The 112,111-nt window shown below is 73.1% G+C and carries 97 protein-coding genes and 1 pseudogene (1 of these 98 cut by a window edge); 60 read left to right on the forward strand and 38 right to left on the reverse strand.

Annotated features, from left to right (window positions below):
• Positions 1–308, reverse strand: partial view of a 2-phospho-L-lactate transferase gene (cofD, locus tag AB0H71_RS26560; RefSeq protein ID WP_357026161.1) — the 5' portion only. 751 nt of this gene lie to the left of the window's left edge; the window shows 308 of its 1,059 coding nt (coding positions 1–308); it begins with the start codon at positions 306–308; its stop codon lies beyond the left edge, outside the window.
• A gap of 448 nt (positions 309–756) precedes the next feature.
• Here cofD and AB0H71_RS26565 point away from each other — a divergent pair, with 448 nt between their 5' ends.
• The 7 genes from AB0H71_RS26565 to AB0H71_RS26595 all read left to right on the forward strand — a co-directional run bounded on the left by AB0H71_RS26565 (position 757) and on the right by AB0H71_RS26595 (position 7,061).
• Positions 757–990 (forward strand): WhiB family transcriptional regulator, encoded by a 234-nt coding sequence (locus AB0H71_RS26565; protein ID WP_157103768.1) that lies wholly within the window; start codon positions 757–759, stop codon positions 988–990.
• Between the two features lie 95 nt (positions 991–1,085).
• Positions 1,086–1,574 (forward strand): metallopeptidase family protein, encoded by a 489-nt coding sequence (locus AB0H71_RS26570; RefSeq protein WP_357026163.1) that lies wholly within the window; start codon positions 1,086–1,088, stop codon positions 1,572–1,574.
• Positions 1,575–1,672: 98 nt separating this feature from the next.
• Positions 1,673–2,047 carry a DUF3499 domain-containing protein gene (locus AB0H71_RS26575; RefSeq protein ID WP_357026353.1) on the forward strand — a complete coding sequence of 125 codons (375 nt, stop codon included), beginning with the start codon at positions 1,673–1,675 and terminating at the stop codon, positions 2,045–2,047.
• Between the two features lie 67 nt (positions 2,048–2,114).
• Positions 2,115–3,485 (forward strand): phosphomannomutase/phosphoglucomutase, encoded by a 1,371-nt coding sequence (locus tag AB0H71_RS26580; protein ID WP_357026355.1) that lies wholly within the window; start codon positions 2,115–2,117, stop codon positions 3,483–3,485.
• Positions 3,486–3,597: 112 nt separating this feature from the next.
• On the forward strand, positions 3,598–4,800 hold the full coding sequence (locus AB0H71_RS26585) for a tobH protein (protein WP_357026165.1): 1,203 nt from the start codon (positions 3,598–3,600) through the stop codon (positions 4,798–4,800).
• Complete coding sequence (gene manA, locus AB0H71_RS26590) at positions 4,800–6,071, forward strand: mannose-6-phosphate isomerase, class I (protein ID WP_357026167.1); 1,272 nt, start codon at positions 4,800–4,802, stop codon at positions 6,069–6,071. The genes AB0H71_RS26585 and manA overlap by 1 nt, the downstream gene beginning before the upstream one ends.
• 66 nt (positions 6,072–6,137) lie before the next feature.
• Positions 6,138–7,061, forward strand: coding sequence for a cation diffusion facilitator family transporter (locus AB0H71_RS26595; protein WP_357026169.1), 924 nt, complete (start codon positions 6,138–6,140; stop codon positions 7,059–7,061).
• On the opposite strand, the gene AB0H71_RS26600 is transcribed toward AB0H71_RS26595, so the two are convergent.
• Both AB0H71_RS26600 and AB0H71_RS26605 read right to left on the reverse strand, forming a co-directional pair.
• Positions 7,037–8,509, reverse strand: a complete 1,473-nt coding sequence (locus tag AB0H71_RS26600) for an NAD(P)/FAD-dependent oxidoreductase (RefSeq protein ID WP_357026171.1) — start codon at positions 8,507–8,509, stop codon at positions 7,037–7,039. The two genes, AB0H71_RS26595 and AB0H71_RS26600, sit on opposite strands and share 25 nt — an antisense overlap.
• 83 nt (positions 8,510–8,592) lie before the next feature.
• Positions 8,593–9,987 carry a cation:dicarboxylase symporter family transporter gene (locus tag AB0H71_RS26605; RefSeq protein ID WP_357026173.1) on the reverse strand — a complete coding sequence of 465 codons (1,395 nt, stop codon included), beginning with the start codon at positions 9,985–9,987 and terminating at the stop codon, positions 8,593–8,595.
• Positions 9,988–10,100: 113 nt separating this feature from the next.
• On the opposite strand from AB0H71_RS26605, the gene AB0H71_RS26610 reads away from it, so the two are divergent.
• Positions 10,101–11,687 (forward strand): sensor histidine kinase, encoded by a 1,587-nt coding sequence (locus AB0H71_RS26610; RefSeq protein WP_357026357.1) that lies wholly within the window; start codon positions 10,101–10,103, stop codon positions 11,685–11,687.
• Positions 11,684–12,376 (forward strand): response regulator, encoded by a 693-nt coding sequence (locus AB0H71_RS26615; protein WP_357026175.1) that lies wholly within the window; start codon positions 11,684–11,686, stop codon positions 12,374–12,376. The genes AB0H71_RS26610 and AB0H71_RS26615 overlap by 4 nt, the downstream gene beginning before the upstream one ends.
• A gap of 3 nt (positions 12,377–12,379) precedes the next feature.
• On the opposite strand, the gene AB0H71_RS26620 is transcribed toward AB0H71_RS26615, so the two are convergent.
• From AB0H71_RS26620 to rfbD, 3 genes are read right to left on the reverse strand one after another with little or no spacing between them, the layout of a single operon-like run.
• On the reverse strand, positions 12,380–13,459 hold the full coding sequence (locus AB0H71_RS26620) for an NDP-sugar synthase (RefSeq protein ID WP_357026177.1): 1,080 nt from the start codon (positions 13,457–13,459) through the stop codon (positions 12,380–12,382).
• Between the two features lie 21 nt (positions 13,460–13,480).
• A complete protein-coding gene (locus AB0H71_RS26625; protein ID WP_357026179.1) occupies positions 13,481–14,374 on the reverse strand; it encodes a glycosyltransferase family 2 protein in 894 nt (297 codons plus the stop codon).
• A gap of 11 nt (positions 14,375–14,385) precedes the next feature.
• Positions 14,386–15,294 (reverse strand): dTDP-4-dehydrorhamnose reductase, encoded by a 909-nt coding sequence (rfbD, locus tag AB0H71_RS26630; protein WP_357026181.1) that lies wholly within the window; start codon positions 15,292–15,294, stop codon positions 14,386–14,388.
• 405 nt (positions 15,295–15,699) lie between these two features.
• Here rfbD and AB0H71_RS26635 point away from each other — a divergent pair, with 405 nt between their 5' ends.
• The 3 genes from AB0H71_RS26635 (at position 15,700) to AB0H71_RS26645 (ending at position 19,265) form a co-directional block, all read left to right on the forward strand.
• Positions 15,700–17,130 (forward strand): LCP family protein, encoded by a 1,431-nt coding sequence (locus AB0H71_RS26635; protein WP_357026359.1) that lies wholly within the window; start codon positions 15,700–15,702, stop codon positions 17,128–17,130.
• Positions 17,130–17,840: a TIGR03089 family protein gene (locus tag AB0H71_RS26640; RefSeq protein ID WP_357026182.1), complete on the forward strand. Its 711-nt coding sequence runs from the start codon at positions 17,130–17,132 to the stop codon at positions 17,838–17,840. The genes AB0H71_RS26635 and AB0H71_RS26640 overlap by 1 nt, the downstream gene beginning before the upstream one ends.
• Positions 17,841–17,954: 114 nt before the next feature.
• Positions 17,955–19,265 carry a cytochrome P450 gene (locus AB0H71_RS26645; RefSeq protein ID WP_357026184.1) on the forward strand — a complete coding sequence of 437 codons (1,311 nt, stop codon included), beginning with the start codon at positions 17,955–17,957 and terminating at the stop codon, positions 19,263–19,265.
• Here AB0H71_RS26645 and AB0H71_RS26650 read toward each other — a convergent pair.
• Positions 19,258–20,850, reverse strand: coding sequence for a carboxylesterase/lipase family protein (locus tag AB0H71_RS26650; RefSeq protein WP_357026361.1), 1,593 nt, complete (start codon positions 20,848–20,850; stop codon positions 19,258–19,260). The genes AB0H71_RS26645 and AB0H71_RS26650 overlap by 8 nt on opposite strands.
• Positions 20,851–20,969: 119 nt before the next feature.
• Here AB0H71_RS26650 and AB0H71_RS26655 point away from each other — a divergent pair, with 119 nt between their 5' ends.
• Positions 20,970–21,188: a zinc ribbon domain-containing protein gene (locus tag AB0H71_RS26655; RefSeq protein WP_357026186.1), complete on the forward strand. Its 219-nt coding sequence runs from the start codon at positions 20,970–20,972 to the stop codon at positions 21,186–21,188.
• 4 nt (positions 21,189–21,192) lie between these two features.
• On the opposite strand, the gene AB0H71_RS26660 is transcribed toward AB0H71_RS26655, so the two are convergent.
• The 4 genes from AB0H71_RS26660 to AB0H71_RS26675 form a co-directional block, all read right to left on the reverse strand.
• A complete protein-coding gene (locus tag AB0H71_RS26660; RefSeq protein WP_357026188.1) occupies positions 21,193–21,474 on the reverse strand; it encodes a SelT/SelW/SelH family protein in 282 nt (93 codons plus the stop codon).
• An 11-nt stretch (positions 21,475–21,485) separates the two neighbouring features.
• Complete coding sequence (locus tag AB0H71_RS26665) at positions 21,486–21,866, reverse strand: YchJ family metal-binding protein (protein WP_357026189.1); 381 nt, start codon at positions 21,864–21,866, stop codon at positions 21,486–21,488.
• A gap of 149 nt (positions 21,867–22,015) precedes the next feature.
• Positions 22,016–22,441: a hypothetical protein gene (locus AB0H71_RS26670; RefSeq protein WP_357026191.1), complete on the reverse strand. Its 426-nt coding sequence runs from the start codon at positions 22,439–22,441 to the stop codon at positions 22,016–22,018.
• Complete coding sequence (locus AB0H71_RS26675; protein WP_357026192.1) at positions 22,438–25,128, reverse strand: AAA family ATPase; 2,691 nt, start codon at positions 25,126–25,128, stop codon at positions 22,438–22,440. The genes AB0H71_RS26670 and AB0H71_RS26675 overlap by 4 nt, the downstream gene beginning before the upstream one ends.
• 346 nt (positions 25,129–25,474) lie before the next feature.
• Here AB0H71_RS26675 and proS point away from each other — a divergent pair, with 346 nt between their 5' ends.
• The 6 genes from proS to AB0H71_RS26705 all read left to right on the forward strand — a co-directional run bounded on the left by proS (position 25,475) and on the right by AB0H71_RS26705 (position 34,665).
• Complete coding sequence (gene proS, locus AB0H71_RS26680) at positions 25,475–26,914, forward strand: proline--tRNA ligase (RefSeq protein ID WP_357026194.1); 1,440 nt, start codon at positions 25,475–25,477, stop codon at positions 26,912–26,914.
• A gap of 114 nt (positions 26,915–27,028) precedes the next feature.
• Positions 27,029–29,866: a DUF5691 domain-containing protein gene (locus AB0H71_RS26685; protein ID WP_357026196.1), complete on the forward strand. Its 2,838-nt coding sequence runs from the start codon at positions 27,029–27,031 to the stop codon at positions 29,864–29,866.
• Entirely contained in the window at positions 29,863–30,963 is a 1,101-nt protein-coding gene (locus AB0H71_RS26690) for an AAA family ATPase (RefSeq protein ID WP_357026199.1), read from the forward strand. The genes AB0H71_RS26685 and AB0H71_RS26690 overlap by 4 nt, the downstream gene beginning before the upstream one ends.
• Positions 30,960–33,389 carry a DUF5682 family protein gene (locus AB0H71_RS26695; protein WP_357026201.1) on the forward strand — a complete coding sequence of 810 codons (2,430 nt, stop codon included), beginning with the start codon at positions 30,960–30,962 and terminating at the stop codon, positions 33,387–33,389. Before AB0H71_RS26690 ends, AB0H71_RS26695 begins: the two co-directional genes overlap by 4 nt.
• Positions 33,386–33,523 carry a hypothetical protein gene (locus AB0H71_RS26700; RefSeq protein ID WP_357026203.1) on the forward strand — a complete coding sequence of 46 codons (138 nt, stop codon included), beginning with the start codon at positions 33,386–33,388 and terminating at the stop codon, positions 33,521–33,523. The genes AB0H71_RS26695 and AB0H71_RS26700 overlap by 4 nt, the downstream gene beginning before the upstream one ends.
• A gap of 32 nt (positions 33,524–33,555) precedes the next feature.
• The gene (locus AB0H71_RS26705; RefSeq protein ID WP_357026363.1) at positions 33,556–34,665 is read left to right on the forward strand and encodes a VWA domain-containing protein; all 1,110 of its coding nucleotides are present in this window, start codon (positions 33,556–33,558) and stop codon (positions 34,663–34,665) included.
• A gap of 69 nt (positions 34,666–34,734) precedes the next feature.
• Here AB0H71_RS26705 and AB0H71_RS26710 read toward each other — a convergent pair whose 3' ends face one another.
• Complete coding sequence (locus tag AB0H71_RS26710; RefSeq protein WP_357026205.1) at positions 34,735–37,266, reverse strand: FtsX-like permease family protein; 2,532 nt, start codon at positions 37,264–37,266, stop codon at positions 34,735–34,737.
• Positions 37,266–38,039 (reverse strand): ABC transporter ATP-binding protein, encoded by a 774-nt coding sequence (locus tag AB0H71_RS26715; protein ID WP_357026207.1) that lies wholly within the window; start codon positions 38,037–38,039, stop codon positions 37,266–37,268. Before AB0H71_RS26715 ends, AB0H71_RS26710 begins: the two co-directional genes overlap by 1 nt.
• A 103-nt stretch (positions 38,040–38,142) precedes the next feature.
• Between AB0H71_RS26715 and AB0H71_RS26720 the strand changes: the two genes are divergently transcribed.
• Positions 38,143–38,571 (forward strand): DUF1877 family protein, encoded by a 429-nt coding sequence (locus tag AB0H71_RS26720; RefSeq protein WP_357026208.1) that lies wholly within the window; start codon positions 38,143–38,145, stop codon positions 38,569–38,571.
• 89 nt (positions 38,572–38,660) lie between these two features.
• On the opposite strand, the gene AB0H71_RS26725 is transcribed toward AB0H71_RS26720, so the two are convergent.
• From AB0H71_RS26725 to AB0H71_RS26735, 3 genes are read right to left on the reverse strand one after another with little or no spacing between them, the layout of a single operon-like run.
• On the reverse strand, positions 38,661–39,578 hold the full coding sequence (locus AB0H71_RS26725; protein WP_357026210.1) for a hydroxymethylglutaryl-CoA lyase: 918 nt from the start codon (positions 39,576–39,578) through the stop codon (positions 38,661–38,663).
• Positions 39,575–40,789, reverse strand: a complete 1,215-nt coding sequence (locus AB0H71_RS26730) for a CoA transferase (protein ID WP_357026212.1) — start codon at positions 40,787–40,789, stop codon at positions 39,575–39,577. Before AB0H71_RS26730 ends, AB0H71_RS26725 begins: the two co-directional genes overlap by 4 nt.
• Positions 40,786–41,556, reverse strand: coding sequence for a deoxyribonuclease IV (locus AB0H71_RS26735; protein ID WP_357026214.1), 771 nt, complete (start codon positions 41,554–41,556; stop codon positions 40,786–40,788). Before AB0H71_RS26735 ends, AB0H71_RS26730 begins: the two co-directional genes overlap by 4 nt.
• Positions 41,557–41,674: 118 nt before the next feature.
• Here AB0H71_RS26735 and AB0H71_RS26740 point away from each other — a divergent pair, with 118 nt between their 5' ends.
• From AB0H71_RS26740 to AB0H71_RS26750, 3 genes are all read left to right on the forward strand, one after another.
• On the forward strand, positions 41,675–43,417 hold the full coding sequence (locus tag AB0H71_RS26740) for a protein kinase (protein ID WP_357026216.1): 1,743 nt from the start codon (positions 41,675–41,677) through the stop codon (positions 43,415–43,417).
• A gap of 170 nt (positions 43,418–43,587) precedes the next feature.
• Entirely contained in the window at positions 43,588–45,333 is a 1,746-nt protein-coding gene (locus AB0H71_RS26745) for a serine/threonine-protein kinase (RefSeq protein WP_357026217.1), read from the forward strand.
• A gap of 4 nt (positions 45,334–45,337) precedes the next feature.
• Positions 45,338–47,326 (forward strand): serine/threonine-protein kinase, encoded by a 1,989-nt coding sequence (locus AB0H71_RS26750; protein WP_357026219.1) that lies wholly within the window; start codon positions 45,338–45,340, stop codon positions 47,324–47,326.
• A 4-nt stretch (positions 47,327–47,330) separates the two neighbouring features.
• Here AB0H71_RS26750 and AB0H71_RS26755 read toward each other — a convergent pair whose 3' ends face one another.
• Positions 47,331–47,717 (reverse strand): hypothetical protein, encoded by a 387-nt coding sequence (locus AB0H71_RS26755; RefSeq protein WP_357026221.1) that lies wholly within the window; start codon positions 47,715–47,717, stop codon positions 47,331–47,333.
• 300 nt (positions 47,718–48,017) lie between these two features.
• Here AB0H71_RS26755 and AB0H71_RS26760 point away from each other — a divergent pair, with 300 nt between their 5' ends.
• Positions 48,018–48,497 carry a hypothetical protein gene (locus tag AB0H71_RS26760; RefSeq protein ID WP_357026222.1) on the forward strand — a complete coding sequence of 160 codons (480 nt, stop codon included), beginning with the start codon at positions 48,018–48,020 and terminating at the stop codon, positions 48,495–48,497.
• A gap of 65 nt (positions 48,498–48,562) precedes the next feature.
• On the opposite strand, the gene AB0H71_RS26765 is transcribed toward AB0H71_RS26760, so the two are convergent.
• Both AB0H71_RS26765 and AB0H71_RS26770 read right to left on the reverse strand, forming a co-directional pair.
• Entirely contained in the window at positions 48,563–49,690 is a 1,128-nt protein-coding gene (locus tag AB0H71_RS26765; protein ID WP_357026224.1) for an acyl-CoA dehydrogenase, read from the reverse strand.
• 10 nt (positions 49,691–49,700) lie between these two features.
• A complete protein-coding gene (locus AB0H71_RS26770; protein ID WP_357026226.1) occupies positions 49,701–50,873 on the reverse strand; it encodes an acyl-CoA dehydrogenase family protein in 1,173 nt (390 codons plus the stop codon).
• A gap of 184 nt (positions 50,874–51,057) precedes the next feature.
• Between AB0H71_RS26770 and AB0H71_RS26775 the strand changes: the two genes are divergently transcribed.
• On the forward strand, positions 51,058–51,804 hold the full coding sequence (locus AB0H71_RS26775) for a hypothetical protein (protein WP_357026228.1): 747 nt from the start codon (positions 51,058–51,060) through the stop codon (positions 51,802–51,804).
• Positions 51,805–51,810: 6 nt separating this feature from the next.
• Here the strand turns inward: AB0H71_RS26775 and AB0H71_RS26780 are convergent, their stop codons facing one another.
• Positions 51,811–52,692: a hypothetical protein gene (locus AB0H71_RS26780; RefSeq protein WP_357026230.1), complete on the reverse strand. Its 882-nt coding sequence runs from the start codon at positions 52,690–52,692 to the stop codon at positions 51,811–51,813.
• 65 nt (positions 52,693–52,757) lie between these two features.
• On the opposite strand from AB0H71_RS26780, the gene AB0H71_RS26785 reads away from it, so the two are divergent.
• From AB0H71_RS26785 to AB0H71_RS26800, 4 genes are read left to right on the forward strand one after another with little or no spacing between them, the layout of a single operon-like run.
• Positions 52,758–53,387: an alpha/beta fold hydrolase gene (locus AB0H71_RS26785; protein ID WP_357026232.1), complete on the forward strand. Its 630-nt coding sequence runs from the start codon at positions 52,758–52,760 to the stop codon at positions 53,385–53,387.
• A 47-nt stretch (positions 53,388–53,434) separates the two neighbouring features.
• Positions 53,435–53,797 carry a hypothetical protein gene (locus AB0H71_RS26790; protein WP_357026234.1) on the forward strand — a complete coding sequence of 121 codons (363 nt, stop codon included), beginning with the start codon at positions 53,435–53,437 and terminating at the stop codon, positions 53,795–53,797.
• Positions 53,790–55,082 (forward strand): hypothetical protein, encoded by a 1,293-nt coding sequence (locus tag AB0H71_RS26795; RefSeq protein WP_357026236.1) that lies wholly within the window; start codon positions 53,790–53,792, stop codon positions 55,080–55,082. Before AB0H71_RS26790 ends, AB0H71_RS26795 begins: the two co-directional genes overlap by 8 nt.
• Complete coding sequence (locus AB0H71_RS26800; RefSeq protein ID WP_357026238.1) at positions 55,079–55,891, forward strand: ESX secretion-associated protein EspG; 813 nt, start codon at positions 55,079–55,081, stop codon at positions 55,889–55,891. The genes AB0H71_RS26795 and AB0H71_RS26800 overlap by 4 nt, the downstream gene beginning before the upstream one ends.
• Here the strand turns inward: AB0H71_RS26800 and AB0H71_RS26805 are convergent, their stop codons facing one another.
• Both AB0H71_RS26805 and AB0H71_RS26810 read right to left on the reverse strand, forming a co-directional pair.
• Complete coding sequence (locus tag AB0H71_RS26805) at positions 55,892–56,539, reverse strand: phosphoribosyltransferase family protein (protein WP_357026240.1); 648 nt, start codon at positions 56,537–56,539, stop codon at positions 55,892–55,894.
• A gap of 11 nt (positions 56,540–56,550) precedes the next feature.
• Positions 56,551–57,366 (reverse strand): carbon-nitrogen hydrolase family protein, encoded by an 816-nt coding sequence (locus AB0H71_RS26810; protein WP_357026242.1) that lies wholly within the window; start codon positions 57,364–57,366, stop codon positions 56,551–56,553.
• Between the two features lie 60 nt (positions 57,367–57,426).
• Between AB0H71_RS26810 and AB0H71_RS26815 the strand changes: the two genes are divergently transcribed.
• The gene (locus AB0H71_RS26815; RefSeq protein WP_357026244.1) at positions 57,427–59,343 is read left to right on the forward strand and encodes a DEAD/DEAH box helicase; all 1,917 of its coding nucleotides are present in this window, start codon (positions 57,427–57,429) and stop codon (positions 59,341–59,343) included.
• Positions 59,344–59,428: 85 nt separating this feature from the next.
• Complete coding sequence (locus AB0H71_RS26820; RefSeq protein WP_357026246.1) at positions 59,429–62,605, forward strand: AAA domain-containing protein; 3,177 nt, start codon at positions 59,429–59,431, stop codon at positions 62,603–62,605.
• Positions 62,606–62,710: 105 nt separating this feature from the next.
• On the opposite strand, the gene AB0H71_RS26825 is transcribed toward AB0H71_RS26820, so the two are convergent.
• Positions 62,711–63,913: an amino acid deaminase/aldolase gene (locus AB0H71_RS26825; RefSeq protein WP_357026248.1), complete on the reverse strand. Its 1,203-nt coding sequence runs from the start codon at positions 63,911–63,913 to the stop codon at positions 62,711–62,713.
• A gap of 47 nt (positions 63,914–63,960) precedes the next feature.
• The gene (locus AB0H71_RS26830) at positions 63,961–64,440 is read right to left on the reverse strand and encodes a TetR family transcriptional regulator (protein ID WP_357026249.1); all 480 of its coding nucleotides are present in this window, start codon (positions 64,438–64,440) and stop codon (positions 63,961–63,963) included.
• 395 nt (positions 64,441–64,835) lie between these two features.
• Here AB0H71_RS26830 and AB0H71_RS26835 point away from each other — a divergent pair, with 395 nt between their 5' ends.
• The gene (locus tag AB0H71_RS26835) at positions 64,836–65,600 is read left to right on the forward strand and encodes a tyrosine-protein phosphatase (protein ID WP_357026251.1); all 765 of its coding nucleotides are present in this window, start codon (positions 64,836–64,838) and stop codon (positions 65,598–65,600) included.
• 4 nt (positions 65,601–65,604) lie between these two features.
• Here the strand turns inward: AB0H71_RS26835 and AB0H71_RS26840 are convergent, their stop codons facing one another.
• On the reverse strand, positions 65,605–66,849 hold the full coding sequence (locus tag AB0H71_RS26840; RefSeq protein ID WP_357026253.1) for an AMP-binding protein: 1,245 nt from the start codon (positions 66,847–66,849) through the stop codon (positions 65,605–65,607).
• Between the two features lie 90 nt (positions 66,850–66,939).
• Positions 66,940–67,734: an enoyl-CoA hydratase/isomerase family protein gene (locus AB0H71_RS26845; RefSeq protein ID WP_357026255.1), complete on the reverse strand. Its 795-nt coding sequence runs from the start codon at positions 67,732–67,734 to the stop codon at positions 66,940–66,942.
• 53 nt (positions 67,735–67,787) lie between these two features.
• Here AB0H71_RS26845 and AB0H71_RS26850 point away from each other — a divergent pair, with 53 nt between their 5' ends.
• The 11 genes from AB0H71_RS26850 to AB0H71_RS26900 all read left to right on the forward strand — a co-directional run bounded on the left by AB0H71_RS26850 (position 67,788) and on the right by AB0H71_RS26900 (position 82,724).
• Positions 67,788–68,816: a glutathione S-transferase C-terminal domain-containing protein gene (locus AB0H71_RS26850; RefSeq protein ID WP_357026257.1), complete on the forward strand. Its 1,029-nt coding sequence runs from the start codon at positions 67,788–67,790 to the stop codon at positions 68,814–68,816.
• Positions 68,817–68,920: 104 nt separating this feature from the next.
• Positions 68,921–69,706: a hypothetical protein gene (locus AB0H71_RS26855; RefSeq protein WP_357026365.1), complete on the forward strand. Its 786-nt coding sequence runs from the start codon at positions 68,921–68,923 to the stop codon at positions 69,704–69,706.
• Positions 69,703–70,770, forward strand: a complete 1,068-nt coding sequence (locus AB0H71_RS26860; protein ID WP_357026259.1) for an ABC transporter ATP-binding protein — start codon at positions 69,703–69,705, stop codon at positions 70,768–70,770. The genes AB0H71_RS26855 and AB0H71_RS26860 overlap by 4 nt, the downstream gene beginning before the upstream one ends.
• Positions 70,767–71,549 carry an ABC transporter permease gene (locus tag AB0H71_RS26865; protein WP_357026261.1) on the forward strand — a complete coding sequence of 261 codons (783 nt, stop codon included), beginning with the start codon at positions 70,767–70,769 and terminating at the stop codon, positions 71,547–71,549. Before AB0H71_RS26860 ends, AB0H71_RS26865 begins: the two co-directional genes overlap by 4 nt.
• A 34-nt stretch (positions 71,550–71,583) precedes the next feature.
• On the forward strand, positions 71,584–75,276 hold the full coding sequence (locus AB0H71_RS26870) for an ABC transporter ATP-binding protein (protein ID WP_357026367.1): 3,693 nt from the start codon (positions 71,584–71,586) through the stop codon (positions 75,274–75,276).
• 111 nt (positions 75,277–75,387) lie between these two features.
• Entirely contained in the window at positions 75,388–79,302 is a 3,915-nt protein-coding gene (locus tag AB0H71_RS26875; RefSeq protein WP_357026263.1) for a multifunctional oxoglutarate decarboxylase/oxoglutarate dehydrogenase thiamine pyrophosphate-binding subunit/dihydrolipoyllysine-residue succinyltransferase subunit, read from the forward strand.
• A gap of 65 nt (positions 79,303–79,367) precedes the next feature.
• Positions 79,368–80,138, forward strand: coding sequence for a hypothetical protein (locus tag AB0H71_RS26880; RefSeq protein ID WP_357026265.1), 771 nt, complete (start codon positions 79,368–79,370; stop codon positions 80,136–80,138).
• 168 nt (positions 80,139–80,306) lie between these two features.
• Entirely contained in the window at positions 80,307–80,615 is a 309-nt protein-coding gene (locus AB0H71_RS26885) for a WXG100 family type VII secretion target (protein WP_357026267.1), read from the forward strand.
• Positions 80,616–80,915: a WXG100 family type VII secretion target gene (locus AB0H71_RS26890; RefSeq protein ID WP_357026269.1), complete on the forward strand. Its 300-nt coding sequence runs from the start codon at positions 80,616–80,618 to the stop codon at positions 80,913–80,915. It begins immediately after the preceding gene.
• Positions 80,912–82,207: a hypothetical protein gene (locus AB0H71_RS26895; RefSeq protein WP_357026271.1), complete on the forward strand. Its 1,296-nt coding sequence runs from the start codon at positions 80,912–80,914 to the stop codon at positions 82,205–82,207. The genes AB0H71_RS26890 and AB0H71_RS26895 overlap by 4 nt, the downstream gene beginning before the upstream one ends.
• 1 nt (position 82,208) lies before the next feature.
• Positions 82,209–82,724 carry a hypothetical protein gene (locus AB0H71_RS26900; RefSeq protein ID WP_357026273.1) on the forward strand — a complete coding sequence of 172 codons (516 nt, stop codon included), beginning with the start codon at positions 82,209–82,211 and terminating at the stop codon, positions 82,722–82,724.
• 29 nt (positions 82,725–82,753) lie between these two features.
• On the opposite strand, the gene AB0H71_RS26905 is transcribed toward AB0H71_RS26900, so the two are convergent.
• Positions 82,754–83,413, reverse strand: a complete 660-nt coding sequence (locus tag AB0H71_RS26905; protein ID WP_357026275.1) for a TetR/AcrR family transcriptional regulator — start codon at positions 83,411–83,413, stop codon at positions 82,754–82,756.
• Between the two features lie 60 nt (positions 83,414–83,473).
• On the opposite strand from AB0H71_RS26905, the gene AB0H71_RS26910 reads away from it, so the two are divergent.
• The 5 genes from AB0H71_RS26910 (at position 83,474) to AB0H71_RS26930 (ending at position 90,338) form a co-directional block, all read left to right on the forward strand.
• Positions 83,474–84,997, forward strand: coding sequence for an NAD(P)/FAD-dependent oxidoreductase (locus tag AB0H71_RS26910; RefSeq protein ID WP_357026277.1), 1,524 nt, complete (start codon positions 83,474–83,476; stop codon positions 84,995–84,997).
• A complete protein-coding gene (locus AB0H71_RS26915; RefSeq protein WP_357026279.1) occupies positions 84,994–85,827 on the forward strand; it encodes an SDR family NAD(P)-dependent oxidoreductase in 834 nt (277 codons plus the stop codon). Before AB0H71_RS26910 ends, AB0H71_RS26915 begins: the two co-directional genes overlap by 4 nt.
• A 5-nt stretch (positions 85,828–85,832) precedes the next feature.
• Positions 85,833–86,759 carry an alpha/beta hydrolase gene (locus AB0H71_RS26920; protein WP_357026369.1) on the forward strand — a complete coding sequence of 309 codons (927 nt, stop codon included), beginning with the start codon at positions 85,833–85,835 and terminating at the stop codon, positions 86,757–86,759.
• A 125-nt stretch (positions 86,760–86,884) separates the two neighbouring features.
• A complete protein-coding gene (locus AB0H71_RS26925; protein WP_357026281.1) occupies positions 86,885–88,678 on the forward strand; it encodes a long-chain fatty acid--CoA ligase in 1,794 nt (597 codons plus the stop codon).
• 73 nt (positions 88,679–88,751) lie between these two features.
• On the forward strand, positions 88,752–90,338 hold the full coding sequence (locus tag AB0H71_RS26930) for a molybdopterin-dependent oxidoreductase (protein WP_357026283.1): 1,587 nt from the start codon (positions 88,752–88,754) through the stop codon (positions 90,336–90,338).
• A gap of 181 nt (positions 90,339–90,519) precedes the next feature.
• On the opposite strand, the gene AB0H71_RS26935 is transcribed toward AB0H71_RS26930, so the two are convergent.
• The 3 genes from AB0H71_RS26935 to AB0H71_RS26945 all read right to left on the reverse strand — a co-directional run bounded on the left by AB0H71_RS26935 (position 90,520) and on the right by AB0H71_RS26945 (position 93,726).
• Positions 90,520–91,995: a DHA2 family efflux MFS transporter permease subunit gene (locus AB0H71_RS26935; protein ID WP_357026285.1), complete on the reverse strand. Its 1,476-nt coding sequence runs from the start codon at positions 91,993–91,995 to the stop codon at positions 90,520–90,522.
• Positions 91,995–92,684 (reverse strand): helix-turn-helix transcriptional regulator, encoded by a 690-nt coding sequence (locus AB0H71_RS26940; RefSeq protein WP_357026287.1) that lies wholly within the window; start codon positions 92,682–92,684, stop codon positions 91,995–91,997. The genes AB0H71_RS26935 and AB0H71_RS26940 overlap by 1 nt, the downstream gene beginning before the upstream one ends.
• A 79-nt stretch (positions 92,685–92,763) precedes the next feature.
• The gene (locus AB0H71_RS26945) at positions 92,764–93,726 is read right to left on the reverse strand and encodes a glycine betaine ABC transporter substrate-binding protein (RefSeq protein ID WP_357026288.1); all 963 of its coding nucleotides are present in this window, start codon (positions 93,724–93,726) and stop codon (positions 92,764–92,766) included.
• A 123-nt stretch (positions 93,727–93,849) separates the two neighbouring features.
• Here AB0H71_RS26945 and AB0H71_RS26950 point away from each other — a divergent pair, with 123 nt between their 5' ends.
• From AB0H71_RS26950 to AB0H71_RS26975, 6 genes are all read left to right on the forward strand, one after another.
• Complete coding sequence (locus AB0H71_RS26950; protein WP_357026371.1) at positions 93,850–94,773, forward strand: ABC transporter substrate-binding protein; 924 nt, start codon at positions 93,850–93,852, stop codon at positions 94,771–94,773.
• Positions 94,774–94,780: 7 nt separating this feature from the next.
• Positions 94,781–95,908 (forward strand): ATP-binding cassette domain-containing protein, encoded by a 1,128-nt coding sequence (locus tag AB0H71_RS26955; RefSeq protein WP_357026290.1) that lies wholly within the window; start codon positions 94,781–94,783, stop codon positions 95,906–95,908.
• Between the two features lie 4 nt (positions 95,909–95,912).
• On the forward strand, positions 95,913–96,554 hold the full coding sequence (locus tag AB0H71_RS26960; protein WP_357026292.1) for an ABC transporter permease: 642 nt from the start codon (positions 95,913–95,915) through the stop codon (positions 96,552–96,554).
• Complete coding sequence (locus tag AB0H71_RS26965; protein WP_357026294.1) at positions 96,551–97,276, forward strand: ABC transporter permease; 726 nt, start codon at positions 96,551–96,553, stop codon at positions 97,274–97,276. The genes AB0H71_RS26960 and AB0H71_RS26965 overlap by 4 nt, the downstream gene beginning before the upstream one ends.
• 33 nt (positions 97,277–97,309) lie before the next feature.
• Positions 97,310–98,638, forward strand: a complete 1,329-nt coding sequence (locus tag AB0H71_RS26970; protein WP_357026296.1) for an ATP-binding protein — start codon at positions 97,310–97,312, stop codon at positions 98,636–98,638.
• A gap of 65 nt (positions 98,639–98,703) precedes the next feature.
• Entirely contained in the window at positions 98,704–99,234 is a 531-nt protein-coding gene (locus AB0H71_RS26975; RefSeq protein ID WP_357026298.1) for an RloB family protein, read from the forward strand.
• Positions 99,235–99,244: 10 nt separating this feature from the next.
• On the opposite strand, the gene AB0H71_RS26980 is transcribed toward AB0H71_RS26975, so the two are convergent.
• Positions 99,245–99,385 carry a hypothetical protein gene (locus AB0H71_RS26980; RefSeq protein WP_357026300.1) on the reverse strand — a complete coding sequence of 47 codons (141 nt, stop codon included), beginning with the start codon at positions 99,383–99,385 and terminating at the stop codon, positions 99,245–99,247.
• A 243-nt stretch (positions 99,386–99,628) separates the two neighbouring features.
• Between AB0H71_RS26980 and AB0H71_RS26985 the strand changes: the two genes are divergently transcribed.
• Complete coding sequence (locus AB0H71_RS26985) at positions 99,629–100,807, forward strand: helix-turn-helix transcriptional regulator (protein ID WP_357026302.1); 1,179 nt, start codon at positions 99,629–99,631, stop codon at positions 100,805–100,807.
• A gap of 57 nt (positions 100,808–100,864) precedes the next feature.
• Here the strand turns inward: AB0H71_RS26985 and AB0H71_RS26990 are convergent, their stop codons facing one another.
• Positions 100,865–102,013, reverse strand: coding sequence for an NADP-dependent malic enzyme (locus AB0H71_RS26990; RefSeq protein ID WP_357026373.1), 1,149 nt, complete (start codon positions 102,011–102,013; stop codon positions 100,865–100,867).
• 551 nt (positions 102,014–102,564) lie between these two features.
• Between AB0H71_RS26990 and AB0H71_RS26995 the strand changes: the two genes are divergently transcribed.
• Complete coding sequence (locus AB0H71_RS26995; RefSeq protein ID WP_357026375.1) at positions 102,565–103,212, forward strand: GAD-like domain-containing protein; 648 nt, start codon at positions 102,565–102,567, stop codon at positions 103,210–103,212.
• Between the two features lie 130 nt (positions 103,213–103,342).
• Here AB0H71_RS26995 and AB0H71_RS27000 read toward each other — a convergent pair whose 3' ends face one another.
• The 3 genes from AB0H71_RS27000 to AB0H71_RS27010 form a co-directional block, all read right to left on the reverse strand.
• Entirely contained in the window at positions 103,343–104,980 is a 1,638-nt protein-coding gene (locus tag AB0H71_RS27000; RefSeq protein ID WP_357026304.1) for an FAD-binding protein, read from the reverse strand.
• A gap of 96 nt (positions 104,981–105,076) precedes the next feature.
• Entirely contained in the window at positions 105,077–105,343 is a 267-nt protein-coding gene (locus tag AB0H71_RS27005; protein ID WP_357026306.1) for a hypothetical protein, read from the reverse strand.
• The gene (locus AB0H71_RS27010; protein ID WP_357026308.1) at positions 105,340–106,194 is read right to left on the reverse strand and encodes a PHP domain-containing protein; all 855 of its coding nucleotides are present in this window, start codon (positions 106,192–106,194) and stop codon (positions 105,340–105,342) included. Before AB0H71_RS27010 ends, AB0H71_RS27005 begins: the two co-directional genes overlap by 4 nt.
• Before the next feature lie 47 nt (positions 106,195–106,241).
• Here AB0H71_RS27010 and AB0H71_RS27015 point away from each other — a divergent pair, with 47 nt between their 5' ends.
• Entirely contained in the window at positions 106,242–107,309 is a 1,068-nt protein-coding gene (locus AB0H71_RS27015) for a magnesium and cobalt transport protein CorA (RefSeq protein ID WP_357026377.1), read from the forward strand.
• On the opposite strand, the gene AB0H71_RS27020 is transcribed toward AB0H71_RS27015, so the two are convergent.
• From AB0H71_RS27020 to AB0H71_RS27030, 3 genes are read right to left on the reverse strand one after another with little or no spacing between them, the layout of a single operon-like run.
• On the reverse strand, positions 107,306–107,887 hold the full coding sequence (locus AB0H71_RS27020) for a suppressor of fused domain protein (RefSeq protein ID WP_357026310.1): 582 nt from the start codon (positions 107,885–107,887) through the stop codon (positions 107,306–107,308). The genes AB0H71_RS27015 and AB0H71_RS27020 overlap by 4 nt on opposite strands.
• 2 nt (positions 107,888–107,889) lie before the next feature.
• The gene (locus AB0H71_RS27025; protein WP_233020275.1) at positions 107,890–108,381 is read right to left on the reverse strand and encodes a general stress protein; all 492 of its coding nucleotides are present in this window, start codon (positions 108,379–108,381) and stop codon (positions 107,890–107,892) included.
• A gap of 12 nt (positions 108,382–108,393) precedes the next feature.
• Positions 108,394–109,350, reverse strand: coding sequence for a CoA ester lyase (locus tag AB0H71_RS27030; RefSeq protein ID WP_357026312.1), 957 nt, complete (start codon positions 109,348–109,350; stop codon positions 108,394–108,396).
• A gap of 76 nt (positions 109,351–109,426) precedes the next feature.
• Here AB0H71_RS27030 and AB0H71_RS27035 point away from each other — a divergent pair, with 76 nt between their 5' ends.
• From AB0H71_RS27035 to AB0H71_RS27045, 3 genes and pseudogenes are all read left to right on the forward strand, one after another.
• Complete coding sequence (locus AB0H71_RS27035) at positions 109,427–110,716, forward strand: CBS domain-containing protein (protein ID WP_357026314.1); 1,290 nt, start codon at positions 109,427–109,429, stop codon at positions 110,714–110,716.
• Positions 110,717–110,780: 64 nt separating this feature from the next.
• On the forward strand, positions 110,781–111,395 hold the full coding sequence (locus AB0H71_RS27040; RefSeq protein ID WP_357026379.1) for a DUF1003 domain-containing protein: 615 nt from the start codon (positions 110,781–110,783) through the stop codon (positions 111,393–111,395).
• Positions 111,396–111,479: 84 nt separating this feature from the next.
• A pseudogene (locus AB0H71_RS27045) lies at positions 111,480–112,111 on the forward strand (lytic transglycosylase); the annotation flags it as partial.

Below are 112,111 nucleotides of genomic sequence, written 5' to 3' on the forward strand. Positions count from 1 at the left end.
CCGACCCGGCCCCAGCCGCGCTCCGTATCGATCCCGCCGCCCAGCGTGTACATGCAGGTATCCAGGTCGGGGCAGATGCGGAGGCCGTGCATCCAGACATCGTCGCCGACATTCACGATCGCCGAGATCTCGGCATCCGGCAGCAATTCCCGGACGCCCTGCAGGAAGCGCGCGCCACCGACTCCGCCGACCAGCACCGCGATCCGCCGCTCCGCGCCGGGCGCGACATCCGCTCGTTGTCCACTCACATCCGCAGAGCCTAGGCCCTGGCGCGATCGAGTACTCTCCACGGTATATTTGCTGCTCATTTGCTATTCCCCCGCGGGACCCCGCCGCTTAATGCGGTGCCGGATAGTAACGGAATAGCTTCATCGGCTTGACCACCGCTGGCACCGGCGTGTCTAATCACAAGCATGTCATTCCGGGTTCGCGCGAGAGATCAAGGCGCGAACAAGTTTTCGAACACCTGTTCGCATCGGGACGGCACGTTCGGGGATGTCCGCGGGACTACGTCGCGGGGTAGGGCCGTCGGTGGGCGCATCGGTCCGACGGAAAGAATCTTTCTGCGCTAACACACAGTGAGGAGGCGGAGCGATGGCCATTGAGCTGGACCCTTCGGGCATACCGGACGGCGTATCGCAAACCGATTCCACAGCAGGCGCAGCTCGTGGCGTCTGCGAAGACACCGGTAGTGGGCAGGACGAGGGCGGTGCCGAACCACCCCGGTTGAGCCTGATCATCACCGGCTTCGACGAGATGTTCGACTCGATCGAGGAGCAGTGGCAGGAGCGGGCGCTCTGCGCCCAGACCGATCCGGAGGCGTTCTTCCCCGAGAAGGGCGGCTCGACCCGCGAGGCGAAACGGATCTGCCTGGGCTGCGAGGTGCGCGACGAGTGCCTGGAGTACGCCCTGGCGCACGACGAGCGCTTCGGCATCTGGGGCGGGCTCTCCGAGCGGGAGCGGCGCCGGCTCAAGCGCGGCATCGTCTGACCGCCCACGCCGGCCCCGGCGCGGGAGCGTCCGGGTCCGGCGCGGGCGGCCGTGCCAGGCGACAGCCACGACGGCGGAGCGGCTAGGTTCGAGCCATGGCCCGTTCCCGTCACCGCCGCCCGCCGACCGCGAGGTCGGTGATCCGCCGCGGCCGCGGTCTGCGCGGTCCGGTGCTCCCCCCGACCGTGCCCGCGTGGCGCACCAGGGGGCAGAAGTTCGATCGGCTCGTGCTCGAGGCCTTCGCGCCGCTCGACTCGAAGTGGCACGACCGATTGACCAAACTCGACATCGCCGTCGACGATGTCCCGAAAATCCGCCCGCTGCACCCGGACTCGGTCACCTGGCCGGACGAGGTGGTGGCGGACGGCCCGGTTCCGCTCTCCCGGCTGGTGCCCGCGGGCATCGATCGGCACGGCACCGCGACCAGGGCACGGGTGGTGCTCTTCCGGAAGCCGCTGGAGTTGCGCGCGGGCGATCCGGACGATCTCGTGGATCTGCTGCGCGAGGTGCTCGTCCAGCAGATCGCCACCTATCTCGGGGTCGACCCCGATGTCATCGATCCGGCGGACGACGAGGAGGAGTAGCCCGTGGTACGCCTTTCCGCTGCCGGTGCGACGAATTACCCAGGCGTGTCTGTCCACATGACGGGGCCCGCGGGGTTACTCTCACATTCGTGATCCCCATGCGTCGCTGCGTCCGGCCCGGCTGCAAGAATCCAGCCGTCGCGACGCTGACGTTCGTCTACTCGGACTCGACCGCCGTGGTCGGGCCGCTGGCCGTGGTGGCGGAGCCGCACTCCTGGGATCTCTGTGAAACGCACGCCTCCCGGATCACCGCCCCCAAGGGCTGGGACATGGTCCGGCACGAGGGCGGCTTCAGCACCCCGGACGACGACGATCTGACCGCGCTCGCCGAGGCGGTCAGGGAGGCCGGGCTGCGGCGCAGGCCGCCGGAGCACGATCAGCGCGGGTACCGGGAGCACACGCCGCAGCCGCCGCGCCCCGGCCGCACCGGCCGCCGCGGGCACCTGCGGGTACTGCCCGACCCCCCGAACTGACCGCCGCGGCCACCGGGGGAGCCGTCGAGTCCGCGCGCCCCCGCCTACTAGGGTGTTCCCCATGACAGTGCCCCGCTCCGCCGACGCCGTGAACGCGGTGATCAAGGCCTACGACGTCCGCGGTGTCGTCGGCGAACAGATCGATGCCGCGTTCGTGCGCGAGGTCGGCGCCTCGTTCGCGCGGCTGATGCGCGGCGAGCGGGCGAACCGGGTCGTCATCGGGCACGACATGCGGGCCTCGTCACCGGAGCTCGCGGATGCCTTCGCCGACGGGGTGCGGGCGCAGGGCCTCGACGTGGTGCACATCGGGCTGGCCTCCACCGACCAGCTCTACTTCGCCAGCGGCGACCTGGACTGCCCCGGCGCCATGTTCACCGCCAGCCACAACCCGGCCCGCTACAACGGCATCAAGCTGTGCCGGGCGGGCGCCAAGCCGGTCGGGCAGGACACCGGGCTCGCCGGCATCGCGGCCGAGGTGGTCGCGGGGGTGCCGGAGTTCGAGGGGGCGCGGGGCGACGCGGTCCGCACCGACCTGCTCTCCGACTACGCCAAGTTCCTGCGCGGGCTGGTCGACCTGGACGGTTCCCGCCCGCTCACCGTCGCGGTGGACGCGGGCAACGGCATGGGCGGGCACACCGTGCCCGAGGTGCTCGGCGGGCTGCGGCAGCTGAGCATCGTGCCGCTCTACTTCGAGCTGGACGGCACCTTCCCGAACCACGAGGCCAACCCGCTCGACCCGGCCAACCTGGTGGACCTGCAGGAGCTGGTGCGGCGCAGCGGCGCCGACATCGGCCTCGCCTTCGACGGCGACGCCGACCGCTGCTTCGTGGTGGACGAGCGCGGCGAGCCGGTCTCGCCGTCGGCGATCACCGCGCTGGTCGCCGAGCGGGAGCTGGCCAAGGAGCCGGGCGCCACCATCATCCACAACCTGATCACCTCGCGGACCGTGCCGGAGCTCGTCGCCGAGCTCGGCGGCAACCCGGTGCGCACCAGGGTCGGGCACTCCTTCATCAAGCAGCAGATGGCCGAGACCGGCGCGGTCTTCGGCGGCGAGCACTCCGCGCACTACTACTTCCGCGACTTCTGGGGCGCCGACTCCGGCATGCTGGCCGCGCTGCACGTGCTGGCCGCGCTGGGCGAGCAGCAGCGCCCGGTCTCCGAGCTGATGGCCGCGTACACGAACTACGCCGCCTCCGGCGAGATCAACTCCACGGTGGCGGACGCCGCCGAGCGCACCGCGGCCGTGCTGGACGCCTTCGCCGCTCGCGCCCGGTCGGTGGACCGGCTGGACGGCGTGACCGTCGACCTGCCGGACAACGCCTGGTTCAATCTGCGCGCGTCGAATACCGAACCGCTGCTGCGGCTGAACGTCGAGGCCCGATCGGCGGCCGAAGTAGACGCACTCGTGACCGAGATCCTGAGCATCGTCCGCTCCTGACTGGAATAGTGGAATCACAGAGACCGCATTCGCCCGAGCCCTCGGTGTGGACGCCGGGGCGGCGGGTACGGACCGACCGATCACACCGCGATGAGGGGAGGTGGGACGCCCGATGATCGCTGGAACACCGGTGCTCGACCTCGACGATGCCGCGTCGATCGCAGCCGCCGACGGAGCCGGTCTGCTGCGCTCCGCCGCATCCGGCGGCGCCCAGGTGCGTGCCACCGCGGCGGCCGTCACCGAGCACGCGCTCGCCACACTGCCCAGCTCCGGCGCCCGCAGCCTGGTGATCGTGACCGGTTCCGGCCGGGCCGCGCGGGCCGCCGCGCTGCTGATCGCCGCGCTCGGGCCGCAGGCCGGGCTGCCGGTCGTCCCGGTCGCCACGCTGCCCCCCTGGGTCGGCGCGCTGGACGTGGTGCTGGTCGCCGGGGACGACGCGGGCGACCCGCGGTTGCTCGAGGCGGTGGACCGGGCCCAGCGGCGCGGCGCCGAGGTGGTGGTCGCCGCGCCGGTCGAGGGGCCGCTGGCCGCCGCGACGGGGGGCAGGGCCGCGCTGCTGGAGCCGCGGGTTCCGGTGCTCGACCACAATCGGCTGCTGCGGTACTTCGCCGCCGGGCTGGCCGTGCTGGCCGCCATCGATCCCGGCCGCGCCGGGGTCGCGGTGCCGGATCTGGACAAGCTCGCCGACATCCTGGACGCCGAGGCGCTGCGCGACGGCCCGGAGCACGAGGTCTTCCACAACCCGGCCAAGACGCTGGCCGCCCGGATGCGCCAGCATCGGGTGGTGTTCAGCGGCGACTCGCCGGCCACGGCGGCGCTCGCCGGGCACGCGGCCGAGGTGCTGCTGCAGGCGGCCGGGCAGATCGCGACGGCGGTGAACCTGGCCGAGGCGGTGGCCGCGCAGCCGCGGCTGGTCGCGGTGGCCGCCACCGCCGCGCCCGACTTCGACCCGCTCTTCCACGACGAGGAGCTGGACGGCCCGGCCCCGGTGGAGCGGGTGCGGATCTTCGTGCTCAGCGCCGACGCCGACCAGGCGGCGGCGGGCAGGCGGATCGCGCGCTTCGGCGGCGACGGCGCGGGCCCGGTCGACGCCGAGCTGGTGAACGCCGAGGTGGATCTGCTGCACAGCGGGCTCACCGACCCGGCCGCGCCGGCCACCCCGCCCGCCGACGCCGCGCCGTCGCCCGGCCGCGGCGGCGAGGTGGAGCAGCTGGCGGTGCTGGCGCTGCGGCTGGAGATGGCCGCGGCCTACCTCGGGCTGCTCGCCGCTCCCGGCGGCGGCGCGCCGGACCGGTACGACGGGGGACGCTTCTAGTGCACGAACTGGTGGGTGCGCTGCGCTCGTACGCCTGGGGGTCGCGCACCGCGCTCGCGGAGCTGTGCGGCAGGCCGGTGCCCTCGGCGCACCCGGAGGCCGAGCTGTGGTTCGGCGCGCACCCGGCCGACCCCGCGCACGTCGTGCTCGACGGCGCGGGCACGCGCTCCCTGCTCGACCTGGTAGCCGCCGATCCGGCGCGCGAACTCGGCTGGGCCGCGGCGCCGTTCGACGGCACGCTGCCCTTCCTGCTCAAGCTGCTCGCGGCCGAGGAGCCGCTCTCGCTGCAGGCGCACCCGAGCCGGGAGCAGGCGCGGGCGGGCTTCCGCCGGGAGAACGCCGCCGAGGTGGCGCTGGACTCGCCGCTGCGCAACTACCGGGACGACAACCACAAGCCGGAGCTGGTGGTCGCGCTGGAGCGGTTCGAGGCGCTGGCCGGGTTCCGCGAGCCGGCCCGCACCGTCGAGCTGCTGCGCGCGCTCGACGTCGGCGAGCTGGCGCACTACGCGGAGCTGCTCGCCGCGCAGCCGGACGCCTCCGGGCTGCGCATGCTCTTCACCACCTGGATCACGCTGCCGCACGGCGCGCTCGCCGGGCTGCTCCCCGCGGTGCTCGACGGCTGCGTGCGCTACCTCTCCGGCACCGGGCCGCGGCCGTTCGCCGCCGAGGCCAAGACCGCGCTGGAGCTGGCCGAGGCGTACCCGGGCGACGGCGGGGTGCTGGCCGCGCTGCTGCTGAACCGGATCACGCTGGAGCCGGGCCAGGGGCTCTTCCTCGCCGCCGGGAATCTGCACGCCTACCTGCGCGGGCTGGCCGTGGAGATCATGGCGAACTCGGACAATGTGCTGCGCGGCGGCCTCACCCCCAAGCACGTGGACGTTCCGGAGCTGCTGCGGGTGCTCGACTTCGAGCCGATCGAGCTGCCGGTGGTGCTGCCGGAGCCGGCGGGCGACGGCTCGGTGCGCTACCGCACCCCGGCGCCGGAGTTCGCGCTGCGCCGCTTCGACCTCACCGAGGGCGCCGCGCACGTGCCGCTCACGCACGCCGGGCCCGGCATCGTGCTCTGCACCGCGGGGCGGGTGCGGCTGCACGACCACACCGGCGCGCCGATCACCCTGGAGCGCGGCGGCGCGGCCTGGGTCTCCGCCGCCGACATCGACATTCGGGCGCAGGCGCTGGACGGCCCCGCCCAGGTGTTCTGCGCCTGCGTCGGCAGCACCGCGGGGCTCCGGGTCCCGGTCCGCCCGGAGGAGCGGGCGGGGCTGGCCTAGTCTGATCTCCGCGCGCAGCGCACCCGTGCCGGAGCGGCGCGGGTATCGCGGAGGGAAGGGGCCACGATGTCGGCTGGTGGTGGCAGGAAGGCGATCATCGCCGCGTTGGCGGCGAACGCGGGCATCGCCGTGGCGAAGTTCATCGGCGCGGCGATCACGGGATCGGCCTCCATGCTGGCGGAGGGCGTGCACTCGGTCGCCGACACGGCGAACCAGGGGCTGCTGCTGCTCGGGCAGAAGCGCGCCGCGCAGGAGGCCGACCGGCTGCACCCGTTCGGCTACGGCCGCAACCGGTACTTCTATTCGTTCGTCGTCGCGCTGGTGCTCTTCACGCTCGGCTCGGTGTACGCGATCTACGAGGGCATCCACAAGGTGCAGCACCCGGAGGAGCTGAACTCGCCGATCGTGGCGATCGTGATCCTGGTGATCGCGATCGCGCTGGAGTCCTTCAGCTTCCGCACCGCGATCAAGGAGTCCAGGCCGCTCAAGGGCTCGGCCAGCTGGTGGCGGTTCATCCGGAACTCGCGCAGCCCGGAGCTGCCGGTGGTGCTGCTGGAGGACACCGGCGCGCTGATCGGCCTTCTCTTCGCCTTCGCCGGCGTCGGGCTCACGGTGCTCACCGACGACCCGATCTGGGACGGCATCGGCACCCTCTTCATCGGCGCGCTGCTCGGCGTGATCGCCATCGTGCTCATCATCGAGATGCAGAGCCTGCTGATCGGCGAGGGCGCGACCCCGGAGGAGGACAGGGCGATCCGCGCCGGGCTGGTCGACGGCGAGCGCATCGACCGGGTGATCCACCTCAAGACCCAGTACCTGGGCCCGGAGGAGCTGCTGGTGGCGGCGAAGATCGCGATCACCCCCGGGCTGGACATCGAGGCCATCGCGGCCGCCATCGACGCGGCCGAGCAGCGGGTGCGGGCCGCGGTGCCCGCGGCCAGGGTGATCTACCTGGAGCCGGATCTCTACCGGACGCCCGCCCCCGCCTGATCGCCGAGCAGCGTGAGCGGGTCGGTATCGATGCCGAACCGCTCGCGCAGCGCGTGGCCCGCGGCGTGCATGCCGGACATCCCGTGCACGCCCGGGCCGGGCGGGGTCGAGGACGAGCAGAGGTACACCCCGGGCAGCGGGGTGCGGTACGGGTTCCAGCGCGGCGCCGGCCGGAAGGCGGTCTGCCACAGGTTCATCGCGCCCGCCGAGATGTCGCCGCCGATGTAGTTGGCATTGTGCGCGGGCAGCTGCGCGGCGGTGTAGACGTGCTTGTCCAGGATCAGGTCGCGGAAGCCGGGGGCGAAGCGGGAGACCTGGGCGATGATGTCCTCGCTGACGTCCCTGGTCGAGCCGTGCGGCACGTGCGCGTAGGTGTAGAAGGTGTGCTTGCCGGCGGGGGCGCGGGTGTCGTCCACCACGCCCGGCTGGATGGCGAGCACGTACGGGCGGGGGGCGTGGCGGCCCGCCGCGACCGCCTGCTCGGCCGCCATGGCCTCGGCCCTGGTCCCGACGACGTGCAGGGTGCCGGCGCGGTCGCAGCCCTCGGCCTGCCACGGCACCGGCCCGGAGAGCGCGAAATCCACCTTGCAGGCGGCGCCGCCGTAGCGGAAGCGGCGCAGCGTGGCGGCGTAGCGCTCGGGCAGCTCGGTGGTGGCGATCCGGAGCAGCTCGGCGGGGGCGGTGTCGAGCAGCACCGCCTTGGCGTCCGGGAAGTCGTGCAGCGAGTCGACCCGGTGGCCGGTGATCACCCGGCCGCCGAGCCGCTCCAGCTCGGCGATCATGGCGTTCGGGATGGCCTGGCTGCCGCCGCGCGGGATCACCCAGCCGCCCGCGTGCGCCAGCGTGCCGAGCAGCAGCGCCGCGCCGACCGCGGGCAGCTTGCGCGGCGGGGTGATGGCGTGCGTGGCGATACCGGTGAGCAGCGCGGGCGCCGCCGCCTCCCGGAACCGCACATTCCAGGCCGGGCTGCCCTGCTCCAGCATGCGCAGCCCGAAGCGGATCGTGGTGGCCCTGGCGATGGGCAGGTGCCGCATATCCGACATGGCCAGCTCGACCACCTCGGGCCAGCGCTCGACCAGCGGGGCGAAGAGGCGGCGCCAGGCCGGGCCGTCGGCCCCGAGCCCGGCCACCGTGCGGTCCAGGTCGCGCCAGGCCACCCCGGCGATGCCGCCGTCCAGCGGGTGCGCGTAGGAGACCTCGGGGGCGAGCAGCTCGACGCCGTGCGCGGCCAGGTCGAAGGCCTGGAAGAAGGGCGCGGCGAGCGCCATGGGGTGGGCGCCCGCGCAGACGTCGTGGTGGAAGCCGGGGAGCGTCAGCTCGGCGGTGCGGGAGCCGCCGCCCGCCGCCTCGTACGCCTCGTAGACATCGACCGAGAGTCCGGCCCTGGCCAGCACAACGGCGGCAGCGAGCCCGTTGGGCCCGGAGCCGACGACAACAACATCCGCCATAACTGAACGCTACCCACCACGCGGCCACACAACCCCGGACGTGCGGAAGGGAACCCCGCGGACGGGTTCCCTTCCGCGGGCCCTCAGGCCGTGACCAGCTTCTTCTCGGTGGAGGACGCCGGTGCCTGCTCGGCGGCGTCACCGTGCTCGTCGTCCAGCATGGTCCGCTCGTCGAAGGGGATCCTGCGGTCGAGCACCTCGCCCACCCTGACCTTGTCGATGGTGCCGGTCCAGGTGCCGATCAGCACGGTGGCGACGGCATTGCCGGAGAAGTTGGTGAGCGCCCGCGCCTCGGACATGAAGCGGTCGATGCCGACGATCAGCCCGACGCCGTCGAGCAGGTCGGGGCGGTGGCTCTGCAACCCGCCGGCCAGCGTCGCCAGCCCGGCGCCGGTGACCCCGGCCGCGCCCTTGGAGGCGACGATCATGAAGACCAGCAGCCCGAGCTGCTCGGCCAGGGTGAGCGGCTGGCCCATGGCGTCGGCGATGAAGATCGAGGCCATGGTCAGGTAGATGGCGGTGCCGTCCAGGTTGAAGGAGTAGCCGGTGGGCACGACCACGCCGACGGTGGTGCGCTCGACGCCGAGGTGGTCCAGCTTGGCGATCAGCCGCGGCAGCGCCGACTCCGAGGACGAGGTGGCCACGATGAGCAGGTACTCGCGGGCCAGGTAGCGGCAGAGCTTGAAGATGCTCACCCGGGAGACGCTCCACATCAGCACCCCGAGGATGCCGAAGACGAAGACCAGGCAGGTGAGGTAGAAGGCGATCATCAGGGTGCCGAGCTGCAGCACCGCGTCCAGCCCGGTGCGGCCGACCACGTTGGCGATGGCGCCGAAGGCGCCGATGGGGGCCAGCCACAGGATCATCGAGAGAATCCGGAAGACCAGCTTCTGGATGACGCCGATGCCGCGCAGCACCGGCTCGCCCGCGCTGCCCATGGCCTGCACCGCGAACCCGACCAGCAGCGCCACGAAGAGCGCCTGCAGCACGCTGCCGCCGGTGAGCGCGGAGAGCAGGCTGGTCGGGATGATGCCCTGGACGAACTCGACGGTGCCGCCGCCGGCGTGCGCCTGGTCGGCGTACTGCGCGCCCGCCCCGGCGTCCTGGCCGAGGTTCATGCCGCTGCCCGGGTCGAGCAGGTTGCCGACCACGAGGCCGATGCCGAGCGCCACCGTGGACATGGCGAGGAAGTAGCCGATGGCGAGCCCGCCGACCTTGCCGACGGTGGCCGCCTTCCGCACCGAGCCGATGCCGAGCACGATGGTGCAGAAGATGACCGGCGCGATCATCATCTTGATCAGGTTCACGAACATGGTGCCGAGCGGGCCGAGCGCCTTGCCCAGGTCCGGCGCGAGCCAGCCGACCAGGATGCCGCCGACGACCGCGATGATGACCGCGATGTAGAGCCAGTGCGTGCGGTCCCGGCGGGCCGGTGGGCCGTCCGTCGCCGGGACCGCGGGATGCGTGGTGTCGCTCATTGCCGATGTTCCTTCTGGTCGATGCCCCCGCGATGACGACCGATGCCGCCCGTGTGCTCAGGATGTTCCCCGCCAGTGACATGGGTCACTGTTTGGTGCATTACGTTCAGGTGGTGCGGTTCTACGGCGGACAACAACGAACCAAAGGAAACAGAAGCGGCTTCACCCTGGCCGGGCAGGCCTTCGTGCTGCAGCTCGCGGTGGTCGCGCTGATCGTGGCGGCGGGCGCGGTGCTCGCCGTGGTGGACGCCAGGCACGACAGCGACTCCGCCACCGCGCAGGAGGTGGTGGACGTCGCGGTGAGCCTGGCCCGCTCCCCCGGGCTGGTCGAGGCGGTGCGCTCGGAGAACCCGACGCTGCTGCTGCAGCCGGTCACCGAGCGCATCCGGCGCGAGACCGGAATGGACTTCATCGTGGTCATGGCGCCGAACCGGACCCGCTACACGCACACCGACCCGGAGCGGATCGGCCAGCCCTTCACCGGCACCATCGACCGCGCGCTGGCCGGGCAGACCTTCACCGAGACCTTCACCGGGACGCTCGGCCCCTCCATCCGCGCGGTCACGCCGGTGTACGACGGCGGCACCGTGGTCGCGCTGGTCTCGGCCGGGGTCACCAGGGCGCGGATCGGCGACGAGGTGGGCGCGCAGCTGAGCTCGATCCTGGCGGTCGCCATCGCCGGGCTGGCCACCGCGGCGGGCGGCTCCTTCCTGATCGGGCGCAGGCTGCGCAGGCAGACGCACGGCCTCGCCCCCGCCGAGCTGCGCGCCATGTACGAGCACCACGACGCGGTGCTGCACTCGGTGCACGAGGGGCTGGTGGTCTTCGACGCCGACGGCCGCGCCGACGTGGTGAACGACGAGGCGCGGCGGCTGCTCGACCTCCCCGCGGGGCCGGTCCGCCGCGACGACCTCCCGATCTCGCTGCGCCGCACCGGAAGCGGCGAGGTGCGCGACGAGACGCACGTCACCGAGGACCGGGTGCTGCTGGTCAACCAGGACGTGGTCACCTGGGAGGGCCGCCCGATCGGCACCGTCATGACCATCCGCGACCACACCGAACTGCGCACCGTGCTCGGCGAACTCGACTCGGTGCGCAACTTCGCGGAGTCGCTGCGCGCGCAGGCGCACGAGTCGGCGAATCGGCTGCACACCGTGGTCACCATGGTCGAACTCGGCCGCTACCGGGAGGCGGTGGAGTTCGCCACCGCCGAGCTGGAGCTCTCGCAGGCGCTGGTGGACCGGATGCTCACGGCCGTCGGCGATCCCGCGCTGGCCGCGCTGCTGCTCGGCAAGGTGAACCAGGCGGCGGAGCGCTCGGTGGAGCTGACGGTGAGCGACGAGACCGCGCTGGAGACGGTGCGGCCGCTCTCCGCGCACGAGGGGGTCACGCTCGTCGGCAACCTGGTGGACAATGCCATCGACGCGGCCGCCGCCTCCGCCGACCGCTGGGTGGAGGTGACGGTCGGGCGGCACGACGAGGCACTGGAGGTCCGGGTGGCGGACAGCGGCCCCGGCATGTCGGCGGAGCTCTTCGCGCGGGCCGCCGAGCGCGGGTACACCACCAAGAGCGACCACCACGGCATCGGTCTGGCCCTGGTGCATCGGGTGGTCTCGCGGCACGGTGGCACAATCCGGACCGACCGGGTACCCGAGAGCGCCGTGGTGGTGACGATTCCGCGAAAGGACGAGCCGGAGTGATCAGAGTTCTGATCGTCGAGGACGAACCGCTCATCGCCGAGGCGCACCGCGCCTACGTCGAGCGGCTCGCCGGGTTCACCGCCGTCCGGGTCGCGCACACCGCGCGCGAGGGGATGCGGGCCGTCGCCGAGGCGTCGGCGAACGACGCCCCCATCGACCTGGTGCTGATGGACATCGGGCTCCCCGACGCCAGCGGCCTCGACCTCGCCACCGCCATGGCCGGGCTGACCCCGCGCCCCGACGTCATCGCCATCACCTCGGCCCGCGACCTCACCATGGTGCGCACCGCCGTGGCCTCCGGCGTGGTCCTCTACCTGTTGAAACCTTTCACTTTCGCCGCCTTCCGGGACAAGCTGGAGCGCTACCGCGAATTCCGGCACGCCCTCCCCGAGGGGCAATCCGCCGCCACCCAGCAGGAGATCGACCGCGCCTTCGGCATCCTCCGCACCAGCGACCAGCGCGCCACCACCCCCAAGGGCTTCGCCCCCCAGACGCTGCGGGAGATCTCCGAGGCGGTCCGGACCACCCCCCAGGGCGTGACCGCCACCGAGACAGCCGCCACGGTTGGCGTCTCCCGGATCACGGCGTGGCGCTACCTCGAGAAGCTGGCCGACGACGGCCTGGTCGACCGCAAGTCCGACTACGGCCGCGCGGGCCGCCCCAAGAGCCGCTACATCTGGAAGGCGTGACCGTCAGACGTCGGTGCTGAACCGGATGCCGCCGTCGGGGATGACGACGCCCGGCCACACCCGAGCCCCGCGCAGCAGCTCACACCGGGCGCCCACGTGCGCGCCGTCGCCGATGACGCCGTCGCGGACGAGGGCACGCGGGCCGATGCGGGCGCCGAAGCCGATGATGGTGCGCTCGACGGTGGCCCCGGCCTCGATGACGGCGCCGTCGAAGACGATGGCGCCGTCCAGCCGGGCCCCGGCCCCGATCTCGGCGCCGCGGCCGACCACCGTGCCGCCGATGAGCAGCGCCCCCGGCGCGACCCCGGCCCCGGGATGCACCAGAGACTCTCCGCGCTGCCCCGGGAGGGCGGGCGAGGGCGCGATGCCGCGCACGAGGTCGGCGGAGCCGCGCACGAAGTCCTCCGGCGTGCCCATGTCCCGCCAGTACGACGAGTCGACGTGCCCCTGCACCCGCGCCCCCTCGGCGAGCAGCGCGGGGAAGACCTCGCGCTCGACCGAGACCGGCCGCCCCTCCGGGATCTTCTCGATGTACTCGCGCCGGAACACGTAGCACCCGGCATTGATCTGATCGGTCGGCGGATCCTGGGTCTTCTCCAGGAACGCCTGCACCCGGCCGTCGGCATCGGTGGGCACGCAGCCGAAGGCGCGCGGGTCGCTCACCCGGACCAGGTGCAGCGTGACGTCGGCGCCGGTGGTGTGGTGCGTGTCGAGCACCTCGCCCAGGTCGGTGCCGCCGAGCACGTCGCCGTTGAACACCATGACGGTGTCGGCGCGCAGCTTGGGCAGCACGTTCCTGATGCCGCCACCGGTGCCGAGCGGCTCGTTCTCGAAGACGTACTCGATCTCCAGCCCGAGCTCGGAGCCGTCGCCGAAGTGCTCCTCGAAGACCTCGGCCTTGAACGAGGTGCCGAGCACCACGTGCGTGATGCCGGCCGCCTTGATCCGGGCGAGCAGGTGCGTCAGGAACGGCAGCCCGGCCGTCGGCAGCATCGGCTTGGGCGCGGAGAGCGTCAGCGGCCGCAGCCGGGTGCCCTTTCCGCCGACCAGGATGACCGCGTCGGTACCTTCGTTGCCTGCCATCAGCTCCCCTGTCGAGAGTTCCTAGCGCTCGCGGCCTTGCGCGCGCAGCGCAGATCGAACCGCAATCCGGGAGCGGACCGCAAGTCCGGCGCGCAGGGCGAGCCGCAACGGCAGCTGCCACCAGTGCGGATGCCGGTCCGCCTGGAAGCGGTAGGCGCTGGCGTGGTGCGCGGGCAGCATGAGCTCGGGGTGCTTGCCCGCGGCGTGGCCCTTGGCATGCGTGACCTCGGCGGACGGCACGAAGACGTTGTGCCACCCGGCCTGGCCCATGCGGTCGCCGAAGTCGACGTCCTCCATGTACATGAAGTAGCGGGAGTCGAAGCCGGAGATGCTGTCGAAGGCGGCGCGCCGGACCAGCAGGCAGGAGCCGGAGAGCCAGCCGACGGTGCGCTCGGAGATCTCCTCGTTCTCCTGGCGGTACCGGCGGGTCCAGGGATTGCCCGGCCAGACGGCGCCGAGGATGGCGTGGCCCGCGCCGTCGGCGAGCCCGGGGACCCGGCGCGCGGAGGGGTAGACGCTGCCGTCCGGCTCGCGCACCATCGGCCCGAGCGCGCCCGCCCGCGGCCAGCGCTGCGCGGCGGCGAGCAGCTCGTCGATGGCGCCGGTGCCCCAGCGGATGTCCGGGTTGGCGATCACCACGAACTCGACCGAGGGGTCGATCTGGGCGACGGCCATGTTGATGGCGCCGCCGTAGCCGATATTGCCGCCGGTGCGGAGCAGCCGGACATGCGAGTTCGCCTCGGCGGCGAGTTCGGGGGCGCCGTCGGTGGAGCCGTTGTCGGCCAGGATGACCTGGGGCTTCTCCTCGGTCGCGGTGGCGAGGGTGGTGACGAAGTGCTCGAGGTGCTCGCCCGGTGAATAGGTCACCGTGACGACCACGAGCCCACCGGGGGCAGCGGATTCGGTTGCGCTCACGGCGGCCCAGCCTAGTCGCCGGTGCCCGCGGCCGCGCCCGCCCCGGCCCGCGCGAGCGCCGCGTGCAGCGCGACCTGCCATTCCCGCAGCGGAGTGAGCCGCGCCTCGGCCCAGGACCGGTTGCCGAGCACCGAATAGGCCGGGCGCCGAGCGGGTCTGGGGAAGGCGGCGGTATCCACCGGCCGCACCCGCTCCGGGTCGGCGCCCGCGGCGGCGAAGACCGCGCGGGCCAGCTCGTACCAGCTGGCCTGCCCGGCATTGGTGGCGTGCAGCAGCCGCGGCGCCTCCGGGCGCGCCGCCAGCTCCAGCAGCCCGGCGGCCAGGTCGGCGGCGAAAGTCGGGCTGCCGACCTGGTCGGCCACGACGTCGACGGTGTCGCGCTCGCGCTCCAGCCGGAGCATGGTGCTCACGAAGTCGGCGCCGCCGGCCGAGTACACCCAGGCGGTGCGGACCACGTGCGCCCGCGCGGCGCTCGCCAGCACGGCCCGCTCGCCCGCCAGCTTGGAGCGGCCGTAGACGGTGACCGGGTCGGGGGCGTCGGTGGTGTCGTACGGCACGGTGTCGCCGGAGGCCGAGCGGGTACCAGAGAACACGTAGTCGGTCGAGAGATGAACCAGCCTCGCCCCCGCACGGGCGCAGGCCGCGGCGAGCACCTCCGGTCCGGTGCCATTGGCCGCGAAGGCGGCCTCGGCGTCGGTCTCGGCGGCGTCCACCGCGGTGTAGGCGGCGCAGTTCAGCACGACGGCACCCGGCTCCAGCGCGGCCCGCACCGCGTCCGGATCCCGGATGTCCAGCTCGTGCCTGCTGTACCCGCGCGCGTGCGGGGCGAGCCGGAGCAGCTCGCGCCCGACCTGCCCGCTCGCCCCGGTCACGATCAGGGGGGTGCGGGCGGTGGCGGCTGCTTCCGTCGCGTCGGTCACGGCCGCCAGTCTGGCACGCCGGGCGGGCGTGGTTCGGCGGCGTCCCGGTCGCGGTTGGTTAGCCTGAGGTCTCTGACCGGGGCGCGAACGGCCGAGGCGCGGGGCGGGTCCGCCGTACGGGAGACTGCAGGTGGACGAGCACTGTGCTCGATTCGCAGAGAGGACGCACAGGTGCCGCAGCGCGGGTACGACGACCAGGAACCGGGCCGCGACCGGCGCGCACCCCGGCAGCGCACCCCGCGGCCCGGCTCCGAGCGGCGGCCGTGGCCGGAGCGGCAGCCACGCAACGAGCGCCGGACGCGCTCGGAGCGGCCCGAGCGAAAGCCGCGGGCGGAGCGGTCCGAGCGGCGGCGCAAGCCGGTCCAGCCGCCGGCGCCCGTCGTCGAGGAGAAGCCGCGGCCCGCCATCTTCGGCCCGGTGCGGGTGCTGGTGGCGCTGGTCGCGGTGGCCACCTTCGCGGTCACCGGCTACGGCTGGCACGGCGTCGACGCCCTGGTCTCCGATATCGAGCGGATCGACGACCTCTCGCTGGGCGGCGGCCGGGACGGCGCGGTCGACATTCTGCTGGTCGGGGTGGACAGCCGCACCGACGCGCACGGCGACCCGCTCTCCGACGACGAGCGCGCCATGCTGCACGCCGGCGACGAGGTGGGCACCAATACCGACACCATCGTGCTGATCCGGGTGCCGAACGACGGCAGCTCGGCGACCGCGATCTCGATCCCGCGCGATTCCTACGTCGACATCCCCGGCTTCGGCAAGGGCAAGATCAACTCGGCGTACGGCGCGACCAAGGAGACCGAGCGGCTGAAGCTGCTGAACCAGGGCGTCTCCGAGGCGGCCGCCGAGGAGCGCTCCACCCAGGCCGGGCGCAAGGCGCTGATCTCCTCGGTCGCCAACCTCACCGGCATCAGCGTCGACCACTACGCCGAGGTGAGCCTGCTCGGCTTCGTGCTGCTCACCGACGCGGTCGGCGGCGTCGACGTCTGCCTGACCAGTGCCGTCGACGAGTGGATGTCCGGCGCCGACTTCCCGGCGGGGCAGCAGAAGCTGAACGGCCCGCAGGCGCTCAGCTTCGTCCGGCAGCGGCACGACCTGCCGCGCGGCGACCTGGATCGGATCGTGCGCCAGCAGGTCTTCATGGCGCAGCTGGTGAGCCAGGTGCTGAGCGCGGGCACGCTCGGCAATCCGGGGCGGTTGCAGCAGCTCAGCGATGCCGTCGGCCGCACCGTGGTGCTGGACGAGGACTGGGACGTGCTCGCCTTCCTGCGCCAGCTGCGCGACCTCTCGGCCGGGCAGGTGCGGTTCGAGACCATCCCGGTGGCCGATCTGAACGGCACCACCGCGTACGGGGAGGCGGTGGTGAAGGTCGAGCCCAAGGCGGTGAAGAAGTACGTGGCCTCGCTCGTCGGCGAGCAGGGCGCGGGCGAGCCCGCGGTGCTGCCCTCCGCGGTCACGGTCGACGTCTACAACTCCTCCGGGGTGGCCGGGCTGGCCGGGCAGGTCTCGGAGGCGTTGACCGGCAAGGGGTTCCGCTCCGGCGCGATCGGCAACTGGACCGGGGAGACGGCGCTCGCCAGCGCGGTGGTCGCCGCCGACGAGGAGGACCCGAAGGCCGCGGCGGTGGCGGAGGCGCTCGGCGGGCTGCCGGTGCGCGCCGACGCGACGGTGCTGCCCGGTGCCGTCGGCGTGGTGCTGGCGAGCGACTATTCTGGTCCCGGCTCGTCCGCGGCCGGGGTGTTCGACTTCTCCGAGACGGCGGCCGCCACCGCGACGCCCGTCCCACCCGCCCCTCCGATCGCCGCAGGGAACACCGGACCGAAATGCGTGAATTGATGCGAGACGCCCTGACGCTCACCGAAGCCCTGCTCGACCCGGTGCTGGCCCGCGAGCCCGCCGCGCCGAGGGTCACCTGGTACGACGACGCCACCGGCGCCAGGATCGAGCTCTCCGGGCTGACGCTGGCCAACTGGGCGGCCAAGACCGCCAACCTGATTCGCGACGAGTTCGGCCTCGCGCCGGGCGCGCGGGTCGCGGTGCTGCTGCCCGCGCACTGGCAGACCGCGGCGGTGCTGCTCGGTTGCTGGTGGGCCGGGGTCGAGGTGGTGCTGCGCCCGGATCCGGACGCCGACCTGGCGCTGGTGACCGCGGCCCGGATCGACGAGGCCGGCGGCGTGCCCGAGGTGGCCGCGCTCTCGCTGGACGCGCTCGGCGCGCCGGTGCGCGACCTGCCGGTCGGGATCACCGATTTCGCCACCTCCGTGCGGGTGCACGGCGACCAGTTCCTGCCCGGCGGGCTCGGCACCGCGCTGGACGGGCTGACCGTCGCCGAGGTGCTGGCCGAGGCGCGCGGCTCCGCGCGCAGGCAGGGCTTCGCCGAGGGCGACCGGGTGCTCTCCAGTACGCCGTGGGGCACGCCCGCCGAGCTCATCGACGGTTTCCTCGCGGTGCTCGCCGCGGGGGCGTCGCTGGTGCAGGTGGTGAACCCGGACCCCGCGCAGCTCGAGCGGCGGGCCGAGGCCGAGCGGGTCACCGCCCGGCGCTGAGAGGCGTTCTCCGACCCCGGTAGGAGAACCGGCTCCGCCCCGGGCACGTTCCGCGCGCGGCCGGGTTCTCGTACGGTGGTGTTCACCACATCGAGGTGATTGCGAGGTCGCACCATGAAGCCCCAGTACTGGTTCCGGTGGCTGTCCGATCACGGGTTGCCGCGCTACGCGGTGCGCGCCGCCGCGAAGCAGGGCGACCGGTTCGCCGAGCTGATCGGCAGCCCCGCCGGGGTCAGCGACCCATATCAGCTGATCGAGCGGATGCGTGGCGACGGCCCGCTGCAGCGCACCCGGATCGCCTGGGCCAGCTTCGACCACGAGGTGGTGCGCGGCATCCTGCGCGACAGCCGGTTCGGCGTGCGCGACCCCGCGGGCGTCGCCACGCCGCGCGGGCTGCGCTGGATCACCGACGCGGCGCACGTGCCGGCCAATCCGGTGGAGCCGCCCTCCATGCTGGTGATCGACCCGCCGGAGCACACCCGCATGCGCAAGCCGGTGGCCTCGGCCTTCACTCCGCGCGCCGTGCGCAAGCTGGGCGAACGAGTGGAGACGGTGACCGTCGAGCTGTTGGACGGGCTGCCGGACGACGGCCGCGTCGACCTGATCGAGGGCTTCGCCTCCCGGGTGCCGATCGCCATCATCTCCGAGATGCTCGGCTTCCCCGACGCCGACCAGGACCGCTTCCTGCAGTGGGGCGACACCATGACGCCGCTGCTCGACATCGGCATCTCCTGGCGGGACTACCGGACCGCGCTCCGGGCCATGACGGTCATGGACGGCTACCTCTCCGAGCACATCGGCCGGCTCCGCGCCGAGCCCGGCGACGACATCCTGAGCACCCTGGTGAGCACGGGCGACCTGGACGACTACGCGCTCGCCGCCACCGCCAGCCTGCTCATGGGCGCCGGCTTCGAGACCACGGTGAACCTCATCGGCAACGGCGTGGTGCAGCTGGCGAAGCACCCCGAGCAGCTGGCCAGGCTGCGCGCCGAGCCGGAGCTGTGGCCGAACGCCATCGAGGAGATCCTGCGCATCGACCCGCCGGTGCAGACCACCGCGCGCACCGCGCTGGAGGACGTCGAGGTCGCCGGGGTGCGGCTGCCCGCTGGCTCCACCGTCGTGGTCTCGCTGGCCGGCGCCAACCGCGACCCGGCGGTCTTCACCGACCCGGACCGCTTCGACGTCGGCCGGGAGAACGCGCGCGAGCACCTGACCTTCAGCAACGGCATCCACGTCTGCCTCGGCGCCAGCCTGGCCCGGATGGAGGGCGTCTTCGCGCTGCGCTCGCTCTTCGAGCGCTTCCCCGACCTCGCGCTGGACGGCGCGCTCCAGCACCGGCAGCTCTTCACCCTGCACGGGTACCGGGCGCTGCCGGTGCGGCTGGGCAGGCGCGCGCCGCGCGCGGTGCCGCAGCCGGTCAGCTGAAGCCGACGGCCTGCGGCCCCCACGCGGTGTGCAGGTGGCCGTCCGGGTCGTCGACCATGCGGTCGATGGCGTCGATGAGCAGCGTCGGCCTGGTCTCCGGGCGGTAGGGCGGCCAGTGCTTGGAGCCGTCCAGGGCAGTGGGCACGCCGTGCTCGGCGAAGGCCGCCCAGCGCCGCATCATCCGGCCGGAGACCGCCAGCGCCGCGCGCCTGCCGCCGAGCCAGAAGGTCGGGTCGTGGTCGAAGGTGCCGAAATTGCCGAAGAGGTACGGCAGTTCGGTGGCGTGGCCCGCGCCGACCCGGGCCGCGCGCAGCATCGGGGTGGCGTGGTCGAAGCGGTAGACGAAGGTCGGCGAGTGCTGCGCGTGGCCGTCCGCCACCCAGCGCGCCGGCATCCGGAAGGCGGCGTCGGTGGAGATGGCGAGCGCGCCGCGCGCGGTCGCGATATCCGGGTAGGCGGCGGTGATCTCGGCCAGCCGCTCGGGGCCGAGCCCGGGGTGCGAGGCGGAGATATCGCGGAGCATGGCGTTCACCGCGTCCGGCGTCACCGGCATGATCGGCGAGCGGAAGAGCCGGAAGAGCGATGCCTCGTCCTTGTTGCTGCCGATCACCAGCGGCACCCGCAGCGATTCCCCGCTCGCGAAGCGCTCCACCGGGTAGCCGGGCAGCAGCTCGCCGTCGACCACCGGTGCGGCGGCCAGCCTGCCCGGCTCGGCCACCGGCACCTCGTCGAAGAGCACCCCCGCCACCTGGGCGAGCCGCTGGATGGGCAGCTCGGTGAGCTCGGCGGCGCGCTGCGCGGGTAGCTCGAGCAGGTCGAGGAAGCGGTGCGCCACCTTGGCCGCGCGCTCCTGCCCGAAGACCGTGGTGGCGGGCGGGCTCTGCGCGATGGCCTTGTGGAACAGCCCCTCCGCGCGCGGCGCGGTGAGCAGCGCGGTGACGCAGCCGCCGCCGGAGGACTCGCCGAAGAGCGTGACATTGCCCGGGTCGCCGCCGAACTCGGCGATGTTCTCCCGCACCCACTCCAGCGCGGCGATCTGGTCGTGCAGCCCCAGGTTCGGCACGAAGCCGGCGCCGAGCGCGGAGAGGTCGAGGAAGCCGAGCACGCCGACCCGGTAGTTCACCGTGACCACCACGACGTCGCCGGACTCGGCCAGCCTGCGGCCGTCGTAGATCTCCTGGGCGGCGGTGCCGAGGCAGTACGCGCCGCCGTGCAGCCAGACCATCACCGGGCGCGGCTCGGCGTCCCGGCGCGGGTGCCCCGGCGCGAAGACATTCAGCCAGAGGCAGTCCTCGCCCATGCGCAGCCCGCCCGCGACCGGGACCATGGTGCCCATGGTCTGCGGCGCCACATCGCCGACGGTGGTGCAGGGGCGCTCCCCCGCCCACGGCTCGGGCGGGCGCGGTGCGCGGAAGCGGTCGGGGCCGGTCACCGGTGCGCCGTAGGGGATGCCGCGCCACACCGCCACCGATCCGGAGGTGGTGCCGCGGACCAGGCCGTGGCTCGTGCGGACGACGGGCTCGGCGGGCGGATGGTCGCTGGCGTCGACGGCGGCCGCGTACTCCCGGCCGGTCTCGATCTCCATTGTCATGCTCTGTACCTCCTGACCTGCGCCGATCACCGAAAAGGCATGATCGTCCCTTCGAGGGTACGTCCGGAGGGGAGTTCCAAACGGTTACTCGCGCCACCCGTTACCCTTGCGCTATGCCGAGTTACCAGTTCCGCTGCCGCAGCTGCGGGGACACCTTCGAGGTCTCGCGCCCGATGGCGCGCTCCGGCGATCCGGCCGACTGCCCGGCCGGGCACGCCGATACGGTCAAGCTGCTCACCACCTTCGGGACCGTCGGCGCGCCGAGCGCGGCCGCGCCGATGCCCGCCGCGCCCAGTGGTGGCGGGTGCTGCGGCGGCGGGTGCTGCCGGTAGCGGGTCAGGAGTTCTTGTCGCGGTCCAGGTGGCCGAGATCACGGCCGGGGGCGACCCGGTCGCGCACCCGCTGCTTGAGCTGCGCCACGTCGGGGAAGCCGCCGTCGGCCTTGCGCTCCCAGATCTGCTCGGCGTCCACCGTGATCCGGAAGACGCCGCCGGTGCCCGGTACCAGCGCGACCTCGTCCAGGTCGGTGCCGAAGGTGTTCAGCAGCTCCTGCGCCATCCAGGCCGCGCGCAGCAGCCAGCGGCACTGGGTGCAGTATTCGATCGCCACACGCGCCATGCGGGCCGACGCTACCCGACCACGCCGTCCAGGTAGTGCCAGGCGCCGTCCACCCGCTCGAAGCGGCTGACCTCGCGCAGCACGTGGCTGCCTGCCGGATCGCGGTGGTGCGCCGCGAACTCCACCACGCCGTCCGGGTCGAAGGGGCCGCCGCGCTCGGTGCGCAGGATCTCCAGGAAGCGCCAGCGGATCTCCGGGTCGAGGTCGATCGAGTCCGGCCGGGTGCGCGGATGCCAGGAGCGCAGCAGGTAGCCGCTGTCGCCGACGGCGAAGGCGGTGTAGCGGGAGCGCATGAGCGCCTCCGCGGTCGCGGCCTTGCGTTCGCCCGCCAGCAGCGGGCCGCAGCACTCGTCGTAGGGTTCGCCGCGCCCGCACGGGCATCGCACCGCCATGCCGGTCATCGTCGCACGGCGAAGCCTCACGACCGCGCGGGCAGGTCCGGCGCCTCGTGCCCGCGCGGGGCACGCCCGGCGCCTCGTGCCCACGCGGGTACGCCCGGAGCCTCGCGCCCGCACCGGGTGGCCGGCCGCCACGGCCCGGCTCAGGTCAGCGCCGCGAGGGCCTCGGCGAACTCCTCCGCCTGCTCGCGCCAGCGCCGCAGCTCGGTGACGGAGGGGGCGAGTTCGTAGTCGTGGTGGTGCGCGGCACGGGAGAGCGCGGTCCAGACCGCCGCGATCCGGGCGGCCAGCTCCTGGCCCGCGTGCAGCCGCAGCGCGAGCAGCTGCGCCCGCATGGGGCAGCGGGCGAGCGCGGGTTCCCGGCGCGCCCACAGCTCGTCCACCGCCTGCTCGACGGCGAGCCGCAGGATCCACGAGGTGGCGCGGGACCAGACGCCGCCCGCGTCGGTCACGGTGCCCGCCAGCAGGTGGTCGGCGGCCTCGAAGCGTTCGGCGATCGTCGGCCGCGGGGCGCCGCGCTCGCGATTGCGCGCGCGCTGCCTGCTGCGGCGCGCGGGATCGCCGGTCATCGGCTCCGGGGCGGGCTCTGCCTGCGCCGCTGCGCCCCGGCATCGCCGCGCCCGCGCTGCTCGGCGGCCGGACGGCGCACGCCGTCGGCAGCACCCCCGCCCCGCTGCCCGGCGCCGCGCTCGCCCGGCCCGCCGGTACCGCCGTCGCGCTGCCCGTCCCCGCGCCGGTCCTGCTTCCGGAAGCCGCCGGGCGGCTCGGAACGCCCGCTCTCCGCGCGGTATCCGGCGCCGCCGTTCGGTGCCGCGGTGCGCCCCGGGGCGCGGTCGATACTGCCGTCGAGGTCGGCGGCGAGCCGGGCGATCAGCCGCTCGGTATCGGCGATGAGCGCGCGCATGCTCCGGCCGATCGGGACGTGCGCGCCCGCGGTGGCGTCGCGAAGCACCTCGACGGCCCAGCCGCCCTCGGTGGCGGCCAGGTGCGCGTTCAGGTCGTCGACCCTGCCGTCCACGCCCATGACGGCGAGCGCGACCATGGCCCGCGTGGTCTGCGCCGCCGAGACCCGGCGCTCCACCTCGTCGTGCGTCATCCCGGCCGCGAGCAGCGAGCGCCGCGCCCTGGCCAGCCCGGCCGCCTCCAGCGCGGAGCGGCAGCAGGTGGCGACCAGCTCGGTGGCGATGGCGGGCGGCAGCTGCCTGGTGTGCATGAGCGAGCGCGCGTCGGCGAGGTAGCGGCGCACCGGGTCGCTCACCGTGCGCACCTCCACCACCGAGCGCTCGCGGCGCTGCACCTCCAGCACCCTGGCGTCCAGCTGCATCCGGCGCACCGCCTCGGCCAGCCGCTCGTCGTGCGTGAAGACCACGACCTGCCTGCTCCGCGCGACCTCCGCGAGCACCGTGGCCAGCCCGTCCACCTTGGCCGGGTCCATGGCCTGCACCGGGTCGTCGATCAGCACGAAGCGGAACGGGCTGCGCTCGGCGGTGGCCCGCGGCAGGAAGAGCGAGAGCCCCAGCGCGTGCAGCTCGCCCTGGCTCATGACGCCGAGCGCGGCGCCGTCCACCTCGTCCACGGTGACGTCGAGCAGCACCCGGCGCGCGGTGCCCGCGCTGCCCTGGAGCCGGACCGCGCCCAGCTCCACATTGCTCTGCTGGCGCAGCGTCTGCCAGACCCAGCGCGCGGTCTCCTGCAGCGGCGCCATCCGCTCGTCGCGCAGGATCCCGGCGGCCGTCTTGAGCCACTCCTCGGCGCGCTTCACCGTGCGCAGCTCGGCGGCGTCCGCCTCGACCAGCCTGGCGCCGGTGAGCCAGGCGGTGAGCCGGGGCACCAGCGGGGCCCAGACCTCGTCCAGCCGCTCCAGCTCGGTGCGGGTGCCGCGGCGCACGTGCTCCAGCTCGTCCACCAGCCGGGTGTAGGCGGTGCGCACCCGCTCCGGCAGCGCCGGGTCGTCGTCGGCGCCGTCGTCGAAGCGCAGCGCGGCCCAGCGGGTCCAGGCCCCGACGACCGCGGCGGTGTCCACCGGGCGGCGGCCGGGCGCGACCAGCTCGGCGGGCACCGGCTGCGGCAGGCTGCGCAGCGCCGCGGCGGCCCGGCGCAGCTCGGCGCGGGCCTCGGCGAGCCCGGCCACCCTGGCCGCGAGCTCGCCGATGGTGCCGTCGGTGGCGGCGCGCCAGGCGGCGTCCAGCTGCCCGGCGCCGCAGAGCGGGCAGACGCAGTCCGCGTCCCCGGCGTGCGCGCGGGCCCGGCGCAGCAGCTCCAGGGTGCGCAGATCGGTCTCGGCGTTCCCGGTGGCGTACCGCGCGACCTCCGCGCCCGCGCGCTCCAGCCGCTGCACCGCCGCGCGCACCACCACCGGCGCGGGCACCGCCAGCCGGACCAGCCCGCGCAGCCCGGCCACATCGGCGGTGTCGTCGGCGCCGGTCAGCGCGGCCTCCACCGCGCCGACCTCGGGGTCGGGGGTGCGCAGCAGCGCGGCGAGCTCGACGGCGCGCGGGTCGGCGGTGCGCTCCAGCGCCCCCGCGAGCTCGGTGCGCAGCGCCCGCGAGGCCCGCGCGGCGCGCTCCAGCGTCAGCCTGCGGGCGCGGACGCGCTCCTGGGCGGCGGTCAGCTCGTCCAGCCCGAGCAGCCGGTGCAGCGCGTCGAAGAGGTCGCTCGGCCTGCCGTCGATGAGCGAGCCGAGCTCGCTGTAGGAGAGGAACGGGCGGTGCAGCGCGAGCAGCGCCGACCAGGTGTCGACGTCGAACGGCGCCGGGGCCGCGGTGCCGCGCTGCTCGGTCCACTCCGGCTCGGTGAGCTCGGCCTCGGCGGCCCAGGCGGCGCGCACCCGGATCTCGGCCGGGCTGCCCGCGGTGAGCAGGTCCAGCGCGATCCTGGTCTCGCCGGGGGCGTGCAGGTTGCGCCAGCCCTCGCGCCAGGCCGCGGAGCGCCCCTCCCAGCGCCGGTTGGCTCCGGTGAGCGCGAGCTCGGCGGCCTCGGCGAAGCTCGACTTGCCGCTGCCGTTGCGCCCGACCACCAGCGTCAGCCCCGGGCCGGGCGAGAGCCGCAGCACGCTCTCCCTGCCGATGCCGCGGAAACCGCGAACGGCGATGCCACGCAGGTAGATTCCGTCGTGCCGGGGAGCGTGCGCGGCGGCGGGTCGCTCGAGATCGTCGAGCGCGGTCCGGACGACGGCGACGACCTCGGGGTCGGCGGCGGGCCCGTCCTCCAGCAGGCGCGCGAGCGACCCCGTGGCGTCGTCCGTCTCGGTTCGCATCCCGCCCCCTCCCGCACGACCGGAATCGTGCCGAACGCTACCCGATGGCGGGAGCGGCGCTGCGCGGGGACGAACCTGCCCGCGCGGAGATGGAATTGGCCATCGAACGACGCGACCGCGCTCGATGTCCACCCCTCGCCAGCCCCGGCGGGCAGCTCGATGTGTCCGCACCCGGGCCGAGAAATACCGGGTGGTCCGGCACAGCCGAACAGGTCAGAATGCCAGAGTGGCCGCCCGGACGCAAGATCAGCGGAGCCGTGCGAAACCTGCTCGCGCGCAGCCCTTTCCGATAGCCGCGCGGTGGCCGGGGCGGCGGCCACATCGCCGCGGGCTAGTCTGTGCGTCCATGACGCGGGATGAACGTGGTGTGACCGCACCGAGTGCGGACTTCGCGGCCTGGTACAACGAGGTGGTCTTCAAGGCCGCGCTCGTCGACCGCGGCCCGGCGCGGGGCACCATGGTCATCCGACCGTACGGCTACCGCCTCTGGGAGCGGCTCCAGGAGGAGCTGGACCGCCGGATCAAAGACACCGGCCACGAGAACGCCTACTTCCCGCTGTTCATCCCGGAGAGCTTCCTGGCCCGCGAGGCCGAGCACGTCGACGGCTTCGCGCCGGAGCTGGCGGTGGTCACGCACGCGGGCGGCAAGGAGCTGGAGGAGCGGCTGGTGGTCCGGCCGACCTCGGAGACCATCGTCGGCGAGATGATGGCCAAGTGGATCACCTCGCACCGCGATCTGCCGCTGCTGCTGAACCAGTGGTCGAACGTGGTGCGCTGGGAGCTGCGGCCCCGGATGTTCCTGCGCACCACCGAGTTCCTGTGGCAGGAGGGGCACACCGCGCACGTCGACGAGGCCGACGCCAGGCGCGAGACGCTGCTCGCCTTCGGGCTGTACCGGGAGGTGGCGCGCGATCTCGCCGCCATGCCGGTGATCGCGGGCGAGAAGACTCCGGGCGAGCGCTTCGCGGGCGCCGTCGCCACCTACACCATCGAGGGCATGATGCGCGACGGCCGCGCACTGCAGGCGGGCACCTCGCACTACATGGGCACCAACTTCGCCGCCGCCTTCGGCATCCGCTACACCGGCGACGCGGGCCGGGAAGAGCTGTGCCACACCACCTCCTGGGGCATGAGCACCCGGATGATCGGCGGCATCGTGATGACCCACGGCGACGACAGGGGGCTGGTACTGCCGCCCCGGCTGGCGCCGTACCAGGTGGTCGTCGTGCCGGTCACGCGCGGCGGCAATGCCGAGGTCGAGCGGGCCGCCGACGAGCTTGCCGCCCGGCTGCGGGCCGCGGGCATCCGCACCCACGTGGATGCCAGGCCGCAGCTCAGCCCCGGTTTCAAGTACAACGAGTGGGAGCTGCGCGGCGTCCCGCTCCGGCTCGAGCTCGGCCCGCGCGATCTGGAGTCGGGGACCGCCGTGCTGGTCGAGCGGCTCGGCGGCAAGGGCAAGCGCGCGATGCCGATCGACGCGCTGCCAGGGGTGCTGCCCGGCGTGCTCGCCGAGTTCCAGGATTTCCTGCTGGCCAGGGCCACCGCCTTCCGGGACGAGCACACCCACGTGGTCGACGGCTGGGACGATTTCGCCGCCGCCGTCGGCACCGGCTGGGCGCTCGCGCTGCACTGCGGCGCGGCCGCCTGCGAGGACGAGATCAAGGCGCGGACCGCCGCCACCCCGCGCTGCGTGCCGCTCGAGGGCGAGCCCGCGAGCGGGGGCTGCGTGCGCTGCGGGGCGCCGTCGGCGTACGGCAAACGGGTGATATTCGGCCGCGCGTACTAGGCACCGCCGCCTGTCGGTGCACTGGTATAGAACTGCTTCCGACGACGCGATCGGCACCCGCCGATCGGCCGGATCGGGGGGATACCGATGAGCACGATCACGGGAGGCAGCCGCGTGGGCACGACGCCCTGGAGCGAGGAGCAGGTGGCCGCGGCGGCGCCGGACCAGAGCTCGCTCGCCGCCGCGCGGAGGCTCGGCGGCAAGCTGGGCGATACCGCCGCGCACGGCACCACGCTGGCCGGTACCTGCGCGGGCAGCGGGCGCACGCCGTACCGGGTGGTGGTGGATCTCGCGGGGCCTGCCTACCGCTGCTCCTGCCCCAGCCGCAAGTTCCCCTGCAAGCACGCGCTGGCGCTGCTGCTGGCCTGGTCGGCCGGGGAGGTGCCGGAGCGCGGAGAGCTGCCGCCCTTCGCCACCGAGTGGCTCGCCGCCCGCGCCGCGCGGGCCACCGCGACCCCCGCCCGCCCCGCCGCTCCGGAGGGCACCGAGCAGCGCAGGGCCCGGGTGGCGGCCGGGCTGGCCGAGCTGGAGGTCTGGCTCGCCGACCAGGTGCGCACCGGGCTGGCCAGGGCCGATCGGGTGCGCGGGTTCGAGGCCATCGCGGCCCGCATGGTGGACGCGCAGGCGCCCGCGGTGGCGTCCGCGCTGCGCAGGCTGCCCGCCGTCGCCGCGGGCCGCTCCGACTGGCCCCGGCTGGTGCTGCGCGAGTACGCCCGGCTGCAACTGCTCGCCACCGCGCACCGCGGGCTGGCGGAGCTGCCCGAGCCGCTGGCCGCGGGGGTCAGGGCGCACCTCGGCTACCCGATGGCCGCCGAGGTCGTGCGCTCCGGCCCCGCGGTGCGCGACGAGTGGATGGTGCTCGGCACCCGCGCGACCGTGGAGGAGCGGCTGCACACCCGGCGAACCTGGCTGCGCGGCAGGCGCTCCGGGCGCTGGGCCATGCTGGTCGAGCACAACTTCGGCAGCCAGGTGACGGCGAGCGCGGCGCCCCGGCTCGGCTTCATGGCCGAGGCGAGCCTGCACTACTACCCCGGCGCCGCGAACCCGCGGGTGCAGTGGGGCACCAGGCACGGCGCCGACACCCCGGTCACCTCGCTGCCGCTGCCCGACGGCGCCGGGCGGATCGACGCGGCGCTGCGCGGGTACGCCGCCGCGCTCGCCGACGACCCGTGGCTGCGGGCGCAGCCGGTGCTGCTCAACGCGGTGATCCCGGTGGCCGGCGCGAACGGCTGGTGGGTCGCCGAGCCGGACGGCACCGCGCTGCCGATCGCCCCCGGCGAGCAGCCGTGGCGGCTGCTCGCCCTCTCCGGCGGGCACCCGGTCGCGGTGATCGGCGACTGGACCGCGGAGGGGCTGGTGCCGGTCGCGGTCTTCGCGGCGGGCGAGCTGCACCCCGCGGACGAGCCGCTCGGCCCCGCGCTGCCCGCGCCGGAGCCGCCGCAGCCGGGGCCGGAGACCGCCGACCTGGTCTCGGTGGCGCTGCTCGGCACCGCCCAGCGCGGGCTCGACCCCACCCGGCTGCCCGCCCCGGTGGCCGGGGCCGTGGCGCGGATCGCCGACCCGGCCGCCGCGCTGCTCGCGGCAGCCGCGTTGCAGGACCTGCTCGACCGCGGCGGGGTCAGGGCGGGCAGCACCGCGCTGCCGGAGCCCGCCGCGGACGACGAGCGCCCGCTGCTGCCGCGCGCCGCCGCCGAACGGCTGTCGAAGCTGCTCGGCGGCCGCTCCCCCTTCCTGCCGGAGTGGTTCGCGGCGGCGGCCCCGCGCGATTTCCGCGCACCCGACGCGCTCGGCGTCCGGCTGCTGGAGTACGCCCGCACGCTGCCGGAGTACCGCGGCCCGCTGCTCCGACTGGCCGGGCCGCGTGGCCGCTGGCTGGCGGCGGCGCACCCGTCCTGGAACGACTTCCGGGTCTCGTCGGCCGAGGTCGCCGAGGTCTGGGCGTACGGGAAGCCGGCCGCGCGCCGGAACCTGCTGCGCGAGCTGCGCCGGGACGACCCGGCGCGGGCCCGTGAGCTGCTCGCGGGCAGCTGGGCCACCGAGTCGGGGGCGCAGGCCGCCGAGCTGCTCGCGGTCCTCGGCGTCGGGCTCGCCCCGGCCGACGAGGAGCTGCTGGAGACGGCGCTGGCCGGGCGCCGCGGCGACGTCCGGCGGACCGCGGCCGCGCTGCTGGCCCGGCTGCCCGGCTCGACCTTCACCGAGCGCATGCGGGAGCGCGCCGCGCGGTGGCTGCCGGTCCGCGGCGGCACCCGGCTGGAGCTAGCGCTGCCCGCGCAGCTGCCCCCCGACGCCACGCGGGACGGCCTCGCCGAGAGCGGCGCCGAGTTCGGCTACCGCTGGTCGGGCGGGCCCGACGACACCGCCGCGCTGCTGCGCAGGCTGGTGGCGGCCACCCCGCTGGCGCACTGGGAGCAGGCCTTCGGCTCCCCGGTGCGGGCGGTCGCCACCGTGCTCGACGACCGGTTCCGCAGGCCGCTCTTCGACGGCTGGATGGACGCCGCGCTCGCCGCGGGCGACGGGGCGTGGGCCGCGGCGCTCTTCGACGCCGGGGTCCCGACCGACCAGGCGCTGCTGCGCAGGCGCGAGCTCTTCGCGCTGCTGCCCGCGGCGGAGCGGAGCACCAGGCTGCTCCGGCTGGACGGCGCCTGGCTCTCCGAGCTGGAGGCGCTGCTCCCGGCCGTCGAGCACCCGTGGCCGGAGCAGGTGGCGCACCACGTCCTGCTACTGCTGCACGAGCGGGCCAGGACCGCCGCCCGCAGACCGGGCGCCTCCGGCGCCATGCCCACCGCGCACCGCTCACTGCTCGCCGCCGCGGCCGCGCACCTGCCCCCCGACGCCGCCCCGGTCGTCGCCGCCACCGCACACCGCTGCGACGACGCCGCGTGGGGCGATGCCTTCCAGCGGCTCGCCCGCGACCTGACCATCCGCTCGACCATGCTCGAGGAGCTGCAATGACCGCACCCACCACCGACACCGGGCTGCTCCGCCCGCACGCCGAACAGGCATACGCCGCCGAGCTGGCCGCGCTGGCCGCCGCCGACGACCGGCCGCGCCCGCCCTCCTGGGAGCTCTCGCCCGCAGCCGTGGTCACCTACCTGCTCGGCGGCGTGCTGCCGGACGGCACCGCGATCAGCCCCAAGTACATCGGCCCGCGCCGCCTGCTCGAGGTCGCGGTCTCGACACTCGCCACCGACCGCGCGCTGCTCCTGCTCGGCGTGCCCGGCACCGCCAAGACCTGGGTCTCCGAGCACCTCGCCGCCGCCGTCTCCGGCGACTCCACGCTGCTGGTGCAGGGCACCTCGGGCACCGCCGAGGAGGCCATCCGGTACGGCTGGAACTACGCCAGGCTGCTCGCCGAGGGGCCGAGCGAGGCCGCGCTGGTTCCCTCGCCGGTGATGACCGCCATGCGCAGCGGGAAGATCGCCCGGATCGAGGAGCTCACCCGCATCCCCTCGGACGTGCAGGACGCGCTGATCACGGTGCTCTCCGAGAAGACGCTGCCGGTGCCGGAGCTGGGCAGCGAGGTACAGGCGGCCAAGGGCTTCACCGTCATCGCCACCGCCAACGACCGGGACCGCGGCGTCAACGACCTCTCCTCCGCGCTGCGCCGCCGCTTCAACACCGTCGTGCTGCCGCTGCCCGCGGGCGAGGACGAGGAGGTCGCCATCGTGACCAGGCGGGTCGCCGAGCTCGGCGCGGCGCTGGAGCTGCCGCCGGTGCCGACGGCGGCCGAGGAGATCCGGCGGGTGGTGCGGGTGTTCCGGGAGCTGCGCGCCGGGGTCACCGCGGACGGGCGGACCAAGCTCAAGTCGCCCTCCGGGACGCTCTCCACCGCCGAGGCCATCTCGGTGCTCACCAATGGCATCGCGCTCTCCGCGCACTTCGGCGACGGGGTGCTGCGCGCCTCGGATATCGCCGGCGCGGTGCTCGGCTCGGTGATCAAGGATCCGGTGGCGGACGCGGTGGTGTGGACCGAGTACCTGGAGGCCGTGGTGCGGGAGCGGCCGGAGTGGGCCGACTTCTACCGCGCCTGCCGCGAGGTCTCCGGATGACCACCGCCGTGACCCGGGTGTTCGGCATCAGGCACCACGGGCCCGGGTCGGCGCGCTCGCTGCGCGCGGCGCTGGCCGAGTTCCGGCCGGACGTCATCCTGATCGAGGGGCCCGCCGACGCGGACCCGCTGGTCGGCTACGTCGGCGCCGATGGCATGGCGCCGCCGGTGGCGCTGCTCGCCTACGTGCCGGGCGAGCCCGCCCGCGCCGCCTTCTGGCCCTTCGCCGCCTTCTCCCCCGAGTGGCAGGCGCTGCGCTACGGCGCCGAGCACGACGTCCCCGTCCGCTTCTGCGACCTGCCCTCCACCCACGTGCTCGCCGCCCGCGAGCACGAACCCGCCGAGCACCGCGATCCGCTCGCCGAGCTCGCCGCCGCCGCGGGCTACGACGATGCCGAGCGCTGGTGGGACGCGGTCGTCGAGTCGGCCGCCGACTCCGGCGCCTTCGACGCCATCACCGAGGCCATGCGCGCCCTCCGCGAGCCCGCCCCACCCGGCGACCCAGCATCGAAGAGCGCGACCGCGGCCCCCGACGACAGCGCCCCCGCGGCAGCCCTTGCCGACACCCCGCCACCCAGCGACGGGGCGACGGCACCCGCCGGCCTTCCGGCGGCCGATGCGCATCCATCTGGGCCCGTCGATGCCGAGGCCGCGGGGCCGGGGGACGCCGCCCAGGCGCCGGGGGGCGGGGCGGAGCCCCGCGTCCTCACCGCGATCCCGGTGGACTCCACCACCCTGCGCCGCGAGGCGTACATGCGCCAGACCATGCGCAAGGCCCTGCGCCAGGGCGCCGAACGCCTGGCGGTGGTGTGCGGCGCCTGGCACGCCCCCGCCCTGGACGGCCCCCTCGGCCCGGCCGCCCCCGACTCCCGCCTGCTCACCGGCCTGCCGAAGGTCAAGACCGCGAGCACCTGGGTCCCGTGGACCCACTCCCGGCTCGCCACCGCCTCCGGCTACGGCGCGGGCATCACCTCGCCGGGCTGGTACCACCACCTCTTCACCGAGACCGAGCACCCGGTGGTGCGCTGGCTCACCCGGGTCGCGAATGTCCTGCGCGCCCACGACCTCCCGGTCTCCAGCGCACACGTGATCGAGGCGGCCCGGCTCGCCGAGACCCTGGCCGCGCTCCGCGCCCGCCCGCTGGCGGGGCTCTCCGAGGTCACCGAGGCGGTCCGCGCGGTCATGTGCGGCGGCGACGAGACGCTGGTCCGGCTGATCGCCGAGGAGCTGGTGATCGGCGAGGCGCTCGGTTCGGTCCCGGAGAACACCCCGACGGTCCCGCTCGCCGCCGACCTCACCGCCACCGCCCGCACGCTCCGGCTCAAGCAGGAGCCCACCGTCCGCACCCTCGACCTGGACCTGCGCAAGGAGCGCGAGCTGCGCCGCTCGCACCTGCTGCACCGGCTGCTCGTCCTCGGCATCGAGTGGGGCGTGCCCGCGCAGAGCCAGGTCCGCGGCACCGGCACCTTCCGGGAGACCTGGACCCTGTGCTGGGAGCCGGAGTACGCGCTCGCGGTGATCGAGGCCTCGCGCTGGGGCACCACCCTGCGTACCGCCGCCGAGGCCAGGATCCTGGATCACGTCGCGAACCCCGACATCACCCTCGCCGACCTGGCCACCGCGCTCGACACCGCGCTGCTCGCCGAGCTCGGCGCCGCCACCGACGGGCTGATCGCCCGGCTCGGCGCGGTCGCCGCGCTGGACCACGACGTCACGCACCTGCTCGGCGTCCTGCCCGGGCTGCTGCGCACGCTGCGCTACGGCGACGTGCGCGGCACCGATGTCAGCGCGCTCGGCCGGGTGGCCGACGGCCTCCTGGTCCGGATCTGTGCCGGGCTGCCCGGCGCCGTCACCGGGCTGGACACCGAGGCCGCCGAGAAGCTGCGCGACCAGATCGACGCCGCGAACGCCGCGCTGCGCACCGGCGCCGACGGCATCGAGCAGTGGCAGGCCGCGCTGCGCGTGGTCGCCGACCGCGACGATGTGCACGGCGCGCTGGCCGGGCGGGCGGTGCGGCTGCTCGCCGATGTCGGCGAGATCGACGACACCGAGTCCGCGCTGCGGCTCGGCGCGGCGCTCTCGGTCGGGCGCACCGCGCAGGCCAAGGCGGCCTGGATCGACGGCTTCCTCGGTGGGCGCGGGCTGCTGCTCGTGCACGACCGCGAGCTGCTGCGCCTGGTCGACGAGTGGGTGCGCGGCCTCGGCGACGAGCAGTTCACCGAGGTACTCCCGCTGCTCCGGCGCACCTTCGGCGCCTTCGAGCAGCCCGAGCGGCGGGCCATCGGCCGCGCCGTGCGCGGCGGCGCCCGAGCCGAGAGCGCGACCGCCGCCATCGATCTCGAGCGCGGCGAACTCGCCCTGACCGCCGCCCTGACCATCCTCGCGACGGCCCCGAGCCCCGCTCAACCCGCAGGAGCACCGGCATGAGCACGATCCCCCAGGTGCGCGGCCCCGCTGCCGCCCGCCCAGCCCGCACGACACCCGCCGGGCCGCGGCGCCTCCGCGGTACGCACGCCGACCCCGGCGCGCACAGCCCGCGCGGCACGGGGGCGTCCGCGTGAACGACGACGCGCACGCCCGCCGCTGGCGGCTCATGCTCGGCGCCGCCGCCGAATCCGAGCTCGGCACCCCGGGCGGGCAATCCGACCAGGCGATGGACCGCGCCCTCGCCGCGCTCTACGACTCGGGCGACCCGACCTCGGGCCCGCGCTCCGGCGGGCTCGGCGCCTCGGCGCCCCGGGTCGCGCGCTGGCTCGGCGATATCCGCACCTACTTCCCGACCAGCGTGGTCGAGATCATGCAGCGCGACGCGGTCGAGCGCCTCGACCTCACCCAGCTGCTGCTGGAGCCGGAGCTGCTGGAGGCGGTGGAGCCGGACGTGCACCTGGTCGGCACCCTGCTCAGCCTCAACGGGGTGATCCCGGAGACCACCCGCGCCACCGCGCGCACCGTGGTCGCCGCGGTGGTGAAGCAGATCGAGGAGCGGATCGCGGCGAAGACGGTCGCCGCCGTCTCCGGCGCGCTGAACCGGGCCGCCCGGATCGCCCGCCCCCGGCACCGGGACATCGACTGGGACCGCACCATCCGGGCCAACCTCGCGCACTACCTCCCCGAGCACCGGACGGTGGTGCCGCAGCGGCTCATCGGCTACGGCAGGCGCAGCCAGGCGGTGCACCGGGAGGTGGTGCTCGCCATCGATCAATCCGGTTCGATGGCGGCCAGCGTGGTGTACGCCTCGGTCTTCGGCGCGGTGCTCGCCTCCATGCGCTCGCTGCGCACCTCACTGGTGGTCTTCGACACCGAGGTGGTGGATCTGACCGAGCACCTGGACGACCCGGTCGACGTGCTCTTCGGCACCCAGCTCGGCGGGGGCACCGATATCAACCGGGCCATCGCCTACAGCCAGTCGCTGATCACCAAGCCGACGGACACGCTCTTCGTGCTCATCTCCGACCTGTACGAGGGCGGGGTGCGGGAGGAGATGCTGCGCCGGGTCCGCGCCATGACCGAGGCCGGGGTCCAGGTGCTCGTCCTGCTCGCGCTCTCCGACGAGGGCGCGCCCTCCTACGACCACGACAATGCCGCCGCGCTCGCGGCGCTCGGCGTCCCCGCCTTCGCCTGCACCCCCGACCACTTCCCCGACCTGCTCGCCGCCGCCCTCGACCGCAAGGACGTGAGCCGCTGGGCGGGCACCCCCCGCTGAGCCGCGCCGCGGCGAGCGCGGGCCGAAGCCCGCGCCACCCGCAACGGCCCAGCGGCGACTACGGCGACGTCACACGTCGGCGATCGCCGCGAGCGGCGGCGTGCGCGCCGCCCGCACCGCGGGCCAGAGCGCGGCCAGCACCCCGACCACGGCGGAGCCGACCAGCACCAGCACCAGCTGCCCCCACGGGACGGCGATCTGATCGAGCCCGAAATCGCGGAGCGTGCGCAGGAACCCGACCCCGAGCCCGAGCCCGAGCAGCAGCCCGACCACCGCGCCGAAGACCGCGATCAGCATGGACTCCAGGTAGATGGTGCGGCGCACCTGCGGCCGCAGCATGCCGACCGCGCGCAGCATCCCGATCTCCCTGCGCCGCTCCACCACCGAGAGCGCGAGCGTGTTCACGATGCCGAGCACCGCAATCACCACGGCCAGCGCGAGCAGCCCGTAGAGGATGGCGAGCATGGTGTCGATCTGCCGCCCCTGCTCCCCCTTGAACTCCTCGCGGTCCATCACCTGCACCACCACGAACTGCTCGGTGGCGCGCTCCAGCTCGGCGCGCAGCACGGCCGGGTCGGTGCCCGGTTTCGCCTGCACCAGCAGCACCACATTGGCCCGGAAGGCGACCGGCGTGGTCCGCTCGTAGAGCTGCGGGGAGAGGATGACCTCGCCGAGCAGCGGGCTGTTCCGGTAGACGCCCCGCACCGTGACCGGCAGCGCGGTCCCGTCCAGCCCGTTGATGGTGACCTGCTGGCCCGGGTTCCAGCCGCGCTCCTCGCGCTCCTTCTCGGAGACCAGGATGTCGCGCTCGCCGAGCGTGTCCGTGCCCGCCAGCAGGTTCACCCGCATGACCCGGTCGAACGCCCCCTCCGGGGAGGAGCCGGGCACCTGGTCGCCGTCGATCTTCACCACCGCGCCGCGGAACCCGACCACCTGCTCGGCGTCGGGCACCCCGTCGCGCACCGCGGCGGTGGCGCCGAGCGGCACCCCGATCTGCTGCGGCCCGGCCAGCACGAAGTCGGCGGTCACGTCCTTGTCCACCAGGCCGCCGATACTGGCCTTGGCGGAGGCGCCGAGCATGCCGATCGCGGTGACCAGCATGAGTCCGAGGGTGAGCGCGAAGGCCGTCGCCGCGGTCCGGCGCGGATTGCGCCGCGCGTTGTTCCGCGCCATGGCGCCGACCGCGCCGAACGGCCGCATGAGCACGCCGAGCGCCCCGACCACCGGCCGGGAGAGCGCGGGCGCGGCCAGCAGCACCGCCAGGATGAGCGCGAGCGCGCCGGCCCCGACCGTCGAGGCCGCGGTGCCGCCGGTGTACTGCGCGCCGATCACCACCAGCGCAGCCCCGGCGACGGCGAGCAGCGCGCCGGCGATGGTCCGGTTGCGCAGCGAGTCGCCGGAGGTGGCGAATTCGGCGCGCATGGCCTCCACCGGCGGCACCTTCGCCGCCCGCCGGGCGGGGGCGTAGGCGCTGATCACGGTGACCGCGAGCCCGAGCGCGAGCCCGATCAGCACGGTGCGCGGCCGCAACGTGAGCGACCCGGTGGGCAGCCCGACGTCGAAGGCGTTCAGCAGCGCGGAGAGCCCGAACGCCAGCCCTACGCCGCCGGCCAGCCCCAGCACGCTGCCGAGTACGCCGATGACCAGCGCCTCGGCCACCACCGAGCGCCCGACCTGCCCGCTGCTCGCGCCGACCGCGCGCAGCAGCGCCAGCTCGCGCAGCCGCTGCGCCACGATCATGGAGAAGGTGTTGTAGATGATGAAGGTGCCGACGATCAGCGCGATCGCGCCGAAGGCGAGCAGGAAGTAGTTGAGGAAGTTGAGCGCCTCGGAGACCTGCGCCTTCATGTCCTCGCGCACCTGGTCGCCGTTCTGCACCTTGTACTCGCCGCCGAATTCCAGCGCGAGCCGGTCGCGCAGCTCGTCCGCGGGCACCCCGGCCGCGGCGATATCGGCGTAGGCGACGTGCGTGCCGTCGGTGAACAGCTGCCTGGCCTGGTCCTCGGGGAACTGCAGCGCGATCAGCCCGCCGGTGCCGCCGGGCAGCTCGTAGACGCCGCTCAGGGTGACGTCGATCGGCTCGCCGCGGGACGGGATCAGCACCTTGGTGCGGTCGCCGACCTGGATCCCGGCGCGCTCGGCGCCGCCGGTGTTGATCGCGAACTCGCCGGGCCGGGTGGGTGGCCCGCCCTGGGTGAAGGCCAGCGGCTCGGCCACCGCGCGGTCGGCGGGCAGGGAGGACTCGCCGAAGCTGGGGGCGCCGCCGGTCTGCACGGCGGTCTTGCCGGTCGGGTCGAGCAGCACCACCGGGCCGTTCACGCCGGGCGCGACCGCGCGCACGTCGGGGCGGGCGGCGATCCGGTCGACCACGCTCTGCGGCAGCCCGACGGACTGCTGGTTCTTCGGGCTCACCCGCACGTCGACGCCCTTGGCCTGGCCGGCGAAGATGCCGTCGAAGGTGCGCTGCAGCGTGTCGGTGAAGACGAACGACCCGGCGATGAACGCCGTGCCGAGCACCACCGAGAGCAGCGTGAGCGCGAGCCGCACCTTGTGCGCGGCGAGATTGCGCAAGGCGACCTTGCGCATGGGGTTGCCCGACATCAGTTCTCCAGCGCCTTCATCCGGTCCAGCACCGAGTCGGCGGTCGGATCGCGGAGCTCGTCCACGATCCGGCCGTCGGCGAGGAAGACCACCCGGTCGGCGTAGGAGGCGGCACGCGGGTCGTGCGTGACGATCACGACGGTCTGGCCGAACTCGTCGACGGCGGCCCGCAGGATGGACAGCACCTCGCCGGAGGAGCGGGAGTCCAGGTTGCCGGTGGGCTCGTCGCCGAAGATGATGTCCGGTTTGCCGGCCAGCGCCCTGGCGCAGGCCACGCGCTGCTGCTGGCCGCCGGAGAGTTCGCTGGGGCGGTGCTCCAGCCGGTCCGCGAGGCCGAGCCTGCCGAGCACGGTGTCCAGCCAGCCGCGGTCCACCTCGCGGCCCGCGATGTCCAGCGGCAGCGTGATGTTCTCCAGCGCCGTCAGCGTCGGCACCAGGTTGAAGGCCTGGAAGACGAAGCCGATGCGGTCCCTGCGCAGCTTGGTCATCTCCGCGTCGGAGAGGTCGGTCAGGTCGGTGTCACCGATCCGGACCGTGCCGGAGCTGGCGGAATCCAGCCCGGCGAGGCAGTGCATGAGCGTGGACTTGCCGGACCCGGATGGCCCCATGATGGCGGTGAACTCGCCCCTGGCGAAATCCGCGGACACCCCGTCGAGCGCGGTGACCCTGGTGTCTCCGGCGCCGTAGACCTTGCTCAGGTCAACGGCGCGGGCCGCGACGGAGGTCGCGGTGCCCGGCTCGGTCGGTTCGGCGCTCACGGCGTGCGATGTCATGGCAACCAGTGTTCCCGCGTTCGCGCGCGCACGCCATCGGGGGTTTCCCGGAGCGGAGGGACCACCTCCGGGTGTATGCCGGGCAGCGGTATCGTCCGCCGGGATGGGTACGAGGATGGCGTTCGCCGCGGCGACGAGCATGGAGCTGGACCACGGGGTGGCCGATCCCGAGTGGCTGCGCGGTTCGGTGCGCGTCGGCTGCGACCTCGGAAGTCGCTGGGAAGCGGTGCAGTTCCTGCTGGACGCGGCCGGGGTCCCGGTGGACCTCAGGGTGGACGGCGACCCGCTGGACACCGGGCAGACGCTCGCCGCCTGGTACCCGGAGCTGGTCGCCGAGGCCGCCGCCGCGCTGTCCGGGGTGGCCCCGGAACTGGTTGCCCGGCACTACGATCCGGTGCGCATGGCGGAGGAGGGGATCGATCCCGCCGACCCCTCGGCACTCGCGGCGTGCGTCGCCGCGCTGACCCGGTTCTTCGCCGGCGCCGCGGAGCGCGGAACGGGCGCGGTGATGCTGCTCCGCGCGGAAGGGTAGCGGTCAGCCCGCTGCCCACACCGTCCGGGCTGCCGCTCATTACCCTGCCGGCGCACCGCCGCCCGCGGCCACGCGGCCCGGGCGGGAAGTCAGCCCGGCGCCGCCCAGGGGAAGGCGGTGGTGGTCGAGCGGGCGCCCTGGACGGTGCGGGAGCGGTTCGGTTCGCCGAGTTCGGTGAGCAGGGCGTCGGTGAGCTCGGCCAGCCCGGCGAGGGTGGCCCGGGTGAACCAGGACGGGCGGGTGGCGAAGAGGATGTCCTCGCTGGCGGTATTGCCGCCCGCGCCGGGGGCGAAGGGACAGCCGCCGAGGCCGCCGAGCGACCCGTCCACCACGGTGGCGCCGGCTCGGATCGCGGCCAGGGTGTTCGCGACGCCCATGCCCCAGGTGTCGTGGCCGTGGAAGACGATGCGGCGGTGCGGCGTGGTGCCGCGGACCGCGCCGACCAGGGCCGCGACCTCCATCGGGCCCGCCTGGCCGAGGGTGTCGGCGAGGACGATGTCGGCGGCGCCGTCGGTGCGCGGGTCGGCGGCGATGGCGAGCACCCGCTCCGGCGCGACCGGGCCGGTGAACGGGCAGGTGAAGCTGGTGGCCAGGGTGAGCTGAATGTCGCCGCCCGCTTGCTCGGCGAGGCGGACGGCGTCCGGCATGGCGGCGATGCTGGCCTCGGTGTCGCGGCCGATATTCGCGCGGTTGTGCTCGTCGGTGACGGAGAAGCAGTACTGGAAGTGCGTGATGCCCGCCTCGGCTGCCTTCTCCACGTGGCGGGGGGTGGCCACCCAGACCCAGCAGCGGGCGCGCTCCTCGGGGGTGAGCTCGGCGACGAGCTCCAGGGTATTGGCCATGGGCGGGACCAGGTCGCCCCTGGCGAGGGAGCCGATCTCCAGGGCGGGGACGCCGAGGGCGAGGAGGCTCCTGGCGATCTCCAGTTTCCGCTCCACCGGGAGGAGTTTCCCGGTGAGCTGGAGGCCGTCCCGCAGCGTGACGTCCCGGAGAACGATGTCGGTCATCCCGCCGAACCCGCCGCTTCGGCGATCTCGGCGGGGGTGAGGCCGAGCGCGGTGAGCACCTCGTGGGTGTGTTCGCCCAGGTCGGGGCCGACATTGCGGATGGGGAGCGATTTCCCGCCGATCACCGGGACGATCCCGGGGAAACCGACCTGCCTCGGCTCGGCTTCGCCGACGTCGACCGGGAAGTGCTGGATCATGTCGCGGGCCAGGTACTGCTCGTCGGTGACGATATCGGCGGCGGTGTAGATGGGGCCGCAGGGAATCCCCGCCGCCTCCAGGACGGCGAGCGCTTCCGGCCGGGAGCGCTGGATGGTCCATTCACCGATGGCGGCGTCCAGCCGCTCGCGGTGCCGCCAGCGGCCCGCGTTGTCCTGGAGCTCCGGGTCGGCGGCGAGGTCGAGCCGGTCGATGACCGTCATGTAGCGCTGGAAGATGGCGTCGCCGTTGCCGCCGATGATCACGCTGGTGCCGTCGGCGCACGGGTAGGCATTGCTCGGCGCGATGCCCTCCATGCGCCCGCCCACCCGCTGCCGGTTGATGCCGTAGGCGAGGTAGTCCGGCACCAGCGACTCCATCACCGAGAGAATCGCCTCGTTCAGCGCGACATCGATGATCCGCTGCTCGAGCGGGACCGCACCGCCGGTGCGCTCCCGCTGGAAGAGCGCCATGACGGTGCCGAAGGCGGCGTAGATCCCGGCGATCGAATCGCCGATCGACACCCCGACCCGCACCGGCGGCCGATCCGGATCCCCGACCAGCTCGCGCAGCCCGCCCACCGCCTCCGCCACCGCGGCGAAGCCGGGGCGCGCGGCGAGCGGCCCGGTCTGCCCGTAGGCGGAGATGCGGGTGAGCACCAGCTCCGGATTGGCCTCGTTCAGGATCTCCGGCCCGAGCCCCCACTTCTCCAGCATGCCGGGGCGGAAGTTCTCCAGCAGCACGTCGCACTCCCGGACCAGGGCGAGCACGGTGCGCCTGCCCGCCTCGGTGCGCAGGTCGAGGGTGATCGACTTCTTGTTCCGGTTCACCGTGCGGTAGAGCATCGAGGTATCGCCGCCGTAGAGCCGCCAGTTGCGCAGCTCGTCCCCGGCGCCCGGGCGCTCGACCTTGATCACCTCGGCGCCGAAGTCGCCGAGGATCCGGCCCGCCGTCGGCGCCGCGATGTAGTTGCCGAGTTCCAGGACGCGCACCCCGTCGAGCGGCCGGATGGTCATCCCACGTGCTCGCGCAGGTAGGCCAGGTCCTCGGCGAGGCCGTCGCCGGGGGTCTCCAGCACCACCGGGGCGCCCGCGGTGCGGCACACCTCGGCCAGCAGCTCCGGGTCGATGGTGCCGTCGGCGAAATTCGCGTGCCGGTCGGCGCCGGAGTCGAACTCGTCGCGGGAGGAGTTCAGGTGCACCAGGTCGATCCGGCCGGTGATGGCCTTGATCCGGTCGACGACGCCGACCAGCTCCTCACCGCCGGCCCAGGCGTGGCAGGTGTCGAGGCAGAAGCCCGCGCCGAACTCGCCGACCGCGTCCCAGAGCCGGGCGATGGAGTCGAAGTGCCTGGCCATGGCGTGGTTGCCGCCCGCGGTGTTCTCGATCAGGATCGGCACCGCGAAGCCGCCCTTCTCCTGCTGCCGCTCGAAGAGCTTGCGCCAATTGGTGATACCGGCCTCGATCTCGGCGTCCGAGCGCACATGCCCGCCGTGCACCACCAGCCCGAAGGCGCCCAGCTCGGCGGCGGCCTTCGCCTGCTGCGCCACCGCGTTGCGCGAGGGCATGCGCAGCCGGTTGTTCAGGCTGGCGACGTTGATCTGGTACGACGAGTGCACCACCACGTCGATCGGGCTGGCCCTGATCTCCTCGGCGCGCGGGTGCGGCTCCGGTTTGTCCCAGCTCTGCGGATCGATGACGAAAAGCTGAATCACCTCGGCGCCGAGTTTCTCACCGAAGCCGATCGGATCGCTGTCCAGGCGAACGTGTGCTCCAATGCGCATAGGACTCACCCTAACGACCGGCACCGACACGCGGGGCCGCCGAAAGCGATGTTGCGCGCCGAGGTGCCGGGGAGATAGATCGGTAGGACCAGGCGCGCGACCCGGAGAGGGGGGTGGAGTGACGGAAGTGCTGCAGAAGGGCGACACCTTCGCCGGCTACACCGTGCGGCGGGTGCTCGGGTTCGGCGGGATGGGCACGGTCTACCTGGCCAGGCACCCGCGGCTGCCCCGGCTCACCGCGCTCAAGCTGCTCGGCCGCGACCTCTACTCGGACACCGAGATCCGCAAGCGCTTCGAGCGCGAGGCGGATCTGGTGGCCCAGCTGGACCATCCCAATATCGTCACCGTCTACGACCGCGGCGCCGAGGACGATCAGCTCTGGATCTCCATGCAGTTCGTCGCCGGCGCCGACGCCTCCTGCGTCGACGTCGGCGTGCTGCCGCCCGCGCGGGCCGTGCGGATCATCGCCGACACCGCGGCCGCGCTGGACTTCGCGCACGTCAACGGGGTGCTGCACCGGGATGTGAAGCCGGCGAACATCCTGCTCGCCAAGGCGCCGATCGGGCAGCCGGAGCGGGTGCTGCTCACCGACTTCGGCATCGCCAGCGTGCGCGACGCCGACACCACGCTCGGCTCCGCCGGGTCGATCACCGCGACCCTCGCCTACGCCGCGCCGGAGCACCTGGCCGGGGACTCGCTCGACCACCGGGGAGATCAGTACTCGCTGGCCTGCACGCTGTTCTGGATGCTGACCGGCTCCGCGCCCTATCCGGGGGCGAACCCGGCCGCGGTGATCAACGGGCACCTGAACCTGCCGGTGCCGTCGGCGCGCACCGCGCGGCCGGATCTCTCCCCCGCCTTCGACGCGGTGATCATGCGGGCGCTGGCCAAGGAGCCGGGCGAGCGGTTCGACAGCTGCGCGGCGTTCGCGGCGGCGGCCAAGGCCGCGCTGGACGGGCCGCGCAGCGGGCCGCACCGGTCGATACAGCCGCAGGGCGGGCCGCCGACCGGCTACCCGGGGGCGCCGCCCTACCCGACCGGGCAGCCGTACCCCACCGCGCGGCCCGGGTACCCCACCTCGCAGCCGCGGCCGAACCCGCAGTGGCCGTATCCGGGCGCGCAGCAGCGGCCGCCCTATCCGCAGCAGCCGGCGCCGCAGCCCAATCCGCAGCGGCCGTATCCGGGGCCGCCCCGGCCCGGCAACCGGCCCCAGCAGGGGCCGTACCCCGGGCCGTCCTGGGGGCAGCCCCGCCCGGCGTCCGGCCCGAACCAGGGGCCGGGGCCGGGGCCGAACTACAGCCCCCAGCCGCCCTCCGGCGCCCACGCCCACCCCGGCCCCTTCGGGCCCACGGGCTACCCCGGTGCCCCCGCGCGCCCCGGGCCCCCGGGCGGGAGCCCCGGCTCCGGCACGCACGCACGCCCTCCCGCCCCCGGCGGGGGTTCTGGGGCGCCACGGGGTATCAACCCGGGCACCCCGCCGACCAACAACTCCGGGCCGCCGGGCGTCCAGCCACCGTCCGGCGCACACGCTCGTCCCGGTGCGCTCGGCGCCCAGCCGCCATCCGGCACCCATGCCCGTCCGGGTGCGCCAGGCACCCCGGCGCCGGGCGGGTCCCCCAGCCCGAACTCGGGCAACCCCGGCCAGCGCTCCGGCGCGCACCCGGTTGCGGGCCGTACGCCGAACCCGGGCGAGCACGAGCCGGTGCGCCCGGAGGACCCCACCGTCATCCCGGCACCACCCCCGCCCGCCGGCCCGGCGCCGCCGCGGCGCGGGCGCCCGGCGGCGATCGATCCGCCCGGCGGCCGGGTGCGTCCCGGCGGCGCCGGACCGGCGGGCGAAACCCCCGCGGGAGCGGGCTGAGATGCACCCCGGATCCCGCACCCGGCGCGGTTCGCCGAAGGCCGGGCGGCCGCGCGACTACTGCTATGGTTTCGATGTTTCCGCGCGCGGGCCGAGCCCGATCGCGCGTTCTCGTGCTGTACGCCTGTGCGCCGGTGGGTCCCGGTCCGCGGCGGGAGATGGAGCAGACAATGCTGGCCAACGGTGAGGTGTTCGCCGGCTACGTCATCGAACGGCAGCTCGGCCGCGGTGGCATGGGGTCGGTCTACCTGGCGAAGCATCCGCGGCTGCCGCGGATGACCGCGCTGAAGTTGCTGAACCGCGAGATGTTCTTCGACAAGGAGGTGCGGGCGCGGTTCGAGCGGGAGGCGGATCTGGTCGCCCGGCTGGACCACCCCAACATCGTCACGGTGTACGACCGCGGCATCGAGGAAGAGCAGCTCTGGATCTCCATGCAGTACATCGACGGCATCGATGCCGCCTCGGTGGACCCGCAGACGCTGCCCCCTGAGCGCGCGGTGCAGATCATCAAGGAGACCGCCGACGCGCTGGACTACGCGCACGGCATGGGCGTGCTGCACCGCGACGTGAAGCCGGCCAATATCCTGCTGGCCCGCTCCGGCGCGGGCCGCGGCGAGCGGGTGTACCTGACCGACTTCGGCATCGCCCGGCTCCGCGACGACACCGGCCACCTCACCCAGACCGGCACCTTCACCGCCACCCTGGCCTACGCCTCGCCGGAGCAGCTCACCGGCGCCACCCTCGACCACCGCTCCGACCAGTACTCGCTGGCCTGCACGCTGTTCTGGCTCTTCACCGGGAGCGGGCCGTTCGCGGCGACCAACCCGGCGCAGGTGATCCAGGGCCACCTGCAGTCCGCCCCGCCCGCGCTGAGCAGTGCCCGCCCCGGGCTCCCCTACGGCCTGGACGCCGTGCTGGCCAGGGCCATGGCCAAGCGGCCCGACGACCGCTTCGAATCCTGCTCCGCCTTCGCCGCCGCCGCGCAGCACGCGCTGAGCAACCCGAGCTCGCCGTCGCTGCCGCTGGCCGGTGGGCCGATCCCGAACCCGTCGAGCACCGGGCCGCGCCCGCTCACCGGGAACCAGTACACCGGCACCCCGATGACCGGCGCGCCGTACCCGACGCAGCACAACCCGTACTCCAGCGGCGCCGCCCCGCTCACCGCGGGCCCCACCATGGCGCCGCCGCTCACCGCGCAGAACCCGCAGCAGAGCAACCCCTACGTGCACCAGCAGCCGACCGGCTACGTCCCGACCCCGCCGCCACCGCCGCCGAACACCTTCGGGCAGTACGGCGCGGCGCAGCAGCAACCGCCGCGGAAGAACAACAGCACGCTCATCGTCGGCATCATCGTCGGCGTCGTGGTGCTGCTCGCGGCGGTGATCGGCATCGGCGTCGTCGCCAGCCAGAGCTCGTCGGACAATGGCGGCAGCAGCACGACCAGCGCCGCCGCCGGGCCGAAGATCACGCCGTCCGCGGACGCGATCTCCAAGGAGTTCCCGCGCATGGTGCCCGCCACCAGCGACGAGGAGACCGGCTACAACAACGCCACCTGCTGGGAGACCGACACCAGCTACACCCCGAGCCCGAACGACGGCGACCCGGATTTCGGCTCCTGGGCCTGGCAGTGGCGCTGCTACGGCGGCGGCGACAGCGACGATCCCTTCTACCGGATCTACGCCTACAACTCGGCCGCCGATGTGCAGTCGGTGGTGTCGAACCTGCCGACGAACACCAAGTCGACCGATACCAACGGCGGCAAGCAGTACACGAACTACAAGTACAGCGACAATGGGAACAAGATCATCACGGTGTTCAGCGGCGATCCCGACCGGAGCCAGTTCCTCATGTTCACCGATGGCTACGGCACGCCGGAGGAGGTGCTCAGCTGGTGGCGTTCGGCGCCGCTGAACTGATGCCATGCTGAGAACCGGTGAGGTATTCGCCGGGTACACCATCGAACGTCTGCTCGGCCGGGGCGGAATGGGTTCGGTGTACCTGGCCAGGCACCCGAGGCTGCCCCGGCTGACCGCGATGAAGCTGTTGAACCGGGAGCTCTTCGCGGACGCGGAGATCAGGGCCCGCTTCGAGCGCGAAGCCGATCTGGTGGCCCGGCTCGACCATTCCGGGATCGTGCCGGTGTACGACCGCGGGGTCGAGGACGAGCAGCTCTGGATCTCCATGCGCTACGTCGACGGGGTGGACGCGTCGTCGCTGGAGCCCGGCTCGCTGTCGCCGGCCCGCGCGGTGCGGATCGTCGCCGAGACGGCGGCGGCGCTGGACTACGCGCACGGCCGGGGTGTGCTGCACCGGGACGTCAAACCGGCGAACATCATGATCGAGCGGGTGAGCGACGGCGCCGAGGAGCGCGTCTTCCTCACCGACTTCGGGATCGCCCGGCTGCGCGACGACACCGGGCACCTGACCAGGACCGGCACCTTCACCGCCACGCTCGCCTACGCCTCGCCGGAGCAGCTCTCCGGTGCCGCGCTGGACCACCGCTCCGATCAGTACTCGTTGGCGGTGACGCTCTTCCGGCTGCTCACCGGCACGGTGCCGTTCGAGGCGAGCAATCCGGTCGCGGTGATCCACGGGCACCTCAACGACCCGCCGCCGCCGGTCAGCAGGTTGCGCCCCGGGCTGCCCGCCGCGCTCGACGCGGTGCTGCTGCGGGCCCTGGCGAAGCACCCCGGTGATCGCTTCGCGAACTGCGCCGAGTTCGCGGGCGCCGCGCGGGACGCGCTCGCCGGAGTCGCGAGCGGGCCGCACGCCGTCCCCGCGCCGGGAACCGGCAACGTGCCGCCCATGGCATCAGGATTCCCGGGCGGTCCGCCCGGAGCCGGGTACGGGATGCCCGGCGGTTCCGGTTACGGGACACCGGCGAGCGGGTACGGCAGCGCGGGCGGTCCACACGGCATGCCTGCGGGCGGATATGGCGTCGCGGACAGTCAATACGGCACGCCGGCGGGTGGCTACGGCAGCGCGGGCAGCCAATACGGCACGCCTGCGGGCGGGTACGGAGTCGCGGGCAGCGGCGAGTACCGCGCGCCCGACGGCGGTGGTCACGGGACGCCCGGCGGCCCGTCCACCCCTGCCCACCGGATGCACGCGGGACCGTATTCCGCTCCCGGCCACCCGATCCAGCACACCCCCGGCTACGCCGGACACGGCGGCCCCTTCCACGGCACCACGGGCAGCAAGCCCCCCGGCCGCTACCGCGGGCTCGCGGGCGCGGGCGTCGGCGCCCTGCTGGCCGCCGCCCTGGTCGCGGGCATCGCCTTCTTCGGCGCCGACCGCGGCTCGGACACCCCGGCCGCCGCCGCGACCCGAACCACCCAGCCGGCCCCCACCGGCGAACAGCCACAGGACATCACGGACGAGACCACCACCCGCCGCCTCACGACCACCACCACCGCGGAGAGCGACGAACCAGCCATGATCGAGGGCCTTGCCGCACTGCACGACAGCTTTCCGCGCATGGTCCCCGATGCCGACGAGGACGACATCGTCTTCTCCGACCCGGGCTGGAACGGCGCGACCTGCTTCGGCAAGGACCGCGCCGGCGGCTCGGGGCTGGACGCGACCGGGCCGGAATTCGGTGCCTGGACCGCCGTCTGGTACTGCTTCGGCGGCCAGAACAAGGCCAACTACGAGTTCTACGCCTACGCGAACCCGGCGGAGGCCGCCGCGGCCGTCGCGGCGCTGCCGCCGGGCTCGAAGCAGAGCGACACCAATGGCGGGCAGCCCTACAGCAATATCGTGCTCGACGACTTCTCGTCGCTGCGGCCGCGCATGGTGACGGAGTTCTCCGGCGACCCGAAGCGGTCCCGGTTCCTGATGCACAGCATCGGGTTCATCGCCACGCGTGCGGAATTCATGGACTGGTGGACCACCGCGCCATTGCGGTGATCGTTCAGGCTTCCGCTTCCCGGACGGCGCTGTCCGAGCGCAGCTTGAGCAGGATCAGCCCGGCCGTGCAGGCCAGGATGAGGCCGGCGACGGTGATCTCGACATGCAGTCCAGCGATGCCGAGTACCGCGCCGACGAGGCCGCCGACGAAGAACAGCCAGCCGAATCCACGCGCGAGCGTGGTGGCGAGGGTGCGTTCGCGGGTGGCCGTCGCGGAGGGCGGCACCGATTCCCCGGTGCCCGCCGTGCCGTCCGGATCGGCGGCTGCCGATTCGGTCGCGATGGATGTGGATTCGCCTGCGGCGGAGTCCGGTACCGCGGATATCGCGGTGACCGATTCGGCGCCGTTGGACGAGGCATCCAGCGGAATGGCCGAGTAAGCTCCCATCATCTACTCCTCGTTGACGCCGATCAGAGAACAATCCGACGCCGGAAGTCGCTGTGCGCGACGACCGTTCACGTCTCTCATGTGGTTACAGGCGTCTCACGCGTAACTTCGATCACGCTACGACCACACTCGGCTGTTCTACTACGACACGTGCCTTCGACACGCCGCCGATACCATTTCGATATCTGAAATGCTAGCTTTTACTTTTGTGTGTCCTCACCAGGGGTGCTGTTGCTCACCTGGCTCCGCCCACCGGGCTCGTTTAAGGTGAGGCCACCCGATTCCCCCACAGGAGCGTCACCGATGGAGAGCAGCAGAGCCCGGATCGCCGGTCCCGCCGTGGCCGCCGGCGCGGTCTCGGTGGGGCTGGTGCTGATCGGCATGTTCGGCATCGATCGCGAGGACACCTACGTCGCTCCGCCGCCGCTGAAGTCGGATCCGTACGCGGGCGCACCGGTGCGCGACGACGACGGCGAGTCCGGGAGCAGCGTCCCGCGGATCACCATCCCGCCCTCGCCCAGCTGGCAGATCGCCCCCGCCGGGCCGCCGCGCCGCCCGTTCGGGTACACGCTCGTCGTCGACCCCTCCGCCGACCCGTCCGGCGACCCGTCGGCCACCGAGTCCGCGACCAGGACGCCGACCACCCGCTCCCGCGAGGCGGAGCCGACGACCACCACCCGCACCCGCACGCTCACCCTGGAGCCGAGCAGCACGGCCGCCGAGGAGCAGCCGTCCTCGGAGCTGGTCGAGAACGAGCAATACGGCACCGAGGACGCGGAGTGATCAACGCCACGTGACGCCAACGGGCGGCGGGCCGGGTGGCCCGCCGCCCGCGCAGGGACGACGCTCTAGAGCTCGACCAGCGTGTACTCGCCCACCCGGTCGCCGAGCACCCGCAGGTGCTCCAGCGCGCCGCCGAGCGTCCGCTCGATGGCGGTGAGCCGCGCGACGTAGTGGCTCACCGGGTACTCGGTGGTGACGCCGATGCCGCCGTGCATCTGCACCGCCTCCTGCCCGATGTGCCGGGCCGAGCGGGCGATCCGCAGCCGCGCCCGCGACGCGATCACCGCGTCCTCCGCGCCGTCGGCCAGCGCGGCGGTCAGGTACAGGCTCATGCTGCGGGCCAGCTCCAGCGAGACGTACATGTTCGCGGCGCGCTGGGTCAGCGTCTGGAACTTCGACAGCGTGACCCCGAACTGCTTCCTGGTCCGCAGGTACTCGCTCGTCAGCCGCAGCGCCTCCTCCATCGCGCCGATGGCCTCGGCGCTCAGCGCGGCGTGCGCCCGCAGCTCGGCGGCCGCGATGGCCGCGCTCGCGTCGGTCGCGGTGCCGAGCAGCTCGGCCGGGGCATTGTCGAGCACCAGCTGGGCGCCGCGGCGCTCGTCGACGGTGCGGTACGGGGTGCGGGTCACGCCCTCGCCCGCCGGGTCGACCAGGAACAGCCCGATACCGCCCGCCGGCAGCGCCGCGCTGACCACGACCCGGTCCGCGATATCGCCGTGCGGCACCGGGTTCTTGGTGCCGGAGAGGCGGTAGCCGTCGCCGTCCGCGGTGGCCGCGGTGCCGATCTCGGTGTCCGGCCAGCGCGAGCCGGGCTCGCCGTGCGCGAAGGCGAGCAGCAGGCTGCCCGCCGCCACCTCGGGCAGGATCGCCTGCCGCTGCTCGGCGGTGCCGGCCAGGGTGATCAGCGCGCCGGGCACGATCACCGCGTCCAGCAGCGGCTCGGGGGCGAGCCTGCGGCCCACCTCCTCGAGCACCAGCATGGCCTCGACCGGCCCGGCCTCGACGCCGCCGTCCTCCTCGGTGAAGGTCAGCCCGAGCACGCCGAGCTCGGCCAGCCTGCTCCAGACGTCGCGGCTCCAGCCGAGCTCGGTCTCCACGACCTTCAGCCGGGACTCCGCGGTGTAGTTCTTGGCGAGCAGATCGCGCACGGTGTCGCGGAGCAGCGCCTGCTCTTCGGTGAGTTCGAAATCCATGGCTCGCCCCTCACAGTCCGAGGATCGTGGAGGCGATGATGGTGCGCTGCACCTCGCTGGAGCCTCCGTAGATGGTGGTCTTGCGGTAGTTCAGGTAGGCGGGGCCGCTGCGCTGCGCCCACTCGGGCGAGGCGATATCGGTGGCGCCGACCGGCAGCCCGTCCGGGCCGGCGACGTCGAGCAGCAGCTCGGTGACCTCCTGCTGCAGCTCCGAGCCGCGCAACTTGAGCACCGAGGAGGCCGGGTTCGGCTTGCCCTCCTCGGTCTGCGAGACCACGCGCAGCTGGGTCAGCTCCAGCGCGAGCAGCTCGTTCTCCAGCTCGGCGATCCGCGCGGCGAAGACCGGGTCGGTGAGCAGCGTGCCCGAGCCCGACCTGGTCTTGGACGCGTACTCCTTGGCCACCGCGAGCTTGACCTTGCTGCGGCCGACGCCGGTGATGCCGGTGCGCTCGTTGCCGAGCAGGAACTTGGCGTAGGTCCAGCCCTGGTTCTCCGCGCCGACCAGCTGGTCGGCGGGGACCCGGACGTTCTCGAAGAACACCTCGTTCACCTCGTGGCCGCCGTCGATCAGCTTGATCGGGCGGATGGTGACGCCGGGGCTCTTGACGTCGAAGAGCAGGAACGAGATGCCCGCCTGCTTCTTCGGCGCGCCGGGGTCGGTGCGGACGAGGCAGAAGATCCAGTCGGCGTGCTGGGCCAGGGTGGTCCAGATCTTCTGGCCGTTGACGATGTAGGAGTCGCCGTCGCGCACCGCGGTGGTGCGCAGCGAGGCGAGGTCGGAGCCGGCGTCCGGCTCGGAGAAGCCCTGGCACCACCAGATGTCGAGCGCGGCGGTCGGCGGCAGGAAGCGCTCCTTGATCTCCTGCGAGCCGAACTGCGCGATCACCGGGCCGACCATCTGCGCGTTGAAGGTGAGCGGCTCGGGGACCGAGGCCAGCTGCATCTCGTCCTGCCAGATGTGCCGCTGCATCGGGGTCCAGTCCTTGCCACCCCACTCGACGGGCCAGTTCGGCACCGCGAGGCCGTTGTCGTTCAGCAGCTTGTGCGTGGTCACGACGTCCTCGCGGGAGACCTCCCGGCCGTACTTGACCCGCTCGCGGATCTCCTCGGGGATCTGCGTCCGGTAGAACGCGCGCAGTTCGTCGCGGAAGGCAACCTCATCGGAGGACAGGGATATTTTCATACAAGGCTCCCGTTGTGTCTCGTTTCATCCGACTCGAACCCTACCCCCCGGTAATACACCGAGTCGATTGGATCACACGAGGTGCGGGCGATATCGCCGATTGCGGCCCGGAAGCGGCCCGGTGCGAACCCGGCCCACCTGGTACGTTGCTGGCGAACAGGGAGCCGCATCGAGGAGTGTTCGAGTGAAGCGCAAGTCCACCGCACGGATCGCCGCGACGGCGGCATCGCTCGGCCTGTCGCTCACCCTGGCCGCGGCGCTGGCCGGCGGCGCGGGCGCCGACACCGAGTCGACGGTGCGCGACCGGATCGCCGAGCTCACCGCCGCGGCGGGCGACGACGCGAGCGCCGCGGCGGGCGTCGGCGCGCTGCGCGACTACACCGAGCTGGTCGACGTGGCCGCGCTGCGCGATATCGCGGCCAACTTCACCCCGTTCGCCTACGCCGCGCCGACCTTCGGCTGCGGCAGCAACGGCCCGATCACCACGATCATCGCGGCCGGCGTCACCAACGGCACCCAGGCCGGCTCGGCCGGCGCCGACCTGCACCCCGGCCAGCTGCGGTTCACCGCCTCGCCCGCGCACTCGGGCGCGCCGCTCGCCTCCGGGCTCGTCGTCGCCTGGGTGAATGTGAACACCGGCGTCAGCGGGATGGATCCGCTGGACGACCGCACCGACCTGAACCTGCCCACGCTCTCCAAGACGGTGAACAGCGGTCCGGGCACGGTGCTCGCCTCGATGTGGGGAATCATCGACTACCCCGGCGCACACTGCGTGATGACGCCGACGGTCGGCACCTTCGTCGTGCCGGACGTGCCCGCTCCCCCCGCGCCCGCCCCGGCCCCGCAGCCGGTGCCGCCGCCGCCCGCCCCCGAGCCGGCGCCCGGCGCTCCGCTGCCGGAGCTCCCGGTCATCCCGCTGCCGACCTTCTGACCGAGGCTACTCGCCCGGTGTGATCCGCAGGATCGAGCCGCCCTCGGTGCTCGCCAGCAGCGTGCCCGGGCGGGCCGGGTCGGCGGCGAGCGCGGTCAGCGGCTGGGTGCCGAGCACCGCGCAGGCGGCGCCGGACGCCGGATCGATGCGGACCAGCCTGCCGGTGAGCGTGGCCGCGTACAGCGCGCCGCCGTGCCACACCAGGTCGTCCACGAAGTCGGGGAGCCCGCCATTCGTGAGCTCGGCGACGACGGTGTGCGCGGCCGGGTCGGCGAGCGGGGCACGGGAGACCCGGCCGAGGGCGTCGCCGTTGCTGGTCAGGTAGGCGGTGTCGCCGTCGACGGCGATGCCGTTGGCGGCCGGGGCGTCGATCGCCCACTCCGGGTCGAGCGTGCCGTCGGCCCGCAGCCGGACGACGCCGTTCGCGGTGGCGAGGTAGAGCCGCCCGTCCGGGCCGAAATCGGCGCCGTTGGGCATGGTCAGCCCGGCGACGACGACCTCGGGGACCGGGTCGGCGGCGGCCGGGTCGAGCCGGAGCACGCCGCCGCGGTCGCCCGCGGTCGGGGCGTCACCGAACACCACGTAGAGCAGGCCGTCCGGGCCGAGCCGCGGCGCGCCCGGGTACTCGACCGAGATGGTCGCGGTGAGCGCGCCGGTGGCGTCGTAGCGCTGCAGCTGCTGCCGCCAGAGCCGGGCGACCCACAGGTTCCCGGCGGCATCGACGGTCAGGTTCTCCGACCAGTCAAGCACCGGAACCCCCGCGGGCACCGCCACCTCCACCCGGGCCTGCGGGCAGCCCGGCGCCGCCTGCGCGGCGGGGACGGCCGGGGCGGCGGCCACCAGTACCGCGGCGAACAGGGGAAGCCGGACGGCGGTGCGGAACTTCACGAAGTGACCTCGGCTCGGGAGGGCCGGGCGGATTCGGTCCCCGGCGGCGCGGGCATGATCGTCGCATGCCCTACCTCACCGGCGCACGCGGCAGGCTGCACTACCGGCGCCGTCCGCTGGACGCGCCGCGCGCGGTGCTGGTGCTGCTGCCCGGCAGCGGCCAGCACAGCGGGCACTACCACCGGTTCGCCGCGCTGCTCGGCCGGGCGGAGATCGAAGCGTGGCTCTTCGACACCGCCGGGCAGGGGCTGAGCGAGGGTGATCCGGCGGCGCCCGGCACGCTCGCCGAGCTCACCGCCGACGCCGCGGCGCTGCTCGGGGCGGTGCGCGCCGAGCGGCCGGCGGAACCGCTTGTGCTGATGGGGCATTCGCTCGGCGCGGCGACCGCGCTCGGGCTGCTCGCCGGTGCCGCGCCCGCGCTGGACGGGCTGGTGCTCTGCGGCACGCCGCCGCGCGCGATCACCGGAGCGCCGCCGCCCGGATTGCCCGTTCTCGCCGTGCACGGCGTCGATGACCGGCGGACGCCGATCGATCCGGTCCGGGGCTGGACTGCGGGCCACGAGTCGGTACATTTGTGCGAGTACTCCGATGCCGGCCACGATCTGCTGCACGAGCCGGTACACGCGAAGGTCGGCGCGGACATCGCGGCGTGGGTACGGGATGTGGCGGAGGGGCGGCCGCATCCGGATCGATGACGGACGGCGCCGGCGCGACCGCGGCGCCCCGGGAAGGGGGCCGGCGAATGCGTTCCGGAATGGATGTCCTGCGCACGGCGGTGGACGACGGCGAGCTCTGGATCGACGGGGTCCTGGTCGCCGACGGCGCGCCGGAGCGCTGTGCGCAGCGCTACGAGCAGCTGGCCGATCGGGTGGACGAGCAGATCGCGGCGCTCGCCGCGGCGGGCACGCTGCCCGGCTTCGGCGGCCTCGCCTCCGGCGCGGCGCTGCGCGCGGGGTTCGAGGGCAAGGCCGAGGGCGCGGTCACCGCGCTCCGCGAATACGCCGCGGCCGCACGGGAACTCGCGAGCACGCTGCGCGCGGCGGGCGCGGCCTACGCCGCGGCCGATGCGACCGCGGCGCAGCGACTGGCGGTGCACCATGCGTGAGCTGCCCCGATCGGCCCAGCGCGGGGAGCACCTGCGCACCGACCCCGACTACGCGACCCGGGTCGAGACCTTCGACAACCTCTCGCACCGGGAGCTGCACGCCGCGGTGAGCCTGCTCGACCCGGCCGCGCTGAACGCGGGCGGCCAGCTCTGGCGCGGGTCCGCCGCCGGAGTGGCCGCCGCCGTCGAGGCCGCGGGCGCGGAGGTACGCGCCGCCATGGCCGACGGGTGGCGCGGGCCCGCCGCCGCGAACGCCGCTGCCGCGGTCGCGGCGTTCGAGCAGCGCGGGCGGGCGCTGGCCGAGGTCATGGGCGTCGTCGGCGAGCGGCTGGGCCGGGCCGGTGACGCCGCCGAGACGGTGCGCGCCGGGGTCGGGGCGCCCGCGGGCGGCGAGCCGGATCTGGCGGCTGCGCTGCTGGATCCGGGGAGCGCGGCGGCCAATGTGGCGGCGCAGAAGGCGGCGGAGACCGCCAGGCTCGACGTCGTCCGGGTGATGGAGGACGTCTACGCCGGCGCCTTCCTGCCCACCGGCAACGGGGTTCCGGCCTTCCCGGAGTTCGACGTGCCCGGCGGCGTCGGCGCGGTGTCGTCCGCCGAGGCCGAGGTGGGTGGCGTTACCGGTGGTGCGGTCGGGGCCGCGCCCGGCGCAACGCCGGTCGCGCTCGCCACCGATACCGGGGACGACAACGCCGACGCCGATACCGCTGCGGCGCCGGAGGAATCGGCGACGCCGGAGGCGGACCCCGCCGGCCCGGCGGAATCGGCCGGAAGCGAGTCCGTCCCCGGCCCCGTCGCCACGCAGGCGGCGGGCACCGCACCGGCGGGCACCATCCCCGCCTCGTTCACCGGGACCCCGCTGCCGCACACCGCCGTTCCGCACACCGCCGCCCCGCATCTCGCGGGCAGCACCGCGCCGGTCTCCACGACCGCGCCCGGCGTCATCCCGCCGACCGTGCCGGCCGACGATCGGAAGAAGCAGCAGGAGGAGCGGCGCACCGCGAAACCGCGCGAGTCCAACGGCACCGAGGCGGTCACCGGGCTCGGCGCGGGTGCCATGGGCGGGCTGCTCGGCGGCGCGCTGGCGGCGTCGGAGACGACCAGGCCCGGTCACGGCATCAGCGCGCACCTGCCGCCCCGGCCGCCCGCCGACGACCCCGACGACGACCTGCACTTTCCGGACGAGGAGCTCACCTACCTCGAGCCCGGCGACGACAACGGCAGGCTCATCGGCTCGCTCGAGCCGACCACGCCCCCGGTGCTCGGGGAGTGGTCCGAGCGCGAGTGAGGCGCACGCTGACGCCGGACCAGTTCGCGCTGGCCTGGAGCCGGACCGACGGGGACCGCATCCCGTACCCGCTCGCGGTGCGGCTCTCCGCCGCCGACAACGTGCAGCGCACCGCGCAGCTCCCCGCCCTGCACCGCTGGTGCGACGAGCACCTCGACGCCGACCTGGAGGCGGCGCTGCGCGTCCTCGCCCGCCCGGCCCTGCGCGCCGAGGTCTTCGGCTACGGACTCGCCGCGACGGCGGCCGGCCGTAGCGCCGAGGGAGTGGAACAGCGACCACGCGACCTCGATTCCGGACTCGGGCCGCCGATCCGGGTGCTCGGAGCCGTCGCCGGCGACATCGCGGTCGTCGCCGCGCAGGCACCGGGCTCCGCACCGGATCGCGGCGGCGACATCCGGATCTCGGTCGGCTCGGCCCGCACCTTCGCCGCGCGGGTGATCACCCCGCTCCCCCGCAACGGCGCGGGCACGCTGCCCCCGCTCACCGCCCCGCTGGCCCGAGTCACCGAGGACAGCCGGGACCTGGTGACCATGCCGGTCTCCGGCCCCTCGGTCCCCGCTCGCATCCGCCGACTGCTGCGCGCCCCGCGCGAGGGCATCGGCCAGATCGTGGTCTCGGTGCGCCGCGACGCCGGCGCGCTGGCTCCGTTCGGCGTGCTGTGCTGGATCGACGTCGCCGGCGACGGCCGCTACACGGTGCGCACCGGCGCCGAGGTGGAGATCACCCCGGTCACCGCGGAGAGCTTCGCCGGCCGGCTGCGCCCCATGCTCACCGCCGCGGGCCGGGTCACCCCGCGCGCGCTGTGGTGATCACCGCGCCCGCAGCACCGCGGTGACCTCCGCGTCGGCGAGCTGGTGGAAATCCTCGTAGGCGGTACCGACCCCGCCCAGGCTCTCCGGCACCAGCGGGCACACCACGTCGTCCGCCTCGGCGGCCGCCCGGCGCAGCGCCTCCGGCGACGAGACCGGCACCGCGACCAGCACCAGCGCGGGCTGCTGGCGGCGCAGCACCCGGCAGGCCGCCACCATGGTGGCCCCGGTCGCCATGCCGTCGTCCACCAGCACCACCACCCGGCCCGCCCGCGGCACGGCGGCCGCACCGGCCCGCCAGGTGGCCCTGCGCCGCTCCAGCTCGGCCCGCTCGGCCACCTCGACCCCGGCCAGCGCGACCTCGGTGAGCCCGGTGTGCGCGAGCACGTCGGCATTCAGCACCCGGGCGCCGTCCTCGCCGATCGCCCCCGCCGCCAGCTCCGGCTGCCAGGGCACCCCGAGCTTGCGCACCAGCAGGATGTCCAGCGCGCCCCCGACCACCTCCCGGACACCGGCCGCCACCGGCACGCCGCCGCGCGGCAGCCCGAGCAGCAGCGGACCGGGGGCTCCCGCCGCCGCGACGAGGCCCCACTCGGCCAGTTCGCTCCCGAGCACTCGACCGGCCGACGTCCGATCGGTGTAGATCATCGCCGTCGACGCTACTCCGGAACGCGCTCCACCACGGCGAATCGACGCAGCTCGAGGCTGGGATTGGCGCGCCGGACGGAGTCGAGCAGCTCGGCGTCGACGGCGGCGGTGAGCACGCCGGGGTCGGCGCCGAGCTCGGCCAGCACCGCGCCCGCCGGGTCGACGATCATCGAGGCGCCCGCACCGCGCGGCTCGGCCTGGTCGGCGGCGGCGACGTAGACGGTGTTCTCGATGGCCCGCGCGCGCAGCAGCGTCGTCCACTGGTCGACCTTGCCCGGCCCCGGAATCCACTGCGCGGGCAGCAGCAGCACCCGCGCACCGGCCGCGGCCACCCGCCGCGCGCCCTCGGGGAAGCGCAGGTCGAAGCAGGTCTGCAGCCCGAAGACGGTGTCGCCGACGGTGAACACCGGCGGCTCGGTGATCGCGCCCGGCTTCACCACCTCGGATTCGCGGTGCCCGAAGGCGTCGTAGAGGTGCACCTTGCGGTAGGTGGCGACGAGTTCGCCGCCGGGCGAGAGCACGACGAGGGTGTTGTGGATCCGCTCCGGCTCGTCCGGCACCTCCTCGACCATCCCGGCCACCAGGTGCACCCCGAACTCCCGCGCCAGCTCGCCGAGCCCGGTGACGAAGGGCCCGCCGAGCGGCTCGCGGACCGCGACCACCCGCTCGTCGAGCCTGGTCACCGCGTACATGGCGTACTCGGGGGCGAGCACGACGGCCGCGCCGCGCGCGGCGGCCTCGGCGACCGGCTCGCGCAGCGCGCGGAGGTTGGCGGCCGGATCGGTGGAGGGCGCGAACTGGACGACCGCGACGATCGGTGACGACATGTCCCCACGGTATGGCCCGGCTGCGGGTGAGACCACCGCCACGCAGTAAACTGCTGGTCAATGAGCATCAATGAGGTCGACACCGTTCCCGGCGACAACGGGGACCCCCGCGAAGGCGAGGGTTCGACCGGCGATTTCGCGACCGGCAGCCCGGTCACCGCGGCGACGCACGGTTCCACCGGCAGTACCGAGGGTAGCGACACCGCCGAGACCAGCGCCGATTCGCCCGCCGAGCCGGCCGCCGACGCCCCACCCACCTTCGCCGAACTCGGCATCGACGACCGGATTCTGCGCGCCATCGCCGATGTCGGCTACGAGTCGCCGTCGCCGATCCAGGCCGCGACCATCCCGCCGCTGCTGGACGGCGCCGACGTGGTCGGGCTCGCGCAGACCGGCACCGGCAAGACCGCCGCCTTCGCCATCCCGATCCTGATGGGGCTCGACCCCGCCGACCGGCAGCCGCGCGCGCTGGTCCTCGCGCCCACCCGCGAGCTGGCCATCCAGGTCGCCGAGGCCTTCGGCCGCTACGCCACGCACATGCCGGGGCTGCACGTGCTGCCCATCTACGGCGGGCAGAGCTACGGCGTGCAGCTCTCCGGGCTGCGCCGCGGCGCCCAGGTGGTGGTCGGCACCCCCGGCCGCGTCATCGACCACCTGGAGAAGGGCACGCTCGACCTCTCCGGGCTGCGCTACCTGGTGCTCGACGAGGCCGACGAGATGCTCAAGATGGGCTTCCAGGAGGACGTCGAGCGCATCCTCGCCGACACCCCGGACGAGAAGCAGGTCGCGCTCTTCTCCGCGACCATGCCCGGCGCCATCCGCAAGATCTCCAAGCAGTACCTGCACAATCCGGTGGAGATCACGGTCAAGGCCAAGACCTCGACCAACACCAACATCACCCAGCGCTGGGTGCAGGTCTCGCACCAGCGCAAGCTGGACGCGCTGACCCGGATCCTGGAGGTCGAGTCGTTCGAGGCGATGATCCTCTTCGTCCGCACCAAGCAGGCCACCGAGGAGCTCGCCGAGAAGCTGCGGGCCCGCGGCTTCTCCGCCGCCGCGATCAACGGTGATATCGCGCAGAACCAGCGCGAGCGCACCATCGGGCAGCTCAAGTCCGGCGCGCTCGACATCCTGGTCGCCACCGACGTCGCCGCCCGCGGCCTCGACGTCGACCGCATCTCGCACGTGGTGAACTACGACATCCCGCACGACACCGAGTCCTACGTGCACCGGATCGGCCGCACCGGCCGGGCCGGGCGCTCCGGCGAGGCGCTGCTCTTCGTGGCGCCGCGGGAGCGGCACCTGCTCAAGTCGATCGAGCGCGCCACCAGGCACCCGCTCATCGAGATGCAGCTGCCCAGCGTCGACGATGTGAACGCGCAGCGGGTCAGCAAGTTCGGCGACGCCATCACCGACAACCTCGCCTCGGAGAACCTGGCGCTCTTCCGCACCCTCGTCGAGGAGTACGAGCGCGAGCACAACACGCCGCTCATCGATATCGCGGCGGCGCTCGCGGTCGGCTCGCACGACGGCAAGAACTTCTTCATGCAGCCCGAGCCGGAGCCGGTCGAGCGCCCGCGCCGGGAGCGCCCCGAGCGGCAGCGCGGCTTCGACGACGAGGGCGGCGGCGGCCCCAGCCATCACCGCGGCACCGGCGCGGAGCTGGCGACCTACCGGATCAGCGTCGGCAAGCGGCACCGCGTGGTGCCCGGCGCGATCGTCGGCGCCATCGCCAACGAGGGCGGGCTGCGCCGCAGCGACTTCGGGCACATCAGCATCCGGCCGGACCACAGCCTGGTCGAGCTGCCCGCGAACCTGCCCGCCGAGACGCTGGAGGCGCTGCGCCGCACCAGGATCAGCGGCGTGCTGATCCAGCTGCAGCTGGACCACGGAGCGCCGCAGCACCGCTCGATACCGCGCGGGCCGCGCCGCGAGGGTCCCCGGCGCGCACCGGAGCGGCGCAAACCGCGGTCCTGATCCCCCGTTTCGCGCGGTGAGCACCGTAGTGTTGCCGTCGATTCGCCGACACCGGTGAGCCCGCGACGAGACAGGAGGGCCGCGTTTGCTCGTCATCGGTGACGTGGTCGTCGCCGCACCGGCCGACCTGATCGCTGCCGCGCGCTGCGAATTCGCGGTGCTGCGCGCCCTGGACGCCGAGATCGCTTCGCCGCGTGCGGATTCCGCGGCCGAGCGGGATCGGCTGCGAGCCGCGAACGAGCGCACGCTCGCCGCGCTGCGCCGCGGGGCGGCCGAGATCACCGATGCCGTGCTCTTCGACGGCCGCACCGCCGCCACGGCGGAGCGGCTGCTGCGCGCGGACCACCGGGTGCGCTACACCCCGGCCACCGCCGACGCCGCCGACCCGGTGCGCGCCGCGCTGGAGCTGGCGGCCTGCGCCGACCTGCTGAGCGCCGCGGGCGCGCTGCCCGCACCGGTGCTGCGGATCGGCGGCGCCGACTTCCCGCTCGGCTCCGCGCTCCCGGTCTACCTGGCGCGGCGGGAGCGGTTCGAGCACATCGTGGCCGAGCAGTCCGCCGAGCTGCTCCCGGTGCAGTGGGGCGACCCGCGCTACCTGGCCTGCGGGCGCTGCGCCGCCTGCCGGGCGGCGGCGCGCACCGCGCGGGACGTCGGGCTGGTGGCCGGGATCGACCCGGGCACCGCGGCGCTGCTGCGCGGGTCGGGGATCGGCACCGTCGACCGGCTGGCCCGCTCCACCGCCGAGCTGCCCGGGCTGCCGGTGCGCACCGCGACCGCGCTGCGCAGGCAGGCGCGGGCGCAGGTGCGCGCGGAGGCCGCCGGGCACCCGGTCGCCGACACCGCGGGAGCCGACGCGCTGGGGGCGCTGCCGCCGAGCGCGCCCGGCGATATCGGGATCGCGGTCGCGCCCGGCCCGGCGCTGCTGGTGGCGGGGCCGGAGCTCGCCCTGCGAATACCGTTCGGCGCCAGCGGCTTACGGCCGGTGCTGGAGCGGCTGCGGGCCGGGATCCCCGGTGCGCACCTCTACCACCACGGCGCCGAGGTGCGGGCGCTGCTGCACGCGCACCAGACCGGCCCCGGCGACGAGGAGCTGCTGGAGGAGCTCTTCGCCGCCGACGCCGTGGTCGACCTCGCACCCATCGTGCGCTCCACCCTGGTCCTCGCGGGCGAACCGGAACCGCCCCCCGAGCCGGTGCTGCCCGGCGTCAGGGCGCCGGTCTACCGCGTCGCCCAGGTCGCCGCCGCCCTGGACCGCCTGGCCTCCCCGGACGCCGCCGCGCCGCCGCTCGATCAACCCGAAGCCACCGGCCGAACCTCGGCCCCGGCTGCACCCGCCGCGGAGACCGACGCCGACCGCGTCCTGCGGATCCGCGCCGCGCTCCGCGCACTCGCGGACCGCTACGGCATCCCGCCCCGCCCCGCGCTCCCCCGCGCCCCCGACCCGGACGGCCCCTCCTCCCTGGAGGCGGCGCTGGCCGAGTTCGCCCGCGCCCGCGCCGACGCCGCGCACCCGGCGGCGCTGCTCGCCGACGCACTCGGCCACCACCGCAGGCAGCGCGGCCCGCTCTGGGACGCGCACCGCGCGCGCCGCGCCGACCCGGTGGCGGACTGGGCCGACGAGCCGGGCGTGCTCGTCGCCGAGTGGGGCACCGTCGACACCAAGTGGCACCGCCCCCCGCACGGCACCGGGTTGCGCCGCTACCTCACCCTCACCGGCCGCTTCGGCACCGGCGCCGGCAGCCACCTCGGCTCCACCGTCCCCGCGCCGGGCACCCCCGTGCACGCCTACTACGACCAGCCCGACCCCGCCGCCCCCGGGCTGCGCACGATCACCGCCGCGGTGGTGCTCGGCTGCTCCCCCGACACCGAGTTCGCCGACACCGTCCGGCTGGAGGAGGTGCTGCCCGAGGGCAGGGAGCCCTCCGACGCCCTGCCGATCGCGCTCGCCCCGCGGCCACCGCGCCCGGACCCCGCGGTCGACCGCGCCCTGGAGGAGCTCGCCGACACCGTCCTGGTCACCCTGCCGGACATGCCGGCGGGCGCCCCCTTCGACCTGCTGGCCCGCCGCCCGCCCCGGCTGCGCCGCGGTCTCAGGGGGCTGCCCCCCGTGCACGGCGACCACGCCGCCGCCATCACCGAGGCGGTGCGGATACTCGACGATTCGGTGCTCGCGGTGCAGGCGCCGTCGGGCACCGGCAAGGTCTCCACCATCGCCAGGGTGGTGGCCCGGCTGCTCACCAGGGACCGGCTCCGGATCGGGATCACCGCACCGGACGGCCACGGCACCGTCGAGCAGCTGCTGGACGCCGTCGTGCGCGCCGGGGTGCTGCCCGAGCTGGTGGCCAAGAAGGACGTGATCTCGGTGGCCCCGGAGTGGGCGGTGATCGACGGCGCCCGCTACCCGCGCTTCCTGGACACCGCGGTGAACGGCTGCGTCGTCGGCGGGCTGCCCGCCGACTTCGCCGACTCCGCGCAGGTGCCGCGCGGCGCGCTCGACCTGCTCATCGTGGCCGACGCGGGCCGCTGCGCCCCGGCCGACGCGCTGGCCGCCGCGGTCAGCGCCCGCTCCCTGCTGCTGCTCGGCGACCTGGAGCACGCCGGCCCGCCGCGCTCCGCGCTCGGGCTGCGGATCGGCCCGCACCGCACCGTCCCCGCCGCCACCGGCTACCTGCTGGATCGCACCTGGCGGCTGCACCCCGCCGTCTGCGGCCCGCTCTCCGCGCTCTGGTACGACGGGCGGCTCGGCGCCGCCGAGACGGTGACCGGCGGCCGCGCGCTGGACGTGGTGCCGCCCGGCATCGAGACCGTGCTCATCCCGCACCGCGGCCACAGCACCGTCTGCGAACCCGAGGCGCGGGAGGTGGTGCGGCGGGTCCGCACCCTGCTCACCGGCACCTGGACCAGCGGGGGAAGCGCCCGCAGGCTGCACCCGCACGACATCTTCGTGGTGGCGCCCTACGGCCCGCAGGTGGCGCTGATCCGCACCCTGCTGGAGCGCGCCCGGATCGACGACGTGCTGGTCGGCACGCCGGAGCGGTTCCGCGGCCGGGAGGCGGCGGTGGTGCTGGTCTCCGCCACCGTCTCGGCGCCGGTGGACGCCCCCGGCGCGGTGCGCGAGCTGGTGGCCACCCGGCTGCTGCGCGGTGCGCTCGGCCGCGCGCTGTGGCATGCCACCATCATCCGCTCGCCGCTGCTCACCGAGTACCTGCCCGCCGACCCGGCCGAACTGGCCGAACTCTCGGCGCTGCTGCGGCTGCGCTGAATTCGCCCGCACAATTCCAGCCGGAAGTTTGTGAGCAATACCAGCGGTCAACGGATAAATAGACCAAACGGTATGCGAACAATTGTCACCACGGCCGGACCTGATTCAGCCGAAGCACTTTCCCTCGCCGCGATAGGTCGGCACCTCGGTACGGCCGCCGTCGGCGTCGACGAGGAAGAGCCGGTCGAAGCGCTCGCACAGCTCGCCCGCCTTGGCGTGCCGGAACCAGACCCGATCGCCGAGCCGCAGCCCGCGCGCCCCGGCCAGCGGGGTCTGCACCTCGCCCGCGCCCTCCGCCCCGAGCAGCCGCAGCCGCCCCGGCCACACCGGCTTCGGCACCCGGGCGGCGCCGGCCGGGCCGGAGGCGATGTAGCCGCCCGCGAAGACCGTCGCGATCGACGGCGTCGGCCTGCGCAGCACCGGCAGCGCGAAGTAGAGCGCGGGGCGCGGGGTGAAGGAGCGGTAGTTGTCGAAGAGCGTCGGCACGTACAGCCCGGACCCGGCGGTCACCTCGGTGACCGCCGCGCTCCCCGCGCTGACCTCGACCGAGCCGGTGCCGCCCGCGTTCACGATCTCCAGCTCACCGGCGACCGCGCGCACCGCCTCCACCACTCGCGCCCGCCTGCCCGCGATCTCCGCGGCCGAGGCCCGCTTCACCAGCCGCACCGCGGGGTTGGCATCGGGCAGCCCGGCGATCTGCGCCTCGTAGGTCATCACCCCGACCACCGCGAAGCCCGCGCGCCGCGCGGCGTAGGCGAGATCCGCGGCCTGCTCCGGGGTGCGCAGCGGGGAGCGGCGCACGCCGAGGTGCAGCGGGCCGATCCGCAGCGAGGCGTCCACGTCGAGGCAGACCCGCAGCCCCGCCCGGCCGCCGGTGGCGGCGGCGATCAGCTCCAGGTGCGCGGGATCATCGATCATCAGGGTGACGGCGGCGCGGGCGGCGGCATCGGCGGCGAGCTCGGCCAGCGCCGCGCGATCCACCGTCGGGTAGCCGAGCAGCACATCCCCCGCACCCGCCCGGACCAGCCACAATGCCTCGCTGAGCGAGTAGGCCATAATGCCGCGGAAGCCCCCGGCGGCGGTGAGCCCGGCGCCGAGCACCTCCTCCAGCACCGCGCGGCAGCGGACGGATTTGCTCGCCACCCGGATGGGGGTGCCGCCGGCGCGGCGCACGAGGTCGGCGGCGTTGGCGCGCAGCCGGCTCAGATCGAGCGCGGCGAGCGGGGGGTCGAGATCGGCCGTCGCGGCATGCAGGCGGGCGATCGGCGGGGTCGCGGCCGCGGGCCGCGCGAGGTCGATGGCGGGCACCCGATAATCAGACCACCCATTTGGTCAAACGTCCAGCAAAGCGCCGATCAGCCCTCCGCGGCGCGCGCGGCGAGGCTGCTCACCAGGTCGTCCAGTACCACCAGCATGGTCTCGTCGTCGCAGTCGGCGAGCCAGCGCAGCACGGTGCCGTGCAGCACCGACACGGCGTACGCGGCCACTGCCTCCACCGGCTCGAGCCACTGCATGCCGGAGCGCTCCGCGCAGAGCTCGAGGAAGGCGACCATCTGCCGATCCATCTCGGCGAAGATCCCGGCCGCACCGCCGGCGGGCAGGCAGCCGGCGCCGTTCTCCCAGCGCAGCCGCAGCGACTGCAGCGTGCCCTCGTAGGCCTGCACGTGCTTCACCGGCGCACCCTTGACCAGCGGCCAGTACGCACTGATCCCGGCGTGCAGCAGCACCCGCAGACCGCGGACGCCGCCGTGATCGAGCGAAGCGGCAGCCTGCTCGACCGCTTCGCAGATCGTCGGCCGAAGCCGGGTCTTCACCATCTCTCCCCGTACGCTCAACAACGACTCCCTCGACAGAACTGGAGCACCGGAAACCGAACGCTCATCCCCGAAATTGCGAGACTCCCGGTCTATCATCCGGCAATGGTAAGTGCTTTCAGGGTTTGAGCCCAGCGCTCACCGGTTATTCCAGACTAAAAGAATGTTTTGTTATCCAACCGGAACGCCTTCGCAATCGACCATGCTCGCCACCATCCCCGCGGGGAGCATGCTCCTGACCGTCGGCGACCGACGGCCGACGTGGGCAGATCACTGGTACCGTCACGTCGAGGGTCCACTCTACGGCCGAATCCGGACCACGCTGTCCGGATGTGCGCGATGCCACAGACTACATCGATTCGTTGCAGAACGCGCACATCGGCCCGGACTCGCCGGTAACCGTTAGCCTGAGCAACGTGACCGTCTCGCCCTCCGCCGACCACCTGCGGCTCTCCGGCACCTTCAACTTCCGCGATGTGGGCGGGCTCCGCACCACCGGGGGCGGCACCGTCCGCCCCGGCGTGCTGCTGCGCTCCGCCGCGCTCACCAACCTCGACGCCAGGGGGCACGCGCTGCTCCGCGAACTGGACGTCACCGCGGTGCACGATCTGCGCGGCCTCCGTGAGATCGATCACCTCGGCGCCGACAGCGTCCCGGACGGCGTCCGGCTCGTCGTCACCCCCTTCGACTCCAGGATGGGCGAGGCGCCGCCGCACGACGCGCGGCAGTCCGACACCGCCCGCGCGCACATGCTCGAGGTCTACCGCCTCTTCCCGGCCATGCCGGAGGCGAACCTGGCCATCACCGAGCTGGCCCGCTCGATCGTGGACGGCACCGGCGCCACCCTCGTGCACTGCGCGGCGGGCAAGGACCGCACCGGCTGGGCGGTGGCCACACTGCTGCGCGCGGTCGGCGTCGCCGAGGACGAGGTGCTCGCCGACTACCTGCGCAGCAACGACGCGGTGCCCGCGCTGCGCGAGATGATCACCGCCGCGGTGGCCGACCGCGGGGCCGAGCAGGAGACCGAGATCTCCGCCGACCTGCTCGGGGTGCGCGCGGAGTACCTGGCCGTCGCCACCGACGGCGTGCGCGAGTTCCACGGCGACCCGGAGCGGTACTACGCCGCGCTCGGCCTCACCGGCGAGTTCCGCGACCGGCTGCGCGCCCGCCTGCTCGACTGAGCCGTCAGCGCGCGACGCCCCGCCGGACCAGCCCGTCCGGCTCGATGGTGACCAGGTCGCCGGTGTGGAACCAGGTCCCGGTGAAGCGGGCGGCGGTGGTCGCGGGGTCGTTCCAGTAGCGCCGGGTGACATTGGGCCCCCGGCACAGCAGCTCGCCGTGGCCCGCGTCCGCGCGCGGCCCCCAGAGCGCCAGCTCGGTGCCGCCGAACGGGAAGCCGAGCACGCTGCCCGCCGCCGGGATGCCGCGCTCCGCGGTGTCCTCCGCGGCCAGCCCGATCCCGCTGGTCTCCGTCGCCCCCCAGACCGACCACTGCCTGGCCGCCGGGAAGGCCGCGTGCAGGGCGTCGGCGAGCACGCCGGGCGCGGCGGCCCGGTCCGCCCGGTGCCCGGCCTTGCTGATCCGGGCGACGTGCTCGCGGCCGGCGCCGCCCGCGGTGAGCGCGGGCAGCAGCTCGGTGAAGATCCGCGGGGTGCCGGAGACCATGTCCACCTGCTCGGTCTCGATCGCCTCGGCCAGCCGCCCCCGGTCCGGCGCCAGCACCACCGTCCCGCCGACCGCGAAGGTGGGCAGCACCTGGTCCACGCAGCCGCTCGCGTGCGCCAGCGGCAGCAGCACCAGGTTGCGCAGCCCGTCGGTGGGCAGGTCGAGCGCGGCGACCACCGAGCGGATGGCGGAGAGCAGGTTCTCGTTGGTCAGCTCCACCCCGCGCGGGGCGGGCGAGCCGCTGGTGTAGCAGAGCAGGGCGAGGTCGTTGAGCGCCGCGCCGTCATCGATGAAGGCGGCGCCGTCCGGCATGCCGGACTCGGCGGAGTTCCTGATGCCGCCGGTGCCGAGCACGAAGTCCGCGCTGCTGTCGGCGATCACCCTGGCCGCCGCGGCGGCGGGCAGCGCCGCGTCCACCAGCACCGGCACGGCGCCGCTGAGCAGCGCGCCGAGGAAGGCCTGCACCCAGCGCGCGCCGCCGGGGAGGTGCACCGCCACCCGGTCGCCGTAGCCGATGCCGTGCTCCTGCAGCCCGCCCGCGATCCGGGAGGCGGAGTGCCAGAGCTCGCGGTAGGTGAGCCGCGGGCCACCGATCTCCACCACGGCCTCGCGCGCGGAGAAGGCGTGCGTCTGCAGGTCGAGCAGCTCGGTGAGCGCCGGGGTCAGGTTGCCGTAGCGGAGCACGCCGTCCGCGCCGCGCGCGAGCGGGTTGTCGCAGACTTGCGGCCCCGACAGCGGGAATTCGACGATGAGCTGCTGCGACATGGGTCCTCCGGTGCCTCTGCCGATCAGGCACCTCGACTATATGACCCACATCACAATTTCGTGGCGATAGCCGGAGAACGTGTCCGCCGCTCACGCTCCGGTGTAGGTCGCCTTCCCCGGCCCCTGCTCCAGGAAGCTGCGCACCGCGCCGCGCAGATCCGCGGTCGCGAAGAGCGCGCCGGAGACCTCCGGCGTCACCGAATCCGCGTGCGCGACACCGCCGGAGCGCCAGGCGCCGATGATCTCCCTGGTCGCGGCGTGCGCCCTGGTCGGGCCGTCGGCGAGCCGGGTGACGAGCGCCTGCGCCGCCGCCTCGACATCGTCGTGCACCGCGTTCACCACGCCCCACTCGGCCATGGTGGCGGCGTCGTAGAGATCGGCGGTCATGACGAACTCGCGGGCCCGGCCGGAGCCGGCGCGCTCGGCCAGCCGCTGCGGCCCGCCCATCGACGGGGTCAGCCCCACCACCGTCTCCACCAGCCCGAATCTCGCCTTCGGCGCGGCCAGGATGATGTCGCAGGCCAGCGCGATCTCGAAGGCCGCGGTGAGGGTGAGGCCGTGCGCGGCGAAGACCACCGGGCAGGGCAGCGCCTCGAGCGGCTGGATGATCGTCTCGAAGAGCGAACGCCAGAGCTGGGCGCCCTGCTCCACCGTCAGCCCGTCGAAGACGTGCACGTCGACCCCGCCGGAGACCACCTTGCCCTCGGCGCACAGCAGCACCGCGCGCGGCGGGCGGGCGGTGAGCTCCGCGATATTCGCCACCAGCGCGTCGAAGAGCGGCTGGTCGAAGAGGTTCAGCGGCGGGTTCGCCAGGGTCAGGGTCGCGATCTCGGCGCCGCCGTCGGTGCTGCGTCGTTCCAGGCGTGTCGGTTCGGTTCCGCTCATGTCGGATGAGCGTAGGCGGTCGGTTCACGGTCGGGCGTGCCAGACTGGGGCGCGTGACCACGTCGGCAGAGGATCGGTCCGGTACGCAGGGCAGTTACGTGGAGCCCGGCGAGTTCAAACGGGACACCAACTACATCACCACCAGGGTCACCGCGGACGGCCGCGACGGCTACCCCGTCGAGGCCGGGCGCTACCGCCTGATCGCGGCGCGGGCCTGCCCGTGGGCCAACCGCACGCTCATCGTGCGCAGGCTGCTCGGGCTGGAGGACGCGCTCTCGCTCGGGCTCTGCGGCCCCACCCACGACAAGCTGAGCTGGACCTTCGACCTGGACCCCGGCGGCGTCGACCCGGTGCTCGGCATCCCCCGGCTGCGCGACGCCTACCTGGCCCGCTTCCCCGACTACCCGCGCGGCATCACCGTGCCCGCCGTGGTGGAGATCGCCACCGGCCAGGTGGTCACCAACGACTACCCGCAGATCACCCTCGACTTCTCGACCGAGTGGACCGAGTTCCACCGGGAAGGCGCGCCCGACCTGTACCCCGCGCACCTGCGGGACGAGATCGACGAGGTCGCGCAGAAGAACTTCACCGAGGTGAACAACGGCGTGTACCGCTGCGGCTTCGCCGGCGACCAGGGCGCGTACGAGCGCGCCTACGCCCGGCTGTTCACCCGGCTGGACGAACTCACCGAGCGGCTCACCGCACAGCGCTACCTGGTCGGCGACACCATTACCGAGGCCGATGTCCGGCTCTTCACCACGCTGGCCCGCTTCGACCCGGTCTACCACGGCCATTTCAAGTGCAACCGGACCAAGCTGAGCGAGATGCCGGTGCTCTGGGCCTACGCCCGCGACCTCTTCCAGACCCCTGGATTCGGCGACACCATCGACTTCGGCCAGATCAAGACGCACTACTACGCGGTACACCGGGACATCAACCCCACCGGGGTGGTCCCGGTCGGCCCCGACCTGGCGAATTGGCACACCCCGCACGGCCGCGAGCAGCTCGGCGGGCGCCCGTTCGGCGACGGCACGCCGCCGCCCCCGCCGCGCGCAGGCGAAGAGGTTCCGGCCTTCGGCTGAGCGCGGAACTCCGCGGGCTGGGTACTTCGTTGTCGAGGGGAGCTGTGTCGGCACCGTGCCCTACAGTTCCAACCAGCCGAGCGGGACAGGAGGAGACGCCCATGATGTTCAAGGACGCCTTCGAGAAGACGGTGGTACAGCTGCTCGACACCGGTTCGCGGCTACAGGGCCCCGCGGTGGCCAAGTACGTGAGCCGGCTGCGGCGCGCCCACCCGGACGAGACCCCGGCGCAGATCATCCAGCGGCTGGAGAACCAGTACCTGATGGCCGTCACCGGCAGCGGCGGCGCGGTCGGCGCCACGGCCGCGGTGCCCGGCGTCGGCACGATGGCCGCGCTGGCCGCGGTGAGCGCGGAGACCACCTTCTTCATGGAGGCCTCCGCGGTGTACACGCTCGCGGTGGCCTCGGTGCACGGCATCACCCCGCAGGCGCAGGAGCAGCGCCGCGCGCTGGTGCTCGCGGTGGTGCTCGGCGAGAGCGGCATGGACATCGTGCAGAAGTCCATCGGACACTCGGCCAAGAACTGGGGCACCGCCTTCGCCAAGCAGATCCCCGGGCTGCACGCCATGAACGACTCGCTGCTCAAGCGCTTCGTCCTGCGCTTCATCACCAAGCGGGCCGCGCTCATGGCGGGCAAGGTGGTGCCCGCCGGCATCGGCGCGGTGATCGGCGGCCTCGGTAACCGCGCGCTCGGCAAGACCACGATCGAGAACTCGCGCAAGGCATTCGGCCCCGCGCCGGCGCACTGGCGGGATGCCCCGCTGGTGATCGACGCCGATCCGCTGCCCGCCATCGACCACGGCCGGGGTCAGCGCAAGTCGCCGCCGGCGCGCGCCGCCGGGCACCATCCGGCGCCCACCCGCAAGCCGCAGCCGCCGACGGCGCGATGACCGGAGGCATCGACGCCCGCCCCGCCGCGGGGGCGGGCGGCAACACCGCGCGCCGCACCGATCCGGGCGGCGTGGACGCGCTCGCGGTGCGCGGGCTCGCCGTCCGGTACGGCGCGACCACCGCGCTGGAGAACGTCGAATTCTCGGTGTCCCCCGGCACCGTGACCGCGGTGGCCGGGCCACCGGGGTCGGGCAAGTCCGCGCTGGCCCGGGTGCTGCTCGGGCTGCGGAAGCCGACGCACGGCTCGGTCGAGGCCTTCGGCGCCGCGCCCCGCACCCCGCACACCGTGAACGGCGTGCTCGTCCCGCGCGGGCTGCCCGCCAAGCGCCGGGTGCGTGACCACCTGCTCGCCTTCGCCGCCGCGGCCGACGTGCCGGACGAGCGCGCCGACGAGGTCGCCGCGCTGGCCGGGCTCGGCGACGAGACCCGCACCAGGATCGAGGTGCTCGGCATCGGCGAGCAGACCAGGCTCGCCATCGCCACCGCGCTGCTCCCCGACCCGCGGGTGCTGATCCTGGACGACCCGGTGGACGGGCTCGACCCCGCCGAGCGCGGCTGGCTCCTCGAGCTGCTGCGCCGCCACGCCGAGCGCGGCGGCGCCGCGGTGGTCACCGGCCGCAGCCTGGCCGCGCTGCTGCCCGCCGCCGACGCGCTGCTGCTGCTGGCCGGCGGCACCGCCGTCTACCAGGGCACCCCTGCCAAGCTGCGGCGCGGCTACCCGGACCGGTTGATCGTCGACGCCGCCACCCCGATCGCGCTCGCCACCCACCTCGCCGCGCGCGGCTACACCGACGCGGTGATCCGCCCGGACGGCCGGCTCGCGGTGGCCGAGGCCACCGAGGCGGTCATCAGGGAGGCCGCCGCGGCCGCCCAGGTGCGGATCGCCGCCGTCGTCCCCGACCCCATCCACCCGGACCGGGTGCTGGCCGCGCTCACCGACCGGGCCGCCGCCGCGCCGCGCACCCCCGGCGGCATCTCCGGCGTGCTCTCGCCCTTCGCCGGCCACGCCGCGGTCGGCGCCGGGCGCGTGGAACCGCCCGCGCCGTACGGTGTTTCCCGATGATCGATTACCTGCCGACCGAGCTCCTGCCCGCGCTGCGCGCCGAGCTCCGCAAGATCCTCGGCTTCCCCGGCATCGGCTGGGCCGCCGCCGTCGTGGCCGGCGCCGCGCTGATCGCCACGGTCGCCGCCGCGCTCACCGCGGGGCCGCTCGACCCCACCGGCGAGCCCGCCACCGGCGCCGCCTCGATCGGGCTGTACCCGGCCTTCGCGGTGGCCGCGCTGGCCGCCGCGGTGCTCGGCGTCTTCGTGACCGCGGGCGAGTACTGGAACGGCGGCATGCCGACCACCGTGCTCTTCACCCCGAACCGGGATCGGCTGGCCGCCGCCAAGCTGGCGCTGCCCGCCGCCGCCGGGCTCGCCGCCGCCGTTGTCACCGCGCTGATCGGGCTCGGCGTGCTGGTCGGGCTGGGCCGCGGCAAGGTCGACTTCGGGCTGAGCCTGGCCGCGGTCTTCGGCGGCGGGCTCTACTCGGCGGTCTGCTGGGCCGTGATCGGCGCCGGGCTCGGCCTGGCGCTGCGCAGCGTGGCCGCCGCGCTCGCGCTGCTGCTCGGCTGGCTGGTGCTGCTGGAGCCGCTGATCTGGCTGGTGGCGCAGGCCGCCGAGGCGCAGGGCGTGGTCGCGCTGCTGCCCGGCTCCGCCACCATCTCCATCGTCGCGGTCGGCGCCTTCCCGGAGAGCGGCTTCCTCGCCCCCACGCCCGCCGCCTACGTGGTGCTGCTGCTCTGGGCCGCCGCGCTCGGCGGTTTCGGCTGGTGGACGCTGCGCGAGGCCGAGCTCTAGGTTCTCCCCCGCCCCGCGGGGAATTCGCGTGTCGGTGCCGATCGTTACCGTCGGTGAAGTACCCGCGCACCCGAGGAGGCGGCCCACGAACACCGCGAAGACCGAGCCCGGCTGGATCCGCCGGCTCTGGACCCGATGTCTCGACCATCGCGCCACCGTCGCGGGCATCGCGGCGACCGTCCTGATCGGCGCGCTGGTCGAGATCGCCGCGCCGCTGCTCACCAAGCGCGCGGTGGATGCCGCCGGGGTCGGCGACACCGGGGTGATCGGCACCGTGGCGCTGCTGCTCGCCGCGCTCGCCGCCGGGCGCTTCGCCGCCGCCTTCGGCCGCAGGCTGCTCGCGGGCCGGCTCTCGCTCGACGTCCAGCACGGGCTCCGGCTCGATCTGCTCGGCTCGCTGCAGCGCCTGGACGGCGCCGGGCAGGATGCCATCCGCACCGGCCAGGTGGTGTCCCGCTCGATCACCGACCTGCAGCTGGTGCAGGGGCTGCTGGCCATGGTCCCGCTCTCCGGCATGGCGCTGGTGCAGTTCGTGCTCGCTGCCGCCGTCATGTTCTGGCTGGCGCCGCCGCTCGCGCTGATCGCGCTGCTCGTGGTCCCGGCCATCGCGATCGTCGTGTACCGGCTGCGGCCCCGGCTCTACGCCGCCACCTGGTCGGCGCAGCAGCGCGCCGCCGAGCTGGCCCAGCACGTGGAGGAGACGGTCACCGGCGTCCGGGTGGTGAAGGGCTTCGGGCAGGAGGCCAGGATGGTCGACCTGCTGGAGCGCCACGGCCGCTCGCTCTTCGCCGAGCGCATGCGCGCCGCCCGGCTGAACTCCCGCTTCGCCCCGACCGTCGCCGCGATCCCGCAGGTCGGGCTGGTTGCGGTGATCGGTTTCGGCGGGCTGCTCGCGCTGCGCGGCAGCATCGGCATCGGCACCTTCCTGGCCTTCGCCGCCTACGTCGCCACCATGACCTCCACCGCCCGCACCATGACCTCGGTGGTGATCATGGCCCAGCTCACCAGGGCCGCCGCCGAGCGAGTGAACCAGGTGATCGACACCGCGCCGACGCTCACCGACCCGCCCGCCCCGGCCACCCTGCCGGACGGCCCGCTCGGCGTCGAGATCGAGGACCTGACCTTCGGCTTCGGCCCGGACCGGCCGGTGCTGCGCCGCTTCGACCTCACCGTGCGCCCCGGCGAGACGGTCGCCATCATCGGCCCGGCCGGCTCCGGCAAGACCACGCTCTCGCTGCTGCTCCCGCGCTTCTTCGCGCCGGAGTCGGGGCGGATCCGGCTCACCGCGCCCGGCGCCGAGCCGGTCGACATCGCCGACCTGCGCGCCGCTGACCTGCGCAGCGCGGTCGGCGTGGTCTTCGACGACCCCTTCCTGTTCTCCGACACCATCGCGGCCAATATCGCGCTCGGCCACCCCGGCGCCACCGACAGCGAGATCCGGCACGCGGCCCGGCTGGCCGCCGCCGACGAGTTCATCGCCGAGCTTCCGGACGGCTACGACACCGTGGTCGGCGAACGCGGGCTCACGCTCTCCGGCGGGCAGCGGCAGCGCGTCGCGCTGGCCCGCGCGCTGCTCGCCCGGCCGCGCGTGCTGGTACTCGACGACGCCACCTCCGCCGTCGACGCCGTCACCGAGGCCGCCATCTTCGCCGCGCTGCCGGACCGCGGCGGCCGCACCACCATCGTCCTCGCGCACCGGGAATCCACGCTGGCGCACGCCGACCGGGTGATCCGCCTCCCCGCCCCGGAGCACGTCGCCCCCGAAGCCCTGCCCGAGCAGGCCACCGCTGCCGGAACCCGCCGCAACGGCGCCGGTTTCGCGGGCGCGGCGGCCGGGCTCGGCGAGACCCCCGAGCTGCGCCGCGCCCTGGACCGGCTGCCACCCGCCACCGAGCAGCCGGGCGCGGACGGGGAGCGGCTACGCGCCCCCGACCCCGGTTTCCGGCTGGCCCGGCTGCTGCGCCCGGTGCGCACGCTGGTGCTCACCGTCATGGGGCTGCTCGCGCTGGACGCGGCGCTCGGCATCGCCTTCCCGCCGCTGGTCCGCTACGCGCTGGACAGCGGCGTCGGCCGCGGCGACACCGGCGCGCTGGAGCGCGCCGCGCTCATCGGCGTCGCCCTGGTGGCGGCGGGCTGGCTGGTCGCCGCGGCGACGACGGTGCTCACCGCGCGCACCGGCGAGCGGGTACTCTTCGGGCTGCGCGTGCGCAGCTACGCGCACCTGCAGCGGCTCGGGCTGGACTACTACGAGCGCGAGCTCTCCGGCCGGATCATGACCAGGATGACCACCGACGTCGACGCGCTCTCCACCTTCCTGCAGACCGGCGTCGCGACCACACTGATCGGCGGGCTCACCCTGGTCGGCATCGCGGCCGCGCTGATCGTCATCGACCCGGTACTCGCCGCCGTGGTGCTGGCGACGCTGCCGCCGCTGATCCTGGCCACCGTGGTCTTCCGGCGCTTCTCCTCGACCGCCTACGCCGTCTCCCGGGAGCGGGTCTCCACCGTGAACGCCGACTTCCAGGAGAACGTGAGCGGGCTGCGCGCGGTGCAGGCCAACCGGCACGAGCCCCGCGCGGCCAGGCGCTTCGCCGAGTACTCGCGCGGCTACCGGGACAGCAGGCTGCGCGCGCAGACCGCCATCGCGCTCTACTTCGCCTTCGTGGTGGCCTGGGCCGATCTGGCGCTCGCCGCGGTGATCTACGTCGGGGCGCGGGAGGTGGCGGCGGGCACCGCCACCGCGGGCACGCTGGTCGCCTTCGTGCTGTACCTGCAGCTGCTCTTCGGCCCGGTCACCCAGCTCTCCCAGGTCTTCGACGGGTACCAGCAGGCGCGGGTCGGGCTGCGCCGGATCGGCGAGCTGCTGCGCACGCCCTCCTCGCTCGCCGCCGACCCGGTGGACGCGGTGCCGATCGAGGGCGGGCTGCGCGGGGCCGTCGCGCTGAGTGACGTGCGATTCCGCTACCCCGGCACCGACCGGTTCGCCCTGGACGGGGTCGAGCTGGACATCCCGGCGGGCTCCACGCTCGCCCTGGTCGGCCCGACCGGTGCGGGCAAGTCGACGGTGGTCAAGCTGCTGGCCCGGCTCTACGACCTCCCCCCGGACGGCGCGGGCGGTGCGGTCGAGGTCGACGGTGTCGATATCCGCGACTACCGGCTGGCCGAGTACCGCGCCCGGCTCGGCATCGTGCCGCAGGAGGCTCACCTCTTCGCCGGCGACGTGGCCAGCAACATTGCATTCGGGAAACCTTCCGCAACCGACGCGGAAATAGCGGACGCCGCGGCGGCGGTCGGCGCCGCCGACATGATCGCCGCGCTGCCGCACGGGATGCGCCAGCCGGTCGGCGAGCGCGGCCGCGGGCTCTCGGCCGGCCAGCGCCAGCTCATCGCGCTCGCCCGCGCCGAGCTGGTCCGCCCCGACCTGCTGCTGCTGGACGAGGCGACCTCCACGCTCGACCCCGCCGCCGAGGCATCGGTGCTGGCAGCGGCCACCTCACTGGCCCGCGGCCGGACCACGGTGGTGGTCGCGCACCGGCTCGCGACCGCCGCCAGAGCCGATCTGATCGCGGTGGTGGAATCCGGACGTATCACTCAGCTCGGTCCGCACGATGCCCTTGTAGGGGCCGATGGGCCCTATGCCCGCCTCTGGGCTGCCGCTCAGGGAACCGGGGGAATATTCTCGGTGGAGGACGAGTCGTCGACAACGAGGGCCGGGGCTGACCGGTAGTCGGTGAATCCACCGATTTGCTGCGGGGCCTATCCTCGAACAGGGCGCACCGGCGCGTATCCGCCGGTCCCCCGCCGGGCACGTCACAAACGTCGCAGCGCGAAGAACGAAATGAGGCGAACACCTGCTGTGAGCAGTTCAACTTCCCAGTTCGGACAGAACCAGTGGCTAGTCGACGAGATGTATCAGAAGTTCAAACAGGACCCATCATCGGTCGACGAGAGCTGGCACGAGTTCCTGGCGGACTACACCCCGGAAGTCAGCGCCGATTCCGAGCAGGCCGGCCCGGCCGCGAGCTCCGCCGGTTCCGCCTCGACCGGTAACGGGGCCGCCCGCTCCGGCGCCAACGGCTCGGCCCCGAAGGCGCAGCCCGCGCAGGCCAAGGCCACCCAGCCGAAGGCCGAGCCCGCCGCCGCGAAGGCCGAGCCCGCGAAGACTTCGGCGGCCAAGACGTCGCCCGCGAAGGCCGAGCCCGCGAAGACTCAGCCCGCCAAGGCCGAGCCCGCGAAGGCCGCCGCCAAGCCCGCGGCCGAAACCAAGCCCGCGGCGAAGGCGCAGCCCGCGCAGCAGGCGCGCACCCCCAAGACCACCCCCGCCCCGACCTCCAACGCGGCCCCCACCTCGGGCAAGCCCAAGCCGGAGAGCGCCGAGGACCAGTCCAAGGTGCTGCGCGGCGCGGCCGCCGCGGTCGCCAAGAACATGTCGGCCTCGCTGGCCATCCCGACCGCCACCAGCGTGCGGGCCATCCCGGCGAAGCTGATGATCGACAACCGCCTGGTCATCAATAACCACCTCGCCCGCACCAGGGGCGGCAAGATCTCCTTCACCCACCTGCTCGGCTACGCGATCGTGCAGGCGGTCAAGAAGTTCCCGAACATGAACCGGCACTTCGCCGAGGTGGACGGCAAGCCGAACGCGGTCACCCCCGCGCACACCAACCTCGGCCTCGCCATCGACCTGCCCGGCAAGGACGGCAACCGCTCGCTCGTCGTCGCCGCCATCAAGGGCACCGAGGAGTTCTCCTTCGGCCAGTTCCACACCGCCTACGAGGACATCGTGCGGCGCGCGCGGGACGGCAAGCTCACCGCCGAGGACTTCTCCGGCGTCACCATCTCGCTCACCAACCCCGGCACCATCGGCACCGTGCACTCGGTGCCGCGGCTGATGAACGGCCAGGGCGCCATCATCGGCGCCGGCGCCATGGAGTACCCGGCCGAGTTCCAGGGCATGGCCGACGAGCGCATCGCCGACCTCGGCGTCGGCAAGCTCATGACGCTGACCTCGACCTACGACCACCGCATCATCCAGGGCGCGGAGTCCGGCGATTTCCTGCGCACCATCCACCAGCTGCTGATCTCGGACGAGTTCTACGACGAGATCTTCCACGGCCTCGGCGTGCCGTACGAGCCGATCCGCTGGCGCAAGGACGTGCGCGAGCGCGGCGTCGACAAGAGCGCCCGGGTGCTCGAGATGATCGCCGCCTACCGCAACCGCGGCCACCTGATGGCCGACACCGACCCGCTGCGGCTGGTCAAGGACAAGTTCCGCAGCCACCCCGATCTGGATGTCACCCAGCACGGGTTGACGCTGTGGGATCTGGACCGCGAGTTCAATGTCGGCGGCTTCCACGGCCAGGAGCGGATGAAGCTGCGCGACGTGCTCTCCATCCTGCGCGACGCGTACTGCCGCCACGTCGGCGTCGAGTACACCCACATCCTGGAGACCGACCAGCTCCAGTGGATCCAGGACCGGGTCGAGCAGAAGCACGCGAAACCCACGGTCGCGCAGCAGAAGTACATCCTGAACCGGCTGAACGCGGCGGAGGCCTTCGAGACCTTCCTGCAGACCAAGTACGTCGGCCAGAAGCGCTTCTCGCTGGAGGGCGCCGAGGCCGTCATCCCGATGATGGACGCCGTCATCGACCAGTGCGCCGAGCACTCGCTGGACGAGGTCATCATCGGCATGCCGCACCGCGGCAGGCTGAACGTGCTGGCCAATATCGTCGGCAAGCCCTACTCGAAGATCTTCACCGAGTTCGAGGGCAATATGAACCCGGCGGGCACGCACGGGTCGGGCGACGTCAAGTACCACCTCGGCGCGCAGGGCACCTACCTGCAGATGTTCGGCGACAACGAGATCGAGGTCTCGCTCACCGCGAATCCCTCGCACCTGGAGGCGGTCGACCCGGTGCTGGAGGGGCTGGCCCGCGCCAAGCAGGACCTGCTGGACAAGGGCGACGGCCCCGAGGGCTTCTCGGTCATGCCGCTCATGCTGCACGGCGACGCGGCCTTCGCCGGCCAGGGCGTCGTCGCGGAGACGCTGAACCTCTCCGGGCTGCGCGGCTACCGCGTCGGCGGCACCATCCACATCGTGGTGAACAACCAGATCGGCTTCACCACCGCGCCGGAGAACAGCCGCTCCACCGAGTACTCCACCGATATCGCGAAGTTCATCGGCGCGCCGATCTTCCACGTCAACGGCGACGACCCGGAGGCCTGCGACTGGGTGGCCCGGCTCGCGGTCGACTTCCGGCAGAAGTTCCGCAAGGACGTCGTCATCGACATGGTCTGCTACCGGCGCCGTGGGCACAACGAGGGCGACGACCCCTCGATGACCCAGCCGTCGATGTACGACGTCATCGACACCAAGCGCTCGGTCCGCAAGGCCTACACCGAGAGCCTGATCGGCCGCGGCGACATCTCGCTCAAGGAGGCCGAGGACGCGCTGCGCGACTACCAGGGCCAGCTGGAGCGGGTGTTCAACGAGGTTCGCGAGCTGGAGAAGTTCCCGCCGGAGCCCAGCGAGTCGGTCGAGGACGACCAGAAGGTGCCCTCCACGGTGCAGACCGCGGTGGACAAGTCGGTGCTGCAGCGCATCGGCGACGCCTTCCTGAACGTGCCGGACGGCTTCAATGTGCACCCCAGGGTCAAGCCGGTGCTGGAGAAGCGCCGCGAGATGGCCTACGAGGGCAAGGTCGACTGGGCCTTCGCCGAGCTGCTCGCCTTCGGCACCCTGATCGACGAGGGCAAGGCGGTCCGGCTCACCGGCCAGGACTCCCGCCGCGGCACCTTCACCCAGCGGCACTCGGTCATCATCGACCGCAAGACCGCCGAGGAGTACACCCCGCTGCACAACATCGGCAGCGAGAACCCCGGCTGGTTCGCGGTGCACGACTCCGCGCTCAGCGAGTACGCCGCCGTCGGCTTCGAGTACGGCTACTCCCTCGGCAACCCGGAGGCGCTCGTCCTCTGGGAGGCGCAGTTCGGCGACTTCGTCAACGGCGCGCAGTCCATCATCGACGAGTTCATCTCCTCCGGTGAGGCCAAGTGGGGTCAGCTCTCCGACGTCGTGCTGCTGCTGCCGCACGGCCACGAGGGCCAGGGCCCCGACCACACCTCCGGCCGGATCGAGCGCTTCCTGCAGCTCTGCGCCGAGGGCTCGATGACGGTCGCCGTGCCCTCGACCCCGGCGAACTACTTCCACCTGCTGCGCAGGCACTCGCACGACGGCATCCGCCGCCCGCTCATCGTCTTCACCCCGAAGTCGATGCTGCGCAACAAGGCCGTGGTCTCGGACGTCAAGGACTTCACCGAGTCCAAGTTCCGCTCGGTCTTCGACGAGCCCGCCTACGAGACCGGCACCGGTGACCGCTCCAAGGTCAAGCGCGTGCTGCTCACCAGCGGCAAGCTCTACTACGAGCTGGCCGCCGAGAAGACCAAGCAGAAGCGCGAGGACGTCGCGATCGTCCGGGTCGAGCAGCTCTACCCGCTGCCCAAGTACCGGCTGAACGAGGCGCTCGACGGCTACCCCAACGCCACCGACCTGGCCTGGGTCCAGGAGGAGCCGGCCAACCAGGGCGCCTGGCCCTTCTTCGGCCTGAACCTCCCCGAGCTGCTCCCCGAGCGGTTCGGCCGGCTGCGCCGCATCTCGCGGCGGGCCATGTCGGCGCCGTCGTCGGGGTCGAGCAAGGTGCATGCCGTGGAGCAGGCGGAGATCATCGAAGAGGCGTTCGCGCCGACGAAGTAGTTGTTCCTCTTTCGGGCCGGGCGCTTTCGGGTGTCCGGCCCGAAGTCTTTCCGCCGAAGGACGGTATGTCGAGTACGAGTTCCGATGAGGTCCGCTTCCCGCTGGATGCCGAGGTCTTCGACGTCGTCCGCCGGCTCACGTTCGAACTGCCGAACGGCGATGTCGAGTCGTTGAGCAGTAGGGGCTGGACTCCCGAGGTGCTCACGTCGATCCGGGACTACCTGGGCAGCGCCGAGGCCCGCTTCCGCACCGGCTACGACGCGGAGGAGATCAGCACCGCGCTCGCGGCACTGACGGAGTCGGTCACCCGAGCACTCCCCGCGACGCGGAATCGCCTTGACTACCGATCGAGTGAGTTCGTCAACTTCCGCCACTACACGTTCGACGCCGACGGCCACCACGCCTACCGCTGGGTGAACTCGAAGCGGTATTCACTGCGCGAGCCCGGGTCGCGGGACGAGATACTGCGGGATCTGATCGCCACGACCGAATACCGGGACGGGTATATCGGGGGCGGCGTCGATCCCGACGGGCAGATCCACGGCCCGTACCAGCTCTCCGCGATCTCCCCCGACTCGTACCGCGAGGTCGGCCGGGACGAAGCGGAGGCAATCGTGCGGCGGTGGCTGGCAACGGCCGGAACCGTCCCCGCGGAGCTGCTGAACGCGCTGGAACCGGTCATCTTCGAGCCGATTCGCGCTGCGCACTCGATTCACGAGCTGAAGCGCCTCGGTGCTGCGGCGGTGTGCTCGTACGGCGAGATCCACCTCGAATTCCACGAACTCGTCCTTGTGGACGACACTTCGGTGCGGATGATCGTCGCCGCCGACGACTGACCGGCGGGTACTTTCCCCCGGGCGCTGCTCGCGGCAGCCGTAACCGCGGGCACCGGCACCGTCATGCGTCCGGACACCCCACGCCCGCGCGGCCGGATTCGAGCAGGCCGAGCTGCTCGACATCGAGCACAACCTGTTCCGCCGCTACCGGCTGCTACCGTCGATACCGTGAGCAACACCGGGGGAGAACAGGTCACCGTCGTACCCGAGAAGGTGCGCGAAGTCGGCCAATACGTCTACGACCTGGCCGAAACGCTGCGCGGCGCGCTGCAATCCGCCGCCCGCGACGTCGACCGCCTCACCACCGAGAGCTGGACCGGCGACGCCGCCACCGAATTCGCCACCGGCTGGACCGACGTCCGCGAGGGCGGCACCGCGATCATCGACGCGCTCGCCGTCCTCGCGGAGAAGCTCGGGGTCAGCGCCGCGAACTACGAGAAGCAGGAGTCGGATTCCACGACCCTGCTCAATATGTAGATGGGTTCGCAGTTCTCGGTCGACCTGGAAGAGCTCGACAATATCGTCACCCGGGTCTCCGCCCTCGCCACCTTCATCGCCGACAACCTCGACGAGGTCGACGACCGGGTAGCCACCCTCACCGGCACCGGCTGGGAGGGCGTCGCCGCCGCGGCCTACGCCGACGCGCACCGCCAGTGGTCCGCCGGTGCGCGCGAATTCGTCACCGGGCTGCGCGACATGAGCGACGCAGCGCGCACCATGCACACCCGCTACACCCGCGCCAACGACCTGAACCGGCGGATGGTCGGCGGCGGATGAGTCAGACCGTCGACTGGCAGGTGTACTACGACGCCGCGCAGAAGTGTCACGACCTGGCGGGCGAGATCCGGAAGGCGGATGCCCCGCTGCACGCGGTGCTGAAGAACGACTGCGCCGGAATGGCCGGCGACGCACCCGGCTGCAAGGAGTGGGCAGGTGCCTACGACCGCGTCGCCCACGACGCCCTCCAAACCTGCACCAATACCGCCGACGCGCTGACGAACCTCGGCTATGTATTGGCCGCCTTCGGCTACAACCACGGCATCGCGAACCGTAGCAATCCGGCACCGCCCCGCCCCGCCGTCGAGCAGGTCGATCTCTACCGGGTCTCCCTGCCGTCCGCCGTCGGCGACAACGGTCTCGGGACCAGCCGCGACGACAACGATAGCGAAGGAATCTTCGACCTCTTCGCCGACAAGATCGTCGAAGCATTCGGCAGATTGCCCAATGGCAGCATCCCCGAACTGGCGAAGGCGTCGACCGGCTGGCAAGGGTTCGCCGGACACACGACCATCGGCGGGGCCGCCGCTCAGGTAGCCACGATCCGGGCACTGTTCGACGGCATCACCGACCCGAATCTCGGGCCCATCCTGGACGGGCTCGACACGCTCGGAAACTCCACCGAACAACTCGCCTCCGCGTCGCTGATGATTTCCGAGCAGATCAGCGCGTATCACAGGGAAACCGAGGCGGTGCGCAACCAGATCTCCTCCGATGTGCAGGTCGCGGCCATCGCGCTCACCGCCACGGTGGTCGCGGCCGCGGCGACCGCGTTCTTCACCTTCGGCGCCAGTGCCGTCGCCGGCGCCGGTGGTGCGACCGCGCTCATCGCCAATACGGTGAACACGATCCGCACCGTCTATCAAACGAGCAATCTGATCAAGATCGTCGGCCTCGGCGCGGCAACGGCGACAGCGTTGGTCACGGTGCACGCCTTCAAGGACGTTCCGAGCCTGACCGAGGTCGGCACCGGCTTGGCCACGATCATCGGCATGCGGGTGTTCCTGGACGACGACGGGGATATCAACCCCGGCAGCCCGAGCGGCGCCTTCACGAGCGCCTCGATGACGACCAAGGTCGGAAAGATCGCCAACCACTACGGCGTTCCGCCGGCTCAGGTTCGCGATGCGATCCACGAGGTGAAGCGGTACGGCGACTGGCGTGGCGACGGCGGGAACAAGAACCCGGATGTGGTGGTCGATCTCGAGTCCGGCGAGGTGTATGTGAAGATGCCGAACGGCCAGCCGTCGGAGGACAGTATCGGCAATATCCGCGACTACCTGGAAGATTGATATGCCCAAGCGCTCGGCCATCGTCGAGTACGACGATCGTTGGATCATCAATCCGCTGCGTCATTGCGCATGCACCGGGATCGATCTGGAGGCGGGCGCAGCCGTGCTCCGCTTCGAGTCCGGATTCGTGCTGCGTACGTCGGCCGGCGCAGAGCTGTCGGCGCGATCGGTCTCCGGTGGCGCCGCCGATCGGCATCCCCTCGACTTCTGGAGCCGGGAAGATGCCGCACGAAACCTGTCGTCCGCAGTCGTCTCCCCGGTCTTCTTCAAGAAGGGCAGCCTCCGCCTGGGCTTCGCGAACGGCTGGAACGTCTTCGTCTCGCCGTCGAAACCGGACGTTCCCGCAGAGCTGTGGCACGAAGAGCGGCTGGTCTGGAGCCGCGCCGGTCTTGTCGACGAAGTGCCGTTCCCGGTCGTTCAGATCGACCGCTGGACGGGCGAGGAGATCACCGCGCCCCCGTGGCCGGAACGCCCGGCGGAGCTGGATCTGGGCAGTTCGGACGATATCAACGGCTGATGCACGCGATCGCGGAGGAGTGAGCGGAACTAACCCCCCACAACCTCCCCCCGCAACGCCTCCGCCAACCCCGGACTCAACGAAAAAGCAAACGCCACCAGCGAATCCACCAGCAACTCGATCAACTCCGCCCGCGAAACAGCGTCGGTGCGCAACCAGGTCAACGTCGTCTCCTCGACGAACGCGATCCACCCCCGCATCCCGAGCAGCAGCCGAGGCAGCTCCGCCTCGGTGATGTGCACCGGCGCCTGCTCCAGGATGATCCCGATGATGGCGTCGCGCGTGCGGTCGACCAGCGGCGCCAGCTCCGGGCTGGTGCTGGTGGGCCCGCGGAGCAGCGCCGCGTAGGAGGTGCGGTTCTCGCTGACGTAGTCGATGTAGCGCTCGATCGAATCCCGCAGTTTGGCGTAGATGCCGAGCCCGGGGTCGGGGGTGACGCGCTCCAGGAGCTCGGCGTTGGCGTGGTGCACGATCGCCAGGTGGAAGTCCTGCTTGGTCGGGAAGTAGTGGAAGAGCAGGCCGCGGGAGATCCCCGCCTGTTCGGCGATCTCGCTGACCGAGATGTCCTCGATGGCGCGCTCGCCGAGCATCCGGGCGCCGAGGGTGATGAGTTGCAGGCGCCGCTCGTCCGGGCTCAATCGGACACGTTTCGTGCTCTCCCCTTGGCTTCTGCTCTTCACGGGCCTCATCCTACTGACCGCTGCTCAATACTGTTGACTGCTGCTCAATAAACTCGTACTCTCGGTTACATGAGTCGCAAGGTTACAGACAAGGGTGTCGAGCGGCGACACGTGCGCACGATCGTCGTCGGCAGCGGGTTCGCCGGGCTCGGCCTCGCGATCAAGTTGAAGCAGCAGCGGCGCGACGACTACCTGGTGCTGGAGCGGGGCAGCGAGGTCGGCGGCACCTGGCGGGACAACACCTACCCGGGCGCCGCGTGCGACGTCCCCTCGCACCTGTACTCGTACTCCTTCGCGCTCAACCCGGAGTGGACGCGCTCGTTCTCCAAGCAGGGCGAGATCCAGCAGTACATCCGCGGCGTCGCCGAGAAGTACGGCGTGCTGGACAAGCACGTCTTCGACTGCGATGTCACCTCGGTGCGCTGGAACGCCGAGACCGCCCGCTGGGACATCGAGTCCAGCAGGGGCTCCTTCACCGCCGACACCGTGGTCTCCGCGGTCGGCGCGCTCTGCGAGCCCGCGCTCCCCGACATCAAGGGCATCAACGACTTCGAGGGCGAGATCTTCCACTCCGCCCGCTGGAACCACGATGCCGACCTGACCGGCAAGCGGGTCGCGATCATCGGCACCGGCGCCTCGGCCATCCAGATCGTGCCGACGATCGCCCCGAAGGTCGCGCACCTCGACGTCTACCAGCGCACCGCGCCCTGGCTGCTGCCGCGCTTCGACCGGCCGTACACCTCGCTGGAGAAGCTGGCCTTCAAGCACATCCCGGGCTTCCAGCGGCTCTCCAGGGCCGGCATCTACGCCGCCAGGGAGACCCAGGTGGTCGGGCTGGCCAAGTTCCCGGCGCTGATGAACATCTTCGAGTTGATCGCCCGCGCCAAGCTGCGCCGCGAGATCTCCGACCCGGCGCTGCGCGCGAAGGTCACCCCGAACTTCCGGATCGGCTGCAAGCGCATGCTGATCTCGAACGACTACTACCCGGCGCTGGACCGCGACAACGTCGACGTGATCACCGACGGCATCGCCGAGATCAAGGCGAACTCCATCGTCACCAGGGACGGCACCGAGCGCGAGATCGACGCGCTGATCGTGGCCACCGGCTTCCACGTGACGGATTCGCCGACCTACAACGCCATCGTCGGCCCGGACGGCCGCACCCTCTCCGAGGTCTTCGACCAGCAGGGCCAGCAGGCGTACAAGGGCGCCGCGATCGCGGGCTTCCCGAACCTGTTCTTCCTGGTCGGCCCGAATGTCGGGCTCGGCCACACCTCGATGGTCTACATGATCGAGTCGCAGATCGCCTACGTGGCCGACGCGCTGGGCGCGGTGGCCAGGCAGGGGCTGCGGACGGTCGAGGTGCGCCGGGACGCGCAGGACAGCTACAACGCCGAGCTGCAGCAGAAGCTCGCGGGCACGGTCTGGAACACCGGCGGCTGCGCCAGCTGGTACCTGGACAAACACGGCAACAACACCACGCTGTGGCCGGACTTCACCTTCCGCTTCCGCAGCCAGACCAAGAAGTTCGACGTCGCGGCCTACTCGACCACGAAAGCCGCGGCCGATCAGAAAGCAGTGGTACCGCAGTGAGCAGTAAAGACGCGTACTTCACCGGCAAGGTCTGTGTGATCACCGGCGCCGGCTCCGGCATCGGCCGGGCGCTGGCCGAGAACCTGGCCCGGCGCGGGGCCAGGCTCGCGCTCTCCGATATCGACACCGAGGGGCTGGCCGAGACGGTCCGGCTGTGCGAGGCGCTGGGCGCCGAGGTGAAGTCGGACCGGCTCGACGTCTCCGAGCGCGAGGCCGTGCTGCTCTACGCCGACGCCGTCAAGGCGCACTTCGGCGTGGTGCACCAGATCTACAACAACGCGGGCATCGCCTACCACGGCGACGTGCTGCACTCGGGGTTCAAGGACATCGAGCGCATCATGGACGTCGACTTCTGGGGCGTCGTGAACGGCACCAAGGCGTTCCTGCCGATGCTGCTGGAGTCCGGCGACGGCCACGTCGTGAATGTCTCCAGCCTGTTCGGGCTGATCGCGGTGCCGAGCCAGAGCGCCTACAACTCGGCCAAGTTCGCGGTGCGCGGCTTCACCGAGTCGCTGCGCCAGGAGATGCTGCTCGGCAAGCACCCGGTGCAGGTGACCTGCGTGCACCCGGGCGGCATCAAGACCGCGGTGGCCCGCAACGCCACCTACGCGGAGAACGTCGACGGGGCCAACGCCGCCTCGCTCTTCGACAAGAAGCTCGCCATGCACACCCCGGAGATGGCCGCCGAGACCATCACCGACGGGGTGCGCAGGGGCCACGGCCGGGTGCTGATCGGCTGGGAGGCCAAGCTGCTCGACCTGTTCGTGCGCATCACCGCCTCCGGCTACCAGCGGATCTCGGCCCGAGCGCAGCGCGGCGTCCTGCAGTGAGCACGCTGCGGGAACTGAACCTTCCGCTCCCGGTGGCGCGGGCGATCCTCACCCCGCTCTACTGGGCATCGCTGCACGCCAGGCTGCCGTTCCCGGTGCAGCGCAGGCTGCTGGACGCGTCCTCGCGGGTGCAGCTGCTGCCCGCGGGGACGGTGGTCAGGAAGATCCGGCTGGCCGGGCGGCCCGCCGAGCGGCTCACCGTCGGCACCACCCCGACCGGCACCGACGCGGGCGCAATTCTCTACCTGCACGGCGGCGGCTACGTGGTCGGCTCGCTGGCCACGCACCGCTCGCTCGGCGCCCGGCTGGCCCGCGCCGCCGAGTGCCCGGTGTACGCGCTGGACTACCGGCTGGCGCCGGAGCACCCGCTGCCCGCCGGGCTGGACGACGCCGAGGCCGCCTTCCTCGAGCTGGTCGAGAAGCACGGCTACCGCCCGGAGCGGATCGCGATCTCCGGCGACTCCGCGGGCGGCGGGCTGGCGCTCGCGCTGGCCCAGCGGCTCATCGCGAAGCACGGCATCACCCCGGGCGCGCTCGGGCTGATCGCGCCGTGGACCGACCCCAACGCGATCCCGGAGCGCAACCGCGACCTGGTGATCAGCAAGCCGTGGTCGCGGCTCTGCGCCGCCGCCTACCTGGGCGCCGCCGACTGCGGCGACATCGGCTACGCCCCGCTCACCGGCGTGCTCCGCGCCCTGCCGCCCACCTACGTCCAGGTGGACGAGAGCGAGCTGCTGCACCCGCAGTGCGTCGAGCTGGTCGAGGCGCTGCGCGGGGCCGGCGTGCCCGTGCGGTTCACCGAGACCCGCGGGCTCTGGCACGTGGCGCAGCTGCAGGCCGGGCTGGTGCGGCCCGCCGCCGCCGTATTGTCCGAGATGGCCGAATTCCTGCGCGACGCACTACACCCGGCCGACCTGCGGGAACTAGGATAGGACCAGCGGTTCCAGCAGTCCGGGCGTGCGGTTGCTCCCCTCGGCGCCGAAGCGGTGGCCGATCCCTCCTGCCCGTCCGGGGTGTCGTAGATTACTGGCGAGTAAACCCACGTGGAAGGGCACTGATGCGAGAGTTCGAAGTCCCGGCTTCGTACCGAATTCCGGACGACGCGAACAATTCCGACAACGTTTTCCGGCACGCCGAGCGGACGCCCGACGTGGTGGTCTTCAACGTCCCGAACGGCACCAACACCTGGCGTGACGTGACGGCCGCGGAGTTCGCGAAGACGGTCACCGGGGTGGCCAAGGGGCTGATCGCCTCCGGCGTCGAACTCGGCGACCGGGTCGCGATCATGGCCGCGACCCGCTACGAGTGGGCCGTGCTGGACTTCGCCATCTGGGCCGCGGGCGGCTGCACCGTCGCGATCTACGACAGCTCGGCCGCCGAGCAGGCCACCTGGATCCTGCAGGACTCCGCCACCAAGCTGCTGGTGATCGAGAACGACAAGCACCGCGCGGTGATCGACGAGATCGCCGACGGCGCGCTGCCCGACCTGCGCGAGACGCTGCAGATCGACGGCGGCGCCATCGACGAGCTGACCACCCGCGGCGCCGAGCTCGCGGACGAGGCGGTGCACGAGCGGCGCAAGCAGGTGAACGCGGCCTCGCCGGCCACCCTGATCTACACCTCGGGCACCACCGGCAGGCCCAAGGGCGTCATGCTCACGCACGCCAACCTCTACGCCGAGTCGCAGTCCGACCGGATCGCGCTCGGCAAGTACGTCACCGAGGGCAAGAAGACCCTCATGTTCCTGCCGCTGGCGCACGTCTTCGCCCGCGCCGTCGCGCTGGCCGCGTTCGACGCCAAGGTGGTCGTGGCGCACAGCGCGGACTGGACCACCCTGGTGGACCAGTTCGGCGCGTACCAGCCGCACTTCATCCTCTCGGTGCCGCGGGTTTTCGAGAAGGTGTTCAACAGCGCGAAGCAGAAGGCGCACGACGGCGGCAAGGGCAAGATCTTCGATGCCGCCGCGGCGACGGCCATCGAGTGGTCCGAGGCGCAGGAGAAGGGCGGCGCCGGGCTGGTGCTCAAGGCCAAGCACGCCGTCTTCGACAAGCTGGTCTACAGCAAGCTGCGGGCCGCGCTCGGCGGGCGCTGCGAGGCCGCGGTCTCCGGCGGCGGGCCGCTCGGCGCGCGGCTCGGGCACTTCTTCCGCGGCGTCGGCGTCACCATCTACGAGGGCTACGGGCTCACCGAGTCGACCGCGGCGGTCACCGTGAACACCCCCGAGCACCTGCGGGTCGGCTCGGTCGGGCGGCCCATCGAGGGGCACGCGGCGAAGATCGCCGAGGACGGCGAGCTGCTGGTCAAGGGCTCGGTCATCTTCGGCGGGTACTGGGGCAACTCGGAGGCCACCGAGGACGCCTTCGTCGACGGCTGGTTCAAGACCGGTGACCTCGGCGCCATCGACGGCGACGGCTTCGTCACCATCACCGGCCGGAAGAAGGAGATCATCGTCACCGCTGGTGGCAAGAACGTCTCCCCCGCCGTGCTGGAGGACTCGCTGCGCGCGCACCCGCTGATCAGCCAGGTCATGGTGGTCGGCGACAGCAAGCCGTTCATCGCCGCGCTGATCACGCTCGACCCGGAGGCGCTGCCCGGCTGGGCCGAGCGGAACGGGCTGCCCGCCGACACCTCGGTGGCCAAGCTCGCGGAGAACGCCGACCTGGTCGCCGAGATCGAGGCGGCGGTCGCGGAGACCAACCGGAAGGTCTCCAAGGCCGAGCAGATCAAGAAGATCAAGGTGCTCGACGTGGACTGGACCCAGGAGGGCGGGCAGCTCACGCCGAAGATGTCGCTCAAGCGGGCGGTCGTCATGAAGGAGTTCGCCACCGAGGTGGAGAAGATCTACTCCTGACCATTCTGTGAACAGCGCCGTCGCCGGGGTTCTCCGGCGGCGGCGTTCTTCGTTCGCGGCGTACGGTCGGGGCATGATTGCGCGGGCCGCCGCCGGTATCGCCGCCGGTGTAGTGACGCTGGGAACGGCGGAGTTGCTCGCCGGGGTGCTTCATCCGGCCGCTGCACCACTGCGGGTGCTCGGGGACGCGGTGATCGATTACTCGCCGCAGGGGTTGCGCGAGTGGGCCATCGAGACGTTCGGGACCGCCGACAAGGGGGTGCTCGTCGTCGCCATGCTGGTGGTGGCGGTGCTCGTCTCGGCGCTCGCCGGGGTGCTCGGGCGGGCCGGGGCCGTGATCTTCGCGGTCTTCGGGGTCACGGTGGCCGGGCTCGCTGTCGCCGCGGCGGGGGTATTCGCGGCGGTACCGACGGTGGCGGGGGTTGCCGCCGGGATCTGGGTGCTGCTGTGGGCGGACGGCGTCGCGGCCGAAAGCCGTCGCGGGAGTGCCGAGCCGGTGGAGGTCGACGGTGGCCGGGTGCGCGAATCGGCGGGCCGCGCGGTAGCGGGCGACGGTTCGGACGACCGCGCGGCGGTGGACGCGGAGCGCGGGGCGGATCGGCGGCGGGTGCTGCGCGGGCTCGCGCTGGCGACGGGGGCCGGGATCGCCGCGGGGCTGGCGGGGCGCGCGCTGGCCGCCTTCCGGACGGATGTCTCCGGTGAGCGCGCGGGCGTGACGCTGCCACCGCCGCGCGAACCGCTGCCGGATACGCCGTTCGGCGCCGACCTGCGCACCCCCGGCATCACCCCGTACCTGACCCCGAACGCCGACTTCTACCGGATCGACACCGCGCTGACCGTCCCGCAGGTGTCGATCGAGGACTGGTCGCTGCGCATCCACGGCATGGTGCGGCGCGAGATCGTCCTGCGCTGGGGCGATCTCGCGAGCCGCCAGGCGATCGAGCGGCTCACCACGCTGACCTGCGTCTCCAACGCGGTCGGCGGCGACCTGGTCGGCAATGCGCGCTGGCTCGGCTACCGGCTGGACGACCTGCTCGCCGAGGCCGAGCCGCTGCCCGGCGCCGACATGGTGCTCTCCCGCAGCGCCGACGGCTGGACCGCGGGGAGCCCGCTCGCCGCGCTCACCGACGGGCGGGACGCGCTGCTCGCCATCGGCATGAACGGCGAACCGCTGCCCGTGGCGCACGGGTACCCGGCCAGGTTGGTGGTGCCCGGGCTGTACGGATACGTCTCCGCCACGAAGTGGGTCACCGAGCTGGAGGTCACCCGCTTCGACCGCGCCACCGCCTACTGGACCAAGCTCGGCTGGGCCGCCGAGGGGCCGATCAAGACCGGGACCAGGATCGATACGCCCGCGGCGAGTGCCAGGCTGAAGCCGGGGCGGGTGCCGGTCGCCGGGGTGGCGTGGGCGCAGCATCGAGGGATCGCCGCGGTCGAGGTGCAGGTGGACGACGGGCCGTGGGAGCGGGCTCGGCTCGCCGCCGATGTGTCGGTGGATACCTGGCGGCAGTGGGTGTACGAGTGGAATGCCACTCCGGGGCCGCACACCCTGCGGGCGCGGGCGACCGACGGGGCCGGGGTCGTGCAGACCTCCGAGGTGGCGGCGGCCGTTCCCGACGGGGCCAGCGGGTATCCCGCGGTTTTCGTCCGGGTCGGGTGAGGAAAGGTTCTTTTACGCGGGGCTCCGCCCCGCACCCCGGCCGCGCGCGGCGGCCAGCGAGCACCGCTGCGCGGAGCCGACCCGCGGCGCACGCGCGATGCCGACCCGCGGCGGGGCGGGGCCACCGCGCCGGCCGCGCAGAACAGCGCCGCCGTTCGGGACGGCGGCGCTGCTGTGCGACCTAAGCGGCCGTGCCGGCCGGCTCCGCCTCCTTGACCGGTCCGGGACCGGCGGCACTGCGATCGTGCCGGACGAAGAGCGCGGAGGCGACGACGCCGATGAGCAGCACCCCGGCGGGAAGCAGGATCGACTCCGCGAGCGCGGTGCTGAACTTGTCCCGCACGAACTCGGGCACCGGCCCGCCCATCCCCTCGGCGGCCGGCCCGCCACCGAGCCCGGCCGCCGCGATCCGCGCGGAGATCAGCGCGGAGATGGCCGCGCTGCCGAGCACCGACCCCACCTGGCGGGTGGTGTTGTAGATCCCGGCGCCCGCGCCCGCCTGCTGCACCGGCAGGTTGTGCGTGGCGGTCGAGGCCAGCGGCGCCCAGATGCAGGCATTGGAGAACCCGGCCAGCACGCCGGCGACCATGAACAGGATCAGCGGGCTGTCCGGCGTCATGATCGCGGCGACCCAGAACAGCGCCACCGCGAAGAGCGAGAAGCCGATGGTCGGCACCACCCGCGGATGCAGCCGGTCGGAGAACCGCCCGATCACCGGGGCCAGGATGCCGGTCGCGATCGCCATCGGCGCGAAGATCAGCGCCGAGCGGGTCGGCGAGAGTTCGCGCACCGCCTGCAGGTAGAAGTAGGCGGGCACCATGAACGCCGTCACCGCCGCGCCCATGGCCGCGATCGCCAGGTTGGAGAAGGCGAAGTTGCGGTCCTTGAAGAGGCCGAGCGGCACCAGCGGCTCGCCGGTATTGCGCGACTGGTTCCAGAGGAAGAAGGCGAGCACCACCAGTCCGCCGCCGATCATGGTCCAGATCAGCCAGTCCCAGTCCCGGGTATTGCCCTCCTGGATCCCGAAGACCAGCAGGAACATGCCGATGGCGCTGAGCACGACGCCGGGGATGTCGAAGCGGTGCCGGTTGGTCGGCAGCGCGGGCACCAGCCAGACGGCCAGCGCGAAGGCGATGATGCCGACCGGCACGTTGACGAAGAAGATCCACTCCCAGCCGAGGCCGTCGACCAGCACCCCGCCCAGGATCGGGCCGACCAGCGTGGCCAGCCCGGCCACGCCGCCCCACAGCCCCATGGCGGCACCGCGCTTGTCCGGAGCGAAGGTGCGGGTGATGACGGCCATGGTCTGCGGCGTCATGAGCGCGGCGCCGATGCCCTGCGCGGCGCGCGCGGCGATCAGCATGCCGATGGTGCCGGAGAGGCCGCACCACAGCGAGGCCGCGGTGAAGACCGTGAGCCCGACCAGGTACAGGTTCTTGGGGCCGAAGCGGTCGCCGAGGCGGCCGGTGATGAGCAGCGGCACCGCGTAGGTGAGCAGGTAGGCGCTGGTCACCCAGATCACCGAGGTGATCTCGGCGTTCAGCTTCTCCATGATGGCCGGGTTGGCGACCGCGACGATCGTCATGTCCAGCAGGATCATGAAGAAGCCCACCACCATGGCAAGCAGCGCATGCCACGGATTGCGGGTTTCGGACATCAGGAGCTCCTCGTTCGGGGCGTCGCCCCCGGCTCGGCCGGGAGCGGTGGTGGGTCCGCGCGGGCCGCGGTGGCCCAGGCGTCGATGGGGACCGCGATCCGGCGGCCGGTGCCGGGGTCGAAGCGATCCCAGGCCAGGGTTCCGTCGTCGAGATCGCCGAGCAGGGCGTCCACCCAGCCGATCTCGGCCTCCCGCATGGTGCGCAGGTAGGTGAGCACCATCCAGTAGCGGCGCGGGAGGGCGTGCTCGCCCGCCCAGACGCCGAGTGCGCGGATCTCGTCGAGCTCGCTGCCGAGCTCCGCGCGGCGCTGCGCCAGCAGCTCCCGCACCTGCTCCTTCGGCAGGTTGTGGGCCTCCGCCAGCGCGAGCGGGAATTCGGGGTATTCGGCGGCGGGGGTGCGCAGCAGCTCGGCGACCCGGGCGCGCAGCGCCGCGCGACCGGCCGCGGTGATGCGGTAGGTGGTGCGCTCCGGGCGGCGGCCGTCGCGGTCGACGCCGTCGGCGCGGATGAGATCGCTGCCGGTGAGCCGGGCCACGGTGTGGTAGAGCGAGCCGGGGCGCACCTTGACCAACCGGTCCATGCCCCGCTCGAGCAGGGTCTGGTGCATGTCGTAGGGGTGCCGCGGGCGTTCGTCGAGGAGTGCGAGTACCGCGACGGCCAGTGGCGTCACGTTGCCTCGCGCTCCCATGGGGTTTCCTTCCGTGCCGAATACTCCAGGCGGAATATACGCCTGGGCAACGACAGGGAGCGATCGGTTATTTCCCGATTCAGAGCGCGTGCGCGTCCAGCCAGCTCCTGGCCAGGTCGGCGGGGTTCTCACCGGCCTCGGCGCGCTGCACCAGCGTGACCAGCTCGTCGGTGGTGAGCTCGCCCGCCACCTGGTTGAGGCGTTCGCGGCCGCGGTCGTCGAGGATGCCGTCGCGGAAGATCGGGACGACGTTCTCGGCGGGGAGGGTGCCCGCATCGGCGAGTGCGGTCAATCCGGCGGTGGTGTCGGCGGGGACCGGGCCGGCGAGGATGCCCGCCTGGATTCGGCCCTCCAGGAGAGCGGCGCGCAGGGCGGCGGGGTCGGCGAAGTGCTCGGTGGTGGCGAAGGCGCAGCCCGGGATGGTGTCCGGCGGGGCCGGGTCGAGCAGGCCGGGGGCCGGGGCGAGCCCGCCGGGGCGGTCGGCGCAGGCGGCGGTCACGGCCCCGCCTCGGCGGGCGGTCTCGGTGGTGACCAGGAGCCGCGGGCGCAGGTCGGTGCCGTCGGCGGGGTCGGAGATGACGAGGCCCTGCGGGAGGGAGCGGGCCAGCGCGGCGGTCGCGCTCTTCGCCGGATCGGCGGGAGTGCCGGGTGCGTCCTTGACCGGCGCATCGGGGGCGGGCGTGCCGTCGCCGGAGGCGGGCGCGCCGTCGCCGGGCGCGGGCGAGTTACCGGCGTTGAGCGCGGTGGCGTCGAAGAAGCGGGTGAGCGCGCCGGTGTGGTCGGCGAGCAGGTCGATCGAGCCGGAGTCGAGCGCGGCGAGCCGGGCGCCGCGATCACCGGGGGCGGGCGCGACCACCGCCGGAATCCCCCCGCGGGAGAGCGCACCGGCGTAGATCTCGGCGAGCACCGCCGACTCCGCGGTGTCCCCCGCGCCGACCGTCACCGCGGGCTCCGATGCCCCGTTCCCGCAGGACACGGCGGCGACGAGCGCGAAAAGCACCGGGATCAGCACCGGTCGGCGCAGCCACGCGGGCATCTCCATTCGGCGGTACCACCTCTCTCCAGCCGACGCGAACCCCGCCGAGCGGGCAGTATGGACTATCGGCAATGTACCCGGACACGAAGGACTCCCGTGGCACGCACGCTCCCGACTTCTGCCCACCGGATGCTCACCGCCGCGCTCGCCGTGACGGTGGCCGCCACGCTCGCGGCCTGCGGCGGCAACTCCGACCCGCTCTCCGGCGGCGGCAGCTGCGAAGGCGATGCCATCACCGTCGGCTCGGCCAACTTCCCGGAGTCCGAGACGGTCGCCGAGATCTACGCGGAGGCGCTGCGGGTCAACGGCTTCGAGGTCGACACCAAGCTCGCCATCGGCAGCCGCGAGGCCTACATCCCGGCGCTGCGCGACTGCTCGGTCTCGGTGCTGCCCGAGTACACCGGCAACCTGCTGCAGTACCTACAGCCCGACGCCACCGCCAGCACCCCGGCGGAGGTGGAGTCCGCGCTGGCGGGCGCGCTCGGCGACCAGCTCGCGCTCGGCACCCCCGCCCCCGGCCAGGATTCGGATGCCGTCGTGGTCACCCGGGCCACCGCCGACCGCTGGAACCTGCGCTCGATCGGCGACCTGGCTCCGCACTCGGCCGAGATCACCTTCGGCGCCCCCGCCGAATTCGCCGAGCGTCCCGGCGGGTTGCCCGGACTCGCCAAGAACTACGACGTCGATATCGCCGCCGACAAGTTCGTCCCGATCGCCGACGGCGGCGGCCCGGCCACCGTCGACGCCCTGGTCGACGGCCAGGTCACGGCGGCCAATATCTTCACCACCTCCCCGGCCATCGCGGAGAACAACCTGGTCGTCCTCGCGGACCCGAAGCAGAACTTCCCGGCGCAGAACGTGGTGCCGCTGCTGAACGCCGCCAAGAAGACGGACGCCCTCATCGCCGCGCTGAACGCGGTCTCGGCCAAGCTCACCACGCAGGAGCTGATCGAGCTGAACACCGCCGTCTCCGGTGACGCCAAGACCGAGCCGAAGGCCGCCGCGGCCGCCTGGCTCGCCGAGCAGGGGCTGAACCAGAAGGCGGGCGGCTGATCCGACCGTGTCCGACATCGAATTCAGCGACGTCAGCAAGACCTATCCGGATGGCACGCACGCGGTCTCGGGGCTGAACCTGGCCATCGAGTCCGGCTCGTTCACGGTCTTCGTCGGGCCCTCCGGCTGCGGCAAGACCACCTCCATGCGGATGATCAACCGGATGATCCGCCCCACCTCGGGCACGATCACCGTCGGCGGGGCGGATATCGCCGGGGTCGACCCGGTGCGGCTGCGCCGCGGCATCGGCTACGTCATCCAGGGCGGCGGGCTGCTCCCGCACCGCACGGTGCTCGACAATGTGGCGACCGTGCCGGTGCTGCGCGGCACCTCGCGCAAGCAGGCGCGCGCGGCGGCACTCGAGGTGCTGGACCGGGTGGGGCTGGATCGGCAGCTCGCGCAGCGCTATCCGGCGCAGCTCTCCGGCGGGCAGCAGCAGCGGGTCGGGGTGGCGCGGGCGCTCGCCGCCGACCCGCCCGTGCTGCTCATGGACGAGCCATTCAGCGCCGTCGACCCGGTGGTCAGGGCCGAGCTGCAGGCCGAGATGCGCCGATTGCAGGGCGAATTGCGGAAGACCATCGTCTTCGTCACGCACGATATCGACGAGGCCATCACGCTCGGCGACCGGATCGCGGTCTTCGGCCGCGGCGGCGTGCTACAGCAGTACGACGCGCCGCGCACCGTACTGGCCCAGCCCGCCACCGATTTCGTGGCCGGTTTCGTCGGGCGCGACCGCGGCTACCGCGGGCTCTCCTTCCGCAGCGCGGAGCGGGTGCCGCTGCGCGATCTCGCCACCGCCACCGAGGCCGAGGCGGCGACGCTGCGGCCGGGCCCCGGCGAGTGGGTGCTGATCACCGGCGCGGGCGGGGCGCCGGTCGGCTGGCTGGACGCGGGCGGCGCCGCCGGGTTACAGGCCGGGCGCGACCTGGCCGACAGCATGGCGGCGGGCGGCTCGCTCTTCGTGCTCGGCGGCGACCTGCGGCAGGCGCTGGACGCGGCGATCTCCTCGCCCGCCGGCATCGGCGTCGCGGTGGACGATTCCGGCGCGGTGCGCGGCGGGGTCGGCGCCGACGATGTGCTCGCCCTGCTGGCCGAGCAGCGCGCGGCCGAGGATTCCGCGCGCGCGGGGGCGTGAGCGCATGCGCTACCTCCTCGACAACGCCGGCCAGGTCTGGGGTTACACCAGGGAGCACCTGTACCTCGCGCTGGTCCCGCTGCTGGTCGGGCTGGTGATCGCGGTGCCGGTCGGCACGCTGGTGCGCCGGGTGCCGTGGCTGCGGCGGGTGACCGTGACGCTCTCCGGGCTGGTGTACACGGTGCCGTCGCTGGCGCTGTTCGTGATCATTCCGCCGATCGTCGGGATCGCCACCATCGACCCGCTGAACGTCATCATCGCGCTCACCCTCTACTCCACCGCGCTGCTGGTGATCGCGGTCCCCGCCGCGCTGGACTCGGTGCCCGCGGCGGTGCTCGACTCGGCCGACGCCGTCGGCTTCGGCCCGCTGCGCCGCACGCTCACCGTCGACCTGCCGCTGGCGCTTCCGGTCTTCGTCTCCACGCTGCGGGTGGTGGTGGTCACCAATATCGCCATGGTCTCGGTGGGCGCGCTGGTCGGCGTCGGCGGGCTCGGCAAGCTCTTCACCCAGGGCTACCAGCGGGACTACCCCGACGAGATCATCGCCGGGATCATCGTCACGCTGGTGCTGGCCCTGCTCTTCGACCGGCTGGTGTACCTGCTCGGCCGGGCCGCGACGCCCTGGGTCGCGAAGGGGGCGGCGTGAATCTCTTCCTGGACGCCTGGCAGTACTTCACCGACCCCGACAACTGGGGTGGCCCCGCCGGGATCGAGCAGCGGCTGCTGCAACACCTCTGGTACAGCGCGCTCGCCATCGGGCTCTCCGCGGTGGTCGCGGTGCCGCTCGGGCTCGCGGTCGGGCACTACCGGCGCGGGGCCGCCGCCCTCGTCGGCTTCGCCAACGCCATGCGCGCCCTGCCCACCCTCGGCCTGCTGACCTTCCTGGTGCTGCTCATGGGGTTGGGTCTCATCCCGCCGCTGCTCGCCCTGATCACCGTCGGCATTCCCCCGCTGCTCGCCGGGGCGTACGCCGGGATCGCCAATGTGAACCCCGAGGTGGTGGATGCCTCCCGCGCCATGGGGATGACGGAGTGGCAGGTGCTCTTCCGGGTCGAGGTGCCGAACTCGCTTCCGGTGCTGCTCACCGGGGTACGCGGGGCGACGTTGCAGGTGGTCGCCACCGCCACCATCGCGGCGTATGTGAATCTGGGCGGGTTGGGGCGGTACATCTTCGACGGGATCGGGCTGCATCGCTACGACCGGGTGTTGGTCGGCGCGATTCTGGTCGCGGTGCTGGCGATGGTGCTGGACGGGCTGCTCGCTTTGGCGGTGTGGGCCGGGGCGCCCGGGACTGGACGGCTCCGGCGCCGCGCCTCGAAAACAGACAGCTCTACTAGCCCAGACCCCCGCGCTGCTCGAAAATCGTAGAAATTGATGCGCTCCGCTTGTTAGAGTCGTCAGATGATCCTGCTGAGCTTCACGGTGCGCAACCACGGGAGCATTCGGGATGAGATCACGGTCGACCTCACCCGCCCGTCGTTGCGGACCCTCCAGCCCCGGGACGGCGACTGGAGCGCGGTGACATACCCGATCGCGGGGATCTACGGCGGTAACGCGACCGGCAAGTCCGCGGTGCTCGATGCGTTCCGGTACACGTTCGCCGCAATCGACCTGTCCGCCACGGCCTGGCAGGCATCGAAATCGATGCGCCGGGCGCCGTTCCGGCTCGACGGGACGGAGCGCACTGCATCGAGCACCTATGAACTCGATTTCGTCCACGATGGCCGCCGTCATCTGTATGGCTTCGAGGTGGACCACGACGGGATCGCACGCGAGTGGCTGCGCGACGTCCCCACCTCGCGGTGGCGTACTCTGCTGGACCGCGATCGTGCAGCCGGCACCGTGGCCTTCCACCCGAGCCTGCGCGCCAGGATCGAGGTGACCGGGCGGGAACTCGTGCTCAGCCGGTCCCTGCTGCTGCACGACTCACCCTTGTATTCCGTGGCGAATACCCTGGTCGCCGGCTTCGATTGTGTCCTGGTGAAGGACTCCCATCGCGAAGCGCGGCTGTCGAACATCGCGGATCTGCTGGCCGAGGGCAGCATCACCTTCGCCGATCTCGAGGCGCTGCTCCGAGTCGCCGACATCGGCGTCGTGCAGGTCGGCATCGAGGAGACCGAGATCCCCGAGCACATCCGTCAAGCGCTCAGCCGAATCCGGCACGAGCTGCGCGATGAGGAGGGCACCTCCGGCGAGGCGCCCGGTGACGACGAAGAGCCCGACCTGGACGACGACCAGCTCGCCCAGGTGGTGCGACACCTGACCTTCACCCACCGCGGCACCGCCGACGAGTGCCCGGCCTTCTCCATCCAGGACGAAAGCGACGGGACGATCGCCTGGCTCGCCATTGCCGTACCGGCGCTCGAGGCGCTCCGCAAGGGCGAGCTGCTCCTCATCGACGAGATCGACGCGAGCCTGCATCCCCACCTCCTCGAAGTCCTGCTGGGCGCATTCGCGGATCCCTCGGTCAACAGCAGGCAGGCTCAGCTCATCTTCACCAGCCACGAGTCCTACATTCTCTCGCCGCTGAGCGAGGTGAGGCTGGAGCCCGAACAGATCTGGTTCACGGACAAGAGCTACGAGGGGGTCACCGAGCTGACCTGCCTGGCCGATTTCCCGAAGCACCCCGACGCGAATGTGGCGCGGCGCTATCTCACCGGACGGTACGGCGGAACCCCGCGGCTGTCGCCGAGCGCCCTGGTCGCACTCGTCGACTCCGCGGCGCACTGAGGATGGCGGCGCGCAGACACGGGCGTACCGACAGGCCCAGGAGGCAGCCCGCCCGGCGAATTCTGGTGGTCACCGAGGGAACGCGGACAGAACCGCAGTACGTCGAAGGTTTGAACAGCTATCTGCGCAGCAGGGGCACAACTGCTGTCGTGAAATCGGTCCCCGTCGGCAAGGACCCGATGAAGGTGGTCCTGAAAGGCATAGAGCTTCGCGACAAGGCGGCCAGCGCTGGGAAGGATTACGACACCTGCGTCTGCCTGGTGGATGTCGACCAGCACGAGACATTGGCGGCGGCCTGCTGGCTTGCCACCCGCGAGTCGATCCTGCTGCTGGTCTCGAACCTCAAGTTCGAGGCCTGGCTACGGTGGCACGTCGAGGACAAGCACTCTGCGTTGACCACCTCGCAGCTCGACGAACTCGTTGCGAAGCTCGGGCTGGTCACGAAGAAGGTGCTCGCACCGGATTTCCCGTTCCACGCCGTGCACCAGGCATGCGAGGTCGCGCGCCGGGTGGACTCCGGCCTGGAGGCCGGGAGAATAGGACCCGATCCCTCCTCGGCGCTGCCGATCCTCGTGGATCTCATGCTCGGGCGATGAGTACTCGCCGTCAGTGGAACACCGAGGTGTCGTAGACGACCCGGATCCCCCACCAGGGGCAGGTCTCGGCCCTCGCCCCGACGACGTGCGCGCCGATGACCCCCGACTCGACCGGTGCCGGGTGCGGCCCGCCCGGGCACGCAACCCGCACGATGGTCGCGCCCCGGGCGACTACCGCGCCGCACAGCGACGCCGGTATCCATGGGCCGTGTTCGCACCCCTGCTGTTCGTATCGCATCGAACCCCCTCTGTTCTCGGACGGCGCCCACCTTCGCACCCGGGTGCGGCGCCGAACTGACAGTTCGGTGGGAGTTCTCCGGGCGCGCGGGGCAGTGCCGGGGTCGCGGGGCTTACCCTCGGAGGAGGGAGCGGATCATCTCCGAAGGGGGCCCTCGTGTCGGATAGCACCGTCGGCAAACGTATTGCGGCGCAACGCAAGATCGCCCGGTTCACGCAGGCGCAGCTGGGCCGGATCGCCGGGTACAGCACCAGCATGGTGAGCAAGGTGGAGCAGGGGCGGGAGGCGCCGTCGGACGGATTCGTCGCGGCGGTCGCGCGGGCGCTGGACACCGCGCCGGAGCGGCTCACCGGCGGTCCGCCGTGGGCGGCGATCGAGGAGGAGGGGCCGCTGGAGGGGATCGGGGAGTTGCGAGCGATCCTTGCCGAGGGCACGTACGTCACCGGGACCGAGCCGCCGCCGCTCGCCGATCTCGCCGCCGAGATGGCCGCCATCGAACTCGCCTACCGCAACGACCACGGTCGGGTCGCGTTGGCGCAGCTCCCGGGCACGCTGCGCCGTCTCTACGGCGCGCTGCACGCCGCGCCCGTCGGCCACCGGGCGCCGGTGTCGACGCTGCTCGCCGCCGCCTGGCACACCACCGAACGGCTGTGCAGGCGGTTCGGATTCCTGTCGCTGTCCCTGATCGCCCTGGACCGGCTGGACTCGGCATCGGCCGAAGCGGACGACCCGCTGTACGCGGCCCTGGCCAGGGGGCAACGTGCCCGGCTGCTCATGTACCACGACGGGAACGATCTGGGACTGCGGCTGATCGAGGAGAGCCTGGACATGATCGAGGGCTCCACCGTCGGCGCGAACACGGTCCGCGGGCACGCGCACCTGTGTGGCGCCGTGGTGGCCGCGCGCGGAATGCGTCCGGACACCGCCCGCGATCACCTCGAGCACGCGCGGGGCCTGGCCCGGCCCCTGTCCGGCGAGTCCGACCTGTACGGCACCCTCTTCGGCCCGGCCAATGTCGGCATCCACGCCTGCGCGGTGGCACTGGAATCCGGCGAGCCGGATCGCGCGGCACGGGAGGGCGCCGCGCTGGTACTCCCGCCCGGGATCGCGCCGCCGCGAGCGGGCCACCACTGGCAGGACGTGGCGCGGGCGAACCTGCTGGCCGGGCGGCCGGGCGACGCGCTCACCGCCCTGCGGCGGGCCAGGGAGGTGGCACCGCAGCAAACCCGGCTGCACCCCTCGGTGCGCGAGACCTACCTCGGCATCGTGGCGGCGGAGCGACGCCGCAGCGACAGCGTCGGCGCCTTCGGCGCCTGGCTGCGGATCACACCGTGAAAAACAGAACTCCCGCCCGAAGCACACGCCTCGAGCGGGAGTTCCAGCCGAGAAAAATCAGGCGACACCCTCGGCGCGCGCAGCGGCGGCGACCGCCTCGGCGACCGCGGGCGCGACCCGGGGGTCGAGCGGGCTGGGCACGATCTTCTCCGGCCCCAGCTCGTCGGCGACGACGCCGAGTATGGCGTTGGCGGCGGCGATCTTCATGCCCTCGGTGATCCGGCGCGCCCCCGCGTCCAGCGCGCCCTTGAAGACGCCGGGGAAGGCGAGGACGTTGTTGATCTGGTTCGGGAAGTCGCTGCGCCCGGTGGCCACGATCGCGGCGTACTTGCGCGCCACGTCGGGGTGGATCTCCGGGTCCGGGTTGGACATGGCGAAGACGATCGACTCCGGCGCCATCGAGGCGATGAGCTCCTCGGCGATGAGCCCGGCGGAGAGCCCGAGGAAGACGTCGGCGCCGGCCAGCGCCTCGGCGGCGCCGCCGTTCAGCCCGCGCGGGTTGGTGCGGCCGGCGAGCTCGGACTTGATGGCGTTCAGGTCGGTGCGCTCCCGGCTCACGATGCCCTTGGAGTCGAGCACGGTGACATCGGCGACGCCGGCCGCGAGCAGGATGTTGGTGCACGCGACGCCGGCCGCGCCCGCACCGGAGACGACCACCTCGAGGTCGGCGATGTCGCGGCCCTGGACCCGGGCGGCGCCGTTCAGCGCGGCGAGCACCACGATGGCGGTGCCGTGCTGGTCGTCGTGCATGACGGGGCAGTCGAGCGCCTCGATCACGCGCTGCTCGATCTCGAAGCAGCGCGGGGAGGAGATGTCCTCCAGGTTCACCGCGCCGAAGCTCGGGCGCAGCCGGATGAGGGTCTCGACGATCTCGTCGACGTCCTTGGTGTCCAGCACGATCGGAATGGAGTTCAGGTCGGCGAACTTCTTGAACAGCGCGGCCTTGCCCTCCATGACCGGCAGCGAGGCGCGCGGGCCGATATCGCCGAGGCCGAGCACCGCGGTGCCGTCGCTGACCACGACCACCAGCCGGTCGGTCCAGGTGTAGCGCTTGGCGAGCGCCTCGTCCTGCGCGATCGCGCGGCTCACCTGGGCGACCCCGGGGGTGTAGGCGATCGACAGGTCCCGCTGGGTCTCCAGCGGGGACGAGAGCTCCACGGAGAGCTTGCCGCCGAGGTGGCCGGCGAAGATTTCGTCGTGGGTGATCGCAGAAAGGCTGGCCGCGTCGTCGGCGCTGCGGTCCGCGGTGGCATTCGGTGCGTCAGTCACAGGTGACACGATTTCACTCCTGCTTGGTGCGTGGCTAGACCGGAAAACGGTTACCGCCGGGTATTCGGTATGAGGTGTCTCACGGGGCTCATCGATGCCGCTACCGGCCCTTTTCGGACTGGCTGTGATTTTCGTCACGCAGCAGCGGATACCGGCGAGTACCGGGCGGGCGGAACGAGAGCGCGGAGCCGGACGGGGTCATCCGGACCTGAGATCGATACTGATCCACGAGGTGCGACGGTACGTCGCGCGACGGGTCCAGCGGGATATCCGAGCCCGGCGGTGGCACAGGAGCGGAATCCGGCCCATTGTGCCAGCCGGTCTCCCGCACTGCCAAACCGGTACTCTCCGCGAAACCCACCCGTCGAGCGTAGGCCGCCGGAATTACCCCGAGGTGAGCAAAGGCTCGCCGTTCGCCGAACTCCCGCGGTGAGGGAGCACGCGGCCGTGTGGGCTCCCGCTGTGAGCCCTACTCTGACCCCGTGCGGATGGAGCTGCGGGATTTCGTGTCCCGGTGGGGTGAGCCGATCGACCCGGTCGCGGTGCCGGAGGACTACCTCGCCGAGTACGGCGAGCGGCTGCCCGGGCTCGCGCTCGCGCTGTGGCGGGAGCTCGGCTTCGCCGGGTTCGGCGCCGGGCTGCTGTGGAGCTGCGACCCGCACCGCTGGCAACCGATCGTCGACGCCTGGCTGGCGGGCGCCGCGCTGCCCGCCGGGTACGCCGGCGAAGCGATCCCGCTGCTCCGCACCGCCTACGGCAAGATCTACTGCTTCCTCCCCGGGCTCGGGCAGCGGCTGATCATCAACCCGGTGCTGTCGAAGGTCACGGTCCGGCGGCCGAACCCGATCGCCGGGCCGGCCGGGATCGACCGGGAGATGGACTCCGTGCTGCGGCACCCCCGGGGGACGTACCTGCTCGACGCCGACCCGCCGGAGTACGGCGACGACCCGCAGGAAGATCTCTTCGAGCGGATCACCGCCGGTTCGGGCCACCTCACGGCGTCGACCGTCTACAGCTTCGCGCCGCGCGTTCAGGAGGGCGGGACCATTCGCGCCGAGTACGCGACGGTGGTCGACGCGGCGGCGGAACTGCACGCGCTGCGCGCTCTCGGCCCCCCGCGAGTCGCGCACCTCTGACGGTTCTGCTGCTGCGCTACTCGGAGGTGGCTGCGGCGCGGGGTCACGGGTCGTTGAGGATTTCGCGGCCGCGCCGCGCGGGCATCGACGCAGGTGGTTGCCGCACTCGAAAGGTGCGGGTGGGCGTGGTTCAGGCCGAGGGTGGCAGCGCGGCGGTGCCGAGCGGCAGTTCGGCGGCGCGCGGACGCCCGGCTTCGCGGCGGGCATCGAGGCGGGCGACCTCGGAGCCGGCCAGCGGGTCCGTGCGCAACCAGACCGCGTCGAGCCCGCCGGTCCTAATGCGGGCGAGCCCGCGAGAATCGGCGCCGGGGTGATCGGTACGGCGGTGCAGCCCCCGGCTCTCGGCGCGGGCAAGCGCGGCATGCGCGCTCCAGCGCGCGGCGGCGAGCAGCGCGACGGCCTGGCGCGAGCGCAGCACCCCCGCGCCGGTCCCGCCGAGTTCGAAGCGGGCGGCGGGCCAGAGCGCGTCGAGCTCGGCGACGGTGTCGCGCAGCGTGCCCGCGCTGCGCCAGTAGCTGCGGCGCGGCGGGACGGTGTGCTCGCGCACCGAGCCGACCACCGCGCGCGGATCGAAGCGGCACACCGAGCGGAGCCCGGCGGGCACCGGCCCCGACCACTGCGGCTCCCGCACCGGAACCGGCCCGCCGACCCCGGCGAACAGCGCGGCCCCGGCACCGGCCCACGCCCCGGAGGCGATGGCCCACGCCCCGCCGTGCCCGCCACCGGCCCCGACCACTCCCTCGCGCGAGGTGACGTCGCCCGCGGCGAAGAGCCCGGGCACGGTGGTGGCGCCGTTACCGGCGGTCACCAGCCCGCCCGCGCCGAGCACGGTGCCGTGCAGCACCGGCCGCAGCGGCACCCGGCCCTGCTGGTCGAGCACCCGGTAGCGCAGCACCTGCCTGCGCGCGGCGGCGGCGAGCGCGGCGGTGCCCGCGAAGACGCCGCGCCCGCCGGCCAGCGCCTCGAAGAGTTCGGCGCCGGCGAACGGGAGTCCGGCGCGGTCGTGTAGCGCGGCACCGTGCAGCGGGGAGCCCGCGCCGAGCCCGAAGGGCGCACCGCCCATGGCCGGGACCAGGGCGTAGGCGCCCGCGAACTCCATGCCGGAGAGCTCGGCCCCCACCTCGGCGCCGAAGAGCAGCCCGTCGCCGGTGTCCACCTCGGTGCCGGGCGCGCCGGAGCCGAAGGCGCAGCCGCCGGTGGCGAGCACGACGGCCCGCGCACTCGCCGTCCACGGCCCGGGCCGGGCGCCGGTGCGCAGCCCGGTGGCCGCGCAGACCACGCCGTCGGCGTCGGTGAGCAGCCGCAGCGCGGGGTGGTTGTCCCGGATCACGACGCCGAGCGCGAGCGCGTAGCGGCGCAGCGCGCGCAGGTACATGACCCCGCTGACCCGCACCCGGGCTGGCAGCGGGCCGCCGGGCCCGGCCGGGTCGTCCTCGCCGGCGACGACGCGCGGCACCGGCGTCGCCCTGAGCCCGCGGTGCGCGAGCCGGGTGAGCCGCCGGTAGCTCTCGTCCAGCACGGCGTGGATCAGCGCGGCATCGCCGAGCCCGGCGCCGTGCGCGAGCGCGGCGCCGACCGCGCCGGCCCGCCCCGGCCCCGGCGGCACCGCCCAGAGCGCGGTGCTCCCGGCCGCGGTCGGGCCCGCGGCGCCGCAGCGCGCCTTGTCGGCGAGCACGACGCGGGCACCGGCCCTGGCCGCCGCGATCGCGGACCAGAGGCCGGCCGGTCCCCCGCCGAGGACGAGCACATCGGTCTCGAAGGCCTCCACGGAAAGCAATGTTCGGGCACAGTTCACCGCCCCGCAACCATTGGGACCAGCACCGAAGGGTGTGTCGTATCCGTACCGTGACCTGGGCTCCGGAAGCTATCCCCACCACTGCGTCCACAGCAACCACCCGGCTGCCGCGAATACCACCAGCGCGGCCCCGAACGCCGCCACGCCCCGCTTCCGATCAGCGAACACCTGCGCCGCCACGACGAGCACCGCGAGCCCGAGGTGCCAGGCCAGCGACTCCCCGCCGGGGCCGGGGAAACCGCGCCGCCCGGCCAGCACCGCGGCGCCGAGCACCACCAGCGCCAGCACCACCACCCCGGCCGCGACCGCGCCGCTCAGCCCGCGCAGCAGCCTCACGGCGCGATCACCTCGGCGCCGGTCGCCGCGGCCACCAGCTTCTCGAACTGCGCGGGCTCGGTGGTGCAGGCCCCGAGCGCGATGGTCTTGTTCGCGCCGTGGTAGTCCGAGGAGCCGGTGCAGAGCAGCCCGAGCTCGGCGGCGAGGTCGCGCAGCAGCGCGCGGTCGGCGGCGGGGTGGTCGGGGTGGTCGACCTCGAGCCCGCCGAGCCCGAGCCCGGCCAGGTCGCGGATCTCGTCGAGGGCGAGCAGCCTGCCCCTGGCCCGCGCCCTGGCGTGCGCGATCACGCTGACCCCGCCCGCGGCCGCGATCATCTCGACCGCGCGGTGCAGCGGGGTGTCGGCCTTCTCCTCGTAGTAGGGGCCGTCCGGCGCGAGCAGCTGCCGGAAGGCGGCGTCCACGGTGGGCACCACGCCCGCCTCGACCAGGGCGCGGGCCAGGTGCGGGCGCCCGGCCGCCGGGCCGGCCGCGGCCAGCACCGCCTCGGGGTCGATCGGCAGCCCGTCGGCCGCCATCCGCTCGGCCATGGCGCGCAGCCGCTGCACCCGCTCGCCGCGCAGCCGCTCGCGCTCGGCGGCGAAGCCGGGATCGGCGGGGTCGAAGAGGTAGGCCAGCAGGTGCGTGGCGACCGGGTAGCCGTCCTCCCCCAGCCCGACGCAGGACATCTCCATGCCGCGGACCAGGGTCAATCCCGGCGGCCGCGCCGCCTCCGCCGCGGCCCAGCCCGCGGTGGTGTCGTGGTCGGTGAGGGCGACGACGTCCAGTCCCGCGGCAGCGGCATTGCGCACCAGTTCGGCCGGGGAGTCGGTGCCGTCGGAGGCCGTGGAGTGGGTGTGGAGGTCGATGCGCACGCCGACCAGTCTTCCAGCGTGGGCCGTAGCATCGTCCGGTGCCTACCATTCCGCCGCTGCCGTTCCGCGGCCGCGGCACCGGGTCGTCGCCCGCCGTCCACCGGGTGCCGGTCCCGACCGCGCGCGCCATCGTCGACTGCGCCGTCTACGTGAACGGCGAGCGGCTGCCGGGCCGCTTCACCCACCAGACCGCGCTGGCCGAGGTGCGCAGCCGCGGCACCGGCTTCGTCTGGCTCGGGCTGCACGACCCGGACGAGGCCCAGATGCGCGATGTCGCCGCCGCCTACGGGCTGCACCAGCTGGCCGTGGAGATCGCCACCGAGCGGCACCAGCGGCCCAAGCTGGAGCGGTACGACGACACCCTGCTGCTGGTGCTGCGCACGGTCTCCTACGTCGAGCACGACCTGCACAGCGTGAGCGAGATCGTGGAGACCGGGCAGATCGTGGTCTTCACCGCGAAGGAGTTCGTGCTCGCGGTGCGCAGGGGCGAGCACTCCGGGCTGGTCGAGCTGCGCCGCACGCTGGAGGCGAGCCCGGCGCAGCTGGCGCTCGGCCCCGGCGCGGTGCTGCACGCCATCGCGGACAAGATCGTCGATTCCTACACCGCGGTGGCGCAGTCCATCGAGGAGGACATCGACGAGATGGAGGAGGAGGTCTTCACCCCGCGCAGCCGGGTCGGCATCGAGTCGATCTACCAGCTCAAGCGCGAGGTGGTGGAGCTGCGCCGCGCGGTGAACCCGCTGGCCGCGCCGCTCCAGCTGCTCAGCCGCAACGCCGACCTCCCGGTGCCGAAGGAGGTGCGGCGCTACCTGCGCGACGTCGCCGACAACCACACCTCGGTCGCCGAGCGGATCAACGACTTCGACGACGCGCTGAGCGCGCTGATCAGCGCCGCGCTGGCCAAGGTCGGGGTGCAGCAGAACACCGACATGCGCAAGATCTCGGCCTGGGTCGCCATCGCCGCGGTGCCGACCATGATCGCCGGGATCTACGGCATGAACTTCGACCACATGCCGGAGCTGCACCAGAGCTGGGGCTACCCGGCGGTGTGGGTGGTGATCGTGGTCAGCTGCAGCCTGCTCTACGTCAACTTCCACCGGAACGACTGGCTCTAGAGCTGGGCCACCCCGCGGTTCGGGTCGCGCACGTCGATCCCGGCCTCGGCCCACGCCTCGCGCAGCGCCTCGGCGCCGCGCAGCCGCACCCAGGCCGCCTCGGTGGCGGTCACCGGGGTCACCGTCAGGTAGCGCACCGGCTCGGCCGGCTCCTCCAGCTCGACCTCGGGGATATCGCTGGCGCCGAGCAGCACGGCGGTGAACGGGGCATCCCGCCAGATCGGCTCGCTCAGGTCGAGCAGCGCGTCGGCCTGCAGCACGACGCCCTCCACCGCGGGCGAGGCGGCGAGCACGCCGAGCGTGCGGGCCAGCCCGGCGGCGGCGCCGAGCCCGGCGTGCAGGGTGAGCGTGAGCTCGGCGCGCGGGCCGCGCAGCGGGTCGGCGAGCAGGTCGTTCGGGTCGCCCATGGGGTGCCGGGAGCCGCCGAGCGTGAGGTAGTGCACATAGTCACCGGAGACCAGCCGCAGGATCTCGATGGGCTCCAGGCCGAGAAAGGTCACCGAGGCCGAGTCCACCCCGGTGCGGTCCGTGCCGAAGTGCCCGAGCACGCCGGAGCGGACCCGTTCGATCACATCCATGCTCAGATCGCCAGCCGCGCCAGCATGTCCCTGGCCTGTTCGGCCGCCTTGGGATCACAGAGCACGTCGTAGCGCCCGGCCACCAGCTGCATGGTGGAGGCGAAGTCGCGCTGGCCGCGGGTGGCGGCGTAGGGAATCGAGGTGGAGATCACCCCGAACACGATGCCACCCAGCAGCCCGACCAGCAGCGGGCCGATGGCGCCGCCGGTGGTGAAGAGGCTGAGCAGCAGGCCGAGGAAGAGCCCGAGCCAGGCGCCGGAGACCACGCCGCCGCCGATCACCTTGCCCCAGTTCAGCCGGTAGAGCACCCGCTCGACCTGCATGAGGTCGACGCCGACGATGGTCACGTTCTGCACCGGGAACTGGTTGTCGGCCAGATAGTCCACGGCCCGCTGCGCCTCGGCGTAGGTCGGGTAGGAGCCGACCGGCCAGCCCGACGGCGGGGTGGGCAGGCCCTGCCCACCCCGGCCGGAATTCCCCAGGGGATTCGTCATGTCCCCATTGTGCTATTCCGCTGCGGCCCGCGGCGGGGTGAAACGCGTGGTTCGCGTCATTCCCGCGGCCCTGCCCTGCTCCGCGACGACCTGCGCCATCTTGGCGCTGGCCTCGTCGATCATCTCGTCGCCGAGCATGACGGCGCCGCGCGCGCCGCCGTCGGCCGAGGTGTGGAAGGCGTACGCCTCCAGGATCTCCTCGGCCTTGTCGTACTCGGCCTGGCGCGGGCTGAAGATCTCGTTGGCGGCCGCCACCTGGGTGGGGTGCAGCACCCACTTGCCGTCGAAGCCGAGCGCGGCGCTGCGCGCGGCGGCCCGCCGGAAGCCATCGAGATCGCGGATCTGCAGGTAGGGGCCGTCGATCGCCTGCAACCCGTGTGCGCGGGCGGCGAGCAGGATGGTCATCAGGATGTGGTGGTAGGCATCGCCCGGCTCGTACCCCTCCGGCTGCTCGCCGACGACGAGGGTGCGCATCCGGATGCTGGCCATGAAGTCGGCCGGGCCGAAGACCAGGGTCTGCACCCGCGGGCTCGCGGTGGCGATCTCGTCGATATTGCGCAGCCCGATGGCGTTCTCGATCTGCGGCTCGATCCCGATCCGCCCCGGCTCCAGCTGGTGCGCCTGCTCCAGCTGGGTGAGCAGCAGGTCGAGCGCGCGCACCTGCCCGCCGTCGGTGACCTTGGGCAGCAGGATGGCGTCGAGCTGCGAGCCCGCGCCCTCGACCACGGTGATCACGTCGGCGTAGGTCCACGGCGTGGTCCAGTCGTTCACCCGGACCACGCGCAGCTGCTCGCCCCAGCCGCCCTCGTTCAGCGCGGCCACGATGGTGGCCCGCGCCGCCGCCTTGGCGACCGGTGCGACGGCGTCCTCCAGGTCGAGGAAGACCTCGTCCACCGGGAGCCCCTTGGCCTTGGCGATCATCTTGGGATTGCTGCCGGGTACGGCGAGCACGGAACGGCGCGGCTTCATGAACCCTCTCCTGTCGTCGGCTCAGCTGCCGTGGCGCGACGCGGCGCCCGACCGGGGAACCTCTAGCCTGACAGGCATGGCAGCTACCAGGGTGTACGTCGCCCGGCTCGCCGGTCTGGCGGTGCTGGGACCGGACGGGGAGTCTATCGGCAGGGTGCGCGACGTGGTGGTCGCCGTCCGCTACGACCGGCAACAGCCCAGGGTGCACGGGCTGGTGGTGGAGCTGCCGACCCGGCGGCGGATCTTCGTCCCCATGCTCCGGGTGACCGCGATCGAGCCCGGCGTCGTCACGCTCAACACCGGGACGGTGAGCCTGCGCCGCTTCACCCAGCGCCCCGGCGAGCTGCTCGCCATCGCGCAGATCGTGGACTCCTCGGTCCGGGTGCACGACTCCGACCTGCCCGACCTCGACGACATCGACGTGCTCGTGGTCGACCTCGGGATCGAGCTCACCCGCACCAGGGACTGGCGGGTCACCCGGGTGGCGGTGCGCGGGCACCGCAGGCTGGGCAGGCGGCGCACCGTGCACGTGGTCGATTGGGTGCGGGTCACCGGCCTCACCCCGTACGAGATCGGCAGGCCGGGCCAGGACGTCACCCAGCTGCTGGAGCAGTTCGAGGGGTTGCGCGCGGCCGACGTCGCGCAGATGCTGCGCGAGCTCCCGGAGAAGCGCCGGGTGGAGGTGGCCGAGGCGCTGGACGACGAGCGCCTCGCCGACGTCGTCCAGGAGCTCTCCGACGACGACCAGGTGCGGCTGCTCGGCAAGCTCGAGGTGGGCCGGGCCGCGGACGTGCTGGAGGCCATGGACCCGGACGACGCCGCCGACCTGCTCGGCGAGCTGGAGACCGGCGAGCGGGAGTCGCTGCTCGCGCTCATGGACCCGCAGGAGTCCGAGCCGGTGCGCCGGTTGCTCCAGCACTCCCCGGACACCGCGGGCGGCCTCATGACCCCGAAGCCGGTGATCCTGACTCCGGCGACCACCGTCGCCGAGGCGCTGGCCCGGGTGCGCAACCCGGACCTCACCCCGGCGCTGGCCTCCATGGTCTTCGTGGTGCGGCCGCCGACCGCCACCCCCACCGGCCGCTACCTGGGCTGCGTGCACCTGCAGGCGCTGCTGCGCGAGCCGCCCGCGCACCTGATCGGCGGCATGCTCGACTCCGCGCTCTCGCCGCTGCTCCCCGATATGTCGCTCTCCGCGGTGACCAGGTACTTCGCCACCTACAACCTGGTCTGCGGCGCCGTCGTCGACGCGGAGAACCATCTGCTCGGCGCGGTGAGCGTGGACGACATCCTCGACCACCTGCTCCCGGAGGACTGGCGCGACCAGGAGGAACTACCGGAAGGGGTCGCGAGCAGTGACCGATGACAGCCTCGTCCGCACGGTCCCGAACGCGGGCGGCAGCAGGCCCCTCAGCTCGGACCGGCAGCGGCTGGAGACCCCGGCCGCCGGTGGCCGCTTCCGCATCGACTGGGACTCCGATGCGCTGGCCAGGGGCAGCGAGCGGATCGCGCGCTTCCTCGGCACCGGCCGCTACCTGGCGATCCAGACCCTGGTCGTGGTGGTCTGGGTGCTGCTCAATGTCTTCGTCATCGCGCTGCGCTGGGACCCGTACCCGTTCATCCTGCTCAACCTGGCCTTCTCCACCCAGGCGGCGTACGCCGCGCCGCTGATCCTGCTGGCGCAGAACCGGCAGGACAACCGCGACCGGGTCTCGCTGGAGGAGGACCGGCTGCGCGCCGCCCAGACCAAGGCCGACACCGAGTTCCTGGCCAGGGAGCTGGCCGCGCTGCGGATCGCCGTCGGCGAGGTCGCCACCCGGGACTACCTGCGCCGGGAGCTGGACGAGATGCGCGAGGTGCTCGACCGCATCGAGGCCGCCGCGGGCGGCCCATCGGACACCGCCGCCGCTTCCCGGCATCCGGGACGATCCGGGAAGCCGGTCAAAGCGAATCGCAAGAAGAGTGCCGCGCACGCGCCGGCGCCACCACCTGCCACGGAGGAGCACGTCGACGACGATCTCGGCAATCGCCCGACAACGTTCTGACCGGTGGGTAACCTGGATACCGTTGTCCAGAGCAGCTGAAGGGAAGGGGATGTCCCGGACAGTTGCTCCCATGACGATAGATTGGTGAGTGATCACGTGCGCAAATCTGCCCCGATCACGGTGTCACTACTGGTAGCAGCGGGTTTGGCGTCCGTCGGCTCCGGGTCGATGGTCTCGGCCCGCGATGTCGGCGACGCGGGCGAAGCGCTGCTGGTGGGGTCGACCGGCACCGGCACGAGCCCGGGCGCCGACCCGTCCCAGACACCGCAGTCCCGCATTGTCGGGTTGCTTCCGCTCGACAACAGCGGGATTGCCCGCGAATTGCGGGCGGTGGTGCCGCCCGCGGATGGTGCGGTTCCGGTGGGGGGTGGTCCGGTGTTGCGGAGTATCGCGTTGCCGTCGGGGTCGGGGTTGCTGGGTATTCCGGAGGTGGTGCTGGCGGCGTATCGGAATGCGGAGCTGGCGTTGGCGTCGGCGCAGCCGGGGTGTGGGGTGTCGTGGAGTCTTTTGGCGGGGATCGGGCGGATCGAGTCGGGTCATGCGGGGGGTGGGCGTACGGATGCGGCGGGGACGACGGTGACGCCGATCTTCGGTCCGGTGTTGGATGGGTCGTTGCCGGGTAACGAGGTGATCGCGGCGTCGGGTGGTGGGTTCGTGCGGGCGGTGGGGCCGATGCAGTTCCTGCCGTCGACGTGGGGGCATTACGCGGCGGATGG

Source organism: Nocardia sp. NPDC050697, from assembly GCF_040654395.1.
Taxonomy (GTDB): Bacteria; Actinomycetota; Actinomycetes; order Mycobacteriales; family Mycobacteriaceae; genus Nocardia.

Coding starts and splice junctions, on each gene's coding strand:
- AB0H71_RS26565 (WP_157103768.1), top strand. CDS start 757: ATGTTCGACTCGATCGAGGAGCAGTGGCAGGAGCGGGCGCTCTGCGCC.
- AB0H71_RS26570 (WP_357026163.1), top strand. CDS start 1,086: ATGGCCCGTTCCCGTCACCGCCGCCCGCCGACCGCGAGGTCGGTGATC.
- AB0H71_RS26575 (WP_357026353.1), top strand. CDS start 1,673: ATGCGTCGCTGCGTCCGGCCCGGCTGCAAGAATCCAGCCGTCGCGACG.
- AB0H71_RS26585 (WP_357026165.1), top strand. CDS start 3,598: ATGATCGCTGGAACACCGGTGCTCGACCTCGACGATGCCGCGTCGATC.
- AB0H71_RS26595 (WP_357026169.1), top strand. CDS start 6,138: ATGTCGGCTGGTGGTGGCAGGAAGGCGATCATCGCCGCGTTGGCGGCG.
- AB0H71_RS26600 (WP_357026171.1), bottom strand. CDS start 8,509: ATGGCGGATGTTGTTGTCGTCGGCTCCGGGCCCAACGGGCTCGCTGCC.
- AB0H71_RS26605 (WP_357026173.1), bottom strand. CDS start 9,987: ATGAGCGACACCACGCATCCCGCGGTCCCGGCGACGGACGGCCCACCG.
- AB0H71_RS26620 (WP_357026177.1), bottom strand. CDS start 13,459: ATGGCAGGCAACGAAGGTACCGACGCGGTCATCCTGGTCGGCGGAAAG.
- AB0H71_RS26640 (WP_357026182.1), top strand. CDS start 17,130: ATGCGAGACGCCCTGACGCTCACCGAAGCCCTGCTCGACCCGGTGCTG.
- AB0H71_RS26645 (WP_357026184.1), top strand. CDS start 17,955: ATGAAGCCCCAGTACTGGTTCCGGTGGCTGTCCGATCACGGGTTGCCG.
- AB0H71_RS26650 (WP_357026361.1), bottom strand. CDS start 20,850: ATGGAGATCGAGACCGGCCGGGAGTACGCGGCCGCCGTCGACGCCAGC.
- AB0H71_RS26655 (WP_357026186.1), top strand. CDS start 20,970: ATGCCGAGTTACCAGTTCCGCTGCCGCAGCTGCGGGGACACCTTCGAG.
- AB0H71_RS26660 (WP_357026188.1), bottom strand. CDS start 21,474: ATGGCGCGTGTGGCGATCGAATACTGCACCCAGTGCCGCTGGCTGCTG.
- AB0H71_RS26665 (WP_357026189.1), bottom strand. CDS start 21,866: ATGGCGGTGCGATGCCCGTGCGGGCGCGGCGAACCCTACGACGAGTGC.
- AB0H71_RS26670 (WP_357026191.1), bottom strand. CDS start 22,441: ATGACCGGCGATCCCGCGCGCCGCAGCAGGCAGCGCGCGCGCAATCGC.
- AB0H71_RS26675 (WP_357026192.1), bottom strand. CDS start 25,128: ATGCGAACCGAGACGGACGACGCCACGGGGTCGCTCGCGCGCCTGCTG.
- proS (WP_357026194.1), top strand. CDS start 25,475: ATGACGCGGGATGAACGTGGTGTGACCGCACCGAGTGCGGACTTCGCG.
- AB0H71_RS26690 (WP_357026199.1), top strand. CDS start 29,863: ATGACCGCACCCACCACCGACACCGGGCTGCTCCGCCCGCACGCCGAA.
- AB0H71_RS26695 (WP_357026201.1), top strand. CDS start 30,960: ATGACCACCGCCGTGACCCGGGTGTTCGGCATCAGGCACCACGGGCCC.
- AB0H71_RS26700 (WP_357026203.1), top strand. CDS start 33,386: ATGAGCACGATCCCCCAGGTGCGCGGCCCCGCTGCCGCCCGCCCAGCC.
- AB0H71_RS26705 (WP_357026363.1), top strand. CDS start 33,556: ATGCTCGGCGCCGCCGCCGAATCCGAGCTCGGCACCCCGGGCGGGCAA.
- AB0H71_RS26710 (WP_357026205.1), bottom strand. CDS start 37,266: ATGTCGGGCAACCCCATGCGCAAGGTCGCCTTGCGCAATCTCGCCGCG.
- AB0H71_RS26715 (WP_357026207.1), bottom strand. CDS start 38,039: ATGACATCGCACGCCGTGAGCGCCGAACCGACCGAGCCGGGCACCGCG.
- AB0H71_RS26720 (WP_357026208.1), top strand. CDS start 38,143: ATGGGTACGAGGATGGCGTTCGCCGCGGCGACGAGCATGGAGCTGGAC.
- AB0H71_RS26725 (WP_357026210.1), bottom strand. CDS start 39,578: ATGACCGACATCGTTCTCCGGGACGTCACGCTGCGGGACGGCCTCCAG.
- AB0H71_RS26730 (WP_357026212.1), bottom strand. CDS start 40,789: ATGACCATCCGGCCGCTCGACGGGGTGCGCGTCCTGGAACTCGGCAAC.
- AB0H71_RS26735 (WP_357026214.1), bottom strand. CDS start 41,556: ATGCGCATTGGAGCACACGTTCGCCTGGACAGCGATCCGATCGGCTTC.
- AB0H71_RS26745 (WP_357026217.1), top strand. CDS start 43,588: ATGCTGGCCAACGGTGAGGTGTTCGCCGGCTACGTCATCGAACGGCAG.
- AB0H71_RS26750 (WP_357026219.1), top strand. CDS start 45,338: ATGCTGAGAACCGGTGAGGTATTCGCCGGGTACACCATCGAACGTCTG.
- AB0H71_RS26755 (WP_357026221.1), bottom strand. CDS start 47,717: ATGATGGGAGCTTACTCGGCCATTCCGCTGGATGCCTCGTCCAACGGC.
- AB0H71_RS26760 (WP_357026222.1), top strand. CDS start 48,018: ATGGAGAGCAGCAGAGCCCGGATCGCCGGTCCCGCCGTGGCCGCCGGC.
- AB0H71_RS26765 (WP_357026224.1), bottom strand. CDS start 49,690: ATGGATTTCGAACTCACCGAAGAGCAGGCGCTGCTCCGCGACACCGTG.
- AB0H71_RS26770 (WP_357026226.1), bottom strand. CDS start 50,873: ATGAAAATATCCCTGTCCTCCGATGAGGTTGCCTTCCGCGACGAACTG.
- AB0H71_RS26785 (WP_357026232.1), top strand. CDS start 52,758: ATGCCCTACCTCACCGGCGCACGCGGCAGGCTGCACTACCGGCGCCGT.
- AB0H71_RS26790 (WP_357026234.1), top strand. CDS start 53,435: ATGCGTTCCGGAATGGATGTCCTGCGCACGGCGGTGGACGACGGCGAG.
- AB0H71_RS26795 (WP_357026236.1), top strand. CDS start 53,790: ATGCGTGAGCTGCCCCGATCGGCCCAGCGCGGGGAGCACCTGCGCACC.
- AB0H71_RS26805 (WP_357026240.1), bottom strand. CDS start 56,539: ATGATCTACACCGATCGGACGTCGGCCGGTCGAGTGCTCGGGAGCGAA.
- AB0H71_RS26810 (WP_357026242.1), bottom strand. CDS start 57,366: ATGTCGTCACCGATCGTCGCGGTCGTCCAGTTCGCGCCCTCCACCGAT.
- AB0H71_RS26815 (WP_357026244.1), top strand. CDS start 57,427: ATGAGCATCAATGAGGTCGACACCGTTCCCGGCGACAACGGGGACCCC.
- AB0H71_RS26840 (WP_357026253.1), bottom strand. CDS start 66,849: ATGTCGCAGCAGCTCATCGTCGAATTCCCGCTGTCGGGGCCGCAAGTC.
- AB0H71_RS26845 (WP_357026255.1), bottom strand. CDS start 67,734: ATGAGCGGAACCGAACCGACACGCCTGGAACGACGCAGCACCGACGGC.
- AB0H71_RS26855 (WP_357026365.1), top strand. CDS start 68,921: ATGTTCAAGGACGCCTTCGAGAAGACGGTGGTACAGCTGCTCGACACC.
- AB0H71_RS26860 (WP_357026259.1), top strand. CDS start 69,703: ATGACCGGAGGCATCGACGCCCGCCCCGCCGCGGGGGCGGGCGGCAAC.
- AB0H71_RS26865 (WP_357026261.1), top strand. CDS start 70,767: ATGATCGATTACCTGCCGACCGAGCTCCTGCCCGCGCTGCGCGCCGAG.
- AB0H71_RS26875 (WP_357026263.1), top strand. CDS start 75,388: ATGAGGCGAACACCTGCTGTGAGCAGTTCAACTTCCCAGTTCGGACAG.
- AB0H71_RS26880 (WP_357026265.1), top strand. CDS start 79,368: ATGTCGAGTACGAGTTCCGATGAGGTCCGCTTCCCGCTGGATGCCGAG.
- AB0H71_RS26890 (WP_357026269.1), top strand. CDS start 80,616: ATGGGTTCGCAGTTCTCGGTCGACCTGGAAGAGCTCGACAATATCGTC.
- AB0H71_RS26895 (WP_357026271.1), top strand. CDS start 80,912: ATGAGTCAGACCGTCGACTGGCAGGTGTACTACGACGCCGCGCAGAAG.
- AB0H71_RS26900 (WP_357026273.1), top strand. CDS start 82,209: ATGCCCAAGCGCTCGGCCATCGTCGAGTACGACGATCGTTGGATCATC.
- AB0H71_RS26905 (WP_357026275.1), bottom strand. CDS start 83,413: ATGAGGCCCGTGAAGAGCAGAAGCCAAGGGGAGAGCACGAAACGTGTC.
- AB0H71_RS26910 (WP_357026277.1), top strand. CDS start 83,474: ATGAGTCGCAAGGTTACAGACAAGGGTGTCGAGCGGCGACACGTGCGC.
- AB0H71_RS26925 (WP_357026281.1), top strand. CDS start 86,885: ATGCGAGAGTTCGAAGTCCCGGCTTCGTACCGAATTCCGGACGACGCG.
- AB0H71_RS26930 (WP_357026283.1), top strand. CDS start 88,752: ATGATTGCGCGGGCCGCCGCCGGTATCGCCGCCGGTGTAGTGACGCTG.
- AB0H71_RS26935 (WP_357026285.1), bottom strand. CDS start 91,995: ATGTCCGAAACCCGCAATCCGTGGCATGCGCTGCTTGCCATGGTGGTG.
- AB0H71_RS26940 (WP_357026287.1), bottom strand. CDS start 92,684: ATGGGAGCGCGAGGCAACGTGACGCCACTGGCCGTCGCGGTACTCGCA.
- AB0H71_RS26945 (WP_357026288.1), bottom strand. CDS start 93,726: ATGGAGATGCCCGCGTGGCTGCGCCGACCGGTGCTGATCCCGGTGCTT.
- AB0H71_RS26950 (WP_357026371.1), top strand. CDS start 93,850: ATGCTCACCGCCGCGCTCGCCGTGACGGTGGCCGCCACGCTCGCGGCC.
- AB0H71_RS26960 (WP_357026292.1), top strand. CDS start 95,913: ATGCGCTACCTCCTCGACAACGCCGGCCAGGTCTGGGGTTACACCAGG.
- AB0H71_RS26970 (WP_357026296.1), top strand. CDS start 97,310: ATGATCCTGCTGAGCTTCACGGTGCGCAACCACGGGAGCATTCGGGAT.
- AB0H71_RS26995 (WP_357026375.1), top strand. CDS start 102,565: ATGGAGCTGCGGGATTTCGTGTCCCGGTGGGGTGAGCCGATCGACCCG.
- AB0H71_RS27020 (WP_357026310.1), bottom strand. CDS start 107,887: ATGGATGTGATCGAACGGGTCCGCTCCGGCGTGCTCGGGCACTTCGGC.
- AB0H71_RS27025 (WP_233020275.1), bottom strand. CDS start 108,381: ATGACGAATCCCCTGGGGAATTCCGGCCGGGGTGGGCAGGGCCTGCCC.
- AB0H71_RS27030 (WP_357026312.1), bottom strand. CDS start 109,350: ATGAAGCCGCGCCGTTCCGTGCTCGCCGTACCCGGCAGCAATCCCAAG.
- AB0H71_RS27035 (WP_357026314.1), top strand. CDS start 109,427: ATGGCAGCTACCAGGGTGTACGTCGCCCGGCTCGCCGGTCTGGCGGTG.